General features: G+C 42.1%; 97 protein-coding genes (1 of these 97 running past the window's edge). 59 read left to right on the top strand and 38 right to left on the bottom strand.

Annotated elements, in window-relative coordinates; genetic code table 11:
• Positions 1-1933, bottom strand: the 5' portion of a protein-coding gene (locus ACSSVW_RS05535) for an efflux RND transporter permease subunit (protein ID WP_065978026.1). The gene continues 1166 nt to the left of window position 1, outside the view; 1933 of the gene's 3099 nt are visible here — the first part of the coding sequence; the start codon lies at positions 1931-1933; its stop codon lies beyond the left edge, outside the window.
• A 3-nt stretch (positions 1934-1936) separates the two neighbouring features.
• Positions 1937-2989: an efflux RND transporter periplasmic adaptor subunit gene (locus tag ACSSVW_RS05530; RefSeq protein WP_036971758.1), complete on the bottom strand. Its 1053-nt coding sequence runs from the start codon at positions 2987-2989 to the stop codon at positions 1937-1939.
• Positions 2990-3230: 241 nt separating this feature from the next.
• Between ACSSVW_RS05530 and ACSSVW_RS05525 the strand changes: the two genes are divergently transcribed.
• The 4 genes from ACSSVW_RS05525 (at position 3231) to ACSSVW_RS05510 (ending at position 6592) form a co-directional block, all read left to right on the top strand.
• On the top strand, positions 3231-3947 hold the full coding sequence (locus ACSSVW_RS05525) for a DUF2982 domain-containing protein (protein ID WP_036970855.1): 717 nt from the start codon (positions 3231-3233) through the stop codon (positions 3945-3947).
• A gap of 23 nt (positions 3948-3970) precedes the next feature.
• Positions 3971-4303, top strand: coding sequence for a hypothetical protein (locus tag ACSSVW_RS05520; protein WP_074988863.1), 333 nt, complete (start codon positions 3971-3973; stop codon positions 4301-4303).
• 89 nt (positions 4304-4392) lie between these two features.
• Complete coding sequence (locus tag ACSSVW_RS05515; protein ID WP_074988864.1) at positions 4393-6069, top strand: Lcl C-terminal domain-containing protein; 1677 nt, start codon at positions 4393-4395, stop codon at positions 6067-6069.
• Positions 6070-6130: 61 nt separating this feature from the next.
• Positions 6131-6592, top strand: a complete 462-nt coding sequence (locus ACSSVW_RS05510; protein ID WP_227006851.1) for an Lcl C-terminal domain-containing protein — start codon at positions 6131-6133, stop codon at positions 6590-6592.
• On the opposite strand, the gene ACSSVW_RS05505 is transcribed toward ACSSVW_RS05510, so the two are convergent.
• Entirely contained in the window at positions 6580-7689 is a 1110-nt protein-coding gene (locus ACSSVW_RS05505; RefSeq protein ID WP_065978028.1) for a tRNA nucleotidyltransferase, read from the bottom strand. The two genes, ACSSVW_RS05510 and ACSSVW_RS05505, sit on opposite strands and share 13 nt — an antisense overlap.
• 195 nt (positions 7690-7884) lie before the next feature.
• On the opposite strand from ACSSVW_RS05505, the gene ACSSVW_RS05500 reads away from it, so the two are divergent.
• Entirely contained in the window at positions 7885-8805 is a 921-nt protein-coding gene (locus tag ACSSVW_RS05500; RefSeq protein ID WP_036970843.1) for an ExeA family protein, read from the top strand.
• Between the two features lie 13 nt (positions 8806-8818).
• Positions 8819-9898 (top strand): general secretion pathway protein GspB, encoded by a 1080-nt coding sequence (locus ACSSVW_RS05495; RefSeq protein ID WP_454178992.1) that lies wholly within the window; start codon positions 8819-8821, stop codon positions 9896-9898.
• Positions 9899-9923: 25 nt separating this feature from the next.
• On the opposite strand, the gene ACSSVW_RS05490 is transcribed toward ACSSVW_RS05495, so the two are convergent.
• Complete coding sequence (locus ACSSVW_RS05490; protein ID WP_065978031.1) at positions 9924-11132, bottom strand: HD-GYP domain-containing protein; 1209 nt, start codon at positions 11130-11132, stop codon at positions 9924-9926.
• Positions 11133-11357: 225 nt separating this feature from the next.
• The gene (gene putA, locus ACSSVW_RS05485; protein ID WP_036970837.1) at positions 11358-15161 is read right to left on the bottom strand and encodes a bifunctional proline dehydrogenase/L-glutamate gamma-semialdehyde dehydrogenase PutA; all 3804 of its coding nucleotides are present in this window, start codon (positions 15159-15161) and stop codon (positions 11358-11360) included.
• A gap of 166 nt (positions 15162-15327) precedes the next feature.
• On the opposite strand from putA, the gene ACSSVW_RS05480 reads away from it, so the two are divergent.
• A complete protein-coding gene (locus ACSSVW_RS05480; RefSeq protein ID WP_036970835.1) occupies positions 15328-15810 on the top strand; it encodes a winged helix-turn-helix transcriptional regulator in 483 nt (160 codons plus the stop codon).
• A 109-nt stretch (positions 15811-15919) separates the two neighbouring features.
• Here the strand turns inward: ACSSVW_RS05480 and ACSSVW_RS05475 are convergent, their stop codons facing one another.
• Positions 15920-16519, bottom strand: coding sequence for a TIGR04211 family SH3 domain-containing protein (locus ACSSVW_RS05475; RefSeq protein ID WP_036970833.1), 600 nt, complete (start codon positions 16517-16519; stop codon positions 15920-15922).
• A 213-nt stretch (positions 16520-16732) separates the two neighbouring features.
• Here ACSSVW_RS05475 and ACSSVW_RS05470 point away from each other — a divergent pair, with 213 nt between their 5' ends.
• The 3 genes from ACSSVW_RS05470 to ACSSVW_RS05460 all read left to right on the top strand — a co-directional run bounded on the left by ACSSVW_RS05470 (position 16733) and on the right by ACSSVW_RS05460 (position 19378).
• A complete protein-coding gene (locus ACSSVW_RS05470) occupies positions 16733-18253 on the top strand; it encodes a CYTH and CHAD domain-containing protein (protein ID WP_036970831.1) in 1521 nt (506 codons plus the stop codon).
• Entirely contained in the window at positions 18219-18905 is a 687-nt protein-coding gene (locus ACSSVW_RS05465) for an START domain-containing protein (protein WP_180311367.1), read from the top strand. The genes ACSSVW_RS05470 and ACSSVW_RS05465 overlap by 35 nt, the downstream gene beginning before the upstream one ends.
• 68 nt (positions 18906-18973) lie before the next feature.
• A complete protein-coding gene (locus tag ACSSVW_RS05460) occupies positions 18974-19378 on the top strand; it encodes a diacylglycerol kinase (RefSeq protein WP_036970830.1) in 405 nt (134 codons plus the stop codon).
• A gap of 281 nt (positions 19379-19659) precedes the next feature.
• Here ACSSVW_RS05460 and metK read toward each other — a convergent pair whose 3' ends face one another.
• The gene (gene metK / locus ACSSVW_RS05455) at positions 19660-20811 is read right to left on the bottom strand and encodes a methionine adenosyltransferase (RefSeq protein ID WP_036970829.1); all 1152 of its coding nucleotides are present in this window, start codon (positions 20809-20811) and stop codon (positions 19660-19662) included.
• A 267-nt stretch (positions 20812-21078) separates the two neighbouring features.
• Between metK and tkt the strand changes: the two genes are divergently transcribed.
• The 4 genes from tkt to ACSSVW_RS05435 all read left to right on the top strand — a co-directional run bounded on the left by tkt (position 21079) and on the right by ACSSVW_RS05435 (position 25682).
• Complete coding sequence (gene tkt / locus ACSSVW_RS05450) at positions 21079-23070, top strand: transketolase (RefSeq protein ID WP_036970828.1); 1992 nt, start codon at positions 21079-21081, stop codon at positions 23068-23070.
• Positions 23071-23400: 330 nt separating this feature from the next.
• On the top strand, positions 23401-23712 hold the full coding sequence (gene ppnP, locus ACSSVW_RS05445) for a pyrimidine/purine nucleoside phosphorylase (RefSeq protein ID WP_036970827.1): 312 nt from the start codon (positions 23401-23403) through the stop codon (positions 23710-23712).
• Between the two features lie 182 nt (positions 23713-23894).
• Positions 23895-24251, top strand: a complete 357-nt coding sequence (gene hpf / locus ACSSVW_RS05440; protein WP_036970825.1) for a ribosome hibernation-promoting factor, HPF/YfiA family — start codon at positions 23895-23897, stop codon at positions 24249-24251.
• Between the two features lie 258 nt (positions 24252-24509).
• Positions 24510-25682 (top strand): NRAMP family divalent metal transporter, encoded by a 1173-nt coding sequence (locus ACSSVW_RS05435; protein ID WP_454179042.1) that lies wholly within the window; start codon positions 24510-24512, stop codon positions 25680-25682.
• A gap of 105 nt (positions 25683-25787) precedes the next feature.
• Here the strand turns inward: ACSSVW_RS05435 and ACSSVW_RS05430 are convergent, their stop codons facing one another.
• The 3 genes from ACSSVW_RS05430 to ACSSVW_RS05420 are packed head-to-tail and all read right to left on the bottom strand — an operon-like array spanning position 25788 to position 28117.
• Positions 25788-26975 (bottom strand): vWA domain-containing protein, encoded by a 1188-nt coding sequence (locus tag ACSSVW_RS05430; protein ID WP_036970823.1) that lies wholly within the window; start codon positions 26973-26975, stop codon positions 25788-25790.
• A gap of 1 nt (position 26976) precedes the next feature.
• Positions 26977-27825: an AAA family ATPase gene (locus tag ACSSVW_RS05425; protein WP_036970821.1), complete on the bottom strand. Its 849-nt coding sequence runs from the start codon at positions 27823-27825 to the stop codon at positions 26977-26979.
• 52 nt (positions 27826-27877) lie between these two features.
• The gene (locus tag ACSSVW_RS05420) at positions 27878-28117 is read right to left on the bottom strand and encodes a DUF1653 domain-containing protein (protein WP_182396136.1); all 240 of its coding nucleotides are present in this window, start codon (positions 28115-28117) and stop codon (positions 27878-27880) included.
• A 61-nt stretch (positions 28118-28178) separates the two neighbouring features.
• Here ACSSVW_RS05420 and ACSSVW_RS05415 point away from each other — a divergent pair, with 61 nt between their 5' ends.
• From ACSSVW_RS05415 to rpoS, 11 genes are read left to right on the top strand one after another with little or no spacing between them, the layout of a single operon-like run.
• A complete protein-coding gene (locus ACSSVW_RS05415; RefSeq protein ID WP_036970820.1) occupies positions 28179-28661 on the top strand; it encodes a DUF2947 domain-containing protein in 483 nt (160 codons plus the stop codon).
• 59 nt (positions 28662-28720) lie between these two features.
• Positions 28721-29353 (top strand): hypothetical protein, encoded by a 633-nt coding sequence (locus ACSSVW_RS05410; RefSeq protein ID WP_065978034.1) that lies wholly within the window; start codon positions 28721-28723, stop codon positions 29351-29353.
• 22 nt (positions 29354-29375) lie between these two features.
• Complete coding sequence (gene ftsB / locus ACSSVW_RS05405; RefSeq protein ID WP_036970819.1) at positions 29376-29666, top strand: cell division protein FtsB; 291 nt, start codon at positions 29376-29378, stop codon at positions 29664-29666.
• Entirely contained in the window at positions 29656-30357 is a 702-nt protein-coding gene (gene ispD, locus ACSSVW_RS05400) for a 2-C-methyl-D-erythritol 4-phosphate cytidylyltransferase (RefSeq protein WP_454178991.1), read from the top strand. The genes ftsB and ispD overlap by 11 nt, the downstream gene beginning before the upstream one ends.
• Positions 30354-30836: a 2-C-methyl-D-erythritol 2,4-cyclodiphosphate synthase gene (gene ispF, locus ACSSVW_RS05395; RefSeq protein WP_036970817.1), complete on the top strand. Its 483-nt coding sequence runs from the start codon at positions 30354-30356 to the stop codon at positions 30834-30836. Before ispD ends, ispF begins: the two co-directional genes overlap by 4 nt.
• A complete protein-coding gene (gene truD / locus ACSSVW_RS05390) occupies positions 30833-31861 on the top strand; it encodes a tRNA pseudouridine(13) synthase TruD (protein WP_118844019.1) in 1029 nt (342 codons plus the stop codon). The genes ispF and truD overlap by 4 nt, the downstream gene beginning before the upstream one ends.
• The gene (surE, locus tag ACSSVW_RS05385; RefSeq protein ID WP_036970815.1) at positions 31862-32626 is read left to right on the top strand and encodes a 5'/3'-nucleotidase SurE; all 765 of its coding nucleotides are present in this window, start codon (positions 31862-31864) and stop codon (positions 32624-32626) included. It begins immediately after the preceding gene.
• Positions 32616-33254, top strand: a complete 639-nt coding sequence (locus ACSSVW_RS05380; protein WP_036970812.1) for a protein-L-isoaspartate(D-aspartate) O-methyltransferase — start codon at positions 32616-32618, stop codon at positions 33252-33254. The genes surE and ACSSVW_RS05380 overlap by 11 nt, the downstream gene beginning before the upstream one ends.
• Positions 33255-33265: 11 nt before the next feature.
• A complete protein-coding gene (locus ACSSVW_RS05375; RefSeq protein WP_065978037.1) occupies positions 33266-33844 on the top strand; it encodes a YqaA family protein in 579 nt (192 codons plus the stop codon).
• Positions 33845-33885: 41 nt separating this feature from the next.
• On the top strand, positions 33886-34710 hold the full coding sequence (locus ACSSVW_RS05370) for a peptidoglycan DD-metalloendopeptidase family protein (protein WP_036970808.1): 825 nt from the start codon (positions 33886-33888) through the stop codon (positions 34708-34710).
• Between the two features lie 57 nt (positions 34711-34767).
• Complete coding sequence (gene rpoS, locus ACSSVW_RS05365) at positions 34768-35751, top strand: RNA polymerase sigma factor RpoS (RefSeq protein ID WP_036970803.1); 984 nt, start codon at positions 34768-34770, stop codon at positions 35749-35751.
• A gap of 95 nt (positions 35752-35846) precedes the next feature.
• Here the strand turns inward: rpoS and mutS are convergent, their stop codons facing one another.
• On the bottom strand, positions 35847-38417 hold the full coding sequence (mutS, locus tag ACSSVW_RS05360; protein ID WP_180311368.1) for a DNA mismatch repair protein MutS: 2571 nt from the start codon (positions 38415-38417) through the stop codon (positions 35847-35849).
• Between the two features lie 21 nt (positions 38418-38438).
• Between mutS and ACSSVW_RS05355 the strand changes: the two genes are divergently transcribed.
• Together ACSSVW_RS05355 and recA are read left to right on the top strand one after the other, a co-directional pair.
• Positions 38439-38936: a CinA family protein gene (locus ACSSVW_RS05355; RefSeq protein WP_454178990.1), complete on the top strand. Its 498-nt coding sequence runs from the start codon at positions 38439-38441 to the stop codon at positions 38934-38936.
• A gap of 58 nt (positions 38937-38994) precedes the next feature.
• A complete protein-coding gene (gene recA, locus ACSSVW_RS05350) occupies positions 38995-40041 on the top strand; it encodes a recombinase RecA (RefSeq protein ID WP_036970796.1) in 1047 nt (348 codons plus the stop codon).
• A gap of 527 nt (positions 40042-40568) precedes the next feature.
• Here the strand turns inward: recA and ACSSVW_RS05345 are convergent.
• Complete coding sequence (locus tag ACSSVW_RS05345; RefSeq protein WP_036970794.1) at positions 40569-42692, bottom strand: TonB-dependent siderophore receptor; 2124 nt, start codon at positions 42690-42692, stop codon at positions 40569-40571.
• 138 nt (positions 42693-42830) lie between these two features.
• Positions 42831-44000, bottom strand: a complete 1170-nt coding sequence (locus ACSSVW_RS05340) for a DcaP family trimeric outer membrane transporter (RefSeq protein ID WP_036970793.1) — start codon at positions 43998-44000, stop codon at positions 42831-42833.
• A gap of 271 nt (positions 44001-44271) precedes the next feature.
• Between ACSSVW_RS05340 and acs the strand changes: the two genes are divergently transcribed.
• Both acs and ACSSVW_RS05330 read left to right on the top strand, forming a co-directional pair.
• On the top strand, positions 44272-46212 hold the full coding sequence (acs, locus tag ACSSVW_RS05335) for an acetate--CoA ligase (RefSeq protein WP_454178989.1): 1941 nt from the start codon (positions 44272-44274) through the stop codon (positions 46210-46212).
• A gap of 96 nt (positions 46213-46308) precedes the next feature.
• Positions 46309-46959, top strand: coding sequence for a response regulator transcription factor (locus ACSSVW_RS05330; protein ID WP_036970789.1), 651 nt, complete (start codon positions 46309-46311; stop codon positions 46957-46959).
• Positions 46960-47010: 51 nt separating this feature from the next.
• Here the strand turns inward: ACSSVW_RS05330 and purU are convergent, their stop codons facing one another.
• Positions 47011-47841: a formyltetrahydrofolate deformylase gene (gene purU / locus ACSSVW_RS05325; protein WP_454178988.1), complete on the bottom strand. Its 831-nt coding sequence runs from the start codon at positions 47839-47841 to the stop codon at positions 47011-47013.
• Between the two features lie 459 nt (positions 47842-48300).
• Here purU and ACSSVW_RS05320 point away from each other — a divergent pair, with 459 nt between their 5' ends.
• A complete protein-coding gene (locus tag ACSSVW_RS05320) occupies positions 48301-50943 on the top strand; it encodes a DUF2339 domain-containing protein (protein WP_454178987.1) in 2643 nt (880 codons plus the stop codon).
• Between the two features lie 12 nt (positions 50944-50955).
• On the opposite strand, the gene ACSSVW_RS05315 is transcribed toward ACSSVW_RS05320, so the two are convergent.
• Entirely contained in the window at positions 50956-54396 is a 3441-nt protein-coding gene (locus ACSSVW_RS05315) for a PAS domain-containing hybrid sensor histidine kinase/response regulator (protein ID WP_180311374.1), read from the bottom strand.
• 385 nt (positions 54397-54781) lie between these two features.
• On the opposite strand from ACSSVW_RS05315, the gene ACSSVW_RS05310 reads away from it, so the two are divergent.
• The 12 genes from ACSSVW_RS05310 (at position 54782) to ACSSVW_RS05255 (ending at position 68499) form a co-directional block, all read left to right on the top strand.
• On the top strand, positions 54782-55045 hold the full coding sequence (locus tag ACSSVW_RS05310; protein ID WP_036970763.1) for a DUF4212 domain-containing protein: 264 nt from the start codon (positions 54782-54784) through the stop codon (positions 55043-55045).
• Between the two features lie 10 nt (positions 55046-55055).
• Complete coding sequence (locus tag ACSSVW_RS05305; protein WP_036970761.1) at positions 55056-56780, top strand: sodium:solute symporter family protein; 1725 nt, start codon at positions 55056-55058, stop codon at positions 56778-56780.
• A 120-nt stretch (positions 56781-56900) separates the two neighbouring features.
• Positions 56901-58739, top strand: coding sequence for a DUF294 nucleotidyltransferase-like domain-containing protein (locus tag ACSSVW_RS05300; RefSeq protein ID WP_036970758.1), 1839 nt, complete (start codon positions 56901-56903; stop codon positions 58737-58739).
• Positions 58740-58748: 9 nt separating this feature from the next.
• Entirely contained in the window at positions 58749-59372 is a 624-nt protein-coding gene (locus ACSSVW_RS05295; protein WP_454178986.1) for a 3'-5' exonuclease, read from the top strand.
• Positions 59373-59415: 43 nt separating this feature from the next.
• Positions 59416-59877 carry a methyltransferase family protein gene (locus tag ACSSVW_RS05290; protein WP_421419335.1) on the top strand — a complete coding sequence of 154 codons (462 nt, stop codon included), beginning with the start codon at positions 59416-59418 and terminating at the stop codon, positions 59875-59877.
• A gap of 499 nt (positions 59878-60376) precedes the next feature.
• Complete coding sequence (epd, locus tag ACSSVW_RS05285) at positions 60377-61393, top strand: erythrose-4-phosphate dehydrogenase (protein WP_036970750.1); 1017 nt, start codon at positions 60377-60379, stop codon at positions 61391-61393.
• A 41-nt stretch (positions 61394-61434) separates the two neighbouring features.
• Positions 61435-62610 carry a phosphoglycerate kinase gene (locus ACSSVW_RS05280; RefSeq protein ID WP_036970748.1) on the top strand — a complete coding sequence of 392 codons (1176 nt, stop codon included), beginning with the start codon at positions 61435-61437 and terminating at the stop codon, positions 62608-62610.
• A gap of 193 nt (positions 62611-62803) precedes the next feature.
• Positions 62804-63868, top strand: a complete 1065-nt coding sequence (gene fba, locus ACSSVW_RS05275) for a class II fructose-bisphosphate aldolase (RefSeq protein ID WP_036970746.1) — start codon at positions 62804-62806, stop codon at positions 63866-63868.
• Between the two features lie 397 nt (positions 63869-64265).
• A complete protein-coding gene (locus tag ACSSVW_RS05270; RefSeq protein WP_075593156.1) occupies positions 64266-65216 on the top strand; it encodes a porin in 951 nt (316 codons plus the stop codon).
• 147 nt (positions 65217-65363) lie between these two features.
• Positions 65364-66053: a phosphate regulon transcriptional regulator PhoB gene (gene phoB / locus ACSSVW_RS05265; protein ID WP_036970740.1), complete on the top strand. Its 690-nt coding sequence runs from the start codon at positions 65364-65366 to the stop codon at positions 66051-66053.
• 54 nt (positions 66054-66107) lie between these two features.
• Positions 66108-67439, top strand: coding sequence for a phosphate regulon sensor histidine kinase PhoR (gene phoR, locus ACSSVW_RS05260; RefSeq protein ID WP_182396142.1), 1332 nt, complete (start codon positions 66108-66110; stop codon positions 67437-67439).
• Positions 67440-67530: 91 nt separating this feature from the next.
• A complete protein-coding gene (locus ACSSVW_RS05255) occupies positions 67531-68499 on the top strand; it encodes a PstS family phosphate ABC transporter substrate-binding protein (protein WP_065978046.1) in 969 nt (322 codons plus the stop codon).
• Between the two features lie 53 nt (positions 68500-68552).
• Here the strand turns inward: ACSSVW_RS05255 and mdoH are convergent, their stop codons facing one another.
• The 10 genes from mdoH to ACSSVW_RS05205 all read right to left on the bottom strand — a co-directional run bounded on the left by mdoH (position 68553) and on the right by ACSSVW_RS05205 (position 79221).
• Entirely contained in the window at positions 68553-70535 is a 1983-nt protein-coding gene (gene mdoH / locus ACSSVW_RS05250) for a glucans biosynthesis glucosyltransferase MdoH (RefSeq protein ID WP_036970731.1), read from the bottom strand.
• Entirely contained in the window at positions 70507-72171 is a 1665-nt protein-coding gene (locus ACSSVW_RS05245; RefSeq protein WP_454178985.1) for a glucan biosynthesis protein, read from the bottom strand. Before ACSSVW_RS05245 ends, mdoH begins: the two co-directional genes overlap by 29 nt.
• Positions 72172-72568: 397 nt before the next feature.
• Positions 72569-72808: a hypothetical protein gene (locus ACSSVW_RS05240; RefSeq protein ID WP_065978048.1), complete on the bottom strand. Its 240-nt coding sequence runs from the start codon at positions 72806-72808 to the stop codon at positions 72569-72571.
• 57 nt (positions 72809-72865) lie between these two features.
• On the bottom strand, positions 72866-73717 hold the full coding sequence (panC, locus tag ACSSVW_RS05235; protein ID WP_454178984.1) for a pantoate--beta-alanine ligase: 852 nt from the start codon (positions 73715-73717) through the stop codon (positions 72866-72868).
• Complete coding sequence (panB, locus tag ACSSVW_RS05230; protein WP_036970718.1) at positions 73717-74511, bottom strand: 3-methyl-2-oxobutanoate hydroxymethyltransferase; 795 nt, start codon at positions 74509-74511, stop codon at positions 73717-73719. Before panB ends, panC begins: the two co-directional genes overlap by 1 nt.
• A gap of 29 nt (positions 74512-74540) precedes the next feature.
• Positions 74541-75029, bottom strand: coding sequence for a 2-amino-4-hydroxy-6-hydroxymethyldihydropteridine diphosphokinase (gene folK, locus ACSSVW_RS05225; protein ID WP_118844031.1), 489 nt, complete (start codon positions 75027-75029; stop codon positions 74541-74543).
• A 2-nt stretch (positions 75030-75031) separates the two neighbouring features.
• Complete coding sequence (pcnB, locus tag ACSSVW_RS05220; protein WP_454178983.1) at positions 75032-76318, bottom strand: polynucleotide adenylyltransferase PcnB; 1287 nt, start codon at positions 76316-76318, stop codon at positions 75032-75034.
• Between the two features lie 293 nt (positions 76319-76611).
• Positions 76612-77556: a tRNA glutamyl-Q(34) synthetase GluQRS gene (gluQRS, locus tag ACSSVW_RS05215; RefSeq protein WP_454178982.1), complete on the bottom strand. Its 945-nt coding sequence runs from the start codon at positions 77554-77556 to the stop codon at positions 76612-76614.
• A 20-nt stretch (positions 77557-77576) separates the two neighbouring features.
• Positions 77577-78020 carry an RNA polymerase-binding protein DksA gene (gene dksA, locus ACSSVW_RS05210; RefSeq protein WP_036970706.1) on the bottom strand — a complete coding sequence of 148 codons (444 nt, stop codon included), beginning with the start codon at positions 78018-78020 and terminating at the stop codon, positions 77577-77579.
• Between the two features lie 211 nt (positions 78021-78231).
• Positions 78232-79221 carry an AraC family transcriptional regulator ligand-binding domain-containing protein gene (locus tag ACSSVW_RS05205; protein WP_454178981.1) on the bottom strand — a complete coding sequence of 330 codons (990 nt, stop codon included), beginning with the start codon at positions 79219-79221 and terminating at the stop codon, positions 78232-78234.
• 147 nt (positions 79222-79368) lie between these two features.
• On the opposite strand from ACSSVW_RS05205, the gene ACSSVW_RS05200 reads away from it, so the two are divergent.
• Entirely contained in the window at positions 79369-81918 is a 2550-nt protein-coding gene (locus tag ACSSVW_RS05200; RefSeq protein ID WP_454178980.1) for a penicillin acylase family protein, read from the top strand.
• On the opposite strand, the gene sfsA is transcribed toward ACSSVW_RS05200, so the two are convergent.
• A complete protein-coding gene (gene sfsA / locus ACSSVW_RS05195; RefSeq protein WP_074988886.1) occupies positions 81908-82627 on the bottom strand; it encodes a DNA/RNA nuclease SfsA in 720 nt (239 codons plus the stop codon). The two genes, ACSSVW_RS05200 and sfsA, sit on opposite strands and share 11 nt — an antisense overlap.
• Before the next feature lie 161 nt (positions 82628-82788).
• Here sfsA and pepB point away from each other — a divergent pair, with 161 nt between their 5' ends.
• Together pepB and ACSSVW_RS05185 are read left to right on the top strand one after the other, a co-directional pair.
• Positions 82789-84084 (top strand): aminopeptidase PepB, encoded by a 1296-nt coding sequence (gene pepB / locus ACSSVW_RS05190; RefSeq protein WP_036971743.1) that lies wholly within the window; start codon positions 82789-82791, stop codon positions 84082-84084.
• A 193-nt stretch (positions 84085-84277) separates the two neighbouring features.
• The gene (locus tag ACSSVW_RS05185) at positions 84278-84844 is read left to right on the top strand and encodes a phosphoribosyltransferase (protein WP_036970696.1); all 567 of its coding nucleotides are present in this window, start codon (positions 84278-84280) and stop codon (positions 84842-84844) included.
• Between the two features lie 673 nt (positions 84845-85517).
• On the opposite strand, the gene ACSSVW_RS05180 is transcribed toward ACSSVW_RS05185, so the two are convergent.
• Both ACSSVW_RS05180 and ACSSVW_RS05175 read right to left on the bottom strand, forming a co-directional pair.
• A complete protein-coding gene (locus tag ACSSVW_RS05180) occupies positions 85518-87434 on the bottom strand; it encodes a hypothetical protein (RefSeq protein WP_421419347.1) in 1917 nt (638 codons plus the stop codon).
• Between the two features lie 359 nt (positions 87435-87793).
• Entirely contained in the window at positions 87794-88450 is a 657-nt protein-coding gene (locus tag ACSSVW_RS05175) for a Crp/Fnr family transcriptional regulator (RefSeq protein WP_036970695.1), read from the bottom strand.
• Positions 88451-88717: 267 nt separating this feature from the next.
• On the opposite strand from ACSSVW_RS05175, the gene ACSSVW_RS05170 reads away from it, so the two are divergent.
• Positions 88718-88951: a YgjV family protein gene (locus ACSSVW_RS05170; RefSeq protein WP_036970694.1), complete on the top strand. Its 234-nt coding sequence runs from the start codon at positions 88718-88720 to the stop codon at positions 88949-88951.
• A 1-nt stretch (position 88952) separates the two neighbouring features.
• Here ACSSVW_RS05170 and ACSSVW_RS05165 read toward each other — a convergent pair whose 3' ends face one another.
• The 5 genes from ACSSVW_RS05165 to ACSSVW_RS05145 form a co-directional block, all read right to left on the bottom strand.
• Positions 88953-90599 carry an amidohydrolase gene (locus ACSSVW_RS05165; RefSeq protein WP_036970692.1) on the bottom strand — a complete coding sequence of 549 codons (1647 nt, stop codon included), beginning with the start codon at positions 90597-90599 and terminating at the stop codon, positions 88953-88955.
• Positions 90600-90704: 105 nt separating this feature from the next.
• On the bottom strand, positions 90705-90938 hold the full coding sequence (locus ACSSVW_RS05160; RefSeq protein WP_065978055.1) for an EF-hand domain-containing protein: 234 nt from the start codon (positions 90936-90938) through the stop codon (positions 90705-90707).
• 4 nt (positions 90939-90942) lie between these two features.
• Positions 90943-91176, bottom strand: a complete 234-nt coding sequence (locus tag ACSSVW_RS05155; protein WP_075594530.1) for an EF-hand domain-containing protein — start codon at positions 91174-91176, stop codon at positions 90943-90945.
• Between the two features lie 118 nt (positions 91177-91294).
• Entirely contained in the window at positions 91295-91522 is a 228-nt protein-coding gene (locus ACSSVW_RS05150) for an EF-hand domain-containing protein (RefSeq protein WP_065978056.1), read from the bottom strand.
• Between the two features lie 9 nt (positions 91523-91531).
• Positions 91532-91759 (bottom strand): EF-hand domain-containing protein, encoded by a 228-nt coding sequence (locus tag ACSSVW_RS05145; RefSeq protein WP_036970684.1) that lies wholly within the window; start codon positions 91757-91759, stop codon positions 91532-91534.
• Between the two features lie 312 nt (positions 91760-92071).
• On the opposite strand from ACSSVW_RS05145, the gene ACSSVW_RS05140 reads away from it, so the two are divergent.
• From ACSSVW_RS05140 to ACSSVW_RS05125, 4 genes are read left to right on the top strand one after another with little or no spacing between them, the layout of a single operon-like run.
• Positions 92072-93529, top strand: a complete 1458-nt coding sequence (locus tag ACSSVW_RS05140; RefSeq protein WP_118844039.1) for a HAMP domain-containing sensor histidine kinase — start codon at positions 92072-92074, stop codon at positions 93527-93529.
• 1 nt (position 93530) lies between these two features.
• A complete protein-coding gene (locus ACSSVW_RS05135; RefSeq protein WP_454178979.1) occupies positions 93531-94058 on the top strand; it encodes a hypothetical protein in 528 nt (175 codons plus the stop codon).
• A 2-nt stretch (positions 94059-94060) separates the two neighbouring features.
• The gene (locus ACSSVW_RS05130; RefSeq protein ID WP_065978059.1) at positions 94061-95404 is read left to right on the top strand and encodes a sigma 54-interacting transcriptional regulator; all 1344 of its coding nucleotides are present in this window, start codon (positions 94061-94063) and stop codon (positions 95402-95404) included.
• Between the two features lie 36 nt (positions 95405-95440).
• A complete protein-coding gene (locus tag ACSSVW_RS05125; protein ID WP_074988889.1) occupies positions 95441-95941 on the top strand; it encodes a DUF1543 domain-containing protein in 501 nt (166 codons plus the stop codon).
• 8 nt (positions 95942-95949) lie between these two features.
• On the opposite strand, the gene ACSSVW_RS05120 is transcribed toward ACSSVW_RS05125, so the two are convergent.
• The 4 genes from ACSSVW_RS05120 to pdsR all read right to left on the bottom strand — a co-directional run bounded on the left by ACSSVW_RS05120 (position 95950) and on the right by pdsR (position 99301).
• Entirely contained in the window at positions 95950-96159 is a 210-nt protein-coding gene (locus ACSSVW_RS05120; protein ID WP_036970671.1) for a hypothetical protein, read from the bottom strand.
• A 50-nt stretch (positions 96160-96209) separates the two neighbouring features.
• Positions 96210-96371, bottom strand: coding sequence for a hypothetical protein (locus ACSSVW_RS05115; RefSeq protein WP_454178978.1), 162 nt, complete (start codon positions 96369-96371; stop codon positions 96210-96212).
• Positions 96372-96479: 108 nt separating this feature from the next.
• Positions 96480-98612 (bottom strand): proteobacterial dedicated sortase system histidine kinase, encoded by a 2133-nt coding sequence (gene pdsS, locus ACSSVW_RS05110; RefSeq protein ID WP_454178977.1) that lies wholly within the window; start codon positions 98610-98612, stop codon positions 96480-96482.
• A complete protein-coding gene (gene pdsR, locus ACSSVW_RS05105) occupies positions 98612-99301 on the bottom strand; it encodes a proteobacterial dedicated sortase system response regulator (protein WP_036970667.1) in 690 nt (229 codons plus the stop codon). Before pdsR ends, pdsS begins: the two co-directional genes overlap by 1 nt.
• A 230-nt stretch (positions 99302-99531) precedes the next feature.
• Here pdsR and pdsO point away from each other — a divergent pair, with 230 nt between their 5' ends.
• From pdsO to ACSSVW_RS05090, 3 genes are read left to right on the top strand one after another with little or no spacing between them, the layout of a single operon-like run.
• Positions 99532-100269: a sortase-associated OmpA-like protein PdsO gene (gene pdsO, locus ACSSVW_RS05100; protein ID WP_074988891.1), complete on the top strand. Its 738-nt coding sequence runs from the start codon at positions 99532-99534 to the stop codon at positions 100267-100269.
• 26 nt (positions 100270-100295) lie between these two features.
• The gene (locus ACSSVW_RS05095; RefSeq protein ID WP_454178976.1) at positions 100296-102287 is read left to right on the top strand and encodes a marine proteobacterial sortase target protein; all 1992 of its coding nucleotides are present in this window, start codon (positions 100296-100298) and stop codon (positions 102285-102287) included.
• Positions 102275-102862 (top strand): class GN sortase, encoded by a 588-nt coding sequence (locus ACSSVW_RS05090; RefSeq protein WP_075594533.1) that lies wholly within the window; start codon positions 102275-102277, stop codon positions 102860-102862. The genes ACSSVW_RS05095 and ACSSVW_RS05090 overlap by 13 nt, the downstream gene beginning before the upstream one ends.
• Here the strand turns inward: ACSSVW_RS05090 and ACSSVW_RS05085 are convergent.
• The gene (locus ACSSVW_RS05085; protein ID WP_036970658.1) at positions 102769-103716 is read right to left on the bottom strand and encodes a DMT family transporter; all 948 of its coding nucleotides are present in this window, start codon (positions 103714-103716) and stop codon (positions 102769-102771) included. The two genes, ACSSVW_RS05090 and ACSSVW_RS05085, sit on opposite strands and share 94 nt — an antisense overlap.
• A gap of 122 nt (positions 103717-103838) precedes the next feature.
• Between ACSSVW_RS05085 and proB the strand changes: the two genes are divergently transcribed.
• The 6 genes from proB to ACSSVW_RS05055 all read left to right on the top strand — a co-directional run.
• Positions 103839-104942: a glutamate 5-kinase gene (gene proB / locus ACSSVW_RS05080; protein WP_036970656.1), complete on the top strand. Its 1104-nt coding sequence runs from the start codon at positions 103839-103841 to the stop codon at positions 104940-104942.
• Between the two features lie 63 nt (positions 104943-105005).
• A complete protein-coding gene (locus ACSSVW_RS05075; RefSeq protein WP_454178975.1) occupies positions 105006-105977 on the top strand; it encodes a GGDEF domain-containing protein in 972 nt (323 codons plus the stop codon).
• Between the two features lie 67 nt (positions 105978-106044).
• Positions 106045-106404, top strand: coding sequence for a glutathione S-transferase N-terminal domain-containing protein (locus tag ACSSVW_RS05070; RefSeq protein ID WP_036970649.1), 360 nt, complete (start codon positions 106045-106047; stop codon positions 106402-106404).
• Positions 106405-106484: 80 nt separating this feature from the next.
• Positions 106485-107969 (top strand): glutamate--tRNA ligase, encoded by a 1485-nt coding sequence (gene gltX / locus ACSSVW_RS05065; RefSeq protein WP_180311384.1) that lies wholly within the window; start codon positions 106485-106487, stop codon positions 107967-107969.
• A 257-nt stretch (positions 107970-108226) separates the two neighbouring features.
• The gene (locus tag ACSSVW_RS05060) at positions 108227-109753 is read left to right on the top strand and encodes an arylsulfatase (protein ID WP_421419357.1); all 1527 of its coding nucleotides are present in this window, start codon (positions 108227-108229) and stop codon (positions 109751-109753) included.
• Positions 109754-110562: 809 nt separating this feature from the next.
• On the top strand, positions 110563-115343 hold a 4781-nt coding region (locus tag ACSSVW_RS05055; protein ID WP_454178974.1), incomplete at its 3' end, for a S8 family serine peptidase.

Genomic DNA, 115343 nt, shown 5'->3' with positions numbered 1-115343 from the left:
AGGCTCGAATGTCGGTCACTTCTTGCATTTTTCCACTAATTTCATCGATCACTTCCCATGTTGAGCGTTTTCGTTTATCCCAATCGGCCATACCAACGATTGCAACACCCCCTTGGCCGCCCCAGCCAGGTACACGAATGAGCACACGGCTCAACTCACCAGACTCTGAATATGGCATTAAACGCTCTTCGATTTTAGCCATATTAGCGGCGTTATTTTCGTAACTTGCCCCTTCAGGGCCGCTCATCATGATAAAGAAAGTACCGCGGTCTTCTTTTGGCGTCAGTTCCGAAGGAATTTGCTGAAATAGCATGAAGCTGGCAACGCCTGTCATGATCATGGTGAGCAACAAGCTCCATTTTCGACTCATGTTTGATGCTAGTGAATTACGATACGCCTGTTCAATTTTGGCAAATGTTTTATCCATCCATTGGCTAAATTTACTTTCTTTTTCAGAGGCTTTAAGTACCTTTGAGCACAGCGCTGGTGACAAGGTTAGCGCGGTAATACTTGAGAAAAACACAGCCGCACTCACTGCCATGGCAAATTCTGTGAACAATGCGCCAATACGGCCATCCATAAAGACCAGTGGCACAAACACTGAAATAAGCACCAGCGTGGTGGCAATAATGGCAAAGCCTACTTCACGTGCCCCACGAAAGGCAGCAAGTAAAGGTGGCTCACCAAGCTCTATACGGCGGTGAATGTTTTCAAGCATTACAATGGCATCGTCGACCACTAAACCAATGGCTAACACTAAAGCGAGTAGGGTAAGCAAGTTGATTGAGTATCCCATGGCAAGCAAGAACATAAAGCTACCAACGAGTGCCACAGGAACAGTAACTGCGGGCACTAAAGTCGCACGAATACTCCCCAAGAATAAGTAGATAACTAAGACAACCAAGGCCATTGAAATAGCGAGTGTGCGGTACACTTCGTTAATCGATTCTTTGATGAACACTGACGAGTCGTAGCTGTCTTGAATCGTGGTGCCTTCAGGTAGGTTACGTTTTATTTTCTCAAGTTCGGCGCGGGCATTGTCTACCACCGTAAGGGTGTTCGCTTTTGCTTGTTTTACAATGCCTAAACCAATCATGTTACGGCCATTACCACGGAATAAACTTTCGTCGTCAGCGGCTTCTAAATGCACATCGGCCACTTCACCTAGGCGCACTAAGTAGCCGTCGTCGCCCCGTTTAATAACCAGGTTTCTAAAGTCGCGTTGATCCTTATAGCTGCGTGCTGTACGCACAGTAAAATCACGGTCAATCGATTCAATCTCACCAGCGGGAAGTTCAACGTTTTCTGTGCGTAAGGTATTCTCGATATCGCTGCTGGTAATCCCGCGCGCCGCCATGGCTTTGCGGTTTAGCCAAATTTTCATGGCGTACTTACGCTCACCACCGACACGTACATTCGACACACCATCAACTACGGCTAAACGGTCGACAATAAAACGCTGTGCGTAGTCAGAAAGTTGCAACGAATCCATTGTCGAACTATTCAGGACAAACCAAGCGATTGGACTTTCATCGCTGTTCGATTTTGACACCTCAGGTGGGCGTACTTGTTCTGGTAGGCTATCAAGCGCACGTGCTACACGCTCACGCACATCGTTTGATGCGGCATCGATATCGCGACTGATATTAAACTCAATAGTGATGTTTGAGCGGCCATTACGGCTTGACGAATTAATGCTTTTAATCCCTTCAATACCCGAAATACGATTTTCGAGCACTTGGGTTATTTTGGTTTCAATAATTTCTGCACTGGCCCCAGTATACGATGTGCTTACACTCACAATCGGGGTTTCAATATCAGGGTATTCACGCAGTGGTAGCATCGAAAAAGCGACGAGACCAAAGGTAAGTAACAGTAAGTTTATAACGATCGCAAAGACCGGACGTTTAACGCTAGTATCTGTAATTTTCATGGTTTAGCCCTTGATACTAACTTTGCTGCCAGTGCGAATTTTGATAATGCCTTCAGTTACGACTTGTTGACCATCTGTTAGACCCTTATCGATGGCAACCCACCCGTTATGACGTCCCGCTACATGTACTTCAACTTTATTGGCAACCCCGTCTTCAATTTTGAATACATAGTGTTTATCTTGCTGAGGGATTACCGCTTTTTCAGGCACCATGAGTGCTTGGTTTGAACTCAGTTGTAATGCGGTGTTTAACAGCATACCAGGGCGTAATAAACCGCTTGAATTGGTAAAACTGGCCGTCACTTCAACACTGCGAGTAACCGAGTCAATGCGTGAGCTGATGTGCGTGACTTTGCCGTTAAAGGTTTTTCCTGGGTAAGCATCATTTTGAGTCATGACTTTCATGCCTAGCTGCAGTTGCGCAAGGTATTTTTCAGGAACTTTAAAGTCCACTTTTATAATACTGATATCATCGAGAGTGGTAATATTGGTGGTGCTATTAACATAAGTACCTATCGAGATTTCACGCTTACCTAATAAGCCTGAAAAAGGCGCTTTAATGGTCATTTCTGCCAGTTTAGTTTTGGCGCTTTCAAGCTGAGCTTCGGTGGCATCTACACGAGACAATTGCTCTTCAAGTAACGATTTAGCGGTTGCTTGCGAACGTGATAGTTCGGTTAAGCGGTCTAGTTGGCGTTTTTCTTCACGTAAATTGATACTTAATTCTTTTACTGCTAATTCTTCTTGTTGTGCTTGTAACTGAACTAGTTTTTGACCTTTACTTACTAAATCGCCATCATTGAAAAATATATCAGTCACATAGTCGTTTTGTGCACTGCGAATGAAGATCGCTTGATTCGCGCGCGCGCTGCCTATCGCTTCGATTAAAACGGCATTTTCTTCAGCCGTGACGGTATGTGCGACAACCTGGGTTGAACGGTCTCCAAAGTTGCTTTGCTCGCCTTGGCTTGAAGGTAAATATAAATAAATACATAACCCTAGCAAAAGGGTAATAATAAAAGGAAAAAGCGCTTTACCAGATTGTGTCGAATACATCATCGTGTTACCAGAAAATTAGTTGAGTGTAGTGTACAAAATTAGTACGTGCCCCGTATGTCAGGTATCTCATATATTTGTGCATTTGGCGTAAAAGTTAAAAGTTCAGCGCATTTGTTCCTTAATTGTTATGAGAAGAGAGGTGTAAGTATGAGTAAACAAATCAAGTGTCCGTATTGTTTAACGCTTAGAAAGATTGTTTTGGTCACAATTGTAATGTTTATTTTTTACTTTTCAGTGTATGGATAACAAAAACGCGATTTTAAAGGTACGGGCACAGGCTTCGCGACATGGTATTGAGTTTTTATTGGTCGGAGGCATTGGGCTTGTATTCATTATGCTCTTTAACCTGCTACGTCCCGGTGAGATTAGTATAGTGGAAATTTTTTTAGTCAGTAGCTGCCTTGCTGCTATATTTGTCGGCTTTTTAAAAACACAAGAGCCTTATTATAGCTTTACCTATACTAATCAGTTGCTTATATATCATCATAAAGTTGGGCATTGGCAATTAAAACGAGAAAACTTTCACCACAGTGGTGTCCCAAAAGTGGAACAAGGCTTAGAATACCTTGAGTTAAACGCAGTTGGTATTAAACTCAATAACATAGATGAATTTTTAACTCAGATTCACCCACGAATTGCAGGGCGATTATTAATAGAACAACGTCATATATTTATGCAAGTTGTTCAAAAACATTGCAAAAATGGCAATTGCCCATCAGAATGGTTAGTTGAAGAGACGGACTACACTGCCCCTAGTGGTCAGCTTTACAAAGGATTGATTGCCATGTTTGCTAATCGTACGCAGCATTTGAGGCAATTGACAGGGTACGATTTATTGTTGCCTGCCAATGCACTTGATACTGATATTTGGCAATTCAGTGCAGATTTGAATCGTTGGAAATTAAACCCTAGTGAATTTATCAATACTCGTTTACAGAAAGATGTAAGTAATTAGGTGGCAGTAAGTAGGAAAAGGCTATGAGTCAAGAACGTTCTTTTATTAAAAGTGGTCGAAACACAATTATTCATAAAGATAAAAAACTCGACTTAGTAATTGTGAATGGCGAAAACCACCCACGTATAAAAGTGACACAAAATGGTCTTGAACCGTTTAAAGAAGATCTGCCAAAAAACCGTCGTGAAGCAAAAGAGCGTTACCTCGAAATGGTTTACATCACCAGCCCTGATGTTTTTGCAGAAGAAAAACGTCTATTGTTCATTCAAGCCCTTGATGGCCGAGAATATAAGATAGATTACAGTAAAATTGGCACTAAATTGTTTGTGCGTATTCATCAAGAAAGTTACTTATAATTTAGGGTGTTCTTGGCACTTTACTTGCTAGTTATCTTCTTATTTGGCCGTTGGTTATAAAGCCAACGTTGCATTTTAAGGTGGTAAACATGAGATTAGTGCCTCTTGTAGTTGTTGCATTAACGACACTCACAGCCTGTGGGGGCGGTGGGTCGAGTGACACAACACCAATCGCTGCGACAGTTAATGCTGGAGCTGATCAGCAAATTATTGAAAAAAGCGAGTTTACATTATTGGCTAAGGGCTCGCCTGCTGATGGAACATTTACGTGGCAACGAGTAAGTGGCCCTGTTGTAGAGGGGTTCCCAGCAGAAGGTGCTGAGCAAACTCTCACTGCCCCTGATATTAAGCGAGACTCAGAGCTCGTACTTAAAGTTAATTATCAAACGGGTGATGGTCAGTTAGTCAGTGATGAAGTAAGCATATTCATTACCTCTAATAACCAGCTGCCTGTTGCCGTGATCACGCAAACTGCACCGCAAGAACTGCCCTCAAAATACAATGATACTATTGTGCTCAGTGGTGAAGAGTCTGTCGATATTGATGAAAATGGTTCGATAGACAGTTATTTATGGACTCAGCTTTCGGGCCCAGATTTAACCGTTGATAGCTTTAATAATCAAACGATTAGCTTTACTCACCCGCTGCTAGAATCAAACACGCCAATGACATGGCGACTAACAGTGACCGATGATGAAGGGGGCTCTGCAAGCTCTGAACAGTCATTTACGCTTAATAAAACCCTTGAAGTAATCATTGCTAACGCTGGGGAAGATCAGCAAGTTATAGAGTTTGATACCGTTACGCTTGATGCAAGTAACAGTGAAATTGTGACTGCAACCAAACAGTGCTATTGGGAACAACTAACGGGTGAAATAGTCACCCTTGCAAATCAAAATCAATGTATCACCACATTCATTGCCCCTGATGTTGATACCGACACAGAACTTAGTTTTGAGGTTACCGTCACCGACAGTAAATCGCGCAGTGATACAGATACGGTAGTGATTGGTATCAGCCCTAAACCCCTCGGCCTTATAAATGATACGGGCATGAGCGATTGCTATAACAACACGCAAAAAATTAACTGCAAAAGTGACAACTTCCCAGCTCAAGATGCAGATTTAGGGCGTGACAGTGTTGCTAATCAACTTGATAAAGTAGGCCAAGGTGACTTGGCATTTGATTTTACAAAATTAAATGAATTTGCGGATGAGCTGCCAGACGACGCAGTAAACTTTAGTTGTGTACGCGATAACGTGACAGGCTTAATTTGGGAAGTAAAAGCGGCAAGTGCCACACTGCCACCGGCAACCACTAACCGTGCAGCAACAAATCATTACACGTGGTATTTAAATAGTAACAACGGGGTACAAACGGGCAGTGTTCAAGGTGCAGCAAACTCAACGTGCCCAAGTAACACTGCGTGTGGTTTACAAACGTATGTGAATGAAGTGAATGCGATTGATTTTTGCGGCGGCACTAATTGGCGTGTTCCTACCTATACCGAACTTCTGGGAATACTGGATTACGCTAAACAAGGTGAAGCAAGCTTACTCAACAGTGAGTTTTTTCCAAATCAGCCAAGCAATATTCAGCTAAGCGATGATGGCAACCCGTTTATGCCGTATTGGACATCACAAACCGCTGTGGATGGTACCAGTTTGTCGCAGGCATATATCATTGATATGAGTAGCGCAAACGACTTGGCCTACCCGAAAGGGAAAACCGCCTTTGTCCGCTTAGTAAGAACACCGGGAGAATAATATGCGTAAACTATCTTTCTATGCATCGGTTGCCTTACTGGCAACACAGCCTACATTTGCTATGGCGCAGGTTTGCTACGATGCGGTAACGCAAACGACCCCAGACAGCCGCTTTGTCATTAACGAAAATGGCACGGTAAGTGATGTAGAAACAGGCTTAATGTGGCAACGTTGTAGCTTTGGACAAACTTACAATAGTGCAACGGCAACATGTGAAGGCACCAGCCAGCAGCTAACCTGGGGTGAAGCATTACGCGGTGCAAAGAATACGCGTCTTGCCGGTTTTTCTGATTGGCATGTGCCTAATGTAAAAGAGTTAGCCAGTATTTTAGAGCATCGATGCGTGCAGCCGAGTATTAACGAAAGTGTCTTTCTTGCTACTAAGCTGCAAAATTACTGGAGCAGCACATCAGGAAAAGAGCGAACAGACCTTGCTTGGGTTTATCAGTTTGATAAAGGCATAAACAGTCTTCACGCTAAAGAATCCGATGTATTTCTGCGACTCGTACGTTATGAAAAATAATTTTTAATGATAGATAGCCGCGCGTTTTCAAGCGCGGTTTTTATGTCGGCCCCTTTAATTCCTTGGGCGATAAATTGCTGTGGATCGACAGCGCTTGCCTGTTCAGTCACTTGGTGTAGTTGTGTTATACATGCCACTGGCTTTTGTTCACTTATTTCTAACGCCTTGAGTACGGCGTTTAAACGCTCAGGACGACGCCATAAATCAAGTCGGTTAAAACAGCCTAGCAGTGCGTCACAATCCGGCTGCTTGTCAGTCAATATTGAACGATGAGCAACAGTGTTAAGAGCAACATCACGCACTTCATTTGGTAGACGGATCTGCTGTGCGATTGTGTGAATATCAGATTCTGTCAGCGAGAGTGTCACTTGGCTAAAAAGTAATGCTGTGTCTGTAATAGAGTGCTTGTTGGCATAATCAAAGCGCGCTTGCATCGTTTGATACAATGCATCACTCCACTGTGATTCTAACGTGGGGCTGATCACATGTAAGCCTCCAATTTTAAAGAGAGTATTTAAAAACTCTGCAAATGCGCCATCACTAAGAGATTTTTCGCATTCTAACCAAACTCGTTCCGCTGTGAGTGTTTCAAGCTCGCCTGCTTTTACCATCGCAATAAGCAAACGTTCTGTTTCTGGCGCAATAGAAAAGCCTAAATAATGATAACGAGCAGCAAATCGGGCGACTCGTAAAATACGTAACGGATCTTCAGAAAACGCATCTGAAACATGGCGTAATAAACGGTTCTCGATATCGCTTTGCCCACCAAAAGGGTCAACTAATGTGCCATCTTCGGCTTGCGCTATTGCATTAACAGTTAGGTCTCGGCGGATTAAGTCTTGTTCTAAAGTGACATCGGGCGTGAAATCGCAGATAAATCCCGTATAACCTTGGCCTTGTTTCCGCTCAGTTCGGGCAAGTGCATATTCTTCTTTTGTTTTTGGGTGCAAAAAAACAGGAAAGTCTTTGCCGACTTGTTGGTAGCCTTGTTTAATTAGTTGCTCGGGAGTTGCACCTACGACAACGTAGTCGCGTTCTTTTACTTCACGACCTAACAGTGCGTCTCTTACAGCGCCACCGACCAAATAAACCTGCATAGTACACCTATTATTTTTACCTTTTCGGTATTTTACGTTATTTGCCAGCGATACCCAAACTCCAAAAAATAGGCGCTTTATTCGGGGCCGTGTTTTTTATCTTAAAGTAATTTTAGTATAACGTACGAACAAGGTTTTAAGTCGCGTAGTTTTTTGCCATTATAGGCCGTGATTTTAAACGCAAGGAACATCACGGTGTATTTAAGCTATTTTGGCTTGTCAGAAAAACCTTTTTCGATTGCCCCTAATCCTGAATATTTATTTCTTAGTGAGCGTCATAAAGAGGCCTTAGCGCACCTTACTTATGGACTAGGTGAAGCCGGCGGTTTTGTACTTTTAACCGGCGAAGTGGGAACAGGTAAAACAACATTAACCAGAAGTCTGCAAGAGCAGTTACCTGAAAACACGCAAGTCGCACAAATTCACAACCCGGCATTGTCTCAACTTGAATTGCTAGCCAGTATTTGCGACGAACTTAAGATTGACTATGACAGCGAAAATGCCACATTAAAAACCTTAACAGATGTGATTAAAAAGCATCTTGAGGCGAATAATTTAGCAGGCGGTCATACCATCTTAATTATCGATGAAGCACAGTTGCTGGCTCCCGATGTGCTTGAGCAATTACGCTTATTGACGAATATAGAAACAGATCATAAAAAGTTACTACAAATAGTGTTAGTTGGGCAGCCTGAGCTACAAGAGCTATTAAAACGCACCGAACTTAGACAACTTGCTCAACGTATAACGGCGCGTTACCACTTATTACCGCTTAGCGAAGGCCAAGTGTTTGCTTATGTTAAACACCGTTTACTCAAAGCAGGCACTGAACAAGCGCTCTTTTCTGCTGATGCCTTAAAAGCGATTTACCAAGTAACAGAAGGGGTGCCAAGGCTTATTAATTTATTGTGTGAGCGCTGCTTAGTTGGGGCTTTTTCACAGCAAAAGCTGAGCATTGATAGTGAGCTTGTCATGCGCTCAGCAGTTGAAGCTTTACCGCCAAGCAGTGCGCCTATTTCGTCAACTGCGAACAAAGAGCCAAGTTATGTTTGGCTTTATCCTGTTTCATTTTTAGCCGTATTGGGTATGGGTATTGGTTTATCTTACCTAATATAACGAGTGATCATTTATGTCATTACTTTTAGATGCAATTAAACAATCTGGTCAACACGAGCAAACAGCGATTGATCATGACCACGCTGCTCTGCAGCTTAAACAACAACAAGAATTAACCCGTTATCGCCGTCTTGCCTTTTCGTTTGGGTTATTACTAGCGGTTATTTTAACGCTGATGGCAGGCTTCTCTATTGGTAAATGGCTGCAAAAAAATGAACCTTTTGCGCAAAAGCAAGTTACTAGTAACAGTGCTGAAGAGACACAAAGTTCTTCACAAGCAACAGATACTTTAGCGGCAACAGATACAAATAATGTACCTGTAAAAGAGGAGGCACCCGCAACAGCCGTTCCGCAATCTGCCAATACACAGGCTAATCCACCTGTTAACAATACTGCGAATAATATGGGCCAAGTGCCTGTTACAGTCGCACCTCAGCAGCAAATGATGCAGCAAGTTCCTGTGCAAGGGCAGCAATATCAATGGGTGCAAGTACCCGTTAATACTGTGCCTGTTTATGCTAATCAAGGTTATCAAGGGCAACCTGTTTATCAACAGCCTGTGTATCAAAATCAGCCAATTTATCAGCCTCAGCAACCGCAATTTTCGCAGCCAATGCAAATGCAACAAATGACACCGCAGCAAATGAGCAGTCGAGACATTGACATGAGCAAATACAAGGTGCTGGGTAAGCCGCTAAATGATCAAAGCCCATCGCAAGTCAACCAAACCGTGGTTGATGACGAATTTAACGACGTGCCTAATAACTTAAAAAGTGCCTTCGAGAGAGCAGTGCAAGATGTCGATAATAAGCATGTGGCTGATATAACGCGCAGTACTAAAAACTCATCATACGCAGAGCCTGTCGAACTGCTGCCTGACTCGCTGCAAAGCTTGATCCCAACAATTAAGTATCAGGCGCATATTTATGCCTCTGAAGCCTCTAAACGTTGGATAAAGATAAATGGTCGTGAATTGTATGAAGGCGATAACATTGGCGTACTCAATGTGATAGAAATCACACCTGAGCAAAGTTTATTTAGTTACGACGGTTACGAGTTTACGTTAAAAGCACTGCAAGACTGGCCTGAGTAGCCAGTCTTATATTTAAAAATAGTGGTTATGGCAAAATTGAGTTTTTGAAGAAGCGGATCAGATCGACATTAAAGTCATTGGGTCTGACTGCTGCTTCTAAGCTATCGTGACAACGGTTATTTGCTAAATCAATATCTTGCACTTCGGTATAGTGTGCATGTTTGGCGTTATAAAACACTTTTACCACGGGTTTTAATGGGCTGCTTGGGTTACTTCGTGTAACCACGGCAAGCTTTTGGCTTTCAAGTTTCACCAAGGTGCCGACAGGGTGAATACCGATACATTGAATAAATTTCGTTACAAGGTCGCCATCAAAACTATCTGGGCAGCCATCTTTTAGAATTTTAAATGCTTTAATTGGCTCCATACCGGCTTTATAGACTCGCTCTGCGGTGAGTGCGTCATATACATCAACAATCGACGCCATACGAACGTACAGGCTTAATTCATCACCATGCTTACCGAATGGGTAGCCGCTGCCATCTAATCGCTCATGATGGAAACCCGCAATTTCAACTGCGATGCCACTGAGGCCTGATTGTTCTAATATTTCTTTGCTGAAACGGGCATGGTCTTGAATGATTTGATATTCTTCGTCTGTTAACTTACCTGGCTTATTGAGTATTTCATCAGGTATTTTTATTTTGCCAATATCATGCAGTAGGGCACCTGTCGCTATTTCTTGAATGATGCTTTTATCGATGCCTAAGTGTTTGGCAAAAATGCTAATAAGAATTGAAACGTTAATTGAGTGTTCGAGTAAATAGGCGTCTTTTTCGCGCATTCTGGTAATGCAGGCAAGGGCATCTTGATTACGGAAAACGGAGTCCATAAAGCCACTGGCCAATTCTTGAAATGGCGCAATATCAATTTTATTACCAGTACGAATATCATTAAATGCTTTGCTTTGGAGTGATTTTGCTTCGTTGTATAAACTATTCGCTTTGGCCATTTCTGCAGACACGCTATGCGATGTATGCCAGGGGTTATGGGCGACGGTTTGCGGCTCTGGCGGCGAAGTGTTTTGCTGCTCTTCCACTTTATTGTCACTGCTCATTGTGAGCGTTTTATCGGGGTCGATAACGACTTCTAAGATACCCGCTTTAGCTAGTTTATCGATACCTCCCTGAGTCTTCACCCATCCTTGGTTTTTAATGCGGATTTTGCCTGTCTGCTTTGTAACGCTTTGTACAAACATACCGGGCTTAAGTTGATCAATAGGGAGAGTTTTCAAGGCCTTTACTTCAAGTTAAATACATTACCTTTAACCTAGCAGATATTTTGTCTTCTAGTAAATAATAATAAAGGTGATAATTTTGAAATTGGAGCAGCTTTTCGTCTATAAAGTGGTTGTTTTTCTTAATGTTAGGGTATTTTATCTGGGTATAAAAAAGCCCCTGTTAGGTACAGGGGCTTTTAGATTTTATAACAGCAAAGTTAGTTAACTTTTATGCGCTGTTTACTCATCGTCTTCAACAAGCGTCATCAGTGATGTATTACCCCCTGACGCTGTTGTATCGATACTGATTGTTTTTTCAGTCAGTAAGCGCTTGATTAACGTATCGTAGTACTCAGAGCTAATCACTGGCAGAATCGCCCCTTTACGTTGTGCTAACTGTTGGCTGAAATAGCCTAAACGTGATGAGCGAGCTGCTACAACCGCACCGGCAAGGTGAGGGTGTGCCAAGATAGCTTGTAACTGGTTAGGCTTAGCAACTTGGAATACACCTTCGGCGATACCTGTTGAAATAAACTTGTCTTTGAAAGCAACCGCTTCTTCGTAGAACAGTTCAGATGCAACGGTGATGACTGTATTACCCGCAGCAAGTGCTGTGATAATTGAAATCGCCCAGAAGTTAAATGAAGTACTCTTATCGGCATAACACACAACACAACCACGAGGCTCAAGGTGAAGCGTATTAGATTCACCTGTTGGTCCAGGTAATACAGTGTGTTTACGCATGTGCTTTTCAAGGCGGTTAAGCTGCGCACGTGCATCGGCTAATGTTAATGCTAAGTCATCAGCAAGCTCGTCGATAATTTCGACAGTAGCGACTTTTGCTAACAACTGACGTACCGCAGAAACGCGGTCGTTTAACGGTGTTGCACGCCAGATTTTTTCATCGCGTAATGAGTTTTCCATTAGCTTAGCAACTTGCTCAGCCGCACCTGAATAATGGTGAGTGTCTAGCTCATCAGGTGATAGGTTCGTCATTTGTACGTTATCAGGTGACGCTTTTTCTTTCACAAGACGTTGTAAGTAGTTAGGACCACCTGCTTTAGGGCCAGTACCTGAAAGGCCACGACCACCAAATGGTTGCACACCAACAATTGCACCAATCATGTTACGGTTTACGTACACATTACCTGCACGAGACATTTTTGCTAAGTATTCACAACGCTCTTCAATACGTGAGTGAATACCCATTGTTAGACCGAAGCCTGTGCCATTGATTTGATCAATCACATTATCAAGCTCTGAGCCTTTGAAACGAATAATGTGCACACATGGACCAAATACTTCGCGTTTAAGTACAGAAAGGTCTTTAATTTCATATAAACGCGGTGCGAAGAAATAAGCGCCATTTTCGTTGTTATCAGGAATAGCACACTCGTAATGAAGTGTTGCATTACCTTTTAAGTATTCAACGTGTTCGTTTAAGTTTTTCAGTGCTTTTTCGTCAATTACAGGACCAATGTCAGTCGAAAGTAATGAAGGGTCGCCAACATGAAGCTCTTTTAATGCGCCTTTGATCATCTCAATGATGCCATCAGCAATATCTTCTTGTAAGAATAAAACACGTAATGCAGAACAACGTTGACCCGCACTTTGGAAGCCAGAGCTGATCACATCATCAACAACTTGCTCAGGAAGCGCTGTTGAGTCAACGATCATACAGTTTTGACCACCTGTTTCTGCAATTAACGGCACTTGAATGTCGTTTCGTGCAGCCAGTGTTTGCGAGATGATTGTGCCTGTTTCAGTTGAACCTGTGAACATCACAGCTTGAATACGCTCATCAGGTACAATTGTCTTACCTACTTCGCTACCACGTGCAATAACAGGTTGTACAACATGCTCAGGTAAGCCAACAGATAACATAAGGTCAATTGTACGAAGCGCAATTAAACTTGTTTGCTCAGCTGGTTTTGCAATCACCGTGTTACCCGTTACGATAGCAGCAGCAACTTGGCCTAAGAAAATAGCAAGCGGGAAGTTCCATGGGCTGATACATAAGATCACACCACGCGCTTCAAAACGCTCATCTTCAGATAACTCTTCAGCACGAGCAGCGTAATAACGGCAGAAATCAACGGCTTCACGCACTTCATCAATGCCATCTTGCGCCACTTTACCCGCTTCTTTAATACAAAGAGCGACGAGTTCATCGTGGTGACGCTCTAAAATATCAGCGATGCGGCGAAGTAAGTTAGCGCGTTCTTTAACCGGTGTTTGTGACCATGATTCAAACGCTTTTTCAGCATTTTCAAGAAGCGCAGTCATCTCGTCAGATGATTGTAGTTTCACATGACCAATGATTTCTTTGTGGTTCGCAGGGTTTTTAACTGCAATTGAACCTTCTGGTACATCATTTAACTCAATGCGATTTTCTGCAAACCAGGTGTCTAGGTTTTCTTTAAATGGTGTAATGGCATTGATGTCAGTTAAATCCATGCCTTTTGAGTTCGCTCGCTCGTCACCGTATAAATCGATAGGCATCTTGATTTGCGTGTTGTACTTATTACGCAACCCTTGCAGTGTTTCAACTGGGTCAGGTAACAGTGCTTCAACTGGTTGAGTGGTATCAACAATCGCGTTAACAAACGATGAGTTAGCGCCGTTTTCTAATAAACGACGTACTAAGTATGCAAGTAAGTCTTCATGCTGACCTACGGGTGCGTATACACGACACTGAATTTTTTCTTGTTCAACGATTTGGTCGAACAGTGATTCACCCATACCGTGTAAACGTTGGAATTCGAAGCCTTCGTGATCGCCTTTTGCAACTTCTAAAATCGTCGCTGCTGTATAAGCATTGTGTGTTGCAAATTGCGGATACAGAACATCGCGTGCTTCAAGCAGTTTAATCGCACAGGCTTTGTATGATACGTCGGTAGTCGCTTTACGGGTAAATACAGGGTAGTGATCTAAACCATCTTGTTGTGTGGTTTTGATTTCGGTATCCCAGTATGCGCCTTTTACAAGACGAACCATTAATTTGCGGCCAACACGGCGTGCAAGGTCTGCAACCCACTCAACAACGAAAATAGCGCGTTTTTGGTAGGCTTGAACTGCTAAACCGAAACCTTGCCAGTTACCCAGTTCTTCATCACTGAATACCGCTTCGATAATATCTAAAGAGATATCTAAACGGTCAGCTTCTTCAGCATCAACCGTAAAGCCGATATCGTAGCTTTTAGCTGCAAGTGCAAGTTCTTTTAGTTTTGGTACGATTTCAGCCATAACACGTTCACGATGCGTGAACTCGTAACGTGGATGAATCGCAGAAATTTTCACTGAAATACCCGGGCTCTTTATTGGGCCACGACCATTTGCAGCTTTACCAATTGCATGAATGGCTGTCATGTAGCTTTGGAAATAACGCTCAGCATCTTTCATGGTGCGCGCGCCTTCACCTAGCATATCGTATGAGTATACGTAGCCTTTTTGTTCTTTATCAGCAGCACGTTCAATTGCTTCGTCAATGGTACGACCCATTACGAACTGCTTACCCATGATCTTCATCGCGAAGTTCACAGATTTACGAATAACCGGTTCACCTAAACGACCAATGGTTTTCTTAAGCACACCAAATTGTTGCTCTTTAGATTTGTCGCTGTAGTTAACCATTTTACCCGTTACTAACAGACCCCAAGATGAGGCGTTTACGAATAAAGAGTCACTGCTACCTAAATGCGAACTCCAATCACCCTTGGCAAGCTTGTCACGGATAAGCGAGTCTTGCGTTGCCTTATCTGGAACACGTAGTAATGCTTCTGCTAAACACATTAAAACAACGCCTTCTTCACTCGATAGTGAGAATTCGTTTAACAGTGCATCGACACCGCTTTGACCATCTTGGTCGCGACGGATATTTAAAACCATTTGACGAGCACGTTCCCACGCTCGGCTACGGGCTTTAACGCCTACTTCAGCCAAAGGCAAAATGTGATCGATAACCGCATTTTCATCTATACGGTAAAAGTCGCGGATCTTTTGTCTAATTGGACATTCAGTTGTCAAATCGCCATTAAATAGCATATGTAACCCTCTGGTATGTGGAGTCTAGAAATAAACTAAAAGTATTTCTTACCATTGATATAATCCGTGCATTCTAATTAAAATCCAGCAGAATATGCTGGTTATATTTTTCGATTTACGATAATTTACAGGGCATACCGTTAACTTAGCCGCATAAAATTCTGTTATGACTAACCCGAATAGATTACGCATGTTAGATCGTATCGATTTAGCAATTTTAGACGCTCTGCAAAAAAATGGCAGAATATCGAACGTAAACCTGGCAAAACAGGTGAATTTGAGTCCGAGTCCATGCCTTGACCGTGTTAAGCGCTTAGAGCAAGAGGGCTACATTGAGGGGTATTATGCAAAGTTAAGCGAAGCCAAGCTTAATCAAAGTTTGTTGGCTCATGTGCAAGTGTCGTTAGTGACCTCAAATACCTCAGTGTTTAAAGTGTTCAGAGAATATATTTTAAATATTCCACAAGTGGTCGAGTGCGACATGGTGGCAGGCGGATACGATTACCTATTAAAAGTGCGAGTCTCTGATATGGACGAATATCGCCAAGTTTTGGGTGATTTGGTTGATATTCCCGGTGTTGGTACGCACCACACCTATATGGTGATCGAAAAGATAAAACAAGATAGCGGTTTAAGATTCGATATCTAAACAAAAAAAGCACCAAACGGTGCTTTTTTTATGAAGATTTTTTGCTGGGTTATACCCACCGCTTAATCAATCCCTAAGAATGATTAACTATTATTGCGGGTTGCTATTATTACGCCCAACCATCATAACGTTTACGGCGTGAAAGCATAATCGTTAAAATAATACCAAGTAATAAACCAATAAATGCAATAGCGCCGCCGTAAGTTAATAGTTGGCGTTTTTCTTTGGCACTGGCTAATTGTTTCACGTTGCGCTCAGATTCTATGGTGCTTTTTAGTTTTTCAATTTGTTCGCTTAGCGCTTGGTTTTGCTCAGTGAGGGTTCTGTTTTGTTCTTGTAATTGCGGTAGTTCAATTTCTGCTTGGCGTAATTGCTCTTGCATCAAGGTCATGTCGTTATTCAGAGCTTGAAATTGCTGATGGATACCGGCGTTCTCGCTGATAAACTTCGTTTCTACCCAGCCTTCGCGGTCTTTGTCGTCGCGAATTTTAAAATAACCATTATCTTCTTCTGATAACAAGGTAATTTGAGTACCTGCATCAACTGACCCCAAAATACGGTAGTTTTTACTCGGGCCTGAATGCATAAAGGTATAGAGGTTGTCGACTATGTATGCGGTGTTTCCGTTGTCGCTTGTAGGCGCTTCTTCTGCATAGCTAATGAAAGTGGCGGCTGATAGGAGCAGCCCAAAAATACACTGTTTTAACATCAATCTACCTTGTTAATGTAACCTTGCCCAAAAATGGTCAAATTTTTAAATACGTAATGTATAGAGATAGTAGGGATTTCAACTATTAATAGCAAGGCTGATATTGTAATCCAAGACAGGGTTTGAGGGTAAAAATCAGGAAAAAGTTTGCATTAAGTAGCTGCTTTGTTTATTTTGAGCACTTATTTATTTTAAATGTACTCCGCAAAACGAATGGATACTGAGATAGAACTGAAGTTTTTGGTGTCAGATGCCGTTGTTCCACTGATCCCCGCATTAATTACTCAATTTGCAAAAACCGTTACAAATAAACCGTCACGCAGCTTACAAAATGCTTACTATGACACGCCAAGTCGTGAGTTACGCGCACTGGATATTGGTTTGCGTACCCGCTGCTGTGATAACCAGTGCGAGCAAACGATTAAACTCGCTGGCGAAGTTGTAGGTGGATTACATCAACGTCCAGAATATAACTTACCTTTAGAAGGTGGTCGCCCAGATTTAATGGCTTTTGATGCCACAATTTGGCCGCATGGCATGCAAGTTAATGCGATTGCCGACAACCTGTATCCTATTTTTAGTACTAACTTTATTCGTCGCACGTGGTTAATCGAAACCAACAGTGGAGCTAAAATTGAGGTTGTACTTGATAAAGGTGAAATTGCAGCGTCAGGTAAAGTTGAGCTGATCTCTGAGCTTGAAGTGGAATTAATTGAAGGCAGTCGCCACGAGTTATTTGCCCTTGCAGATAAACTGGTTAGCGAATGTAATGTGCGTCTTGGGCTATATTCGAAAGCTGCACGAGGTTATGGCTTAGCTGATAACACCCCACTAAAAGCAAGTAAATCGATTGGGTTTGTGCCTCTTAAAAAAGAGGCCACACAAGAACAAGCTTTGGTCGCAGGGATAAATTACGCGATTCGCTTTGTACAAAAGCATGAAGCCTGTTACTTCATCAAGCCGAGCTTAAAAACCTTGAAACGAGTCACTGATGGCATTCGATTAATTCGCCACACCTTTTGGCTGTTCGATGATATTGTTAGTAAGGATGATACAGAGTCATTACGTACTGAGTTAAAGTGGTTGCTGAGTGAGTTGGCGTGGGTAGAAAACGCCATTCAGTTAAAAACCTATACCTCAAAACGTCACGCCTATTATAAAAAAATTAATAGCGCACCAGAGCTAACTCAAGTGATTAACGACCTAAAAGAGCTTCAGCCGAGTATTGACGATGTAAAAGCGTTATTTCACAGCACCCGTTACAACCGTTTGCTGTTGCAATTGACCACCTGGTTGATTGAAAAGCAATGGCGTAAGTCGTGGGGGCAGGCAGAGTTCCAAGCTGCTGAAAAACCAGTAGCAGATATAGCCAAGCGCTTATTTGCAAAAGATTGGCACGATATGCATGAGCTTATTCCTGAACAACAAGCACTGAGTGATAAAGACTATTTATCGTTGCGTACTCGTCTAGAAAACTCTCTGTTAAGTGGTAACTGTTTGGGGGCATTATTTAATAAAGACGACAGAAGCGAGTTTCGTATTCCTTGGTTAGATATTTCGCATGGTATTTACGAGCTCAGTACTCTTGAGTATTTAAAGCAGTTGTGTGCAGGACAAGACGATCAGGAATTAGCAAAAATTCAAACGTGGCTCGAGCAAAAGTCAGAATTTTTAGTGAGCGCCATGGAACAAAGTCGTCATGCCTCATTCAATACTGATCCCTACTGGTTATAAATCTGTGAATCGTTGGCTATTCATTGGGTTAGCGTGGTTTAGTTGTTCAACTGTCGCGACCCCAATAGAATGGCATACTTACAAGCAGCAAGAAGGTATAAAGGTCACGTATCAAAAACATGACAGTGGCATTATCGAAATTAATGCATCTGTGGTTGTTGAAGATACCAAGGCAGATGACTTTATGGCCTTACTAAGCGACACCGACAACGCGCCAAATTGGCTCGAAAATGTTCAAAGTGTAACCTTAATAGAGCGGCTTAGCCCCGCAGAGACGCTCGTTTATACGCGCTTTAACTCGCCTTGGCCGGTTTCTGATCGTGATTTAGTGAGTTACTCTTGCTATCACACCTTAAGCGATAATAAAACCGAGCTTAAAATTACCAGCCAGCCCCACGTTAAACCCTTGGTAAAAGGGGTGGTGCGTATTAAAGAGCTCACCGCTTATTGGCGCTTAGAGCAACAGCAAAATAACTTACTGATTACCCACCAAGCGTATGCAGACCCAAGCGGTGCTATTCCGCATTGGTTAAGTAATAAAGTATCTTTAAAAAGTGTGTTTAAGTCATTACAAGCATTGCGTGAACAGCTAAAAAAGAATGCGTTTTCACGGACAAATCCCCCAAGTGTGCCAGGAAAGTGCTTATCTTAGTAAAGCGAAGATGACATTTTAGGTATTTATGAATATTATCTGCGAAGTTTATTCGTACTAGGAACAGCATGAAAGAACCCAAAATCCCCTTGGTCAATAAACCCAACGGCATTGGTATTGGACGTATTTTAAAAGCCACAAGGTGCTCAATTAAAGGTTTTAAGGCCGCATTTAAAGAAGAGTCAGCTTTTCGCTCAGAAATTTATTTAGGGGTGTGTTTATTACCGTTATCGGTTTTTCTGGCGCAGTCACTGACTCATTGGCTCGTGTTGTTTATTCCGTATTTATTACTGTTGATTGTTGAACTACTCAATTCGGCCATCGAAGCGCTGACTGACAGAGTGGGGATTGAATATCATGTACTGTCTGGGCGCGCAAAGGATATGGCCTCGGCAGCGGTGACCTTGTCATTGGTTATTTTAGCACTGGTTTGGCTGGTGGCGATGTATGAAAAGATAATGACGTTACTGTAATTAATACCAATCGCAATAATACTTAATCATTTTGAGCGATTAAACCAGTCGCTATCTGCGTTAAAAATATCTGATTTACGACAGCATGGATGCAGGAGGTAGAGCAATGCAGGAGCAATTGCTGAGAACAACTAAATAACTAAATTTTTGCCTTGTTATCAATGCGGTTTTATTGCCTCAAAATAGACCACTTATTTAAGCGCAATGGTATAAAAATTTAGAGTAAAAAATTAAACACAAAAAAAGCGCCAAAATGGCGCTTTTTCAGTCTGTATACCCTATTACAGGCCAGCAGCTGCGCGAAGTGCGTCTGCTTTGTCTGTACGCTCCCAAGGGAACTCTTCACGACCGAAGTGACCATAAGCGGCAGTCGGTTGATAGATAGGACGCTCAAGATCAAGCATTTGGATTAAGCCGTAAGGACGTAGGTCGAAGTGCTCACGCACTAATTCGATTAGACGTGCTTCTTCTAATTTACCTGTACCAAATGTCTCGATGCTGATAGATGTTGGCTCTGCAACACCGATAGCGTAAGAAACTTGAAGTTCACACTTGTCAGCAAGACCTGCAGCAACCATGTTTTTAGCAACGTAACGTGCCGCGTATGCAGCGCTACGGTCAACTTTAGATGGATCTTTACCAGAGAAAGCACCACCACCGTGACGCGCCATACCACCGTATGTATCAACGATGATTTTACGGCCAGTCAGACCACAGTCACCCATTGGGCCACCGATAACGAAACGGCCAGTTGGGTTGATGAAGAATTTCGTTGCGCTAGAGATAAGCTCTGCTGGAAGAACCGGCTTAATGATGGTTTCCATTACCGCTTCTACTAGGTCGTTTTGTGAGATTGAATCACAGTGTTGCGTTGAAAGAACAACAGCATCAATACCTACCGGCTTACCATTTTCATATGCAAATGTTACTTGTGATTTTGCATCTGGGCGTAACCAGTTAAGCTCACCGCTTTTACGAACTTGTGCTTGACGCTGAACTAAACGGTGTGAATACGTGATTGGTGCAGGCATTAAAACGTCTGTTTCGTTACATGCATAACCAAACATTAAACCTTGGTCACCCGCGCCTTGGTCTTCTGGACGTGCACGGTCAACACCTTGGTTGATGTCTGGAGATTGTTTACCGATAGTGTTTAGGATTGCGCACGAGTCAGCATCAAAACCCATGTCTGAATGCGTGTAACCGATTTCACGTACAGTTTTACGTGTAATTTCTTCGATATCAACCCACGCGCTAGTAGTGATTTCACCACCCACCATAACCATACCAGTTTTAACGTAAGTCTCACATGCAACACGGGCATGAGAATCTTGCTCTAAGATAGCATCTAGAACCGCGTCAGAGATTTGGTCCGCGATTTTATCCGGATGACCTTCAGATACAGATTCAGAAGTAAATAAATGTTTTGCCATTGTATTTCTGCTCACAAATATTGCGCTTCACTAACGTCGGTAATAGCGCTAAAAAATTAAGGGGCGTATTTTATCTAAAACAATTATGTTTGCATAGTTATTTTACGCCTAGACGTCTATTTTAAATTACTAATAACATTTCGTTCTTAATAAACAGTGGTAATAGACCCATTTAATACGGATTTTTAATTGCACTGCACCCATACAATAAGTAAGAATGGGGCTTAACAAACAACCAGCGCAAATACATTAAAGGTAGGAGAATTCATGCCATCTCGCAAAGAACTTGCAAATGCTATTCGCGTCTTATCAATGGACGCAGTACAACAGGCCAACTCTGGCCACCCTGGAGCCCCTATGGGCATGGCAGATATCGCAGAAGTACTATGGCGCGATTATCTAAAGCACAACCCGACGAACCCAGAGTGGGCAGACCGTGATCGCTTTATTCTTTCAAATGGCCACGGTTCGATGCTGATTTATTCTCTACTACATTTAAGTGGTTACGACTTACCACTTGAAGAAATTAAAAACTTCCGTCAAATGCATTCAAAAACACCAGGGCATCCAGAGTATGGCTATGCACCAGGTATTGAGACCACTACGGGCCCATTAGGCCAAGGGATCACAAATGCGGTAGGTATGGCAATTGCTGAAAAAGCGCTTGCTGCTCAGTTTAACCGTGAAGGCCATGACATTGTTGATCACTTTACCTATGCGTTTATGGGTGATGGCTGTTTAATGGAAGGTATCTCTCACGAAGCCTGTTCATTAGCGGGCACATTAGGCCTGGGTAAACTTGTTGCGTTTTGGGATGACAACGGCATCTCTATCGACGGTGAAGTAGAAGGTTGGTTCAGCGACGACACTCCTGCACGTTTTAAAGCATATGGCTGGCACGTAGTGAGTGATGTTGATGGCCATAACCCAGAGGCCATCCGTGCAGCAATCGAAGAAGCACGTAGTATTACCGACAAGCCATCATTAATTTGTTGTAAAACAGTGATTGGTTACGGTTCACCTAATAAGTCGGGTAGTCATGACTGTCATGGTGCTCCACTTGGTCATGATGAGATCAAAGCGGCACGTGAGTTCTTAGGCTGGACAGGCGAAGCATTTGAAATCCCCGCTGATATCTACAGCGAATGGGACGCAAAAGAAAAGGGCCAACAGCTAGAATCAAACTGGGACGAAAAGTTTGCGGCATACGCAAATGCACACCCAGAGCTAGCAGCAGAATTTAAGCGTCGTACAAATGGCGAATTGCCAGCAGATTGGGCTGAAAAGTCACAAGCGTACATCGAAGAGCTGCAAGCAAACCCTGCAAACCCTGCAACACGTAAAGCTTCACAAAATGCACTGAATGCATTTGGTCCATTATTACCAGAGTTTATGGGCGGCTCAGCTGACCTTGCTGGTTCAAATTTAACAATTTGGGATGGTTCAAAAGGCGTAACAGCAGACGACGCAAGCGGTAACTACATCTACTACGGTGTCCGTGAGTTTGGTATGTCGGCAATTATGAATGGTATTGCACTGCACAAAGGCTTTATTCCTTACGGCGCAACATTCTTAATGTTTATGGAATACGCGCGTAATGCGGTACGCATGGCTGCATTAATGAAGCAACCAAGCATTTTTGTATACACGCACGATTCAATTGGTCTGGGTGAAGATGGCCCTACGCACCAACCAGTAGAGCAAATTGCAAGCATGCGTTTAACGCCTAATCTTGTTAACTGGCGTCCGTGTGACCAAGTTGAGTCTGCAATTGCATGGCAACAAGCGATTGAGCGTAAAGATGGCCCAACGTCATTGATCTTCACACGTCAAGGTCTTGAGCAACAAACGCGTACTGCACAACAGTTAAGCGATGTGAAAAAAGGTGGTTACGTACTGAGTTGCGATGGTGAGCCTGAGCTTATCCTTATTGCAACGGGCTCAGAAGTACAGCTTGCACAAGACGCCGCTGCAGAGCTTCGTTCACAAGGCAAAAAAGTACGTGTGGTTTCTATGCCTTCAACTGACTTGTTTGATGAGCAAGACGCAGCCTACAAAGAAAGCGTATTACCAGCAAGCGTAACACGCCGCGTAGCTATCGAAGCGGGCATTGCAGACTACTGGTACAAATACGTAGGCCTAAATGGCGCAGTAGTAGGTATGACGACATTTGGTGAGTCAGCACCTGCTGGTGAGTTATTCAAGCACTTTGGTTTCACGGTTGAAAACATCGTAAACAAAGCAAACGCTTTGTTCTAAGCTTTAGTCGCTAAAATTTAAAAGCCCGCGCGGTCTTAGCACTGCGCGGGCTTTTTGATGGATTTTTGCTGCCAGTCAAAAGATTCGATATTTACCCGACAGATCAGCAATAATTATCACTGCTACTTGGGTACTTTATACCGTAGGGGCGTTTTTAGTGTTTTGGTGAACACATAGGCACTCTCTTTGTTTTTTTAATTGCTCAGTTTATAAAAGATAATAAAAAATCAGCTCACATATAGAGTTTAATTGAATAATCTTCAGTTGCTGCTTACTTAAAATTCGGGCAGGCTGAAATAAAGAAGATTATAAAACATAACAGGAGTGAGTATGACTCAGTTTGACAGTGTAAGTGTTGTAAAAAAAGCGAATGTCTATTTTGATGGTAAAGTTTCGAGCCGTGTTGTACTTTTTGCCGATGGCAGTACTAAAACACTAGGTTTTATGCAACCAGGAGAATTTGAGTTTGGCACAAATCAAAAAGAGCACATGGAGTTACTCGCGGGAGAGTGGCAAGTGTTACTGCCAGGCGAAACTGAGTGGCAAGCCATGAAGGCTGGAGATTCGTTTAATGTAGACGCCAATGTTACCTTTCGCGTAAAGGTAACTGACTTTGCTGATTATTGTTGCTCGTACACTTAATGAGCAGTTGATAACCTTTCTATAAAGCCCGTGTAATACGGGCTTTTGCATATTTTATCCGCAGAGCATGATCTAAATCATGTGTGGTTACAATCAATTACTAATTATCTTTGATTTTCGCTTGTGTTAATTCAAATCGCCCCCAATACTAACTATGAGGTAACAAGAAAAAAGGATACCCTATGAAGATTAATATTTCTGGTCATCATGTTGACGTTACTGAGGCTGTTAGAGCTCATATCAACGAGAAATTCTCAAAAATTGCTAGCCATTTTCCATCGTTAATATCTCTCGATATTATTCTTTCAAAAGAACATCACAAGTATCAAGCTGAGATCAGCACTATTTATGAAGGTGCACGTTTATCAGTTAAAGGAGAAGATGAAGTGATGTACCCAGCACTTGCAAATGCAGCTAAAAAACTCGATGCATCGCTAAAACATCGTAAAGGGCAAATGAAAGCTAAACTACATGAAAAACCGGTGAGCACAACGCCGGAAATCGCCCATGAGATTATTCAAGAAATGAATTTAAGCTAATAAATTAGACGCTAAGTGTTAGCCACAAAAATTTAGCGCAAAACCTCGAACAAGAGAAAGCCAAACATAAATATGTTTGGCTTTTTTGGTTTTATAAACTGACAACTTAACCCTAGAACTCAGAAACAAAGAGTGTCTTCCAATCTCATCTAAAACGCTGTAAGTTGCTTGTAACTAAGAATAAAACACATAAAGCATATGCAATCAGCAGTATCACATTGGCAATCTAAACTTAATGCACTTGGCCCTGGCATATTAATGGCCACAGCGGCGATTGGTGGCTCACATTTGGTGGCGTCGACGCAGGCTGGCTCGTTATTTGGCTGGCAACTATTTTGGCTAATTATTGTTGTGAATGTACTTAAGTACCCATTCTTTCGATTTGGTATGGAATACACCCTTGCAACTAAACAAAGTTTAGTTGAGGGCTACAAGCAAAAAGGGCCGGGTTACTTTTACAGTTTTATTGCGTTAAATATTGTGGCAGCAATAGTGAATACCGCAGGGGTACTACTTTTAACAGCCAGCCTATTACATTACGCACTGCCGGTCACCATTTCGGTGACCTTGTTGTGTTGGATTATTTTGGCTGTTTGTTTACTTATTTTGTTGTTGGGGCATTTTAAGGCGCTCGATAACGTGTCTAAAATCATTATGGTGCTGCTTACTGTTACAACTGTGGCTGCTTTGGTGGTGGCAATTAATAATGGTCTTATGGCTCCTGCTGACTACGTGGGCCCGTCGCCGTATGAGCTTGCAATGCTAGGGTTTATGGTGGCGCTAATGGGCTGGATGCCAGCTCCTATTGAAATCTCAGCGATTAGTTCACTTTGGCTTAAAGAAAAGCAGCAGCAACAAGTTATTACTAAGCAGCAAGGTTTATTTGATTTTAATTTAGGCTACTGGCTTACCGCAGCCCTAGCTTTGGTGTTTTTCTCGCTTGGTGTATTAGTGCAATACGGACATGTACAAGCCGTGCAATTAGGCGGGGTGGCGTTTGCTAAACAGCTTATTGATATGTACGCCCTTACAATGGGGGAGTGGGCAAGGCCATTGGTGTCGGGTATCGCTTTTTTATGTATGTTTGGTACCACGCTTACCGTGGTTGACGGCTACGCCAGAACCTTAAATGAATCGCACAAATTATTGCCTGTAAAACAGTCCAAACACAGTTTAAATATGTGGCTTTTACTGCAAGCATTTTCTGGCATGGCAATCATTTTATTCTTTAAATCGGCACTTGGCCCAATGCTTACGTTTGCCATGACTCTCGCCTTTGTTACCACCCCAGTATTTGCATGGCTTAACTTTAGTTTAGTGCGCTCAGAGCCAAGTATTGTGCATTCCCCCTTAATTCGCACTCTAAGCTGGCTGGGTTTGGTTTATTTAGTGGGCTTTGCGTTGGTGTTTTTGGTTTGGAAGTTTACCTAATTTGCCTGAGCGAAGTGAAATCCAGCATCATTGTGTGTCAGCAGTGGGTTGATCCCAAGTCAATTTTTAGTATTGCGCGATATAAAATCGCGCCTACAATCTAGGCTAACTCAATTCCCTAATCGCATTACTTATGCCATCTAAGGTGAGTGGATACATGCGGTTGTTCATTAACTGTTTTATAAAATCAATCGATTGATAGTAACGCCAGTGCTCAACGGGTTGTGGGTTGAGCCAAGCGACTTTATCAAAGTGATTTGTTATGCGGTTTAGCCAGGCGCTGCCGGGTTCCTCATTCCAATGTTCTACACTGCCACCAGGGTAGGCTATTTCGTAAGGACCCATGGTGGCATCGCCAACAAAAATGACTTTGTAGTCACTGGTGAACTTGTTAATCAAGGTCATGGTATCAATCACATTTGAGTGGCGGCGCTCGTTGTCTTGCCAAACATGCTCATACAAACAATTATGAAAATAGTAAAACTCGAGATGCTTAAACTCGCTGTGTGCAGCACTAAATAATTCTTCACAGGTATGAATGTAATCATCCATTGAGCCGCCAATATCAAACAGCATCAGCACTTTTACGGCATTGTGGCGCTCGGGTGCCATTTTAACATCGAGCATGCCACCTTGTTTTGCAGTAGCACGAATGGTTTCGGTTAAATCGAGAGTGTCGCTAGCCCCGGTGCGGGCAAATTTACGCAGTTTTTTAAGCGCGAGCTTAATGGTGCGAGAGCCAATTTCGCGGTCACTGTCGAGGTTGCGGTATGTCCGTTTATCCCATACTTTTACAGCACGGCGGTTACGATTACCGTCTTGACCAATACGCACGCCTTCTGGGTTAAAGCCATACGCGCCAAACGGCGAGGTGCCGCCAGTGCCAACCCATTTGTTGCCGCCAGCATGGCGTTTTTGCTGTTCTTCAAGGCGCTGTTTCAGGGCTTCCATAAGTTTATCGAGGCCACCCATCGCTTTTAACTGTGCTTTTTCTTCGTCTGTTAAGTGTTTTTCAAACTCTTTGCGCAACCAGTCGTTAGGCAGGTTATGCTGTTGTTTTAAGCTTTCGAGTAAATCAAGGTCAGCAACCCCGCTAAAGTAATCGGCAAAGGCTTTATCAAACCGGTCAAAGTGAGTTTCGTCTTTGACCATGATGGTACGCGCTAAGTAATAAAACGCGTCTACGTCGGCAAAAATGACCCCTTGCTTGAGCGCGTTGATCAAATCAAGTAACTCACGCAGACTCACGGGTAAGCGGTATTCACGTAACTTAAAGAAAAACGCAATTAACATCTTAACGACGACTCATAAAAGCAAGTTTTTCGATGAGGCTAATGTCTTGCTCGTTCTTTAATAGCGCACCAAACATTGGCATTAGGCCGCCTTTTTGGCTTTTATCATGCAGTGTTTTGGCATCGATATCTTCAGCCATCAATAATTTTAACCAATCGAGTAACTCGCTGGTTGAGGGCTTTTTCTTTATGCCATTTACATCGCGCAGGTTAAAGAATACTTCAAGTGCTTCGCGTACCAAGTCTTGCTTAACATGCGGGTGATGTACATCGATAATTTGTGCCATTTCGTCGCTCGATGGAAAGTCGATGTAGTGGAAAAAACAACGACGTAAAAAGGCATCAGGCAGCTCTTTTTCGTTGTTTGAGGTAATAATAACAATAGGGCGGTGCTTGGCAATAACGCGCTCACCGGTTTCATAAACATGAAACTCCATTTTATCGAGTTCTAACAATAAGTCGTTTGGAAACTCGATATCGGCTTTGTCGATTTCGTCAATCAGCAATACGGGGCGTTTATTATGTTGCTCTCCATAGGTGAAGGCTTGCCATAATTTACCTTTTACAATGTAGTTACTAATGTCGTGAACGCGCTCATCACCTAACTGGCTGTCGCGCAACCGTGACACTGCATCATATTCGTATAGGCCTTGCTGTGCTTTGGTGGTCGATTTGATATGCCATTGAATAAGCGTGGTGTCTAAGCTTTTTGCAAGCTCCTCGGCTAACATGGTTTTACCTGTGCCGGGCTCACCTTTTATAAGCAGAGGTTTTTCGAGCAAGATGGCTGCGTTAACCGCTTGTTTTAATGAGTTACTGGCAATGTAGTTGTCGGTTGAATTAAAAAGCACGATGTCACCTTATCTGGTCTGAGCAGTGATTAATAATGCTATCATGCCATAGTTATTCTGCGTCTGAAAGGTATGCAAAGCGTGGGACTGTTTTGCCGTTTACCTCAACGGTTTCTAAAAACATGCTGAGTGGGCGTGCCCACATACCAAACTCACCATACAGTGCTTGGTAAATAACGAGTGGCTCTTCGGTTTCACTGTGAGTGGCGACATACTCTACTTTGTATTTTGGGCCTTTGTAATGCTGGTATATGCCTGATTTGAGAGGATGAGTTTTTATTGCTGTAGTCATGTTTTGATCTCTTGTATAATTACGTTTTGCACTTTTTAATGCTAAATAAACTGTCAACACTATGAATTATATTTCGTTAGATGAATACAAAAAAGCATGGGTTTTTCGCCATAAAGACATGCCAATTAACGCAGCAGATGCGCAGCAAATCAAACCAATGACCAGCGAACGTGCCGCTGTACTTTGGTCTACCATGGTGAGCCGCGAGCATGATCACCCAGATTTTTTCGATAAAACAGATTGGTGTGGCAAAGAAGACAGCTTTACCGAAACCATTAATTGGGAAAATGCGTGGGAAGCTGGCGAAGAACAACTCCCCGAGGCAATCTTGGCGCACCTTGATTGGGAAGCCAACACCACCGTGTATTTTTGTATGGCGCGCGACAATATTATTGAAACTAGCTTTGCAGTGTTTAAACGTTGCTGGCAAAACTTTATGTTTTTAGCCGATGGCAGTTTGTTAATGGGCAAAAAACGCGATGCAGTCGTGCAATTTTTAGAAACGGGCAATGCTAAGCTGGGTAAAAAAGGCGCAGTAAAGTAGCGCTCAATTAACGCTCTATGCTATAAAACAGTCAAGCAATTGTTTTATAAGAGCGGGCATTGTCTATTTCTAATCCACAGAGCGAACCGTCGCCACAAGCCGAAATTTGGCAAACTGATGCCGAACGGGCTTTGTATGCACAGTTATGTAATGCGTTTTATGCTCGAGAAATCCCGCGTTTGGTCGATGAACCTGATGCGGCAAGGCTTAGACGCTTATTGGCAAGTTTGCCTTATTACATAGAGCGACTAGCAATACGGATAGTCAGTGGTGATGCGCCTTTACAGCTTGATTCACAAAATGGCAGCTGGCTCGAAAAACAAAAAACTACGCCGCCTGTATATAGCAAAAGTGCATCAGAAGACTTTTATAGTCAATATGCTAAGCGTGGGTTAATTGTCCCCGTGCTAATTAATGACGGGCAATGTACCACCGTGCGCATAGACAGCTTAGATCAAGTAAGCGACAATAAGGTACATTGTAATGAGCTTGGTTGGTTTACGTTATCCGGTGAGTCATTAGAACACGCGCCAGCGCAGTTATTAAAACCGTCAAAAGCAGTGATGGCAGCAGCCTGTTGTGGCCATCAATGGCAACTTAATAAACGGATTACACCTAAGCGTTTGTCATTAAGAGAAATGCTACTAGCAAGCAATATAAATTGGCGTAATTTAAAACGCCCTTTGACTTAATTTAACCGCGAAGGAGTGTTCAATGCGGGTGTTTCAATTCGCCTTGTTATGTTTGGCTTTATTTATCCAGTATCGTTTATGGTTTGGCCATAATGGTGTGCAGGATTACACTCGTCTAAAACAAGCGGTCGCCTCTCATCAAGATACAAATGCTAAATTATTAAAACGTAACAAAGTGCTGAAAGCCGATATTAAAGATTTAAAACTCGGCCAAGAAGGCATAGAAGAACGTGCGCGTAATGAATTAGGAATGATTAAACCTGGTGAAACGTTTATTCGTGTATTGCCAGGCCAACAACAAAATGAAAACTAAACAGAAAATCACTGCAATAGTTCCCGCAGCCGGTGTTGGCAGCCGAATGCAACATTCTGCGCCAAAACAGTACATCGAACTGGCGGGTAAAACCATTTTAGAGCATACCCTTAGCAAGCTTGCTGAATTAGATTTTATTCACACGATAAAAGTAGCAATAAGTGACGACGATGGTTACTTTGACGTGATACCTCAAATCGATAGCCGCATAGAACGAGTGTCGGGCGGCAAAGAGCGTGCCGACTCAGTCCTTAATGCTTTGCTGTCACTTGCTGATAACCCGCCAAACTGGGTACTGGTGCATGATGCAGCAAGACCGTTAGTGTGTTTAAGCGATATAACTCGTTTGGTCGATGAGTGCCTAGCAGCTAACGAGGGCGGTATTTTAGCCTCTAAAGTCAAAGATACTATTAAACGCGGCCGTACTCATAGTGAGCAAACTGTGCCACGTGATGATTTATGGCAAGCGCTTACCCCTCAATTTTTCCCTTATCAGGCGCTTGTAGATGCACTTTCAAATGCCCTAGAGAACGGCGTGACTATCACCGATGAAGCTTCGGCGATTGAGTGGGCAAAGCAGCCAGTAAAATTAGTCGCTGGGCGCAGTGACAACATTAAAATAACCACCCCAGAAGATTTAGATTTAGCAGCGTTTCTACTGCAAAAACAACAAAACGAGAGAACCCCATGATTCGAATTGGCCATGGCTTTGATGTTCACAAATTTGGCGGCGAAGGCCCGTTGGTTATTTGTGGTGAAAAAATTGATTATCCACAAGGTTTTTTAGCGCATTCAGATGGCGATGTGGCTATTCATGCATTATGTGATGCTATATTAGGATCACTGGCAATGGGCGACATTGGTAAGCACTTCCCAGATACTGCGAGTGAATACGAAAACATCGACAGCCGTATATTATTGCGTCATGTGGTTAAGCTTGCAAAAGAGCAAGGCTATGAACTTGGCAATGCAGATGTAACCATTGTAGCTCAAGCACCAAAAATGCTGCCTCATATTCAAGCCATGCGTAAAAATTTAGCTGCTGATTTAGAAGCCGATATTTCGCAAGTGAATGTGAAAGCCACTACCACCGAAAAGCTGGGCTTTGAAGGTCGTAAAGAGGGCATTTCAAGCCACGCAGTGGTTATTATGAGTAAACAAAATTCATGAGTGAATTGAATTATTTATACGGAAAACCACTATCAAAAGCCGACTTTAAAACGTTTGCTGAAGACTTTATGGTTGACGAAGACCTCGGTATTGAATTCACTGGCAGCGGCGAGCATGTGTGCTTGCAGGTCGTCAAAAAAGGTGAAAACACCCAGTTTATAGCCAAGCGAATTGCCGAAAAAGCGGGCGTATCACCGCGTGATGTAAGCTATGCGGGTTTAAAAGATCGCCACGGTGTCTGTACACAGTGGTTTAGTGTGCCTGTGCCGATTAAAAAGCACATTGAATTTAGTGAACTGAATAACGAGCAATTCTTTATTATCGCGCAGCAGCGCCACAACCGTAAATTAAGAACAGGCTGCCACAAGGGCAATCGATTTACGATTACCCTGCGTAATGTGACTGAGCCTTTAGATATTTTGTGTCGTATTAATGCAGTGCGTGCTGGGGTGCCAAATTACTTTGGTGAACAGCGATTTGGTCATGGAGGGCATAACCTTGAAATGGCTAAACGGATGTTTGCAGGAGAGCGTATTCGCGATAAAAAGCTGCGTGGTTTAGTGATTTCAGCGGCCCGTTCTTATGTGTTCAACGAAATAGTAAGTATGCGTGTAGCTGAGCATGGTCTTGCGAAAACCATGCACCGCGAAGTGTTTATGCTTAGCGGCAGTAATGCCTTTTTTGAAGACAATATAAGCGATGACAATATTGCACGTTTAGCCTCTGGCGATATTGTTATGTCGGCACCAATGGTGGGCAAAGGCGAAAAAGGCTTAACCGAAACCGAAAAGCAATGGTTGCTCCCTTACCAGTCTTGGATAGAGGGATTAGCTGAGCTTGGACTTAAGAATGAGCGCAGAATGCTGCGCTTAATTCCCGAGTCTTTAACTGTTGAAACACTTGATGAGACAACGGTAAAACTGAGTTTTGGTTTACCAAAAGGCTGCTTTGCAACCGCGCTTTTGCGAGAGCTGGTGGACTATAAAGACGCCAGCCCAAGAGAACAAAAACAAAAGGATGCGTAAATGAAAATCTTATTAAGCAATGATGATGGAGTGCATGCAAAAGGGATTGCCGTTTTATATCATGCGTTAACGCAAATTGCCGATGTGACGTTGGTTGCTCCTGACCGTAACTGCAGTGGCGCCAGTAATTCATTAACCTTAATGAACCCGTTACGTGCGACCACGTTAGATAATGGCTTTATTTCTATTAATGGCACCCCCACGGATTGTGTTCACCTTGGCGTGAATGAGCTAACCGATGAGCAGCCTGACTTAGTTGTGGCTGGTATTAATCATGGGGCTAACTTAGGTGATGACACGCTCTATTCTGGTACGGTTGCAGCCGCAACCGAAGGCCGCCACTTAGGGCTGCCAGCGATCGCTGTCTCACTCTGTTCTAAAGAAGGGAATCATTTTGAAACGGCAGCAGCAGTGGCTGTCGGTATCATTAAAGAGCTTGCATCACACCCTCTACCGAAAGATCAGATCATTAACTTAAATGTGCCAGATATTCCTCTTTCAGAGCTCAAAGGAGTAAAAGTAACACGCCTTGGCGCACGTCATAAAGCTGAAACCATGACCAAGCAACAAGACCCGTGGGGGCGTGATATTTTTTGGTATGGCACGCTCGGCGCTGAAAGTGACGCAGGAGAAGGGACTGACTTTTACGCCATTAATAATGGGTATGCCTCAGTAACACCGTTAAGTGTTGATATGACAGCGAAGGAGAGTCTTCAAGCCGTCGATAGCTGGTTAGCGAAGATGGAGATTAATAGTGCTGACTAATTATAATCGCAGTGCGTTGGCATTGGCTGAATTATTAAAACGGGATGGCGTAGAAGATGCCGCTGTACTTGAGGCGATTGCGACGACCCCGCGGCATGTGTTTGTTGATGATGTTTTACAGCATAAAGCGTATCAGAATACCGCTTTACCTATTGGTCAAGGGCAAACAATTTCGCAGCCTTATATCGTTGCGCGAATGACAGAGTTACTGCGACTTGCAGGAGTACGCGATAAGGTACTTGAAATTGGCACGGGATCAGGGTATCAAACCGCGATTCTTGCAAAAACGTTCACTAAAGTGTGTTCTGTTGAACGCATTAAAGCGTTGCAGTGGCAAGCAAAGCGCCGTTTACATAAGCTTGATTTATACAATGTAACGATGAAACATGGTGATGGATGGCAAGGGTGGCAATCGCAAGCACCATTTGAAGGGATTATCGTGACTGCCGCGGCAGCAACGATGCCGCAAGGGTTACTAGCACAACTTGCTGATGGCGGTGTGATGATAGCCCCCGTGGGCGAGCAAGATCAGCAATTAATGATGGTTGTCAGAAATGGCGACACATTCACAGAACATAAAGTTGCACCAGTACGATTTGTACCTTTAGTACCTGGTGATATTGAATAGGACGTTACACTTTGAAGTTGTTTACTAAGTTATATGATATGGCGCTTGTGTGGGCTAAGCATCGTCACGCAGAGCGTTATTTAGCAGGGATGAGCTTTGCTGAATCTGTTTTTTTCCCTGTTCCGCCAGATGTGATGTTAGCTCCTATGTCACTCGCTCAGCCAGATAAAGCATGGCGATTTGCCAGCTTTACTACTATTGCGTCTGTTATTGGTGGTATTTTAGGTTACTTGCTTGGCTTTTGGCTATTTGAGCCCGTCGTTGAGCCGCTAATTGCTCAAATGGGCTGGCAAGCAAAGTTTGATACTGCGCTAGGCTGGTTTGAAACATACGGCGTGTGGGTTGTATTTCTTGCTGGGTTTTCGCCTATCCCTTATAAAGTTTTTACTATTGGGGCAGGCTTAATGCAGATGGCATTTTTACCTTTCTTAATTGCGTCTGCCATTGGACGTGGGGCTCGGTTCTTTTTAGTGTCGGCTTTAATGAAGTGGGGGGGCGTGAAAATGGAGCAAAAATTACGTCAATATGTTGAAGCGCTTGGCTGGGGATTAGTTATTTTAGTTGTTGTTGCGTACTTTTTACTACGATAACCCCTAAAACTCACAGTTAGTATTATAAGGAGCATTTTACGATGAACAGACAGTTAGCAGTGTATGTTACTTTGTTTATTAGTATTTTGCTCTTTGGTTGCTCCTCCCGTAATGCTCCCGCTCCTGTTAGTAGTTTAGATAATCATACAAAACAAATTACCCGCAAAGTTAATATTTCTGGCTCAAGTTACAAGGTTAACAAAGGCGATACTTTATACTCAATCGCGTTTAGTGCTCAAAAAGACTTTCGTACTTTAGCAAAATTAAACGATATTCCAGCACCTTATACGATTTATCCTGGGCAACGCATTTTGCTCACAAAATCGGCACAAAAACAAAAAAAGACGAAAAAATATACGAATTCGAGTAAAAAGTCTACCGTTTTGATACAAAAAAATAACAAAAAATTAAAAAAAGAGCTTGATCAGCCAAAACAACGAGAGTATGTTCAAAAACAAGCCAACAAGAAAGTTAGTGCAAAAAATAGTAATCCTAATACAAAAGTCATATGGAGCTGGCCCGCTAAGGGTAAGGTCACGCGCCGTTTCTCTACAAAAGAAAATGGCTATAAAGGGTTACAAATCGCTAATAAACAGGGGGCATCTGTTTTAGCTGCTGCACAAGGAACTGTGGTATACGCGGGTAACGCATTGAGGGGCTACGGTAATTTAATCATACTGAAACATAATGATGATTACCTAAGTGCTTATGCACACAACTCAAAGTTGCTTGTAAAGGAAAAACAGGAAGTAAAGGCGGGGCAGAAAATAGCAGAAATTGGCAGTTCAGATTCGTCGGTTACGGCTTTAAGATTTGAAATTCGTTACCGAGGTCAAGCAGTCAATCCTGCTAAGTATCTACCTTAGCCAAAGGTATTGATAAAGTGATTTAGCTCAATCACATATTTGCTCGGGAGGACGCTTATGGGTCACACAGCAAAACTTGAGAAAACAACTGAAACAGTTGATGATAAATTTGATGACACGATGGTTGAAGATGATTCATCTGAGTTACTCGAAGAAGTCGACAACGATGATGAAATTTTTACAAAAGACGAAGTCGTCAAAAACCTAGACGCGACACAGTTATACCTGGGTGAAATTGGTTTTTCTCCTCTTTTAAGTGCAGAAGAAGAAGTATTTTTTGCGCGTAAAGCATTGAAAGGCTGTGAAGCCTCTCGCAAACGAATGATAGAAAGTAATTTACGTTTAGTGGTGAAAATTGCTCGCCGCTATAACAACCGAGGTCTTGCGCTGCTAGATCTTATCGAAGAAGGTAACCTTGGCCTGATTCGCGCTGTTGAAAAATTTGACCCAGAACGTGGTTTTCGTTTTTCAACTTATGCAACCTGGTGGATCCGTCAAACGATTGAACGTGCCATAATGAACCAAACACGAACAATTCGTTTACCTATTCATGTTGTAAAAGAACTGAACGTTTATCTAAGAACGGCTCGCGAACTAACACAAAAACTTGACCACGAACCAACCGCAGAAGAAATTGCAGAGTGTCTGGATAAACCCGTTGAAGACGTGACTAAAATGCTACGTTTAAACGAAAAAATCACGTCGGTTGATACGCCAATTGGAGGCGAAAACGACAAAGCCTTACTCGATATCATTGCTGACGAAAAAGGCTCTGGTCCTGAGGGCGAAGTACAAAATAATGACATCAACAAACACATTGTTGATTGGCTTGGTGAATTAAACCCAAAACAACGCGAAGTACTTGCACGTCGTTTCGGTTTACTTGGCTACGAGCCTTCAACGCTTGAAGATGTCGGTCGTGAAATTGGCTTAACGCGTGAACGTGTAAGACAAATTCAAGTGGAAGCATTACGTCGTTTAAAAGATATTTTGCAACACGAAGGCTTAAGTACAGATAGCCTGTTTGACCAATTTACTTGAGTTGACAACAATATACCTGACTCAGGTATGAGGCCTTTGGGCCTCTAGAACACACAAAAAAGCTGACATACTGTCAGCTTTTTTTATGCACGCAATTAAAGTAAATCTTTTAATTGGTATAACAGCTGGTGTGCTTGTCTTGGTGTTAAACTGTCTGGGTCGAGCTGCTGTAAAGTTAGCTCAAGTTCAGAGGGTTCATTGTCAAACGCCAGTGCTTGCTGTTGTTGCACAGGGGCTGTTACAGGCTGATGATTTTCGAGCATTTTTAGTTTTTGCTTTGCTTGCTGAATAACGGCTTTTGGTACACCGGCAAGTGCGGCAACTTGTAAACCAAAGCTTTTACTTGCTGCACCTTCAAGCACGGTATGCATAAAGGCAATAGTGTCGTTATGCTCAATCGCATCTAGGTGAACATTAACTAATCCTTGCTGCTGCTCGGCCAGTTCAGTTAGCTCAAAATAATGGGTGGCGAATAAGGTTTTTGCAGCAATTTTTGAGGCTAAATAATCGGCCGTAGCATAGGCGAGAGACAGGCCATCATAGGTTGAAGTACCGCGTCCTATTTCATCCATCAAGACCAAAGATTGCGCCGTGGCATTGTTTAAAATGGTCGCTGTTTCTGTCATTTCAACCATAAAGGTTGAGCGCCCTGATGCTAAATCATCACTTGCGCCTATACGCGTAAAAATGCGGTCAATATTGCCAATTTCTGCGCTGTCAGCAGGGACATAAGACCCAATATGTGCCATGAGTACAATTAACGCAGTTTGACGCATATAGGTTGATTTACCCCCCATGTTTGGCCCCGTGATGATCAACATCTTACGGTCGTTGCTTAACTCGACAGGGTTGGCAATAAAGGGGTCTTTCATTACTTGCTCAACAACGGGATGACGCCCTTGCTTTATGCTTATATTGTCGTTATCACACAGTGTTGGTTTGGCGTAGTTGAGTGCTTGTGCACGTTCAGCTAAATTATTAAGAACGTCTAAATCAGCCAGTACCGCAGCCATCGTTTGTAGCTGCTCAATATGCGGTGCTATAAATTCAAATAGTTGTTCATAAAGTTGTTTTTCGAGAGCCAACGCTTTTGATTGGCTACCGAGTACTTTGTCTTCATGCTCTTTTAGCTCAGGAATGATATAGCGTTCGTTATTTTTTAATGTTTGACGACGAATATAATCAGCAGGGACTAAGTGTGAATTAGCACGGCTAACTTCAATGAAGAAGCCATGCACCTTGTTGTAGCCAATTTTTAAGGTGCTGATGCCTGTGCGTTCACGCTCGCGCTCTTCCAGTTTTTCAAGGATATCGGTTGCGCCTTGGCTAAGCGCACGCCATTCATCTAACTCACTATTATAGCCTGGGGCAATAACTCCCCCATCACGAATAAGTACCGGTGGTGTTTCAATGACTGCGCGTTCTAGGAGATCTTGCAGCGCTGGTAATTCTTGTGACTGTGCGATGATCTGGTTAATGCGTGGATCGCTGGCATCATTAAGTAGCTCATGCAGTGGTGCCAGCGCTTGTAATGCACTACGTAAACGCGTTAAGTCACGAGGTCTGGCTGTGCACAATGCAAGGCGCGCGATAACTCGCTCAATATCACCAATTTGTTTTAATGATTCGTGCAGTTCGCCACACAGTTGAGCATCGATGATCGCACTAATCGCATTTAGGCGTGAGTTAAGCTCATCTTTACTGCGCACAGGGGTATGAATTCGGCGTTTTAATAAACGAGACCCCATTGCTGTAGCTGTTTTATCAAGCACCTGTGCCAAGGTGTTTTCATAGCCTCCAGAGAGGTTAACCGTGAGTTCTAAGTTTTTACGGGTTGCAGCATCTAAGATCACTGCGTGTTCGTTTTGCTCAAGGGTAATGGCGCGAATATGTGGCAGAGCAATGCGTTGAGTGTCCTTTACATATTGCATTAAACAGCCCGCGGCAATCAGAGCGCAATGGGCTTTATCAACTCCAAAGCCAACTAGATCTTTGGTGCCAAATTGATCGCATAAGAGGTGTTGTGCGGTGTCTAAATCGAACTCCCATTCTGGGCGACGGCGAGCCCCTTTAATATGTTCGATTAAGTGAATATTGGCAAACGTTTCACTGTAAAGCAGTTCTGCTGGCGCGAGGCGTTGCAGTGTTGAGCTAAATGCTTCGTCAGTATTCACTTCAAGTACATTAAAACGGCCTGAGTTAATATCGAGGTAGGCAATGCCGTAAACACCGTGTTTATTTTGCCACACACTTGTGAGTAAGTTATCTTGGCGCTCTTGCAGTAAGGCTTCATCGGAAATAGTACCGGGTGTTACAATGCGCACGACTTTACGCTCTACCGGACCTTTGCTGGTTGCTGGGTCGCCTATTTGTTCGCAAATAGCAACCGATTCACCCATTTGTACAAGGCGTGCTAGGTAATTTTCTACTGCGTGATAAGGTACGCCGGCCATAGGAATAGGATCGCCACCGGCTTTACCGCGATGAGTTTGAGAAATATCAAGAAGTTGAGCTGCACGTTTAGCATCATCAAAAAAGAGTTCGTAAAAATCACCCATACGATAAAACAATAAAATATCGCGATGCTCGGCTTTTATTTTTAGATACTGCTGCATCATCGGTGTTTGTTGTTTTATAGTGTGTGGAGCATAAAGATCAAACGACATGTATTTACCCAAAGGCTGAATATGGAATTACATCAAGAGATTAAAACACTTGCTGCGAAATTAGGAGCTATTTTAACGGATAAACGCTTATGGATCACTACCGCTGAATCGTGCACGGGTGGGGGCGTGAGTTATGCGCTAACAGATACACCAGGAAGTTCTCATTATATTGACCGTGCTTTTGTTACATACAGCAACCAAGCAAAGCATGAATTAATTGGTGTGAGTAACGAGACCTTACAGAACTTTGGCGCTGTCAGTGAGCAAACTGTTTTAGAAATGGCGTCAGGTGCTGCGAAGGCTGCAAAGGCAGATATTGCGATTGCTATTTCGGGTATTGCGGGCCCCGGTGGGGCAACCCGGGATAAACCGGTTGGTTTGGTGTGGTTTTGCGTGCATTTTGCAGGAAAAAATTACTCAAGCAAACATGTTTTTACCGGTGATAGAGCCAGCGTTAGAGCTCAAGCTATTGTTTATTCAATAGAAAAAGTTATCGAGATAATAAAATCAGAAAATTAGCTTGATACTGTAATTTCATACAGTATACTGTCTGCATTAGCCGGATTTGGAGAACAGAATGAACGATAACAAACAAAAAGCGTTGGACGCTGCTTTATCACAAATTGAACGTCAATTTGGTAAAGGTTCAATTATGAAATTGGGCGACAACAAAGCCCTTGATATTGAAGCTATCTCAACAGGTTCACTGGGGATTGATATCGCATTAGGTATAGGTGGTTTACCAGCAGGACGTATCGTTGAAGTATACGGCCCTGAATCATCAGGTAAAACAACGCTAACGCTACAAGTTATCGCTGAAGCTCAGAAGCAAGGCAAAACGTGTGCATTCGTTGATGCTGAGCATGCTCTCGATCCTGTATACGCACAAAAGCTAGGTGTAAACATTGATGAGTTACTTGTTTCTCAGCCTGATACTGGTGAGCAAGCATTAGAAATCTGTGACATGCTTGTTCGTTCAAGTGCGGTTGACGTGGTTATTGTTGACTCGGTTGCTGCATTAACACCAAAGGCTGAAATTGAAGGCGACATGGGTGACTCACACATGGGTCTTCAAGCTCGTTTAATGTCGCAAGCCCTTCGTAAATTAACGGGTAATATTAAGCGCTCGAACACCTTGTGTATTTTCATCAACCAAATCCGTATGAAAATAGGTGTCATGTTTGGTAACCCAGAAACAACAACGGGTGGTAACGCACTTAAATTCTACGCATCGGTACGTATTGATATTCGTCGTATTGGTTCGGTGAAAGAGGGTGATGAAGTTGTGGGTAACGAAACCCGCGTTAAAATTGTTAAAAACAAAGTTGCACCGCCGTTTAAACAAGCTGAGTTCATCATTATGTATGGTGAAGGTATCTCTAAACACGGTGAATTAATTGACTTAGGTGTTAAACATAAGATTGTTGAAAAGTCAGGTGCTTGGTATAGCTACAACGGTAATAAAGTAGGCCAAGGTAAAGCAAATTCAATTAAGTTCTTAAAAGACAACCCAGAGATCGCAGATGAGATTGAAGGTAAGTTACGTGAAATGCTATTACTTCAAGCAACTATTAAGCCTGAAGACGGTGTAGATGTTGGCTTGATAGCTGAAGACGAGCTATAAAACACCTTTACAGTGTATCGTTAAGCGTGATTTGACCCGCCCTTAACACAAAAAGACCGCTACTTAGTTAGCGGTTTTTTTATGGGTGAATAATAGTCGCACTGAGCCGTTTTTATAGATGAAAAGTTGCGCTGGGTGTAGCGGCGATTTACAGGGGCGGGCCTATACCAGTTCACTTAATTAATACCATTTTGCAAAAATACTTAATCATTTTGAGTGATTAAACCAGTCGCTATCTACGTTAAAAATTTCTGATTTAGAATCACTAAATCACTAAATAACTAAATAACTAAATAACTAAATTTTTGCCTTGTTATCAACGCGGTTTTACTGCCTCAAAATAGACCACTTAATTAAGCGGAATGCTATAAGTGAACAATTTAAGGGATTAAGGTCAGGGGATATAAGGGATTCAATCTGTCAACGCGGGATAAACCAGCTGCAACGAGTCGATACATAAAAGCCGCACAGTGTGCGGCTTTTAAATTCTTAAAGTTTAGAGCTTATCGTTTCAAACTTGGCACTCATTAAAGCTGCCAGTTGAATGAAACAGCATAGCTACGTGGCGCACCATAGTAACCTTGTGCCCAGAATAGGCTATGAAGGTACTTTTCGTTGGTGACGTTATTAATATTTAAGTTAACACTAACATTGTCGTTAATATCGTAAGTGGCCATTAAGCTTAATAAACCATAGGCATCTTGCTGAGTGGTTATTTGCGGTGCATTAGTATCAGCATCGCGAACCTGTACGCGCTGCGTATCGTCTTGCCATTGATAATTTAGGCCAAAGGTTAAGCCATCAACTTCAGGCACTTTGTGAGTTAGCGCAAGTTTAAATTGATTCTCTGGCGTGTAGTCTTTTACCAGCTCATCACCATCGATGTTTAAGTTGCTATAGCTAAAGCTTGCACTCAATGTTTCATTGATTTGACCGCTAAGTTCTAGTTCAAAACCATCGCTATTAATGCCGTCTGCGCCATAGTAGCGTGTATCATCCGGTAAGGATCCTGGTACTGCTACAGCAAGACCCACTTGCTCTGCATCAAAGTAGGCAACAGTGACAAACAGGTTGTCATCAAGTAATTGTGCTTTTAAACCCACTTCACTACTTTTACCAGTAATAGGGTTGAGATAGTCACCATTTATGTCACGCTCAGTTTGCGGCACAAATGTTTCTGTGTAGCTTGCATAAGTTGAAAAGCGCTCGTTGATATCATAAACAACACCGTAGTAGGGCACGGTTTGATCGCTGTCTTTATCTTTCGCTTTCCCGTATGACTCACCTTCAGTTTCCCAATTTACTTGGCTGACACCTGCTAAGAAGCTAAGTGAATCGGTGGCTCTAATGCGTGTTGAAATATAAGCTGAACGTTGACGGCTAGTCAGATCTGCTCCTGTTAAACCATCAGTGAGTGTTGGAATTGGCGCAACTCCGTCCCAACCACCCAGTTCAGGCATTTTAGGGAAACCATTGCCTGTGGTGCGGTCATAAAGAGATTTATCATTATAATCCATGTCTGCTTGGTTAACACCAAACGATAGGTCATGCTCCATACCAAATAAATTAAATTTACCCGTTGCATAGATATCTAAAATGTCGTGCTTATCTTTATGATCGTATTCACTTGCGTAACCTGTTAAGCCTAAACCTGTTTCTCTATCAGGCGTGCCATAAACATAGAAAAGCTCAGAGTCTTGCTCATTTTCTAAGTGTGCATAGCTGGCTTTTAAAAACCAAGTATTAGTGATTGCTTGCTCAATGGATAAAAATAACTGCTCGGTGGTGTTGTTCCAGTATGACCAATCGGATGCAGTGCTAGTTGATACATCGAAGTTAGTCGCAGTACCATCGCTATAATAAAGTGGTAACGCACCCCAAAGAGGGCTGTCTGCGTCTTTATTTTGTTTAACATAGTTAGCTGTTACGACTGTGCTGTTAGTCAGTTGGCCTTCATATGCTAAGTAATAAATTGTTTTATCTTGCTCGTAGCGATCAAGATAAGAGTCTGTTTTATGCTTTGTAAATACGGCACGCACAGCGTGGTTATCGTTGATCGCCGTTGATGCGTCAAGTTCAAGACGTTTATTATCCCATGAGCCATATGACACTGATGCATTGACCTGTGTTTGATATGTTGGGCGTTTTAATACCATGTTGACCGTTGCCGATGGATTACCAGCACCAGTCATTAAGCCATTAGCACCACGAACAATTTCGACACTATCGTATATAGAGGTATCAAGTGTGCCTTGAATAGAGCCATTATCTTGGGGTAAACCCATGCCATTAACTTGAAAGTTGGTAATTTCAAAGCCGCGAGCTTTAAAGTAGGTGCGATCGGTTTCAATTTGCTCAACAGTCACACCCGGAGTGCTTTCAAGTACTGAGTTTAAATCATCAAGTGAAAAGTCATCCATCAACGCACGAGAAACAACAGAGATAGACTGAGGTGTTTCTTTTATGGTTAAGCCCAATTTGGTCGCTGATTGAGCTTGTTCGGTAATATAGTTTTTGTGATGTTGACCGTAGACAGCAATTTTTTCGATCGCAGGTTCTTCTTTTGGTTGTTCTGCTAAAGCGTAGCCACTAAGAAGAGCTGAAGTCACTATGCTTAATTGTGACAAGCGCAAAAATTTAGTTGATGACATGCAAATTTCCAAATAGTTCAATGATGATTCAAATTAATGCGTAATTTAATCTAAATGAAAATGATTTGCAATTTGCTTTTGGGGGCTTTAATAAAAAAAGCGGCCGGAGCCGCTCAGGAAGTAAAACTATTTTTATACTTAAAAAACGTATTTTGCAGAAAATTGAAGGCGGTCCATATCACCATCAGCGCCACTTTCTAATTCTCGTTCAGCGTGTTTCAGTTCAACACCAAATGTGAGTTTCTTTACTGGCGAGTATAAAATATTCGCGCTGTAGCTTTGACTTGTTTTAGTCGGATCACCCGAAATAGCTAACAGATCTGTGTTGTTATCTGCTGAGAAAAATGAATAAAGGAAAGTTGAACGCCACTGACTATTCCAGTGTTGTTGATAACCAATGAAGCCTGAAGTTGAGTCGATGGCATCTAGTTCATCACCATTAAGTACTGCACCATGTGCTACGTTTAAACCAACATATCGACCTAAGCCTGAACCTTGTGTCAGCATGAATTTGAGGTTGTTTTGACCAAAATTAACTTTACCCGATGCACTAATACCAAAGGATGTTTCGTCTGCATCGACGCCATTCTTTTTATAGGTTAGTTGACGCGCTAAACCTGTAAAGACTAATTCACCCCAGTCTGCTTTATGAGCATAACGCGCGGTAAAATCAGGTAAAGATGCATCATCCGTTGCAACGCGTGCGCCACCTTGGGTCGTAATTGTACTTTCTGGGTTTTCAACAGAGAACGACCAGTTGCCCGTTGAGTAACGAATTTGTGATTGGCGGGCAAAAACGGTCCCTTCTGCAGGGCCTACGAAGTCTAGCGTTTCTGGCAGTGCGCCTACGTTTTGAAAGTTTGACCACGCTTGACCAAATAACCAGCCATCATACGTGATAAAAGCTTGGCGAATACGCGGAGCATAGGAGTTGGTAACACGTTCATTACCACCCGGTGCGGAGGCTAAAAAGTCAATTTCGATTTTAGTGTTAACAGTTTTACCATTGTCTAACTTTGTTGCAGTGCCAAAATTAAAACGCGATTGGCGGGCATGCATATCAAAGACTGCATCGCTGTCAACGTCAGGTCCCACGGGAGTTGTACTCGGTACATAAAAATCACGACCAATGCTGGTACCATCTGGAACACCTGATGAATAGTCACTCCACATCGCATCTAGCTTTACATAACCGCCATAAGTGATATCGGTATTACCTAAAGTGGCAGCACTTGCAGTGCCTGTTAGTGCGCATAACACGGCCGATGCCGTGAGGGTCTTTAAAGCGGTTATTTTTGTTGTTGTCATAATGTCTATTCCTGTTGAAGCTATTTGTGTGTTGTTGTATCACTGTTGTTTAAGAAATGACTTCTCTCAATTATCTATTGGTCTATTAGACTAAGGTGTTACATAGCGATAAATCGCTTACATCAACATATTGGAGTAGATTATAGGTGGCTATTACGAAGTTTTTAGCTATTTGGCGAGATATACAACTAAGGTCTAATACTTTAAGGGGCGTTGCTGAGTGATCCTTGAAGCAGGCCGAAGGCAAGTAATTAAAATGGAGACGACAACAATGTCACAAAGTATCTATCCAGTTCCCGCGCATATCAAGAATGCCGCATTAGTTGATAACGATAAATATAATACACTGTACAAGCAATCTATCGATGACCCTGAAGGATTTTGGCGAGAGCATGGTAAGCGTCTTGATTGGTCAACTCCTTATACTAAAGTTAAAAACACATCATTTGACAAAGGCCATATCAATATTCGTTGGTTTGAAGATGGCCAACTTAATGCCTCATATAACTGTATCGACCGTCATCTCGCTGCTAATGCAAACAAAACAGCCCTTATCTGGGAAGGAGACAACCCAGAGCAAAGCGAAAATATTACCTACCAACAATTGCACGATGAAGTTGCAAAATTAGCAAATGGTCTTAAAAAGCTGGGTGTTGCAAAAGGTGACCGCGTAGCGATTTATATGCCAATGACTCCGCAGGCTGTTTATGCCATGCAAGCGTGTGCTCGTATTGGCGCGATTCACTCTGTTGTGTTTGGTGGTTTTTCTCCATCAGCAATCGCTGACCGTATTAATGACTCAGGTGCAAAAGTCGTGATCACATCTGATGAAGGTCGTCGCGCTGGTAACTGCGTGCCATTAAAAGCAAATGTTGATGAAGCGGTATCACAAGATTCAGTAACCACAGTTGAGCATGTGATTGTTCACCAGTTAACTGGCGGTGAAGTAGAGTGGAACAGCCACGACGTATGGTGGCATGATTTAGTGGCAGATTTACCGGCAGAATGTGAACCAGAGCCAATGAATGCTGAAGATCCACTTTTCATTCTTTATACATCGGGCTCTACTGGTCAGCCTAAGGGGGTTGTTCACACCACGGGTGGCTACCTTGTTTACGCATCAATGACCCATGAATATGTATTTGATTTAAAAGAAGACGATATTTTCTGGTGTAGTGCAGATGTTGGTTGGATCACGGGTCACAGTTATATTGCGTATGGCCCATTAGTTAACGGCTGTACACAAGTGGTATTTGAAGGTGTACCCACTTACCCAACTGCAGGTCGTATGGGTGAAGTAATCGACAAACACAATGTCACTATTCTTTACACTGCACCAACCGCTATTCGCGCGTTGATGGCAAAAGGTGATGAGCCAACAGCGACATCAAAACGCACAAGTCTGCGTATTATGGGCTCTGTGGGTGAACCTATTAACCCAGAAGCATGGGCATGGTACTACGAGCATATCGGTAATGAGAATTGCCCAATTGTTGATACTTGGTGGCAAACAGAAACGGGTGGCATCATGATCACACCATTGCCGGGTGCAACAGACATGAAGCCTGGTTCTGCAACTCGTCCATTCTTTGGTATTGCACCTGCGCTTTATGATGCAGAAGGCAATACACTTGAAGGTGCGGTTGACGGTAACTTGGTTATTTTAGATAGCTGGCCTTCACAAGCACGTACCGTGTATGGTGACCATGAGCGTTTTGAACAAACTTACTTCTCTGCTTACCCTGGTGTTTATTTCACGGGGGATGGTTGTCGCCGTGATGAAGATGGTTATTACTGGATCACTGGGCGTGTTGATGACGTACTGAATGTATCGGGCCATCGCTTAGGTACGGCTGAAATTGAAAGTGCCTTAGTTGCTCATGAAGCCGTTGCTGAGGCTGCCGTGGTGGGTTACCCGCACGACATCAAAGGCCAAGGTATTTACGTGTATATCACGCCAAATGAAGGCGTCACAGTGAGCGATGAATTAACCGCAGAAGTGCGTAACTGGGTTCGTAAAGAGCTAAGTCCTATTGCATCACCAGATATGATTCAATGGTCGCCAGGTTTACCAAAAACACGTTCAGGTAAGATTATGCGTCGAATTTTACGTAAAATTGCCGCTAATGAGCACCAACAGTTAGGTGATACTTCAACACTGGCCGATCCGAGTGTGGTTGATGAGCTAATCGAGAATAGATTAAATCGTTAAAAACGCGTTAAAAACTTGATTAGAAGTTGATTCTAAACGTAGTATATCGGCTGTCACTTAGAAATAGGTGTCAGCCGAATTTATTAGGAGTGAACCATGAGTCAGTTTTTAATAGCGGATGATCATCCGTTATTTCGTGAAGCGCTGAAAGGGGCATTGAGTACTAAGTTTACGGATTTGGAAGTATTTGAATCGGAAAACTTCGATACCACATTGCAAGTGCTAAGCGAACAAGAAGATCTTGATATCTTACTACTAGACCTTCACATGCCAGGAAATGGCGATTTATACGGCCTTATTCGTATTCGCGAAGATTACCCAAGCTTACCGATTGCAGTTGTGTCGGGGAGTGAAGACATAAATATTGTGTCGAAAGTAATGGGATACGGTGCGATGGGATTTATTCCTAAATCATCATCATCGGATGATATCGCAATGGCGATTAATCATATTCTAGAAGGCGATGTGTGGTTACCAGCAGAGCTTAAAGATAAAGTAGCAGCCGTTGATGGCGAAGACAAAGAAATTGCAGCTCAGGTGGCATCACTAACCCCACAACAATACAAAGTGCTGCAGTACCTGCATGAAGGTTTGTTAAATAAGCAAATCGCTTATGAGTTACATATCTCTGAAGCGACAGTAAAAGCACATATTACGGCCATTTTCAGAAAACTTGGCGTATACAACCGTACTCAAGCCGTGCTTATTGCCTCAAAACTTCAACTTGATCCTATTGAATCGAACTAGTCATTAGATAATAAAAATAATAAAGAGGCGAGCAGCCTCTTCATTCATTACTTAAGCAAACACCACGGTTCGATTACCGTTTATAAACAGTTTATGTTCAGAGGCCAACTGTAAGGCTTTGCAAAATACTGTTTTTTCAACATCTTTACCCATTTTTGCCATCATCTCTGCGGTATCCGCATGGCTAACATGCGTCACATCTTGCAAAATAATTGGCCCTTCATCGAGTTCGTTATTAACAAAATGAGCGGTTGCACCAATGATTTTTACCCCACGTTCAAAGGCTTGGTGGTAGGGTTTTGCACCAATAAAGGCAGGTAAAAATGAATGGTGAATATTAATAATTTTACCTTCAAAGCGCGCCACAAACTCAGGGCTTAAAATACGCATGTATTTGGCAAGGCCGATAATATCAGGCTGGTAGCTGGCAATTAAATCACCCACTTTTTGGTCATGCTCAGCACGGCTTAAGCCTTCGTGTGAAACAACATGAAACGGCACGCCAAAACCTGCTGCCAATGGCGCTAAATCTGCATAGTTGGCAATCACGGCCAGTACTTCGATGTTTAAGGCTTTTTCGAATTGCTTAAGTAATACACCACCTAAACAATGTGCTTCTTTTGTGGCTAATAAGACGACTTTGGTTTTTTCGCTGCTGTGTAAGGCAAGCTCTGCGCCATCAGGAAGTAGCTTAGCAAGACTTGGTAAAAAGTCATCTGAAATAACCCCGCTTAATTCGGTGCGCATGAAAAAGCGTTGGGCATCTTTGTCTACAAATTCGTTATTACGGGTAATATTCAAATTATGTTGATGACAAAGACCGGTGATCTTGGCAATTAGACCCACATCATCATCGCATTGTGTTGTTAAAATCGTGTTCATAGTCCTCATTCTAATCCCATTTGTGTGAACGTTATTATTTGCTAATTTTTTAGCGCTGCATAGCGCAATTTCGACTATCTAATAATTAATTTTAAACAGACTGGTCTGGCTTTATAACAGTCCAAGCGCTGAAACTGTTGATATTACATGTAATGGTGTTGAGGTTTAACCCGATGAGCCAACAACACCTTGTTGTGAATGAAGTGCACGCATCTTATGTGATACGTGAACACACCCGACAGAGCGTCGTTTTTAAGCAACGTAACTCGGTGAGGGTGAAAATAGCGAGGATAGAGCATGATGCTATAACTTAAACTATAAAATGATGTTTGAGCGAATGGGAGCTGACCCTCGCCAATAGAAAAATACGCGAAACGACCATCGCTTTACTCTTACTAAGTGTTTATTGTATAAACAATGAACGCTTTTATGTTGTTAAAGCAGAGACAAGGATTGGGTATGGATGAAGGTATTGCGTTATTAATATTGCTTGTTTTAGTGGTATTCGGCGGTTCTGTTGCAGGAATAATTGCTTCATTTCAGCTGTCTGTTTTAAAAAAAGAAGTCGCGTTATTAAGAGAGAAGCTTGCTGATCCAAGGCCCGATAAGCCGCAAACGGATACTGAATTTCAACAGCATGTACCAAAAACCTCATCACAATCAACAAACACAGCTTCGCATTCAACAATAACAGCAACGATTGATTCGTTGCACGTTGAGCCAATGCTCTCTGCAGCACGGCAGCCTCAGGGGGCGTCTCATGAGCCAATACTTACCCAAGAGAAAGCCGCTCCGTTTGAGTTTATCACTTCCCTTATTACAGTGTTTAAAACTAATTGGCTGACGTGGGTTGGGGCTATTGCTCTTGCTTTTGGCGGAATCTTTTTAGCCCGTTACTCGCTAGAAGCAGGGCTCTTGTCAGAAACGATGCGATTAACCTTGGGCGCTGTTTTTGGGGTAAGTTTAATTGTGGCAGCAGAGTACTTGCATCGTAAAGGAGTAGTGTTTGAAGGCTTTAATAACTATATACCGGCAGCGCTTGCCAGTGGCGGCTTTATCAGTTGTTTTGCTTTAACATTACTTGCTTATACCCACTATGCATTATTAGCGCCTTTGCCTGCCTTCACTATTTTGACATTGGTGTCGTTGGTTGCAAGTTGGATGGCATTGCGCTTTGGTCCTCTGCTTGCGGCTATTGGTATTATTGGTGCTTACAGTGTGCCGGTCTGGGTGAATACAGGGAGTAACGACTTTGTTGGTTTGTTGACCTATGTTGGCTTTGTGAGTGTTTCGGCCTCTTTGGTGGCTCATTATGTGAAACGTCAGTGGCTTTGGTATTTGCTCTGGACTGGACACCTTGGTTGGTATTGGTTAGTGGCAGTAAGCGCTTCACATAATATTCTGTGGTTTATTAACGTATACGCTGTGTTCAGTATCTTGCTACTGATTGCGATTGTGCGTTTGGGTCTCAAGTTTAGTCAAATAGAACACCGTCCTCAGCGTTTCATAAAGCAGCTTAAGCAACTACCCGATAATCCATTGCTTATAGCGATTTTAGTGCCGCTTGTTTTTTTGATGTTTAGCAATAATGCGTTACTCACTTGGCAACTTAGTAGTCTGTTAATGGTCAGTGTGCTGTTGTTTTTAGTGCTTAAAAACAGCGCGTGGGATAGTTGGTTAGCGATTGCAGTCGGCTGTGTTGTGCTGTTATTAATTAGCCAGCGTAATAGCGTTGATTTTACCGAGCAGCTTTTTGTGTTTAGGCAAAACTACGGAGTCGGGCTGTTTTTTATCGCGCTGTTTATTAGTTATGGTTTGCTGTTCGCACGCAAATATCCACAGCGGTTAGGATTCTCGCTGATAGCTTCGCTGTCGAGCTTTGTGATTATTGGTTGCTTGTATGTTATTACGCCTAATAATGCGCTTACAGATGCTTATCCGCTCTGGTGTACGGTGTTATTGGGGGTCAGTGCACTGTTATTTAAATTAGCGGTGCGTAACAAGCAGCCCTTACAGGTTTTTTGTTTTTGGTTAGGTGGCAATGGCAACATCAGCTTAGCGCTCACAATGTTGCTTGAAGGAAGTAGTTTGACGCTTGCATTAGCTATGCAGGTTGTATTAATTAGCTTTTATATTAATAAGCATGCACTGCGTTTACCAATGTGGCCATTAAAAGCGTTAATAGCGTGTTTGTTGGTACGCTTAAGCTTAGCACCTTGGACACCAAGTTACAGTGATGCAGTATTGCTTGGCGTTCATTGGAGTATTGTTGTCTATCCTTTGTGTGCTGGGTTATTTTATTGGGCTGCAAGGTTTTGGCAACAGCAGCCATTGAGGGTTTGGTTAGAAGGCGCAGGCTTACACTGTATTGCTTTATTTGTTACCACAGAGACCAGTTATCAATTGGTTGGGCATTATCCTGACTTTTATAACCTGTCAGTGTACGAGCACATCTTGCTTTCGTGTAATTGGGGGGTATTAGGGTGTGTATATTTACTGCGTGCTCGGTATACGCAGCAAATGGTAAAACTTTACCAACTAGCGGGGTTAGGATTACTGGCACTTGCAGGGTTACTCGCTGCTACTTTATTCATGGAGTTAAATCCTTTCTTTGCACAGATACGCATTGGTCAAATGCCTGTTTTTAACTGGTTACTGCTTGTGTGGTTAGTGCCGGCATTAATATGTGTATGGGCAGGTCAATTAACTAGGTCTATTAATTCCCGTTTACTGAAGCCATTTTATATTTTAGCGGGTGCTTTCACCGCACTGTATATTAATGCAGAAATACGCCATAACTGGCAAGGTGAGTTTATTAACTTAGCGCAGCCTACCTCAGATGCTGAGCTTTATAGCTATTCATTAGTGTGGTTGATCATAGGTGCTTTAGTGGTAGTGATGGGTCATTTAAAGTCATTGGCTACGGTGCAAAAGCTAGGGCTTGGTTTATTAGCGCTGGTGGTATTAAAGGTATTTTTGATTGATATGGCAAATTTAACAGGGTTGTTAAGAGCCGTCTCGTTTATAGGACTGGGATTATCTTTGGTGGCACTGAGCTGGTTATTTCAAAAGTTTAAGGCAAAGCCCGTTGCTTTGCCTTAATAATGGGGGTATTTAAGTGCTGTGATTAAGCAGCGCTTTTAATTTTGCCGGTTTCACTGGTTTGCTCAAGTAGTGAATATTATCGGCTTTGGTTTGCTGTTTTAGGGCTTCGTCACGCACTGCGGTAATTAAAATGGCAGGAACAGGACTTTGCCAAATCTCTCGAAGTGTTTTTATTAAGGTAATGCCGTCGCAATCATGGCCAAGCTGATAATCCATTAGAATCACGTCGGGTGCGCGATGTTCTTTGGCATACGCAAGTACGGTGTCGACATTTTCAAATAGCTTATAATTTGCTTGCCATTTTTGTAATAAACTTGCCATTGCATGCAGGTTTTCGGGGTCATCATCAACAGCCACAATATTCATGGCTGTACGATTCTCAACGCCTTTTTTCGGTGTCTCTTTTTGTTGTATAAATTGACTGTCTCCGTAGGGCACTTCAATACTAAAGCGACTTCCTTTGCCGGGTGTTGAGCTTACATCGAGACGCAAAGACAAAAGGTCGACCATTCTTTTTACAACCCCAAGACCTAGGCCAACACCTTTATTATCGCCCGCTTCAATGCGGTAAAAGTCATTAAAGATTTTCGCTTGTTCTAGCTCTGAAATGCCAGGGCCGGTATCCCATACCTCGATTCTTAAATGATGTTTTCGTTTGCGACACGCAATCAAAACTTGGCCGCTATTAGTGTATTTAACAGCATTTGAAACAAGATTTTGAACAATACGACGTAAGTAAGTGATATCGCTATGTACAATAACACCGGTTGATCGCACTTTAAGTTTAAGGCCTTTTTCGCTCGACATGATGGCGTATTCATTTTTCAACGGGGCTAAAATGTCATCAATGCTAAAGTGGCGAGGTGTTGGGGTCATTGCGCCTTGTTCTAACTTGGCTATTTCAAGCAGTGCCGACATTAAGTGGACAGTTGAATCGAGGCTTGCCCCCAGTTTTTCAAAGTTATTTAAATTGTTACTTGAAAGCGTCTTATCATCAATTGCCGCCAAGTACAGGCGGGCAGCATTTAGCGGTTGAAGTATGTCGTGACTTGCGAGTGCTAAAAATCGGGTTTTACTGTCGTTAGCTTGCTCGGCCTCTTTTTTAGCTAAAGTAAGTGCTTGCTCAGTTTGTACTCGGCTGTCTATTTGTGCTTGTAGATCTCTATTGATTGTTCGGATTTCTTGCGTGCGTGCTTCAATCCGATTTTCAAGATCCATATTCACTTCTTCAAGGGCATTTTGTGTTTCGATATGCGCTGTAATATCAGAGAAGCTGGTCACAAAGCCGCCATCAGGTAATGGGTTACCTATCATTTCAAATACTTGGCCATTTCGGCGATGACGAATAAAGTGATGTGGACTGCCATTTTTAAGGTGTTGTACACGTTTTTCTACGTGTCGTTCTATTTCACCGGGGCCGCATTCACCGCGTTCGGCGTTGTAGCGAATCACTTCTTCAATGGCTTGACCCACTTCTAAGAACCCTTCGGGGTAGTTAAACATTTCGGCATAACGCTTGTTCCACGCCACTAAATTGAGTTCTTTGTCGACAACCGAAATACCATGGCTGAGGTTTTCAAGTGATGTGAATAATAAGTTTTGATTAAATTGCAGAGCTTGTGTTGTTTCGTCAAAGAAGTTTACCACTTCTTCAAAGGCCATTCGTTTACCAGAAGCGACAGTATGAATAAGCGCTTGCGCCGATGACGCGCCCAATACACCCGTTAAAGCGCGTTCGCAATAGGCGATAAATTCAGGGGCAGGGTGGGCATTATTATCATCTAGCTTGTGCGTTAAAGCGAAATGCGCCAGTACTTGCTGACTGCGTTGAATACCTAAAAAGGTCTGTAGCAGTACTTTAAAGTCGTACACAGTGGCCTTTACATTTTTATTTAAACGCCGTGCAAACACCGCTTGTTCTTTGGGGTTAACAAATGCAGCCGCTTGAATTTTATCAATTAAACGCTCATCAGCCCCTAACGAGAAACTTATATAGCAACCAATATTGGCAAACAACGCAATGAGTGTTCCGCGCGTAATAAGGGTTTGTTGTAGTTCTGCATTTAGGCTATTACCGGCATCTAAAATCGGTAACATGAGGAATAACACCCAACATATAAAGCCTGCAAGTAACCCTGCATATACCCCGTAAGCATGACCTTTACGCCAATATAAGCCACCGACAATGGCAGGGAGTAGTTGAGATACAAGCGAAAATGCAACTAAGCCCATACTGGCGAGGGCTTTGCCATGGCCAAACCATTGTTGATAAAAATAAGACAGGATCAGAATACCGGCAATAGTAAAACGTCTCACCAGTAATATTTGTGATTTGTAGCTACTGGTGATGAGGTTACGTTTAAATTTGCGACGCAACATTAATGGCAACACCACATCATTTGAGATCATAGTACTGAGTGTGAGCGTCGCGACGACAATCATCGCGGTGGCTGCCGATAATCCACCGATAAATACAAAGGTGGTTAAAAACGCATTTTCGTGCATTAAAGGCAGGGCTAACACAAAGCTGTCGGGTGAAAAACCACTGCCGATACCAGGGTGGATTGCTGCTGTGGCAATAGGGAAAATCATTGCAGCGGTAAGCAATAAATAAAGCGGAAAAGCCCAGCGGGCGGTATAAAGATGGCGTTTATCTTGGTTATCAACAACGGTTACATGGAATTGTCTTGGTAAACAGATTATTGCCGCCGCGGCCATTAACGATTGACCGATAAAATTAAAGCTAAAAAAGTCAAAATTATGCCAGTGCTGCCACAGTGACCCAGTTAACTGCTCGCTTTGTACGCTGTTTAAGTTAAATAACGTGTATAAGGCAAGCCCAGCCACTGCAGCTAAAGCTAATAGTTTCACCATCGATTCGAACGCAACAGCCAGCATTAACCCAGAGCGATATTCAGTAACATCGACCTTACGGGTCCCAAAAAATATTGCAAACATGGCCATAATTAGCGTCGCTGACAACGCTAACATTGACCCTGAGATACGGTTGTCGTTTTGTAATAATAAAAAGCTACTACTAAGGGCTTTTAATTGCAGCGCGATATAAGGAATGGTCGCCAACAGTGCAATAACTGTGACCATGATTGCTGTTGTTTGTCTTTTTCCATACCGAGCAGAAATAAAATCGGCAATGGTCGTAATATTTTGTTTTTTACTAACAAGTACCAGTTTTCGTAAAAAGCCTTGGCCAAAGAAAAATAACAGCGCAGGACCAATTAAAATAGGAAGGTAATTCCAACTGCTGGTGGCGGCAGTACCGACTGAGCCATAGTAAGTCCACGATGTACAGTAAATCCCTAATGAAAACGAATAAACAAAAGGGTGATGGCTAATGCGTTTAGCCAGAGGCGTGGTTTTATCTCCCCAGTTTGCTAACCAAAACAATACACCAATGTAGGCAAGAGCAACAAAAATAAGCGCAGCAGTCATGTTCAAATTCAGTCATTATTGTAATACCACTACCTTACCAGAATTAAAGCTGATTTCGATGTGTTGATTTTGATTTGTTAAAAATCAATTTTTACAAGTTTATGATATTTAATGCTTAATTTTATTTTGGCCTTTTTATTAGACTAATGTCGCAGATCATTCGTTTTTACTATTTTGGTTATTTCTCTCATTTATATTTGTAGGTTAACTTATTGTTAAGTATGGTTTTTTACTATTGATTAACAAAAGGCGCTTTACAGTTTACGTAAACGTAAACTGACTGTTACGACTATGGTCTCAATTCCATAATGCCGAACCGTTGCTAACTTAGTTAATGACAACTAATACCACTCATTACTTTTAAGTGATGCATAAGGGGATAAAAATGGCTTTTAAAGATGAAGAACAAGCAAAAGCTTACTGGGCGGAAAACATTTCGCTGCTATTTAAACTGTTAGCAGTGTGGTTTATCGTTTCATTTGGTTTTGGCATTTTATTGGTAGATGTACTGAATGAAGTACGTTTTTTTGGGTTTAAACTCGGCTTCTGGTTCTCCCAGCAAGGCGCAATTTACACCTTTGTAGCTTTGATTTTTGTGTACGTTTTCAAAATGAATACGTTAGATAAAAAATATGGCGTAGACGAATAGGAGCTAAGCAATGGATGTTCAAACACTCACGTTTATTATCGTCGGTTTAAGCTTCGCGCTTTATATCGGCATCGCAATTTGGGCTCGTGCAGGGTCTACTAATGAATTCTATGTTGCAGGTGGTGGCGTTCCTCCTCTTGCAAATGGTATGGCAACAGCAGCTGACTGGATGAGTGCAGCATCGTTTATCTCAATGGCGGGTATTATCTCGTTTGCGGGTTACGATGGGGGTGTTTACCTCATGGGCTGGACGGGTGGTTACGTATTACTGGCGCTGTGTTTAGCACCTTACTTACGTAAGTTTGGTAAGTTCACTGTCCCTGATTTCATTGGTGACCGTTATTACTCACAAACAGCACGTGTGGTTGCAATTTTATGTGCAATCTTTATCTGTTTCACGTACATCGCGGGTCAAATGCGGGGTGTTGGTGTTGTATTCTCTCGCTTCTTAGAAGTGGATATTGAGACCGGTGTTTACATTGGTATGGTGATTGTATTCTTCTATGCTGTTCTTGGCGGCATGAAGGGCATTACTTACACGCAAGTTGCGCAATACTGCGTACTGGTATTTGCTTACCTTGTTCCAGCAATCTTCATTTCAATGATGATGACAGGTCACTTTTTCCCACAAACTGGTTTTGGTGCCACGCTTGCAGATGGTTCTGGTCAATACGTGCTTGATAAATTAGATGGACTGAGTACCGAACTCGGTTTTGCGCAGTACACCGAAGGCTCTAAGAGTATGATCGATGTATTCGCAATCACGGGTGCGCTTATGGTGGGTACTGCGGGTCTACCTCATGTTATCGTACGTTTCTTCACGGTTCCACGTGTTAAAGACACGCGTATCTCTGCGGCATGGACATTAGTATTTATTGCTATCGTTTATACAACTGCACCTGCTGTTGCGTCGTTTGCACGTGTAAACATGATTGATACTATTAACGGTAAAGATGGTAACGGTACAGAGTATGCTGAAGCACCTGCATGGGTTAAAAATTGGGAAAGAACAGGCCTAATCACCTTTAACGATAAAAATGGTGATGGCAAAATGTTCTACTCAGCTGGCAAGATTGATGATCCAAATAGCGCCAACGAAGTGAATGTTGACCGCGACATCATGGTACTTGCTAACCCAGAGATTGCCGACTTACCAGCATGGGTAGTAGCCCTTGTTGCAGCAGGTGGTATTGCGGCAGCACTGTCAACCACTGCGGGTTTGTTATTGGTTATTTCGACCTCGGTATCGCATGACTTGTTAAAACGTACCTTGAAACCAGATATTAGTGATAAGCAAGAACTACTTGCAGCGCGACTTGCTGCGATGGTCGCCATTGTTATCTCAGCGTACTTTGGTATTAACCCGCCTGGATTCGTGGCGTCGGTGGTGGCATTTGCATTCGGTTTAGCGGCTGCAAGTTTCTTCCCGGCGATTATCATGGGTATCTTCTCTAAGAAGATGAACAAAGAAGGTGCGATCGCAGGTATGGTTACAGGTATTACATTCACCGCGGCGTACATTATTTACTTCAAGTTTGTTAGCCCTGAATTAAATGGCCCAGCTAACTGGTTATTTGGTATTTCACCTGAGGGGATTGGTTTAGTGGGTATGATTATTAACTTTGCAGTAGCAGGTATCGTACTTAAACTAACAGCTGAAACACCTGTTGAAATTCAAGAAATGGTGGAAGGCATTCGTAACCCTAAAGGGTCAAGTGCAGCGCACGCGCACTAACAAACCGGTATTAAAAGAACACACTTTTGATAAACCCAAAGCCCGACTTAAGTCGGGCTTTTTATTTTTTTAAAACAGGGGTAGTGTAGTTATTAGCCTCACTTAATTTCGAGAATAGCTATGAATGCAGAGCAACAGGAAGTCGCCCAATTTGTAATTAATCAAACCCCGTTTAATCAGCTCGATTCGGCGGCAAGCGAGTATTTTGTTAATCACCTCGATATTATTTACCTCACACGAGAAAACCAAAATAAATGGTTATGCTCTGACAATCCGAGATTATTTCTAATTCGCTCAGGAGATTATGACTTAGTCGATGCAAAAGGGGATGTGATCACGAAGCTCTCTGCAGGGGATTATTTTGGCTTTCCCTCTTTGCTAACGGGGGAGGCTATTCAAAATAGTCTCTCGGTGCAAAAAGAAGGCATTGTTTATATGCTGGACCAAGCGTCTTTTGATTATTTACGCCGCGAGTACAAAGTGTTTGAGCAATACTTTGTCCGTGCTCATAAGAATCGTTTGTTGTCATCGCATTATAAGAGTCAAAACGACAGTTGGTCTGAGAAGAAAATAGCAGAGTTAATGAACCGCAAAGCGGTAACTCTTTCGCCTGATGCGAGTATTCGCCAAACAGCCAAAAAAATGAAGCAGCAGGGTGTTTCATCAATAATGTTGACTGAGAACGAGCGCTTAGTAGGGGTGGTAACAGACCGAGATCTTCGTAATCGCGTGCTTGCTGATGAGGTTGACCCACACGAGTCTGTAAGCACGATTATGACTTGTAAGCCAAAGTTTATTTTTGAGAATAATCGGGTGTTCTCAGCGTTGCACTTAATGCTCAAACACAATATTCATCATTTACCTGTGCTCGATGAATATCATAAGCCCTTAGGTATGTTGACCAGTACTGATTTACTGCGTCAGCAAAAAAGCGACCCAGTGCAATTAATTGGGCGCATATATAAAGCCCACTCTGTGGTTGATTTAAAGCGCTATTCGCAAGAGATCCCCAGCTTATTAAAAGGCTTTTCGAATAATATTGATGATATATCGCTTATCGGTAAATTATTAAGTGGTTTAACCGATGCGTTAACTTCGCGTTTAATTCATTTATTTCAAGAAGAAAACGGCGCTGCCCCCAGTCACTTTAGTTTTATTTGTTTTGGCTCACAAGCCCGTGAAGAGCAAACCCTGCATTCTGACCAAGATAATGGTTTACTTTTACCTGATGATTTAACAACAGAGCAGCAAGACTACTTTAAACGTATGGGGGAGTTTGTGTGTGAGCAGTTGGTTGAATGCGGTATTAAACGTTGTCCAGGTAACATTATGGCCAGTAATGCACAGTGTCGAATGGGCATCAGTGAGTGGTGTGAACGCTTTTATAAATGGATCACATCGCCGACTCCAGAAGCTATGTTAAATTGTAAAATCTACTTTGATTTACGCTTTATTGAGGGCTCAATGTCGCTGTACACGCGTTTTTATGAGCAATTAAAACGTATCTCTAAAAATGATTTATTTTATGCTGCTATGGCGAGCGATATTAAAAATACTCATGTGCCCATTGGGTTATTTAACCAATTTAAATTAGAAAAAGATGCGAAACAGCACAAGTACCTTGATTTAAAAAAACGCGGCGTGGTGATTATTAACGATATAGTGCGTTTGTATTCACTCAAAGCGGGTATTCAGCGGGCGAATACCCAAGAGCGTTTGGATGCACTGCTGAAGTATTCTTTACTTAATAAAGACGATGTTTATAACTTAAAAGATTGTTGGCGTTTCTTAACGCAACTGCGCTTACGCACACAAATAAATGAAGAAGGCTTACCGAGCAATTGTATTAACCCCAATACCTTAAATTCTTTAGAACGCCATCAATTAAAAGAAGCCTTTTATTTAGTTAAACAAGCTCAGCAAGCCGCCGCTTTTAAGTTTGCGCGTGGCAGCTTATGAGGATAACTGATGGTTAAACGTTGGCTCAGTCGTTATGTGGCTCGCAAACAATTATTGGCAGCTGATGCCTATAAAGAACGTTACGTTGTGATAGATATGGAACTAACGGGGCTTGATCCCCGCCAACATGAAATTGTCTCGGTGGCATGGGTGATGATAGAAGACCAGTGCATTAAAATGAGTGGGGCACAGCACATAATTAATAAAGACGTACAGAGCCTAGAGCAAAGCCCTATTTATCACGGCATCGCCAAGCAAGATATCGATAGCGGTGAAAGCCTTGAAGCAATTCTTGCTAAGCTTCACCAACACGTTGATGACTGTATTTTAGTTTTTCATAACGCGACGCTAGATTGGGGATTTTTAAAACAAGCGTGCCGTAAACTAGGCTTAGAAGCTAAAGCGCGGTTAATTCTTGATACGTTCGTTATTGAAAAAAAGCGTCTCCATCAGCAAGGCCATGAAATAGGCCACGATGACCTAACATTAAGCGAGTGCCGTAAACGCTATGGCTTACCTCATTACAGTTCTCACCATGCTTTAACCGATGCCATAGCCACCGCCGAGCTTTTTTTAGCGCAGTGTCATCAAATCAGTCGGGGTAAAGCCTTAAAAGTGGGGGAGTTACTGTAATGTGTTATGCTCATCGCAAAGTTAGACAACAAACGGAATTGATATGAATAAATTAGAGTTAACAGTGCCGCCAATTATTCAAGTCGTGATATTCGCTGCCATAATGTGGGTGTTAGCTGACGTGTTGGCACCTTTTAGTATGACGCTTGCCGTTTTGTTACCTGTGGCAGTGATCACCGCATTAATAGGGGTCGCTTTCTCTTTATTGGGTGTTTATGAGTTTCGCTCTGCTGGCACGACGGTCGATCCGAGATTGCCTGAGGAGTCGGCAAGCCTTGTTACTCATGGAGTCTATAAAGTTAGTCGAAACCCAATGTATGTCGGTTTTTTACTTATATTAATCGGGTGGGGTATTTATTTGGGGAATATCGTAAATATTATGCTGCCTGTGGTGTTTGTCCTTTACATGAATCGATTTCAAATAGTGCCTGAAGAGAGGTACATGCAGCAAAAGTTTGGGCATGAATATAGTGAATATAAAAAAGCAGTTCGTCGATGGATATAACAATCAAAGCTGAATAAGACTAGGGACTGCTGAAGACTGTATTTTTCAATTATCGCCACCACGACTTTACACCACTTTATTTAAGCGCACCCTCTTATAAAAAAGTGTAAGGTCGATTACCAAAACCAGGGTCATCTAAAACATCTAAAACCACTTTATTTTATCTTGCCCTTTTATAAAAAAGTGTAAGGTCGATTACCAAAACCAGCGTCATCTAAAACACCTAAAACCACTTTATTTAAGCGCACCCTCTTATAAAAAAGTGTAAGGTCGATTACCAAAACCAGGGTCATCTAAAACACCTAAAACCACTTTATTTAAGCGCACCCTCTTATAAAAAAGTGTAAGGTCGATTACCAAAACTAGGGTCATCTAAAACATCTAAAACCACTTTATTTTAGCTTGCCCTCTTATAAAAAAGTGTAAGGTCGATTACAATACCGTCATCTAAAAGGCAGCTGTCTTTATCTGCAAGCAAATAGAGTGGATTTTCTTCTTCATGGCAATCAAACTTGCAATCAATGGTTTTGGTCGTATTGGGCGTAATATTGTCCGAGCCCTTTATGAATCAGGGCTTGAAGATCAAATCAAAATTGTCGCTATTAACGAATTAGCTGACCCTAAGGGCATTGCCCATCTCCTTAAGTACGATACATCCCACGGTCGTTTTTCGTTTCCTGTTAATTTAGGTGAAGATACGCTAACAGTCGCAGGTGACTCTATTGCGCTATTTGCTGAAGAGAATCCGGCAGAATTGCCCTGGCAAACCCTTGATGTCGATGTTGTACTTGAATGCACGGGTGTTTATCACTCGCGTGAACATGCTAAGTTACATTTAAATGCAGGGGCTAAAAAAGTACTTTTTTCGCAACCTGCAGATGCCGACGTTGATGCAACCATTGTGTATGGTATCAACGACGATGAATTAAAAGCAGCGCATACAATTGTTTCTAATGGCTCATGTACAACTAACTGTATTGTGCCTGTGATTAAAGTATTAGATGATGCATTTTCTATTGAATCTGGGGCAATCACGACAATTCATGCCTCGATGCATGATCAACAAGTGATCGACGCTTATCATCATGATTTACGTCGTACCCGTGCGGCAAGCCAGTCTATTATTCCTGTGGATACAAAACTTGCCCGTGGTATCGAACGTATTTTACCTAAGTTTCATGGCCGCTTTGAAGCCATTGCCGTGCGTGTACCGACAATTAACGTCACCGCGATGGACTTAAGCGTCACGGTAAACACTGATGTTGATTTAGCCGACGTTAATCAAGCACTTAAGTTAGCAGCAAAAGATCGCCTTGAAGGGATTTTAAGTTACACTGAAGAGCCGCTGGTGTCGGTAGATTTTAATCATGACTCACATTCTTGTATCATAGATGGCACTCAGACACGTGTTAGTCATAAACGACTGATAAAGTTGTTAGTGTGGTGCGATAATGAGTGGGGATTTGCGAATCGTATGCTCGATACAGCGCGTGCGATGATGGCTGTAAGCCAATAACTTATAACTATAATTTAGTATCGTTAACAAAGGAGAAGTCCATGTCGGTCATTAAAATGGCAGATTTAGATTTAAACGGCAAACGCGTGTTAATTCGTGAAGATTTAAATGTGCCTGTAAAAGAAGGTAAAGTGACCTCTGATGCACGTATTCGTGCAGCATTACCTACTATTAAATTAGCGTTAGAAAAAGGCGCAAAAGTAATGGTGATGTCACACCTTGGCCGCCCTACGGAAGGGGAATATGATGAAGCGTTTTCACTCGCCCCTGTCGTTAATTATTTAAATGATGCGCTGGAGCAAACGGTTCGTCTTGAGAAAGATTACCTTGATGGCGTTGACGTGGCAGATAATGAAGTGGTTGTTTTTGAAAACGTACGTTTTAACGTAGGTGAAAAGAAAAATGATGAAGCATTATCTAAAAAGCTAGCTGCATTATGTGATGTTTACGTGATGGATGCATTTGGTACGGCTCACCGTGCACAAGCATCAACGCACGGTGTTGGTTTATTTGCCGATGTAGCGTGTGCAGGCCCACTTTTAGCCGCAGAGCTAGACGCTTTGGGTAAAGCGCTTGATAACCCTGCGCGTCCTTTAGTGGCTATCGTTGGTGGCTCTAAAGTGTCGACTAAGTTAACCGTACTTGATTCACTATCAACAGTGGTTGATCAACTTGTTACGGGTGGAGGTATTGCAAATACTTTCATCGCAGCAGCTGGTCACCCTGTAGGCAAGTCTTTATTTGAAGCTGACTTAATTGACGAAGCAAATAAATTAAGTGCCGCTGCAAAAGCAAATAATGGTGAAATTCCAGTGCCAACTGATGTTGTTGTTGGTAATGAGTTCTCAGAATCGGCTGTTGCGACATTGAAAGATGTGAATGAAGTAACCGATGAAGATATGATTTTCGATATTGGTCCAGATACAGCGAAACAGCTTGCAGATATTATTGCAAAAGCAGGCACGGTTGTGTGGAATGGTCCAGTTGGCGTATTTGAATTTGACCAATTTGGTAATGGCACGCGTGCGATTGCTGAAGCTATCGCAAATTCAAGCGCATTCTCAATTGCGGGCGGCGGTGATACGCTTGCTGCGATTGATAAATACGGCATTGCCGATAAAGTGTCTTACATTTCAACAGGTGGTGGTGCTTTCCTTGAATTTTTAGAAGGGAAAAAATTACCAGCAGTTGCTATGCTAGAAGAGCGTGCTAAGTAATTAGTACGAACACCAGCGTGGTTATTTAATTACGCTGGTTTGGCTGTTTATAAAATACCTCTCACCCTTATTTTATAGACAGTTTTTGCGGTAAGCGATGGCTTCTCGTGATGCAGTGATGCATCAAAAAATAATTTATCCGTTCAAACTAGATGGTAGGAAACTACTGTCGATACAATTTGGAGAATACCAAATGGCTTTAATCAGTATGCGACAACTTCTTGATCATGCAGCTGAACATGGTTATGGCGTACCAGCGTTTAACGTTAATAACCAAGAGCAAATGCGTGCAATTATGGAAGCAGCTGACAAAACTAACAGCCCAGTGATCGTACAAGGCTCAGCTGGCGCACGTGCATATGCTGGTGCCCCTTTTATTCGTCATATGATTTTAGCAGCTGTTGAAGAATGGCCACATATCCCTGTCGTTATGCACCAAGACCACGGTACGTCACCTGGTGTGTGTCAACGTTCTATTCAATTAGGCTTTTCATCAGTCATGATGGATGGTTCATTGATGTCTGATGGTAAAACACCTTCAAGCTATGAGTACAACGTAGAAGTTACTCGTCAAACAGTTGAAATGGCGCACGCGTGTGGCGTATCAGTTGAAGGCGAGCTAGGTGTACTCGGTTCTCTTGAAACTGGTGAAGCGGGTGAAGAAGATGGCGTAGGCGCAGAAGGCAAGCTTACAACAGATCAAATGCTAACAGATCCTGAAGAAGCGGCTGACTTCGTTCGTAAAACTCACGTTGATGCACTGGCAATTGCGTGTGGTACATCACATGGTGCATACAAGTTCACACGTCCACCAACAGACGATATTTTAGCGATTGATCGCATCAAAGAAATTCACGCGCGTATTCCTAACACGCACTTAGTTATGCATGGTTCGTCTTCAGTGCCGCAAGAATGGTTAGAAGTAATTAACCAATACGGTGGTGAGATCCCTGAAACTTATGGTGTGCCAGTTGAGCAGATCATCGAAGGTATCAAGTATGGCGTGCGTAAAGTGAATATCGATACCGATTTACGTTTAGCATCAACAGGTGCCATTCGTCGTCATCTTGCACTAAACCCTGCGAATTTCGATCCGCGTAAATATTTAGCTGAAGCAACGAAAGCGATGACAGAAATTTGTGTTGCTCGCTATGAAGCATTTGGCACAGCAGGTCAAGCAGGTAAGATCAAACCTATCTCATTAGATGATATGCACCTGAAATACTTATCAGGTGAACTTGATCCTAAAATCAAGTAATTGATACTAATATAAAAAACCGGCTTTATTGCCGGTTTTTTATTGCCTCGATCTTAACGGATCAGTGTTTTACTTACTGTTTATTTTAAGATCATTGTTTTACTAACCATAAATAGCACGGATCATTATTTTACTAGTTTTAGGATGATCATTGCCTATTTTTGTTTAACTTTTAAACAAGCGGGTAACGTGTTGAGCATTAAATCAAAGAGTTAGTAGACTAACTTAGTAAGATCATGATCCGAAATAGATCGGCTTGGTAAAAATCTGATCCTGACTCGCCGAAGTTAGTAGATCAGTGATCTGAAATGTTTATCTTAAATATACTGTTTAGAACTTGACCAATATGGCTTTATGTTCGATTTTTAAGTTATTGCTTACATTAAGGATCGCTACCATGAAAAAAACCGCCATTATGTTTTCGAGCTTTGCAATGTGCCTACTTTCTTTTAATAGTGTTGCTGAAGCCGTTGATATATATGGTCGGGCGCATTTAGGGGTTGCCAATAGTGACACCAATGAAGGAAGTAAAACATCAGTTGAAAGCTACAGCTCGCGGATTGGAATTAAAGGCAGCGGTGAAATAAATGAGGGTCTGAAAGCGGTTTATAAGTTTGAGTTTGCTGTAAATGCAGCAGATCAAGATAGCGATGGTAAAACCGAAGAAAATATCTCTGCGCGTAATCAGTATGTCGGTTTACAAGGCAGTTATGGTCAAATTGTTTTAGGCCGTCATGATACTGCCCTTAAAATATCACAAGGCAAGATTGACCAAATGAATGACTTTAATGGGGACGTTAAAGCGTTGTTTAATGGTGAAAATCGTTTAGGTGATGTCGTACATTACAGCTCACCAATTGTCGGAAACTTACAATTTGTTGTGACGTATATTGCTGAAGACAATTCAAAGCAAGATGATGAAACAGGCATCTCTGCTGCCTTTATATACGGTGATAGCAAACTTAAAAACACGCCTTATTTTGTAAGTGTTGCACATGACAGTCAGGTTGCGGGTTACGACATCACGCGGTTTACTGCACAAAGCAAAATAGGTGATCTTGTGATTGGGGGCATGTATCAACAAAGTGAAAAAGTATCAGGCTCAGATACTGAAGATGGTTTTTTGCTTAGTGCCTCTTATAAAATTGATAAGTATAAGCTACTTGCTCAATATCAAGACTCAGAAGGAGACTTTGGTAAATTAAAAGACTCTGGCACCGGAACATCGGTCGGCGTTGAGAGAAGCCTTTCGAAACAAGCACGTATGTATATGTGGTATACGCAGTTTTCTCTCGATAATAAAGCTGATGAAGATCACCTTGCTGTAACATTAAGGTATGACTTTTAAGGTGTAAAAAAGCATATTTAAGCGGAAAACCATTCATTTTTACTGAGTTTTTTTGGTGCTTTTTGAATTACTCGTTAGACTTTCATAAAAATGTCATACTTAGTCATAATAATGAAACCAGTTCGCTAACGAAAGAGATAAATTGGAATGTCACGTAAAGTACTAGTCGTCGATGACGAAGCGCCTATCAGAGAGATGCTGGTTTTTGTTTTAGAGCAAAATGGTTTTCAAGCAATTGAAGCCGAAGATTATGATTCTGCAATTGAGGCAATGGTTGAGCCATACCCGGATATGGTTTTATTAGACTGGATGCTACCCGGTGGAAGCGGAATTCAGATTGCGAAGAAATTTAAGCAAAGCGAATATACACGTCAAATCCCTATTATTATGCTAACAGCCCGCGGTGAAGAAGAAGATAAAGTACGCGGTCTTGAAGTGGGTGCTGATGATTATGTTACTAAACCATTTTCGCCAAAAGAATTAATGGCCCGTATTAAAGCGGTTATCCGCCGTGTATCGCCGACTTCACTCGAAGAGGCTATTGAAGTACATGGTTTGCGCCTTGACCCTATTTCACATCGTGTCACCTCTGAGGGAAGCGAATTAGATATGGGACCTACTGAATTTAGACTACTGCATTTTTTCATGACTCACCCTGAACGTGTTTACAGCCGTGAACAATTACTTGATCATGTATGGGGAACAAACGTTTACGTTGAAGACCGTACTGTTGATGTACATATTCGTCGTTTACGTAAAGCGATAGCACCCCTTGGACATGACAGGCTCGTACAAACTGTGCGTGGTGCAGGTTATCGTTTTTCAAGTAAATTATAAGTGCGTTGGCTGACTATATTCAGCTAATTTACATTCTTAAGGTAAAGTGAGTGTATGTATCGAGTAGTCAATAAACAGGCGTTAGCAAAACGCCTGTTTATGTATTTCTTACCTTTGTTATTAGTTGGCGTGCTTGTAGGTGCGCCATTTTTGCTTTTATTTTTAGGCTCCTTTGCACTACTGATTTGGCATTATCATCAACTCTATCGCCTTAGTGATTGGCTCCTTAATCAGCGTAGCTTCAACCCACCTGAAGGTGAGGGAGCTTGGGAGCAAGTTTTTGAAGGGATCTACCATTTACAGCATCGTAATCGTAAAAAGCGTAATGAACTGGCTGATTTAATTCGCCGTTTTCGTGATGGTGCAGAGGCGGTACCTGATGCGGTTGTGGTGTTGCAAAAAGATCTGAGTATTATTTGGTGTAATCAACTCGCGCTTAAAGTATTGGGCTTACAATGGCCAACGGATCATGGACAGCGACTCGATAACCTTATTCGTGATCCTAAATTTGCTAAGTATATGCACCAAGCCAGTTTTGATGAGCCACTGGAGCTTGATGGTGGTCACAGTTATGAACAAATACTCGAGTTTAGGGTCATGCCCTATGCAAGCTCGCAGTTAATGATGGTTGTTCGTGATGTCACGCGACTAAAGCAATTAGAGCAAATGCGTAAAGACTTTGTGGCCAATGTATCACACGAATTGAGAACACCACTTACGGTCGTGACTGGTTATTTAGAAATGCTTGATGGCGATAACATGCCACCGCCAAGTATGTGGAATAAAGCGCAAACAACGATGCTCGAACAATGCAAACGCATGGACAGTCTAGTAAACCAACTCTTGTCATTGTCTCGCATTGAAGGCGCTCGCCGTCAAGACAACGACAAGCCTGTGAATGTGCCAAAGTTACTCACCTATATTCACACAGAAGCACAATCGCTGAATCAAGATAAAGGCCATGAGCTTATTTTTAATGTCGATAGCCATTTAGATATTAAAGGTGCTGAGGATGAGTTACGCAGTGCATTTTCTAATTTGGTATTTAACGCCATTCATTACACTAAGCCTGGCGGTAAAATTGTGGTCGATTGGCAGCTTAAAAATAATCAGGCTGCGTTTAGTGTCACTGATAACGGTGATGGTATTGCCAGCGAACATATTAATCGCCTAACAGAGCGTTTTTATCGAGTAGATAAAGCACGTAGTCGCACAACGGGTGGCTCTGGCTTAGGTTTAGCGATAACAAAACATGTACTTACACGTCACGATAGTCATTTGAATATTAAGAGTAAAGTTGGAGAAGGATCGACATTTTCGTTTGCCTTTGGCAGCGATAAAGTCGTTCGCTTACCAGACTCTTTAGAAATTAATGCAAAGTCATAAAACTGTCATTTTAGGGTAATCTAACTGTCATCTAGTGTCTTTAGAGTAGACTGCAGTTAGGAAATGGGACGAACAAATCGGAGTAACCCCTATGAAATTTAAAAATCTCGTTGCCGCAATGGGTGTGGCTGTAACAACATTTGTATCAGCTCAAGCAGCTGCAGTTGATAAAGATATGCCTGAGTACCAAAAAACAAGTGGTATTTCTGGTAACTTTTCATCTGTGGGCTCTGACACACTTGCCAATATGATGACCTTTTGGGCGGAAGAATATAAACGCTTTTACCCAAATGTAAACATCCAAATCCAAGCAGCGGGTTCTTCAACTGCGCCTCCAGCACTGACAGAGGGGACTGCAAACTTCGGCCCTATGAGCCGACGTATGAAGTCTAAAGAAATTGAAGCTTTCGAGAAACGTTATGGTTACAAGCCTACAGAAGTTCGCGTTGCAATTGATGCGCTAGCGGTTTTTGTACATAAAGATAATCCAATCGAAGGTTTACGTATTGACCAAGTGGATGCTATTTTCTCTTCAACTCGCAAGTGTGGTGCTGATGCTCAAGTAAATCGTTGGAGTGATGTAGGCTTAACGGGTGATTGGGCTGCAAAAGATATCCAACTTTATGGTCGTAACTCAGTATCAGGCACCTACGGTTACTTCAAGAAAAAAGCATTGTGTAAAGGTGACTTCCGTAACAATGTAAATGAGCAACCAGGTTCTGCATCGGTTGTTCAGTCAATCTCTTCGTCAGTGAATGCGATTGGTTACTCAGGTATCGGTTATAAGACATCGGGTGTACGTACTGTGCCACTTGCTAAGAAAGGTGATAACTTTGTTGATGCGACATTAGAAAACGTTGCAACGGGCAAATACCCACTTTCTCGTTTCTTATACGTATACGTTAACAAACACCCTAATAAGCCACTTGCACCTATTGATGCAGAGTTCTTAAAAATGGTGTTATCAGTAGATGGTCAAAAAATTGTTGAGAAAGATGGTTATGTGCCACTTTCAGGCAAGATGGCAATGGCTGAACTTAAAAAGCTAGATCTTCTGTAACAATCAATACAGACAGTCATAAAAGAACCGCTCAATGAGCGGTTCTTTTCGTTTTAGCTTTTAGCAAAGAGTTTTGCTTTTATGCGTTGCTGAGCAAGGCGAACTTGTTTGCGCTTTTTGCCAGGCTTAGCTTTAAAGCTTTGGATTGGCATCACCGTTGGGGTCTCGGTTGGTAATGCGGGAATGTTAAAATTAGCGTGCTCGTCTTTAGGAAGACCAATCTCTTGCTGATGCACACGAAGTGCTGCCAGAGTGTCATCGTTTTGCACTTCGCTTGGGCATAAGAATAAGCCCAATTTACGCATTTTTATGCCTAATCCTATACTACTTGAGTAACGTACAATCGGGGCTGCTAAAATCAGTCCAACTAAAATAGGTGATAACCACCAAAAGAAAGTCGGGGTATAGTAATAAGCTACACCACCCCAAATAATAGCGGTGATGGTTGAAAATAGAGTATACCCAATCGCTTCTTGCCACGGCACCATGCGTCCTTCACGAGGCTGCGCATCCCAGCTAACTTTCTTACCAAGAAATACACACACTACAAAGTAGCTATGAAACACCATCATGAGTGGCGCGATTACAATAGCAAATACGCTCTCAATGAGTGAGCCTGCGATCAATTTTACACTGCCACCAAAGGCTTTATTGCGATGCACTAAAGTCACTATCAATCCCATAAGTTTTGGTAAAAGTAGTAATACCGCAGTGATAAATAGCAGTGAATCAATTAAATCAGTTTTAGCAATTTGCCAAGTAGGAAATAGCTGGTACGCATGGTTAAAATATACATCACTATTCAGTGCACGCGTAACTGCATCCAAGGTACTTAATGCCAGCATAGATAACCAAATAAGTGATGAGATATACGCTGTGGCACCAAATAAAAAGTGCATTTTACTCATCAGTTTCAAACCTGATTTTGGCAATAAACCGAGATGCTGAATATTACCTTGCACCCATCGTCTGTCGCGAATTGCGTAGTCTAGAATGTTGCTCGGTACTTCTTCATAGCTGCCTTCAATATCGCTGAGTAATAATACATCCCAACCAGAACGGTGTAGCAGTGATGCTTCAACAAAATCGTGACTTAAAATCTCTCCACCAAAAGGGGCATTGCCTTTTAATACAGGAAGACCGCAACATTGCGTGAAGGCTTCAACACGAATAATTGCGTTGTGTCCCCAGTAATTTGCTTGATTGGTTTGCCAAAATGCAGAACCTGTCGCCAGCATAGGGCTGTATAAGATTGAGGCGAATTGTAAAAATCGACCAAAAAAAGTATCTTGGCGAACCGGAATCGGAATCGTTTGAATAAGGCCTGATTTTGGATTACTGATCATGCTTGTGGTTAGCTCAAGCATACATTTTCCTGTCATGATGCTGTCAGCATCAAGTACAATCATGTGCTCGTATTGACTTCCCCAGCGTTCACAAAAATCAGTGAGGTTACCCACTTTACGGTGTTTATTATCTTCACGACGACGATAAAAAGTATGCTGAGCTAAGTCACCTAAACGTGCCGTTAATGCATTCCATGCTTTTAGTTCATTGCGCGCAATCTCTGGATCTTGTGTATCACTAAGTAAATAGAAATCGAAGTTCGGCATTTGGCCCGTTTTAGCGAGCGATCGAAGACTCACTTCAAAACCAGCGATCACACGCTCGGTATCTTCGTTATAAATTGGCATCACGACAGCTGTTTTAGTCTGGCTTAGTGCATGTTCGTTAATTTCAATGGGCTTTTGACGTTTAAGCGTCAGTGGGTCAATACGCAGCAGTTGTAAAATAAAGCCCATACAGCCACTACAAAAGGCTGTTACGATCCACGCGAAGGTCACTGAAAATAAAAACAGCAATGCGTACTCAAGCGGTGTCATGCCGTTAGAATTTAAAATATCGAACATGATCCACACACCATATGCAGTAATCGCTAGCGCAAGGCATGAAAATAGCCAAACGCGAGTTTTCTTAAATGGCATTGCGGTTGGTGTTAATGTTTTGCTATTGGACGTCATTTGGATACCAGACATAGCTCCATACCTCGCTGATTTCTTTGTTACGTAGTTTTAACGATAAGCGCATATCGACAGGCTTATCTCCCTCTGGCGCCACTTTAAACGCGACGCGCCATCCTTGATTATTCGGTAACTGCTGAACTGTTTTATCGCTAATCTCACCTGATGACAGTGTTAAATCGGCCTTCATAGCAAAATTTGCAGACAGTTGATTGATGTTTTCACCACTGAAGTCAACAGTAAATTGACGGTGACTTTTTGGTGGTGGATTCTTTTCGCCAGGCAGGGCTGCACTGCCTATGCGTGTTCTTAAAACACTCGCTTTATCTTGAGATGCAAGGGTTGCATTAAAAGTTGATAGCTTATAGCTGAAACTTAAGCTATCGCCTGCTTTCATCGCTTGCTCAGGCACCCAGTAGCTAACAATGTTGTCGTTAGTTTCTGTGTCTGTGGGAATCTCTACCAGCTCAACGCGGCCTTTCCCCCACGAACCCATTGGCTCAATCCACATGCTCGGGCGGTTATGGTAATGTGCCTCTGTGTCTAAGTAATTGTTAAAATCACGGTCACGTTGTGCGAGGCCAAATCCCTTCGGATTATCATAACTAAATGATGTAACACTTAATTTTTTAGGGTTGTTAAGTGCTCGCCATACCCATTGACCCTCTGCTGATTGCATTAATAGGCCGTCTGAGTCATGTACTTCTGGACGGTAGTCATCAAAAAACTTGGTGCTGTTTTCACCGTGATAAAACATACTTGTTAGTGGTGCTATACCCAGTTTGTTAATATCTTTGCGGGCAAAAATTTGCATCTGAGTTTTTACTTCAGTGTTTGTCGAAGGTGTTAACTCAAAACGATATGCTCCAGCAACAGATGGGCTATCAAGCAGTGCATAAAGCACGATAGTGGTGTCTTCAGGCGCTGGTTTTACTAACCAAAATTCTTTAAACACGGGAAATTCTTCGCCCGAGCTAAGAGCAGTATCAACCGCAAGTCCGCGGGCTGAAAGGCCATAGACTTGGTGTGGGCCCACTAAACGAAAATAAGAGGCACCTTGGAATACCGCAACTTCATCTTTGTATTCGCTATTATTGAGCGGAAAATGCAGGCGAAAACCAGCATGACCCAACTGAGTATTCTTAATTGCAGTGCTTATTTCTGCTTCCAACGGAGCCGCGGTTGCATCGTAACGATAATAATCAGTTTTAAAAGGCAAGCTTTTAACTTCGGCATTTTGCTCTAGGGTATTAATTGCCACCGGTGATTTATATAAAAAGCCGGGATGAAATAACTGCACTTCATATAAGCTTTGATCTTTCCAGATTGCTTGATCTGGGCGAAAGCGAATAGCACGGTAATCTTGATAACCAATGCTGGTTAATGCTTCAAGTTCTAAATCTTTTGGTGCGACATAAGGCTCAGAGGCTAACTTTTTAGCGCGAGCAGTGATTACATCAAATAGTTTCTCTTGTGGAATTGTGATCATCGCAGGCTTTTGCTCAACAACGGTGTGCTGTGTTTCAGTTTCTTGTGGCTGAGTTTGGTTTTCAGTTGCGTAAGTATGGCCTGCACTCATGGCTAATAATACGCCCAAGAAGGTCTTCTTTTTAACAGCGCTGAAGAGCTTAGTTCGGGTTTCTGGTTTCATTAATTTTTCCTTTAGCCGTAAATCACGTTTATTCATTCATACCTCTCAGCAAAAAGTGAACCTAAAAAAACACTAATAATCTCAATGACGTTGAGTTGGTACAGCTAAATGCGAAGAGTAAATTTTGAAATTAGTGAGAAACAATTACACGGTAGCAGTTGTTAATTCGTCACCAATATGGAGAAGTTTAATGAACGAAAGCTTGCCCTAATATGAATAGTTTAAAGGATGAACAAAAATATGAACAAAATTAGCAGAGGCTTAATTGAAAAAGTGAAATTGTAATCGAGAAGGAAGGTGCAGGCACTGAACTGACACATACCAATTCGCAATAACACTCAAAATAGAATGTTTAATTAAGTAAATTGATATAATTCAGTGCCTCAGAAAGGCAAATTTATTTAACTTCGCCTAACTTTTCTGCATTCGCTTTACATTGATTGTAAGCTTCGATGCACTTGTTACTACAGACTTTATGAACTAAGCCATCTGCGGTGCTTTGCTGTTCGCAGCTGGCTTCGCATTGATAGTTTTGTTGGGCACATTGTTGCATTTCTGGGTTATCAATCTTGCTTGAGCAAGCTGCTAACAAGGTGAATGCAAACAATGATGCTGCAAGAGCTGGTAATTTTTTCATGCTTATCCCTAGTATATGGCTATTCTTTTAAATCCATCTTACCCAGATTGTTGAAACTTAATCCAGCGTAACTTGCAAATTATCAATTAAACGAACCGATCCTAAGAAGGCTGCGGCTAAAATAACCAGTTGTTTATCCGCTGCTGATGCAGCTTTTAGCGTTGATCGCTCGGCAATCGAGTAATAATCAGGTTTTAGGCCTGCGGCTTCAAGCGTTGTTTTGGCTTTAGCTTCTAATTCAGCGAAATCCGTTTGGCCTTGTTCTAGCTGCTCAGCCGTCTCGTTAAGGGTTGCAAATAATACTTTTGCGGTGTCTTTTTGCTCATCAGACAAATAGCCATTACGTGAGCTCATAGCAAGGCCTGATATTTCACGGCACGTAGGTACACCGACAATCTCGACAGGGATAGAGAGATCGCGTGTCATGGTTTTAATCACTTGCAGTTGCTGAAAATCTTTTTCACCAAAACAGGCAAAGTCAGGTTGCACAAGATTGAATAACTTAGTCACAACGGTGGCGACACCTTTAAAATGGCCGGGACGTGAACCACCGCAATAACCCATCGACACGCCAGGTACATCAACAAAGCTTTGTTCACCAAGGCCATTTGGATAGATGGTTTCAACTGACGGCGTAAACACGATGTCAGTTTCAAGTTCTGCTAGGCCTTGTTTATCTTCGTTGAGCGTGCGCGGGTAGTTGTCGAGATCCTCATTGGCGCCAAATTGCATAGGATTAACAAAAATACTGACGACGACTTTATCGGCTAACGTTTTTGCTTTTTCAACTAATGAAAAATGCCCTTGGTGCAAGTTGCCCATGGTTGGGACGAGTGCAATGCTAAGTCCAGCTTGACGCCAAGCTTTGATTTGACTACGTAACGATTTTATTTCAGTGATTGATTGCATTATTTAAACTCATGTTCGGTACTTGGGAAAGCACCACTTTTTACATCTTCACAATACTTTTGCACGGCTGCTGGCATATTCCCTGTTTCAAGTAAAAAGTTTTTTGAAAACTTAGGGATATAACCAGCTGAAATGCCGACGAGGTCGTGCATAACTAAAATTTGTCCGTCGGTTTGATTGCCAGCACCAATTCCGATTGTCGGGATAGTTAATTCATCGGTAATACGCTTAGCCAATTCACTAGGAATACACTCTAATACCAATAATTGTGCACCTGCAGCTTCAAGCGCTTTAGCATCGCTAAGCATTTTATCAGCTTGTGATTGTTCGCGGCCTTGAATTTTAAAGCCGCCAAATACGTGCACAGACTGAGGTGTTAAACCTAAATGACCACACACAGGTATACCTTGTTGCGTCATTGCGCGGATGCTGTCGTGTAACCACTCGCCACCTTCAAGTTTGATCATGTTGGCGCCAGCACGCATTAACTCGGCTGCATTTTTACACGCATCGGCAGGGTTTGAGTAGGTCATAAAAGGTAAGTCAGCGATGATGAATAGCTCGCGGCTACCGGCGCGGACACACCGTGTATGGTAAGCAATCTCGCTGTTCGTTACTGCTAATGTGTCATCACCACCTTGTAAAACCATGCCCAGTGAGTCACCGACTAAAATCACTTCGACGCCATTATCATGAAACAATTTTGCAAAGCTGGCATCGTAAGCTGTAAGCGCGGTAATTTTTTGTTTTTCGTGTTTCATTTTATTAAGAGTTGAAACGGTGATTTTAGACATAATTTCCTCTAAGGCTTCGCCTAGGTTGATTACTGCTGAGGGAGTTTTTGTAAATCGTTTAAAGGCAACGTTTTTGTTATATCAGCAAGTGATTGGTTATTCGGTAAAACAAGAGAAGGGGCTATCTCTAATAAAGGATAAACAACAAACTCTCTCTCAACGAGGCCATAATGAGGCACGGTGAGGCGAGGCGTGTCGATCACTTGGTCACCAAATAATAGAATATCAATATCAAGGGTGCGAGGTCCCCAACGTTCTTCTTTACGTACACGGCCATGATCACGTTCTACTGCTTGGGTTAAATCGAGTAGTTGCTCTGGTTGCAGAGCCGTTTTAATACACGCAACCGCATTGACATAGTCGGGTTGATCTTGTGGCCCCATTGGCTTACTTGCGTAATCATGCGATACGCAAACCAGCTCAATTTCTGGTAGCCCTTGTAATGCTGTAATAGCATTACGAATTTGTGTACGTGGCGCATTTAAATTTGCGCCTAACCCTAAATACACTATGTTCATGTTTATTCTGCTTTTTTCTTACGAGGTCGACGGCGGCGTTTAGGGCCACCTTGATGGCCAAGTGCCTTAACCATCTCTTTTTGGCCATTTATATCTTGGCTTAAATACGCCGTCCACCACGTAGCAAGTTCCTGATGTTGCTGCTCACCAGCTTGAACACGTAATAGTAAAAAGTCGTAAGCAGCTTTAAAACGAGGCTGTTGCGTTAACCGGTATGCGCGTTGGCCACCGCGTTTATCAAGGCGTTGTTGAATATGCCAGATATCTCTAGCGCCTAAAGTGAACCGTTTAGGTACGGCAACATGTTGTGCGCTTTCACTGAGTACTTTATTCATCGCTTGTGCAAATGCATCAAACTCAGAAAGTTGGTCACGTTGCTGTAATTTTTTAGCGATGTCTAATAACGGGAACCACAATAGTGCAGCGAATATAAACGCAGGGGTTACTTTTTTCTCTGCATTGATACGTTTATCTGTGTTTTTAAACATTTGCAGAATAAATGCGTGCTCGAGTCTATCTGGGTTAGCATTCAAAATTTTATCAAGGGCAGGGAATAGGGCTTTGAAAAGGCCATACTGACGCAACATGATATAGTTTTCTTCTGCTTTACCATTTAAAAACAGCTTGAGTGACTCTTCAAATAGACGTGCAGGAGGAATGTGGTCTAATAAGCTTGCAAGCTCTTTCATTGGCTTTTCTGTCGAAGGCGCAATGGTCATGCCTAACTTTGTTGCAAAACGGACTGCACGCAGCATACGTACAGGGTCTTCACGGTAGCGGGTTTCTGGATCGCCAATTAATTCAACCTGTTTGGCTTTTATTGCACTAATACCGTTGGCGTAGTCATAGATGCAAAAATCATTAATTGAATAATACAGCGCATTAATTGAGAAATCCCGACGCTCGGCGTCTTCTTCAATACTACCGTACACATTATCACGCAGCAGTTGCCCATGTTCGCTTGATTGGCTAACGTGGTTTTTTTCTTCGTCGGCTTCATGATGGCCGCGCATCGTAGCAACTTCAATTATTTCACGGCCAAACACAATGTGCGCTAAACGAAAGCGACGACCAATTAGGCGACAGTTACGAAATAGTTTTTTGATTTGTTCTGGCGTCGCATTTGTAACTACGTCAAAGTCTTTAGGTTGTTGGCCTAACAATATATCTCGAATACAACCACCGACTAAGTAAGCATCGTAGCCACCTTCTTTGAGGCGGTATAATACTTTGATTGCATTTGGGCTAAATTGTTTGCGTGAAATACCATGTTCACTGCGCTCGATCACCAAAGGTAACTCGCTCGTTTGTGCGGCATTTGTTGAAGTCGAGGCATTTGGGCCGATAATTTGCCGACAAAATTGAAAAAGCTTGGAAATAATAATCTGTCTCCTACGACGCGGACTTTGCGACTCATCAAGTATAGCGTGTGTTTTTTCACTTCGTCGATATGAGATTGAGTCAGTAAATGTGTGTTTTATATGACGCTACAGTATGGTGTTAATGATTCGCACACTTTGGGTCGCTATCATATACCAGCGTGGCTCAAAAATTAAGTTACTCTGCCTTTAAAATTGGCAATTTATTTTGTAATGACTTGAAAATCACAAAAAGTGGCGTGTGGATTCTCACTAACTTGTATTTCGAGTGCTGTTGGGATGTTTTCAATACGGTAGGCTGAGATTGCCCAATAAAGCATTTCTTCGACTGTTGAAGACAATAGAGCAGGCTCTGGGTTTAAACCTAAAAAACGAAACGCATCAAATAATGCTGGTTTTGGCGCTCGTTTTGATATGGCCGGTGCGTAGTTTTGTTTTGATAATTTAAAACCGGGCTTTGCAACAGCCAATGGTAGATGCGCGTAGTTAGGTGCTGGTTGCCCTAGTTGCTTAAATAAGCTGAGTTGTCTTGCTGTTGGCTCGAGTAAATCGGCTCCACGCACCACGTGGCTTATTCCTTGTGCAATATCATCGACGACGACAACCAGCTGATAAGCAAATAAGCCATCACTTCGTTTTATAAGGTAGTCTTCTTTAGCAAGTCGGCTGTCAATATTAACCTGACCTTGAATAAGGTCGTGATATTCACTCGTCGCAAATTGCTGAGTTAAGCGCAGTGCAGAATCGTTTAATGGGTGATGTTTTGATTTGCAATACCCTTGGTATATTCCGCCCATTGCTTTGATTTCTTTACGGGTGCAATGACAGGCGTAGACAAGGTTCTTTGCAATGAGTGCGTCAACAACGGCTTGGTATTCAGTATGGCGTTTAGTTTGGTAGATAACGCCTTCGTCCCAGTGCAGACCATACGCTTCTAGAGTGCGTAATATGTCATCGCTTGCGCCGGGTACAACACGGGTTGTGTCAATGTCTTCTATTCGGACTAGCCACTTACCTTGATTTGATTTTGCATCAAGGAAGCTGCCCACAGCCGCTATTAATGAGCCAAAGTGCAATGGCCCAGAAGGTGATGGCGCAAAACGGCCCCTGTATGTGCGCATAGGCGCATTAACGGCTGTGGTAGACATAGGTTAATTAATGTATGTAATTAACCGCGTCCTGATTGTTTTTCTTTAATTTCCGCAAGCGTTTTACAGTCAACACATAAATCAGCTGTTGGACGCGCTTCTAAGCGGCGGATACCAATTTCGATACCACATGATTCACAATAACCAAAGTCATCATCTTTGATTAATTGAATTGTTTTTTCAATTTTCTTGATCAGTTTACGTTCGCGGTCACGAGTGCGAAGCTCTAAAGAGAACTCTTCTTCTTGTGCTGCACGGTCTACTGGATCTGGAAAGTTAGCTGCTTCATCTTGCATGTGCGATTTAGTACGGTCTACTTCGTTACGTAAATCGTTACGCCAAGCTTCTAAAATTGTTTTAAAATGAGCACGTTGTGCATCATTCATATACTCTTCACCCGGCTGTTCCTGATACGGCTCTAACCCGGCCTGAGCCAATAACCCTAGTCTTTTCTGGTCTGGCATAACTTTCTCCTAAATCCTTAATATTTTGCCCAGCATTAGCCGGCGGCTATAAATAGCAGAATCTTCTGTTTGAGGCAAATTTATTTTTTAATTAATCCTGTATGCCCCAACTTATCGACTTTAAAAATAAGAATGGGCGGTTTTATTCGTTTACACGGCCCGTGCAATTTTTAATTTGCTAAGTTATATGGGCAAAAAATCATATTACAACTTAAAACATGTGTTCATTGAGAAACTTTTTGGGGGTTGTGTCGTACCAGCGTTTAAATGCGCGTTGTAAAGCACTCTGCTCTGAAAATCCCAGTTTATTGCTGATCTCAAGCACTGAATAGCCTTGCAGTAACATGCGTTTTGCGTGTTGTTTTTTTTGCTGATCAATTAACTTTGTGAAGCTTAGTTGCTGCCCAGTGAGGTAGCGCTGCAAGCTGCGTTTCTTTAAGCCTAATTGTAATGCGGCTTGCTCAACACTTGGAATAACAGGGAATTGGCAGGCAATAAAGGCATTTAATTCATTAATATGATCTGCATACGGCGTTAAATCTCCCGCTTGCGATAACAAGAGTTGTTCAAGCTCTGGGTTTGGCGAGTGTAAACGGCTATTAAGTAGTTTTTCATTAAAAATAAGGCTGTTGGATTTGGCACCAAATTCGATAGGGCAGTTAAAAGTATGCTGATAAATGTGCACACTCGCAGTGCTCGGAATGGGTCTGGTAAGGGTTACTTTTTCAAGCGCAAGTTCAGCGTTCTGCTGGCAGCAGTGGTTTGCAAACGATAACCAACTACTAAACAGTTCATCGACCATGTAATGTCGTATTGGGCTTCGTGCATGCCAGCTCAGTTGGCATTGCTGCTGCACTTTTCTCAGCTCTATTCGACCAATGTTTCTTACCAGTGAATTTAATCTTTGCGCATGCTGCAGCGCTTTCTCAAGATTTTGACTCACCAAGGCGACATGCCCCAATAGCCCCCAGCTTTGTGCTTTGAGTGATTGACCAAACAAAAGGCCTATATGCTCTTGCTTAAGCTGGGTATCAGCATAATGCATTAACGATTCGTAATCTGATACAGGAAATCGGTAGCTAGTTTCATTGAGATAACAGCGGCGCTCAGCAAGTAATGCATGCAGCTGTTCTTTTTCAAGCCCTTGTTTTTGTAAGAAATAGACCAAGGAGCGAATGATTTGGCTATTGACATAAAACATAGTCGTTCATTTTTTATTATTATTAGCAACAGTTAAGCTGCATGACTAGGCGCGCAAAGTCAATATTTTGCGTGGAGGGTCAAGATTTAGTCTTTTAATTAAGGCAAGCTGGTTGATGGATATAATACTCATAATAAAGGAAGCACAATGAAACTTCATCCAATAATGTTCAGCATTGCAGCCGCATTTCTTGCTGTAGGTTGTAACTCAGATAACGATAATAAAACCGTTGAGCCCCCCGTTACGACAACACCCGAACCTGAAGATGTTGTAAAGGTCGCAATACCTACTTTTGCAGATAACAAGACGCTTGATGCCAATATTCGTTGGACAAGTTATGGCGTCCCACATATTACAGCATCAAACCTTGAAAGCTTGGCATTTGGCAGTGGCTATGCTTATGCAAAAGATCATGCGTGTTTATTAATGGATCAAATAATTAAAACCCGCGGCGAGCGTGCTAAATACTATGGCCCTGATCAAGTTGCGGGGAGTGGTGATTCAAAACACTTAATCTCTGATTTTGGTTATAAAGCACTAGGTGTAAATGAGTATGCGGCGGAACATTATGCTGAATTAGATGAAACAAGTCGTGCTCATTTTGAAGGGTTTGTGCAGGGCTTCAATAAATATGTGACTGATACGGGGGCTGAAAATTTAGCGCCTGAATGTGCATCTCAGCCTTGGGTTATTAGCTTAACGGCTCAAGATATGCTGGCTTATTCAATGGCGACAGTGCAACTTGCAAGCTCAGCTAACTTTTTAGAATTAGCATTTTTTGCAAACCCAGGTGATGGTGATGAGTATTTGCCTGTGCCAAGTGGTAGTGAACCGAGTGCCGTTTCGAGCCTTGTTAAAAATATAAATCAGCAAGCAAAGCAATTTAAGTTAGAGAAGAAATTTGAGCACTTGGGCTCAAATGGCTGGGGGCTGGGTAAAGAGATGATGGCCAACGGTCAGGGCGGATTATTAGCAAATCCACATTTTCCTCATGAAGGAAATTTGCGTTTTTGGCAGTCACACTTAACAGTCCCTGGTGCCATGAATGTGATGGGTGGGAGCCTGCAAGGCATGCCTGGCGTTATTAATATAGGTTTTAATGAACATGTGGCCTGGACGCACACCTTCTCGACGGCACGTCACTTTTTAATTTATCAGCTCGCATTAAATGAAAATGATCGCATGAGTTATGGTGTTGAGGGTGAGCAACACACTATTACCAGTAAAATGGTAACGGTGGAGGTTGCTGTGGGGCCAAACACAACGATTGAGCTTACAAAACCATTTTATTACAGCCACCATGGTTTGATGCTAGAAACGCCTGCTGAAAGAGGGTTAGGCTGGAATGACACTCAAGCATTTACCATAAAAGATGCCAATGAATTTAATATGGATGTTGTAGCGCAGTGGTCAGCACTCAACCAAGCCGTGAGTCTTGATGATATGAAAGCGTCATTCGCTCAGTTTGATGGGGTGTCGTTCAACAATACGATGGCAACAGATAAAACGGGCACTGTTTTTTACGTTGATGACAGCACAGTGCTTAAATTAGATGACACTGCTAACCTAGCAATTCGTTTGCAGCCTGAGCTCGTTGCTTTGAGGGAATCAACGGGCTTTGATTTGGTGCCTGGCAACATGAAGCTTTTTGAAAGCCAAGGTAAAGTGCCTTTTTCTGAAGCACCCCAGCTTACGCGGACAGACTATGTACAAAACTCGAATGATAGTTATTGGGTGACAAACTTAAAACAGCCTTTACTTGGTTTTGCTGCTCAGTATGGTGATGTACATAAGCCTTTATCACTAAGAACAAGAATGGGTCTGAAGTTATTGCAAGAAGGCGGGGGAGAAGACGGTAAATTTACACTTGATGAATTAGAACAGGCATTAATTGGCAATCGCATCTACTTAGGTGAACTGGTGTTTACCGATTTAGCCTCACAATGTATTGCCCAAGGAAATACACCGGTGCAAGTTTCAGCGGGTATTGACGTGGATATTAGTCCTGCCTGCGATATCGTTGCTAACTGGAATGGTGCTATGAACTTAGATACAGAAGGTGCTGCATTGATCCGTGAGTTTGCGCATCTATTTAATCCTTCAGCACACTTATATAACAACTTTGATGTTACAGACCCGGCTAATACGCCTCATACTCTACGCCAAGATAAAGTTGCATTAAAAGCGCTGGCGCACGCTATGTTAAATGTGCAGGCGAATGGGGTGCCATTAACAAGTACTTTAGCTGAGCTTCAGTTCGTAGAAAAATCACTGGCCGGAGGGCATGCTTCAGGTGAGCAGCTTTCATGGGCTGGGCCGATGCATGTTGAGGGAGGCTTTAATGTTTTCAGATACGATAGAAGTAATTTAACACGCTCTACTCTGATACCTTATGCTGATTATCAAACATTACCGGATGCAGTTACAGGCCAACCTTTAGCGTCAAATTTATCAGCGCAAGGCTACCCTGTGAACTATGGCTCAAGCTGGATGTTTGTGATGAATTTTACTGAGGATGGACCGGTTGCTAAAGGATTATTAACCATGTCACAGAGCTCTGATTCACGTTCAGAGCACTTTGATGATCAAAGCCGTTATTATTCTCAAACAGCAAAACTCAGACCGTTATACTACAAAGAAGCAGATATAGAACAAAATCTGATCGATGAAATTGATATCTCAATGACTAAGCAATAAACGGCACTTCTTCAGCCAGTACAATGTGACTGGCTGAAATCTCTGCTTTATAAGCATATACTTCTACACCACAGTCAACGGCGTGTACTAATAGTTCGCTGTATTTAGCATCTATATGTGATGCGCCACTGACTGTATTAATTCCTTGATGTAATACAGCAAAAAGCAAAACAGCTCGGTGCCCCTGTTGCACCATTTCTATTAACTCGCGCAGGTGCTTTTGTCCTCGCACTGTTTTAGCATCAGGAAAGTAACCTTGACCAGTTTCTGGCTTTTCTTCTGATAGCAAGGTCACTGACTTAACCTCAACATAGCAATGAGCGGCGTTTTCAGCCGTTAATAAAAAATCGATGCGGCTATTCTCTTGACCGTATTTCACTTCAGCTTGCAGTGTATCGTAGCCATCAAGCTGCTTGATAAGATGATTTTCGAGAGCTTCTTGAACGACTTGATTAGCAACTGCAGTATTAACACAAATTAAATGCCCATGCTGATTTTGGGTGAGTTGTAACGATTGCGGGTATTTACGTTTTGGGTTATCACTGGTTGAGTAAAACGCGTTAAAACCTGGCTCGGCACAGCCTGTCATTTTGCCTGTATTGGCGCAGTGTGCTGTAAATTGTTGATTATCTTGCGTGACTAAATCAGCTAAAAATCGCTTATAGCGCTTTAATAAAGTGGCTGATTGTAATGGAGGATTAAATTTCATTATTTTGTTTTTATTTGAGCTTTTCTATATTGTAAGTGAATAACCAAGCAGAGTGCACCTTCGTTGTCATTTAAGGCGTTATTTATCGCAAGCGGTTGGGAACTGACGTAGCCTGTAGTAAACTCAGTGAACAATTTTTAGCGCAAAAAGAGTATTCTAACATGTCGGAAAAATTTTTAGTTCAACTAAGCGAGCAGGCTGCTGCCGCACATTGGGGTGATAAAGCCTCTCTTTCTTTTACTGAACAAGGCGCAACTATTCATTTAACTGAACAAGATACACTTAAAAACGTTCAGAAAGCAGCGCGTACGTTAGCGAATCAAGGTTTAAAAAATATTGCGCTAACGGGTGATGTTTGGTGCACAGAAACACAGTGGGCTTTTTACCAAGGCTTTGTTTCACCAAAGAATTTAGACGCAGTTGAATTTGCCGAGAATGCAAAAACAGACAGCAAAGAGCTGGCTTCTTTAACGCAAGCAGCGACTTGGGCTCGTCAAATGATCAATGGGACCGCTGATGATATTTTCCCTGAAAGCCTTGCTGGTAAAGCGGCTGAGTTTATTCAGTCATTAGCACCTGAGCATGTTAGCTATCAAATCATTAAAGGGGATGCATTACTTGAGCAGCAATGGATTGGTATTCATGCGGTTGGTCGTGGTAGTGAGCGCCCACCTGTACTACTTGAGCTAGACTACAACCCTACGGGTGACGAAACGGCGCCAGTGGCTGCTGCGCTTGTTGGTAAAGGTATTACATTTGACTCTGGCGGTTACTCTATTAAGCCAAGTGAAGGCATGCTAGGCATGAAGTGTGACATGGGCGGTGCAGCAACCGTAACGGCTGGTTTAGCACTTGCGATTAACCGTGGCGTTAATAAGCGCATTAAATTATTCCTATGTTGTGCTGAAAACTTAATTTCAGGCCATGCATATAAACTAGGTGATATTCTTACCTATAAAAATGGCACCACAGTTGAAATTGTTAATACCGATGCAGAAGGCCGTCTAGTGCTTGCTGATGGCCTAATGGCTGCGGGTGAAACCGGTGCGCCATTAATTATTGATGCAGCAACGCTAACCGGTGCTGCACTGGTGGCTGTTGGTCAAGAGTACAACGCACTATTTGGCCTTGATAAAGAGTTTGTCCGTGAAGTGCAAGACTTTGCAGAGCAAGAAATGGAAGGCGCTTGGCCATTACCGCTTGAGAAGTGGCATCAACAAAATTGCCCTTCACCATATGCTGATACTGCAAACAGTCGCCCACAAAAAGGCGGTGGTTATGGTGGTGCATCGAATGCGGCTGGTTTCTTATCTCGCTTTGTGCCAAATGATGGCAAGGGATGGGTTCATATTGACCTTGCAGCAGCATTTAATATGGGTAGCACAAGCGAGTGGGCTGCAGGTGCAACAACTCAAGGGATGCGCACAGTAGCAAGAACGTTATTAGAGAAAGCGTAGTAACCAGTTTGCTAACTAAATAAGTAAAAACGCCCGATTATGGGCGTTTTTTGTTTTTGGTAATTTTACAAACGGATACAAGATTTTTCGCACAATATAGTATAAAATCTCGCCCCACATTTTCTCATCAAGTGGTTAGTTTATATTTCATTAACTACACTTGGATGATCAATTCACACTGGGGTTTCTATTTATGTCAGATAAGTGCTATATCACTGCGCAGCAGCTTCTCGAAGATTCATTTCGTGTTGCGGCACAAGTTTATGACGATGGTTTTCGTCCTGATTTCATCATTGGTATTTGGCGTGGTGGCGCTCCAATTGGTATTGCAGTACAAGAATACTACGATTACAAAGGCATAGAGACAGACCACATTGCTGTTCGTACATCATCGTATTACGGTATCAATCAGCAATCGAAAGAAATTAAAGTACACGGCCTGCATTATATTATTGAAAATGCAAATGCGGGTGACTCATTGCTTATTGTGGATGATGTTTTTGATTCTGGCCGCAGTATTTTTGCATTAAAAGAAAAGTTATCTGAATTAATGCGCTTAAACTTACCACGCGATATTCGCGTTGCTTGCCCCTACTACAAGCCTAAAAACTCAAAGGTAGACATGGTGCCAGATTATTATATTCATGAGTCTGACGAGTGGCTGGTGTTCCCTCACGAGCTTTCAGGCTTAACACCGGATGAAATTATTGAAGGTAAATCGGATTTAGCCAATATCCACGATTTACTGCTCAAAAAGTAAGTTTTTAAAAAATGCATGAAAAGGCCCTGTTTAGGGTCTTTTTTGTATTCAGTTCTCACACCAATTCGCAATAATACTTAATCATTTTAGAGATTAAATTGGTCACTACTAGGCTAAAAATTTCTGATTTACGACTGTATGGATGCAGGAGGTAGAGCAATGTAGGAGCAATCGCCGAGAACAACAAAATACCGAAATTTTGCTTTATTATCAACGAAGTTTTATCGCCTCAAAATTTCTTACTTAATTAAGCGAATTGGTATCATTTGATAGTGCTTGTTGAAGATCGCTTTTTGTTATTTAGCCTTGTTTGCTACTAGTCCCAGTTGCTATTCGTTGTTGTTGATGAGAAAAAAAAGTTAGTGCTTCGGGAGTGTATTTAATTTATCTCTTGTCTTTTTAGGGTGTATACAGCACCGCTCTGAAACCTCAATTTTACCGAATTATTTTAGGGAACTATTAGAATGTTAAAGATCAGCAAGCACATTTAGCATGCTCACATGTTCAAGAGAATAAAACTCATGGTACTGTTGTTCAACATGATAATTTTTATGGGGTTTTATAAAGTAGAGCCTTAGTGTCAAAAGCTTCTTTTCGGCAGGTGATATTGATGTAATAAAAAACCGCGCACAATGCGCGGTTTTATTTAGTCTAATTGGATTAAACTCGTGGATTAGTTACCGCCTGAACCACCTGAACCACCTGAACCACCAGTAATTGGTTGTTCTACAACTTCACATACTGTTGGGATATTAAGCGCAACAGCGGTAGTGTTAACTGCAAGAGCTTGAGATAGCCACGCATTGTTAACATAGTCATAGTAACGAATAGTGTAGCTAGCACCTTCTTCAAGTGAAACGTTGAAGGTTGCACCCTCTCCGTAGTATGCATTTACAACTCTATTACCAGAATACAACAATGATGTTGTTGGTGTAGGCACTGGAGCGGTGTTTACATCAAAGTCTTCTGTGTTGCTACATACTAGTTGTGTAGTGACAGATTTAGAAACTTTATTAGGTGATGTAGATGTAAGCTTTAATGTTTCGCCGTTCAAGTCACATAAATTATTTACACTTAATTTAGAGGCTGTGCCATCTGAATTACTGGCTAAACCATCTAACACGTTTTTGCCATTCTGACGGATCTTGATATTCACAGGGAACGCAGGAGGATTAGCGATATTAGCTTGTGAATAATCACCTGTATTGGCTTTTAATTGGCCTATATTGCGTCGATAACCGTTTGTCTCAAGAAGAAGAGTGTAACGGCCTGCATTAGGCTGGTCATTACTATCAACAATGTCAAACTGAAGGCTAGAACATAGATTGTTGTTGAAGTAGTCTAAGTTCCAGTAAGATAAGTGGTTAACATCAACAGTTACGTCAAATGTGTCTGCGCTTCCATTATCTTTAACTTCACCGTAGCTTTCAAATGACCATTTACCTGCATCTTCGTCATAGCTCCACACTGGGAAGATATCACCAACAGCTAATTTTCTAGCGGTAGGGGCAGTTAAAGTACAAGTGCCTTTACTGTAACCATTTGCTTCAGCGAAAGTTGCAACATCAGTTGTGCCTGCAGGTAAAGAGACTGGACATGGATTAGAAGTATTTTTATCAACTTGCATTGCTACAGTGATAGAATTTCCAGGACCAAAAGTACTAACTTTATTGCCTTCGTCATCGACTAACTCGATTGCAACAAAGCCACCTGAGGTAAATGAACCATCCACAGTTGAATCAGTGCCATCAGGATTTGCAACTGAAAGAGCTAAACCACCAGGGAAAGCGTCAAGCGAAGAGTTTTCTGTAGCGTCAGCTTCAGTTTCAGTGTCATTTCGAGTTGCTTCATTCGCGAAATAAGCTACGGTCATTTGTGGAGCTGATGTTAGAGCTGTACCGTCTTTAGTTAAGAATTGAGTGCCATTCTTAATTTTTACTGTTGTACCACCAACAGCAACACCAGCTTTATTGATTGACTGCGGTAGTTCAATTTCAGTTTTATCACCCGAAATGCTTAGACCAGTAGTTGGATCGTAAGAAACAGTTGTGTTTTCACCTGCAGGCACAAGTGATTCAAGAGTCTTTGTTTCAGCAACAATTGCAATATCAGAGTTAGCAAGAGTTCGTGGAGTTAAACGAATTTCTTCTGCCGATACATTTTCTGCCGTTGTAACAGTTAAAGAACCTGAGTTGTTTAAGTAACCATCTGCAGAAACAACATAGTCATACGTAATACCATTTGCAGGAATAGAACCAACGGTGAAAGAGAATGTTCCTGCTGTTGTTGATTTATCTGCATCTGCAAGCGCTTCACCAGCTACATTTAAAAGTCCATCTTCAGGTGATGTAAAAGTTATAGTAGCTGTAACAGTGTCTGCTAAAGGTTGACCTGTCGCATCCAGTAAGCTAACTGAGATAGCACCAGCTTGCGTCTCAACTGCAGTCGGTGGAACAGCTACATCTTGCGTTGGTACTGGAGGCTTTGGTACAGTTGTGTTGTCGTCGTTATCACTAAAACAACCGCTTAAGCTTAGAGTGACACCTAACGCTAGCGCTAGCTTTGTTAGTTTAAATTCATTGTTTCCCATAATCGTTACCTTTCTTTCCTTTATCGTAAAGTAATCAGACTTTTATTAGAGCAAATAGTACCGGTTTGTGCACCGAAATACGCCACACATGGTTATCTGTTATTGAAGGATAAGCGTACATTATATATACGTCAAGTGAACATTATATATACTTTCATTAATAGAATAAGAAAGTTTTGTCTCGTCCTTCAAACACTGTGGGCGGCACATTTCGCTTTGCCGAATTATAATACAGAGCACAGCTATTAAAAAGCTCAACTCTATGAATATTTATAGTTTATGCAACTGAACTCATGCTGACTATTAATTTCAGTTTGCCTGCGTAATTGTAAAGCATAATAACAGATTATGTAACAAGTTTATAACTGCGAAAAACTGTCTACGTAATCACTCAGTTTGTCTATGTCGACCACTTGTAAACCTTGATTGCTGCGTTTTACTAAGCCCTTTTCTACAAGCTCAGTCACAACACGTCGATAGGCACGTTCGGTGGTGGCAAAACGTTCAGCTTCAGCATTCACTGTTGGGTAGGCTCTAAGCAGTGTTGGGTTATTATTTTCAGCTCTTAATAAACAATCTTTAGCAATATTATAGCTTAAGGGTAATAGCAATTTGTCTAGGTTGATTTTTTGGTTCTCTTGAAACTTAGCGGCTATTGTTTGTGCTGTGTATAAACTCAGTTCTGGTTTTTCTAAAAGTAGTGCGCGCCAATGTTTAAGCTCAATGAGATTGTAACTAACATCACTGAAACACGTTACTGTGTAGATACAAGGGAGGTTGTTAAGAGCTTCAATCTCACCAATTAATGTATTATTACAGTCAAGTTGACCGAGCAAAAGGCGGCGACCATTACCGACATCGTAACTAAACGAAACGGTACCACTTCTCACTAATACGAGTTTGGAAAGTGGTTGATCTTGATGGATCAGCACTTCTTTTTTGGCTTGTTGAAAACGACTCCCTGCAAAAGTGAGTAATTGATCAACAAGGTAGCTTGAAAAATGATATTGAAACATTAACGCCGCTCTTCGGACAATTGTCCTATTTATTACATCTTAATGACGCTAGCATTAAGATTCTAAGAATTTATGCTAACTTACTAGTAAGGTGTTCACGTTACTCATACCTTCATTTCCCGTGTAATGATTTTAAAGTCGGGTTAATTCTCAGGCTTTACAAGGTTTTTAGTAAGTTAGCTTTTTTATTTTCATTGTCAAAGTGAGCAATGAGTGAGTCTAAAAATGACAAACTCTAATGCTAACCTAAAGCCTAGGAGAGAACAATTGAGTTGGGAATATTTAGGCTATTTAGCATCTGCATTATTGGTCGCTTCTTTAACAATGAGCGATGTTATGAAGCTTCGTTGGTTTAACTTAGCAGGCTGTATCGCATTTACTCTTTATGGTGTAGCAATTGATGCCGTACCTGTGGCATTTACCAATGGCTTGCTTACCTTCGTAAATATCTACCATATTATAAAATTAAAGCGTCAACCGACAGTTGACGCTAAAAAGTAATTTAATTTTCGTCTTCAAGTGTATATTTAAGCTCACCAGCCAGCCAGGTTTGCTGTACTTTTATAGCGTGAACGTCAGCGAGCGGCACCGTGTAATAATCTTTATTGATTAAAATAAAGTCAGCCCATTTTCCTTGTTCTAAACTTCCTACTTTAAATTCTTGATGGGCAGCGTAAGCGCCTCCCAATGTAAACGCTCTTAGTGCTTCATCACGTGACAGTAACTCTTCAGGACGCCAACCTCCTTCAGGAAGTTGGTTATGGTCCATGCGTGTAATTGCTGAGTATAAGCCATCGAATGGGTCAGCAAGTTCAACGGGGAAATCAGAGCCTGCCGCAATAATGGAGCCTTGTGATAAAAATGTTTTCCACGCATAGGCACCCGTCAACTGTGTTTCGTTCAGACGCTGCTCAGCCATGTGCATATCAGAAGTCGCATGAACAGGCTGCATGGAAGGAATAATTTTTAACGCTTTAAAGCGAGGAATATCGTTTGGCGACACAATTTGCGCGTGTTCAATGCGGTTCCGTAATAAAATGCCTCCCGACTTCTTGAAGACATTTTCATAAGCATCTAAAACGGTTTTATTTGCTTGGTCGCCAATCGCATGGGTATTCGCGCTAAAGCCGTGTGAAAAACTTAAGGTAAAAAGTTGTTCAAGTTTTTCTTGCGTTTCGAGCATTAAGCCATGATGGTTTTTGCGATCAGCGTACTCATTAATTAATGCAGCGCCTCGACTGCCTAATGCACCATCTGCATAGACTTTTACACTGCCAATGGAGAGCATGTCGTTCATATCTTTATAGCGACCAGCTTTAAGCATGGTTTCGAGCTTTGGATCGCCAGCACTGAGCATAGCAACAATTCTAACAGGCAGATTATTGTGTTCTGCACGCTGTTTATACACTTGCCACGTATCGTAGTCTATACCTGCATCGTGTGCTGATGTAATGCCTAAACTGAGTAGGTGATTACCGGCGTTATCAAGTGCGCGATTGATACTCGCGTGATCTGTCTTGGGGATGTGTTGCGTTACTAATGTTTCTGCTTTATCAATAAACACCCCTGATGGCTGACCCGAAGGAAGTTTAATTATTTCGCCTCCAGAGGGCGTATCTGTTTGCGCCGTTATGCCAGCCAACGCCATTGCTTTTGAATTGACCCACACGGCATGACCATCAACGCGAGACAGCACAACAGGCTTGTCTTTTACGTATTTGTCTAAATCTGCTGCCGTAGGAAATTGACCGCCAGGCCAATGTTCTTGGTTCCAGCCTCGGCCAATTATCCAACCTTGTTTATCTTTAGCGAATTCGGCCAACATTTTACCGACCATATCGACAGATTGGGTATTTCTAACATCCAGTTGTGACAAGTTATTGCCAAGCCCAATTATATGACCATGTGCATCAATAAGCCCGGGCAGCAGTGTTGCCTTTTTACCATCGATCGTTGTCGCATCAGGAAAACTAGCCTTAAGGGAATCATCGCCTGTTTTGACAACTTTTCCATCTTTAAAGACTAAGGTTGAAAATTGCTGTGTCTGACCTTGATAGGTTGGTGTGTAACCATTTACGTTATAAATAACGGTAGTGTTAGCGAAGCAAGATATCGATGCAGTTGCGAGTAAGCTGATAATGAGTTTCATACTATTCTTATTTTTATTGATTTATAAAAACAGTATCAGAGTTGCTGTAAACTGCAAATAATTAGGTAATTAAAACGTGCAAAAGGGTGACTCGCACCCTCAGCATTATTTGCTAGCATATTCATTAAATTCAGCGAACGATAACTTATTGTCTTTATCGCTGTCGTAACTTTTAAAACGAGACCACAGAGCGGGGTCTCGTGCAGATTCAGAACGGCTTAAGAAGCCATCTTCATTACGATCGAGTTGTTTAAATTTTTCTCCAATACTTTCTGTTGCAAAAACCATACTGCTATATAAACCACAGATTATAAGACTGGCGAAAGTGTATTTTGACATTGCTTTAACTCTTGTTTGTTAAGTAGTGCTTAAATTCAAGGAGTGATATTTGCTGATCGTTGTCTGTATCCCATTTAGCCATGTGCTTTTGCAAGTGTGGCTGAGATGCAAGCTCTTCAACACTTAAATAACCATTTTTATCTTTGTCTAAATGATCAAATCGCTGCTTAACATCTAATGCTAAGGTATTGAAGCTTATAGTAATTAAAGTGCATGAAGCAAGTGTCGCAATTTTCATAATAAAACTCCTCAGAAAGTAAAATCCTTTTTGGGAAAAGTGCTTGCCATAATTTAAATCCCAAAATTTAAATCCGTTTACACGCTCCCTCTGGGATTATGGCAAGCACTTTAAGAGGTTAAGGTTTGAATTTTTCAAACTCTTGTTCAGATAATCGCTGATCATTATTTGTATCAAGATCAGTAAATTGCTTAATTAGCTCAGGGTGTTCATTGGCTTCAGAAAGTGAAATTGCATTGTCTGCATTGCTATCAAACTTAGTAAAACGAACATCCATTTGAGATGCCAAAACGGTCGCACTGATAGCCAAAAATATCAGCGAAAAGGCAGCGATAAGTTGTTTCATAACAATCTCCTATTGAATAAACGACTGAAACTCTGGAAATGAAATTTGGCCATCCTCATTACTATCAATTTGAGAAAAATTGCCATGTAACAGTGCGTCCTCAGATGCTTCAGACTCACTTAGCGCGCCATTACTGTCTTTATCAAGTTCATTAAACGTCTCGTTGAGATCAAGCGCGTATGAGCTTATTGATACTAAGCTGGCAAGCATGATTGAAATACAGGCCATCGTTTTCATTTTGTTTCCTAAAATCTATAACTTATTACGGTATAAACAAAAACAATGCCAATTTTAAAATTCATTTAATATCAATGGTTTATATATTCCCCGAGTGATTTGCTCAGCAATACTTACAAAGAGTTGTGTCTTTTTTGCAACGTTTTTTGGGTTCTAAAGGATTATTCATTTTAAAACAGAGAGTTATATTGTTGCTGATTAGCAACAAAAAAGCATTTATTGGTTAAAAAGTGCTGTTATATAGGCTGGATTCAGCGAGTGTCTAAGTTATTTATCTAATAATCATCTTCTGTCACGTTGAAAAGGATCAGTATGCAAGGTCTCGTTGCGAATAAATTTAAACATGCGCTCGATTGGCGGCCCAGTTTAATTGGCCAGTTTGTTTTTAGCACTTTGTTGTCTTTGCTGCCTTTATCGTTGGTTGTGATCGTGTTTCTAAACGCACTGAATAAACAATTGGCTGTGACACAAAAAATTGTCAGCGATAATTATTTAGTTACAAAGGCGTTTAATAGTTTAAAACAAGATTTAAATAGCCTAGAAAGAGCAACAAGACAAAACTGGGTTTTAAAAAGTGAATCACTCGATACCTTAATTGAAAATAAGTGGCAGTCATCGCTGCAAAGTATTGATGAGCTTATTTTTCTTAGTCCATCGACAGAGTATGTGGCGCAGTGGCAGCAATTGGCAGAAGTACTCAACTTTGCCCAGCAACACTTAGTTGCAGAGCAAAAACAAGATGGTGAATTATTTGCCCCAGCAAGCAAACTTATTGCAGAGCAAACGGTGTGGCTACGTGATCAAAATGAATTACGGATCACCAAGAATCAACAGCAATTAAAGGCGCTTCAAGCGTCGTTTATAAACTGGTTGATTGCATTAATTCCACTCACATTATTAGTAAGTGGTGGGTTTTTATGGCGGATCAGTGGCCGTTTAGGTGAACTAACAAGTGTAATAGATAAACTAGGTCAAGGTCATTGGCAGCAGAAAATTTCTGTACGAGGCTCATCGGAGCTAGTTGAGTTAGGTAATAAATTAGAGTGGGTGCAAGCGCAGCTGCATATGCTAGAGCAACAAAAAGACACCTTTTTACGTCATGTTACTCACGAATTAAAAACACCGCTTGCCTCCATGGTTGAAGGCACTGATTTACTCGCTGATGAAATTGTTGGCCCAATTAATAGCGAGCAGCAAGCTGTCCTTGAGCTAATTACACAGAGTATGGCGCGTTTACGAGTGATGATTGAAAGCTTATTAAATTATAACGCGATTCGTACCAGTAAAGAGAGTGTCACAGAGCTTAACTTCAATAGTATGAAATCGAATATTGAGCGTCACTTTGAACATCGTTTAATTGCGCGAAATCAGTCGTTAATATGGGTAAATGAACTTCCCTCAAAAGCGATGTATATTTCTTCCGAGTTGTTAGAAATGATGCTTGTGCAACTCATTTCCAATGCCTTGAAATTTTCACCTGAACAAGGCGTTGTCACGGTCGAAGCTCGTTATAAACACACTCAGCTTCAAGTGACGGTCAGTGATGTCGGTAAAGGCATTGCTGATTCTGAAAAGACCGCTGTTTTTGGTGCCTTTTATCAGGGGAAAAATGCCAAAGAGCAAACTGAAATGGGCAGTGGTCTTGGCCTCACAATAGTGAAAGAAACGGTTGAGCAACTGAGAGGCACACTTAATATTGCTGATAATGAACCGCAAGGCTGTCGATTTACAGTGACATTACCAATTCAAGTAACCCAAGGAGTTAACTGATATGGGCTTCGTAAATAAAGCCAGTTTTATACCCGCTGTACTCGTTGTATTTTTGACCGGGTGTGCGTTAACACAGCCAACATCATCGACAGCACAAAAAGAGCATAAAACACAGCTAACACCAAAGGAGCAACCTAATCCTAAACCAAGGCCTAAAAGCGAGCCTGTGTATCCGCCTGCACGTTTGGTTATTGCATGGCATGCAGAGCAATGCGGTGGCTTTAAAAGTACGCCGCAGAAGCAGACGTATGTAGGGCAAAAAGAGTTGATCAGTTTATTTAAATATTTATGTATACACAGTGCCTCAGAACCTAAACAAGCATTAGCATTACTGGAAAGCAGTGATCAAGCTTATTATTGGCCTGATGATATAAAACAGTATTTATGGCTACAAAAACAAAGTGTTCAACATAGTCTAAAGGCCAAGCAAGCCAAGCAGGCCTTAACAGAAAAAATGGAAAAAACGTTGTCGTCACTGGCGACAATTGAACAACAATTGCTGTTACGCGAAGAAACTAAGGAGCAGTAACCATGGCTGAGATAACAAAACCACGCATATTGTTGGTTGATGACGATGCAAGTTTACTGAAATTACTTGCAATTAGAATCGAATCAAAAGGGTATCAAGTTAGCACGGTTGAGAGTGGTCTGGCTGCGCTGCAGCAATTAAAAATGCAAACCTTTGATGCTGTGATTACCGACTTACGTATGGATGAAATGGACGGTATGGCGCTGCACCGCCAGTTGCAAAGTCGCTATCCGTCTATGCCAGTCATTATGATGACAGCGCATGGCTCTATCCCCGATGCAGTTGAAGCAACTAAGCAGGGGATCTTTGCGTTTATTACCAAGCCAGTTGATAAAGATGAGTTATTTGATAGCCTCGCCAAAGCAATCGAGATCCATGGTGTGCATGGTGATGAAACTCCAACGCAAACAAACATAGTTACGCGCAGCGGTGCCATGTTACACCTCCTTGAGCAAGTAAAGTTACTTGGGCCAACGCATGTTAATGTATTAATTTCAGGGGCGAGTGGCACAGGTAAGGAGTTATTAGCACAGGCGATTCATCAGCATAGTCACGTTAGTGATGGGCCTTTTGTTGCAATTAACTGTGGGGCTGTACCAGGTGAGTTGTTAGAATCAGAATTATTTGGTCATAAAAAAGGTGCGTTTACTGGGGCGGTAAAAGATCACCAGGGTTTGTTTCAACAGGCTCAAGGTGGTACCCTTTTTCTTGACGAAATAGGTGATATGCCTCTGAATTTACAAGTAAAGCTATTACGTGTATTGCAAGAAAAAACAATTCGTCCCGTGGGATTTCAAGAAGAAATTCCTATTGATGTACGGATAGTATCGGCAACGCATAAAAACTTACCTGAAGCGATTAATAACCAATTGTTTCGTGAAGATTTGTATTACCGACTCAATGTGGTGAACTTAAAGCTTCCTCCTTTGTGTGAAAGACGGGAAGACATAAGCTTGCTGGCACAGCACTTTGCAAGCGTAATAGCAAAACGTATGAATCAAGATGAAAAGCGTTTTGCTAATGACGCAATGCATGCATTGGTGCGTTATGACTGGCCTGGTAATATTCGTCAGTTACAAAACGTGATTGAACAAGTTGTCGCGCTGACCCCAGGTAATGTAATTGCGGTACAGCTAGTTGAAAGCGCGCTCAATAGTAATGTAAGTAATGCAGAGCCATTATCATTAAACGATGCTAAAAAAGAGTTTGAGCGTGACTATTTAATAAATACGCTAAAAATGGCAGCCGGCAATGTCGCAGAGGCTGCAAAGCTTGCAAAACGAAATCGCTCAGATTTTTATAAACTAATTAAAAAACACAACATTAATGTAGAAAATTTAATCTAGATACAACAAAACCTAGATGCAAAAAAAGGAAAGCGCATGGGGCTTTATTTAGTTTACCTTGGTGGTCGTATACAAGGCTGTCATATCGAAATGCACGATGTTCGATTTGTTGTTGGTGATAAAATTGAAGACACCTACTCAAAGCTAAAAGCGCAGTGGGTGGGTGACAAAGGCAGTGTGCACATGGATAGCTTCATGCATATTCAGCACATTGATGGTTACAAAGTAGAGGTGATAGAAGGGGCTCACGAGCAACCTGAAAAGCTTTATTTTGTTAATTTAGGCGCGTATCGAGCAGACAGTCTTGCCGAACAACATGATTTTGCATTGTATGTTGCGCGCAGCAGTGAGGAAGCAAAGCAACGTGCTAAAGACTCTTTGCTTGCAGGGCTGACACATTTGCACAAAGATGATTTACATGACGTAGATGATTGTTTTGCTATCGATTTACTCGATAGCAACTTGACCCTTAAGCTAACACCAAGTGGGCACTCTCAAGCGATGAAACCCGATTGGTTTGGCTATCACGTTTTATAGTGAATTAATTAGTCATCATTCTCGCTTTTACTGGCAACCTTAAAAGCAATGATGACTAAAGCAAACAGTGCAAAAGGGAGTGCAGCAAGTAAATATTCTACAGTATGGCTATCTTGGTAGTTAGGCTGAAGTAAAAAGTGCCCAGCAACACATAACAAGATTGCCACAAACAAAACAGGCAATAAGATTAACTCTTTTTTTGGCGAGTGATTTTTCATTACATAAGGTCAAATTTCAATGGTGGGGCATTGTAATGAGCTAAGTTAAGCTAGGTCAAATAACTTGGTGACTTATATTGCGCTGTATCAACTTTTTTAGTCGGTATTTTCTTTGGTTGCTTTTTAGGCTCTGCGGGTTTATCTGTTACATCATTACAATTATAAAGTGCCATTATGAATTCGATTTCTTCACGTTGTAACCTTGATTGCATGATGCCCCCTCGAGTCAAATTTGCCTTTTATAGTACAATATACTAAGCCCGCTAATCTGAATTATTGGTGAATAACTAAGCATTAAATTGTTATCAAGTGTAACGCTGTCATCGTTGTTTTATAGGCAAACTTACAGTGAACACCACGCCGCTATCATCTGCGAGATTTTCAGCCTTGACCTGTCCCTCATGGTAATCACAAATTAAACGAACAATATACAAGCCTAATCCTAAATGGGGTTGTTGCTGATGCTCTTGAGTTCTCACTGATACCATCGAATCAAATATATGATCTACTAAGCCCTCTGGTAACAAAGGGCCTTGGTTCACAATTTTTAGAATAGCGTGCTGTTCGTATTTAGCTAAACTCACCGTTATTTGGCTGTCAGGAGATTTAAACTCGAGCGCATTATTAATCAGTTTATCAAGAAGTTGGGCAATAAACTCCGGGGCCCCTCGCAGGGGCAGTGGTGATTCATAAAGTGATAAATTAAATAATTTCTCGCCATAAGTAATTTGGTAACCTTGCATGCAGCCAGTGATCACTTGAGTGAGATCAAACGTCTCAGCTTCCACATTTTGAATGCTTTGTTCTAGGCGTGTTGCTTCACTCATTGTGGTTATTATTTTACCTAGTCGCTCAACGCCTTCGCTGGCGCGCGCGAGGTATTTTTGACTAAACTCAGATTGCGGCTGCATTTGTAAGTTTTCAAGCGATGAGCGCACCACCGCAACAGGGGTACGTAATTCATGAGAAAGGCGTGATGACATATTCTCAAGGTAATCGGTATAACCACTTAAGCGGCTGACAATATTGGCAAAACTACGTGAGAGATCACCAATTTCATCATTTGAATCGGTATACGTTATTTTGCCTGTAATTCGGCCTTGTGCATCAATAGCTTGCTCAGCGTTATCACGTAAACGACGAATACGGCTTGAGATCCGTGATGCAAAAAAGAATAAGGTGACAGTACCGACTAGCATGACAGCTAAAATAACGTTAAATAGTTTCTCGAGCGATTTATTACGAAGAGTACGCACACCATTGGTGGTTTCTTCTGCGATAACAGCACCAATGACCTTATCTTGAATCCAAATCGGGTAGGCTGCTGATAAGATCACCGCCTTGCTATCGGGAGTTAAGCGCCACGATGAAGCAGGTTTCCCGTTTAATGCACTGGCGATATGCGTGCCTTGCATAGCGGCCACATCATGCAAAGTATCAATAAACTCATTTTCAGGGCGAGTTAGTATTTGGTAATAAAGCGGATGCAAGTAATCACGCTCAAATTGTTGCCACCATGTTGTTGCCGGTTTATCTGTGAGTCCATCTGCCCAGACACCATCAGCGTGATGTATAGACCCCGCTTGTGCGAGTACGCGATGGTGGCTATCGACTACCCAAATTCGACTGCCGCTATGGCCCATCCCTTTTAAAATACGGTTTATCTCTGGTGAAGGCACAAGCACCGAGCCAATGTCGTTGGGGTTGAGTAGGTTAGACGTTGACATAAGTTGAGGCTCAACTTTGTCATCATCCCAATCTTCAATTGCAAATCCCAGCTTGTTGCCAAGCATGCTTAATGGAAAGCGCAGTTCAATGTTATAGCCTGTTTCTGTACTTTGAAAATAGCCTTGAATCTTTGTAACAGGCTCGCGGCTGATAGCGTCAAAGGCATTAACCCAGCCATCTTGGCGAGCAGCAATCACGTAATGCTTAAATTCACCTTCGGGGGTCTTTAACATGATTTGTAAGTGATCATTGCGCGTAATACTGAGCGTATTTTTAGCGCGATACACCAACGAGCTATCACGCACCTCAAAGACTGCATACAAATAGTTTTCGTACTTACCAACCATATGATTAAATGCTAAATCAGCGTCTTCGTGCGCGGGGTTTACACGTTGTAAGTAGCGTTTATCGTAATGCCAAAAAAGTGCCCTATAGGGTTGCCAATCAGCAAGTTTGCCATCAAGTTGAATCGGGTTGCTGAGGTTATAGGCATATAAATCACGGCCTTTAACGACCTGATCTAAAAAATTGGTTTGCGAGTCGAATAAGGCTGGCCGTTCATGTAACGCTGTTGCCAGGGCTCGTGTGGTGCCTACGAGTGTTTTTTCTTGGCCCTGCCTTAAAAACTTTTCCATTTCCCAAACATATTCATAGCCAAGCCAAGGTAGTAAAAACAAAAAGCAAGACAGTAAAATAAACTTACTGCGCAAACCAAATCTGAGCATCAAGCTTGCTCCCAGCGATAACCCATACCGTACACTGTGTCGATACAATCGAAGCTATTATCTAAGGCAATAAACTTTTTTCGGATACGCTTAACGTGGGAAGTAATCGTACTGTCATCGACATAAATTTTTGCATCGCTCATTAATTCATTGCGACTTTTTACATGCCCTGGACGCTGCGCAAGTGAATGCACCATCCAAAACTCAGTCACCGTCAAGTCAACAAGCTGATCGTGCCAAAACACTTGCATACGCTGGCTATCTAATTTTAATAGACCACGATGCAGTAGCGCATCTTGATTAGCCGGTTGTTCAAGTGCATCTAAGCGTCTGAATAAAGCCCCAATTCGTGCGGCAAGGTGCGCCATACTGATATCTTTTGTTAAGTAGTCATCAGCGCCCATGCGCAGGCCACAGACCGTATCAATTTCACTATCACGCGCGGTTAAAAAGATAATAGGCAAGGTTTTCGAGAGCGACCGTAATGTTTGACATAATAAAAACCCTCCATCAATTTCATGCGCTAAGCCAATGTCCACGATGGCCAAATCTGGCAATGACTGGCTAAACGACAGCTCTGCGCTTGCTCGGTCAGCAAACCCAATGACTTGATAGCCTTGTGCGCTCAACATTTCAGTGTAGTTTTCGCGGATGGCTGTTTCATCTTCGACAATGGCTATTTTCTTCATTCTTCCTACTTATTTAGCTTCATAGTCAGCACTATGAATACACTATACCGAAAATTTTACTGTGCGTACTGGCAAAAATGCGATTGCCATTTTTCTGCCACAATTGCTCAGCAGTTTGCCTTTTTTGATCCCCTTTATTGCCATTTCGGCTTGTTTTAATAGCGCTATACCACGTTTGCAACGCCAACCAATAGTTGCCAAACAATTAATGTAAAAGAAAGGATTAAATTATGAAAAAGATCATCATTGCTGCACTTATAACGTCGGCCCTATCAACAAGCCAATTTGTTGAGGCTGCGCCCCAAGCAAAACAAGAAACACCAAAAGAAACAGCCATTGGCCTTAGTGCAGGCGCTGTAGTTGGCGGTTTGATTGGGGGCCCTGTGGGTGCATTTGTTGGCGCATTTGCCGGAGGATTAATCGGTGAAAAAGAAGCCGGTGAGCGTGTTATCGAAGCGCAAAACCAGGCACTTGTTGTTATGCAGCAGCACACCGCAGATTATCAGCAGGTTATTGCTAATAATGCGGTTTTGACTGAGCAACTTGAGAGCTTGAATGATGAGAAAGAGCAATTGCTTCAAGCCCAACTAAATACTTTGCTGGCCATGACCGTTCAATTTAAAACAGGGTCAAGTGAGATAGCCCCGCATTTTGCCAGTCAGCTCGATAAAGTCGCACGGTTACTGATTGAACAACCGCACTTGGCTATCGACTTAAACGGCTTTGCCGACCAACGGGGTGATGAACTCGCTAATTTAATGCTATCTAAGAAACGTGTGAATGCCGTGCAAAGTTATTTAATTAAACAAGGTGTGCCGCACACGCGACTGTCTGCTACAGCATTTGGCGAGAAACAAAGTGTTGCAAGTTCAAATGATTATGAAGATAACGTGTTTGATCGCAGAGTCACACTAACCACACGACCTGTTCAAAACACGCAATTACAGACTGCAAAAAGCAATCGCTAATTCATCTGTCGATGGAGTGACATGTTATGTTGAGTAACCGAACCAAAAGGCTCTTGTCCGTGAGCCTTTTTATCCTACTTTTAGGATATGCTATAAATCCTGCATTAGCCGCTAATGTCAGTGCACAATTACGGTTTTATGATAACTTGCACAGCGAAGTGTCATCAGGCGTTTTAGTCAAAAACGATGTGACGATGACGCTCACAGGTTTAATCAATCATGTGGTTGTTAAGCAGCGTTATCAAAACCCACACCCGTTTGCAGTTAATGCGCGTTATGTATTTCCTTTGCCCGATGAAAGCGCAGTACATGCATTACAAATGCAAATTGGTGAGCGTGTGATTACGGGCAATATTGCACTCAAACAGCAAGCTGAGCTGCAGTTTAAAGAGGCGCAGCAGCAAGGCAAGCGAGCAGCCCTAGTACGTCAGCAACGGGCGAATATTTTCGCAACCGATGTTGCAAATATCGGGGCGGGCGATGAAATTGAAATCACCTTACAGTATCAAGAGATAATTGGTTTTCGTGATGGGGTATTTTCACTGCGTTTCCCAACCACGATTACACCCCGCTATGAACCAAAAACAGCTCAGCTTAAGCCTCATACAAGCGAAAATCCAGAACCTAATTCATCGTCAATGTTGAATCAGAGCGCTCTGGCTTCTGCGTGGTTAAAACCGGTGTACCAAAGCACAAATAGTCAGCAGGTTGATGCACATTTAAACTTGGCTATTAACATGGATATTGGTTTAGAGCTTAGTGATATAAATGCAAACCTGAGCGGTATGCAAATTGATAACCCACATTTTGGGCGCTATATACTTGCACTTAATCGCGATGTACCGATGACACGTGATTTTGAGCTGACATTTAAGCCGCTCGACAAAGAAAGTTCACAGGCTGCGTTTTTTAAAGAAGTCGTCAATGGCGAAGAATATGGACTATTGATGCTCGTGCCGCCAGCGGATCATTTTACCGCACAGGCACGCCTCCCGCGTGAAATGGTCTTTGTAGTCGACACGTCGGGTTCTATGCATGGTCAGTCCATGGAGCAGGCAAAGCACGCTTTGTTTTATGCTTTATCGTTACTCGATGAAAACGATAGCTTTAATATTATTGGTTTTGATAATGACGTTACGGCTCTTAGTGAGGCTGCAATGATTGCCAATGACTTTAATATTCGCCGTGCAGAGCGTTTTATATATGGCTTGCAAGCCGATGGTGGCACAGAGATAAGTAATGCACTATCGCGGGTGTTAGATGGCAAACAGCATGATGGTTTTGTGCGTCAAATTGTATTTTTAACCGATGGCAGTGTAGGCAATGAAACACAGTTGTTTTCGCAAATTCAAGCTGACTTAGGTGATAGCCGCTTATTTACCGTTGGTATTGGCAGTGCACCAAATAGTTTCTTTATGACACGCGCTGCTGATATTGGTCGTGGTACGTTTACCTTTATTAGTAGCGCCAGCCAAGTACAGCCTAAAATGCAGCTATTATTCGATAAACTCGCTCACCCAGTTGTAACCGAGCTTGTCTTACATGCAGATAACCAAGAGCTTGAGTACTGGCCATCGCCTTTACCCGATCTTTATTTTTCTGAGCCCGTGTTAGTTGCGGTGAAGTTAGCTGGAAATCAACATGTAACCCTGACCGGGCAGACCCAATCAGGACCCCTTAATATTAACTTATCAGCGAATCACGCGGCGCAAGGTGAGGGCATAGCAAGACTATGGGCAAGGCAGAAAATTAAGTCACTCCTGCTTTATAATGATAAAGACAGCGTAAAGTCAGAAGTCGAAACATTGGCACTTCAGCATCATTTACTCAGTCCATTTACTGCTTTTATTGCTGTTGATAACGTCGCTGGGAACGAAATTGCTGAGCGCTCAGTGCAACTAAGAAATAGGCTGCCGAGTGGAATGACATTGCCACAAACAGATGGGCAAAGTCGTGTATTTATAGTGTTTGGCTTGTTATTGGTATCGTTAGCATGGTTATGGCAATGGCGACGTTAAAAAAGGCCTTACCACTGTGTGTGGGGTTGCTTGGCATTTCACTGCTACTCAATGGCAGTTATATGCAAGCCAAGGCGTGGCTTGCCCAGCATCTGATTGAGTCAGCTTGGCAACATGCTTTGCTGACGCCAAATGAAAAAGTCAGGCCGTGGTTTTATGCTGACGGTTATGTCACAGCACAACTAAATTGGCCTACTCAGCAGCAACGTTTAACTATTTTAGCGGGGGCGTCGGGGCGTAACTTAGCCTTTGCTCCCGGGCATTTCTTACCCAGTGGTGAACTTTCGAGTGACAATGGGGTGTTAATTGCAGGCCACAACGATACCCACTTTGCATTTTTAAAAAATGTGAAAGTGGGCGAGTCGTTTTCTATGCAGTTACAAAACGGCCAAGTCGTGCACTACCAAGTACGCAGTGTTCGTGTCATTCATCAACACGAGCAGGCCTTTTTAATGCAACCCGGTTTGTATTTATTAACCTGTTACCCTTTTGATTCTTTGGCATCGGGTACCGAGTTGAGGTTATTAGTGTCGGCAGACAAGCTCTCATCATCTACGTCAATTTTAAGTTCTTGATGGCGTTGACTGACAATCACGCCCGCAAATACCACACCGATACTTAACCACTGCCAAGTTGTTAGCACTTCCCCCAGTAAGATAGCGGATAAAATTAACGCAAAAATAGGAATCAAATTAGAGTAAGCCGCGGCAGTTAGAACCGATACTTTACTGATGGCATAGTTATACATACCATAGCCGCCTAAGGTCACGCACGAGCCTAAATATAAAATACTCAATAGGGCACTCAAATCATGTTGATTCTCGCTCGGCAGTTCAATAAAGAATAAAAAGGGTGCAAAGAATAGGCTGCCACTAAAGCCTTGTATGGCTATTAGTGTAAGCGGGGAGTAACGTGTTACTAAGTGTTTAACACTGACAGTATAAAAGGCCGCGCAGACCATGGCCATGAGCTCTAAAAAGTTACCCAGTAAAGGGTTTGGCGCTTGCTCGCTACTTGGCGAAAGCAAGGTTAACAAAATACTGCCACCAATACAGAGGGTAAAGCCAACCACAATGGCTTTACTGATGTACTCTTTTAACATTAAGAAAGCTAAAATAGCGACAATAATCGGTAAGCAAGACACAATAACACCCGCTTGCGATGCTGATGTGTATTCAAGCGCATGACCTTCAAATAAGTAATATAAGCAAGGCTCTGCCAGCGACATGCCTATCAAGTATTTCCAGTCGCCTTTTTTAAATTCAAAGCGGATCACAAATCGCCACAAGCATAAACAAATTAAAAGGGTGGTTAACATCCTTAAAAAAATTACCAATACGGGGTCATAAATTGTGATTGCATGCTTTAACGCAATATAGGAACTTCCCCATAAAAAAGTGGCAATTATTAAGCATAAACTGGCAGGCATAGGTGTCGCTTCGTGTGTTAAAAATGAAAAAACGATCCTAGCATGAATTTTTTTAACTTGTTCAAAAACTGTTTGCTGGTATATATAAATTCTCTATTTTATTTACAGAATTAATAACGCAGATGCAAAGGCCACACGTCGTTGTTGTAAAGCTAGGCACAAGTGTGCTGACAGGCGGTACAGACAAATTAGATAAAGCACATATGGTGGAGCTTGTTCGCCAGTGTTGTGAGTTAAAAAAACAAGGTTATCAGGTTGTTTTAGTATCCAGTGGCGCAGTCGCTGCGGGTCGTGAGCAATTAATAACCCCCTGTGGCCGTTCTTTGATCGAAAAACAAATGCTGGCAGCAATTGGCCAAGGTCATCTTATTCATACTTGGCAGAGTTTATTTGCACTCTATGGTATTAATGTTGGGCAGATGCTGCTTACCCGGGCAGATGTTGAAGACCGCGAACGTTATTTAAATGCCCGCGACACACTCAATGCATTGCTTGCGCATAATGTGGTTCCAATCATTAACGAAAATGATGCCGTAGCCACGACTGAAATAAAAGTCGGCGATAATGATAACTTGTCTGCGTTGGTGGCTATTTTAGCAAATGCAGAAAAACTTTTGTTGCTTACCGACCAAGAGGGGTTGTTTACTGGTGACCCGCGCTCTGATGTTAATGCAACTCTCATAAACGAAGTATCACACATTAACGATGAGCTCAGAGAGCTTGCTGGTGGAAGTGGTACAAGTTTAGGAACTGGCGGAATGGCAACTAAACTTCAAGCTGCTGATATTGCTCGTCGTGCAGGCGTTGAAGTGATTATTGCCAAAGGTGCGGGCAAAAATGTGATTTTAAATTGCATGGCTGACAAACTGCCAGGTACTCGGTTTTTAAAATTAACCGCCCCCAAAGATGGTCGAAAAAAATGGCTATTAGCGGGCCCTAAAAGTTCTGGGCAACTGGTGATCGATGATGGTGCCAGTTTGGCACTTCAAGAGCGCGGAGCCAGTCTTTTAGCAAAAGGGGTCAGAGCTGTTAGAGGCCAATTTGAACGAGGTGATGTAATTGAAGTGATATCGAGTGAAGGTCAATGTATTGCAAAGGGGCTCGTTAACTTTAACCATCAAGAAATCGATACAATAAAAGGCTGCCACTCATCACAAATTGCGCAGTTACTTGTGTTTGCACCAAGCAGTGAAGTAATACACAGAGATGATATGATTTTATTATAGTTTTTTAGTAATTTTTATAAATTTAACTACACTAAAGTTACTTATAGTTCTGGGGACTTTTCAATGCAGGCAAACCCTTGCGGACATGAATGGGTTGTGACGATAACACAGCAAGAAGAAGAGCCAGAGCTTGATCAGGCCCTTATCGATGCGGTGGCAGGGTTAGGTGAGTTTTCGCGGTTTGCTATTTACGTCAATAAATTTTTTAAACCTGGGCTACCTGCACAATTAATTAATAAAGACACCGTGATAGAGAAGCTCTCTGAACACGAGGTCAATGAATTAATAGAAAAAGTCAGTCGCAATAAAATCCGCATTAGCCTTAATTATGGCTGCATTTATACCTATGTGCCTGTTTATCATACGGGAAATGTAGTAGGGGTTTTAGTGATTGAGTCGAATCAAGAGCTCACCGAACGCTGTAGTATGTTAGCAATTTACATGCTAAATATTTACGCTAACCAACTTTCATTGTTGCATAAGTCCCGCCTTGACCCATTGACAGAATTACTTAATCGTCAAACGTTTGATAAAAAAGTGATTGATATTGCGGCGCAAGCCGCGTATGGAGTTACTCACTCAGATGTAAATCACCGCCACTGGTATTTGGCAATGATCGACATTGATCACTTTAAACGTGTGAATGATAACTACGGCCATGTTATTGGTGATGAAGTCATTTTGCTGGTCGCACAATTACTCAAAAATAACTTCCGATTCGAAGATTATGTATTTCGTTATGGGGGAGAAGAGTTTGCCATTTTATTTCAAGCAACCGACGAATGTGATGCGCGCAACGTGTTAAATCGATTTCGTGCGTGTGTCGCTGAGTATCCATTTCCGCAAGTAGGTAGCCTCACTGTAAGTTGTGGTTTTTTGCCTATTTGTGAGTTTGAAATGGTTGCAAGCTTAGTTCAAAAAGCAGATAACGCCTTGTATCATTCAAAGAACATGGGGCGTAATCGCATAACGGCGTATTGCGAATTGGATATTCAAGATAATAAACACAATGATGACTCGATAGAGTTATTTTGAGCCTGTTGCAGCGTGTAGTGCTGTGTTAAAATTGCCCACCTTATTTTATTCAGTATGAGAATGTGAGATGAAGTTTGTCCGCTGGTTGTTAGGCCGCCTTATTTTACTTTTTGATTTTATTTTTACGCCGCGCAGTAAAAAACGTCCTGCTGCAGAGCAAGCACAGCTTGATTTAGTAACATCACAATTTAAGCTATATCAATTCAAAGCGTGCCCATTTTGCGTAAAAGTACGCCGTGCGATTAAACGCCAGGGCTTATCTGTGGAAACTCGAGACGCCAAAGGTAATGAACTCTTTCGCCAAGAGCTATTAGAGCAGGGCGGAAAAATTAAAGTACCGTGTTTACGTATTGAAGAAAACGGCCAAGTAACGTGGTTGTATGAATCAAACGATATCATTGCTTATTTAGATAAAGTCGCTGCATAAAGCGGCTTTTCACTTCGATAATAGCTCATGCTGTGCTAGCATTTGGGCAAATTTTTAATTGTCTTTTGAGAGATATAACCATGACAATTCGCACCCGTGTTGCTCCTTCACCAACAGGTGATCCGCATCTAGGTACTGCTTACATCGCTTTATTTAACTACTGCTTTGCAAAACAGCAAGGTGGGGAGTTTGTTTTACGTATAGAAGACACTGACCAAGTGCGCAGTACAGCTGAATCAGAGCAAGCTATCATGGATAGCTTACGTTGGTTAGGCTTAAACTGGGATCATGGTCCTGATGTGGGCGGTGAGTTTGGTCCATACCGTCAATCTGAGCGAAGTGATTTATACAAAAAGTTTGCGCATCAGTTAGTTGAGCAAGGCAAAGCATTTTATTGTTTTGCAACTAGCGAAGAGCTAGATCAAATGCGTGAAGAACAAATGGCTGAGGGTTTGCGTCCTAAATATGATGGTCGTGGTTTAAATCTATCAGACGATGAAATCAAAGCGAATCTTGACGCGGGTAAGCCGTACGTTATTCGTATGAAGATCCCAAGCGAAGGCACGTTTAAGTTTAACGACTATCTTCGTGGCGAAATTGAGATCCCGTGGGAAAACGTAGACATGCAAGTGTTGTTGAAAGCCGATGGCTTCCCAACGTATTTCCTTGCTAACGTTGTTGATGATCACCACATGCAAATTAGCCATATTTTCCGTGGTGAAGAGTGGATCAACTCAGCGCCTAAGCTATTAAAATTATACGAAGACTTCGGTTGGGAAGCGCCTGTACTTGGTCACTTGCCGTTACTTCGTAACCCAGATAAATCAAAGTTATCAAAGCGTAAAAATCCAACTTCAATCAATTACTACAAAGAAATGGGTTACCTGCCAGAGGCACTATTGAACTATTTAGGCCGCATGGGTTGGTCAATGCCTGATGAACGTGAAAAGTTCACGCTAGATGAGATGATTGAACACTTTGATATGAAACGTGTTTCTCTGGGTGGGCCTATTTTCGACGTGGATAAGCTTAGCTGGTTAAACGGTATGTGGATCCGTGAAAACTTGTCAGATGCTGAGTTAATGCAACGTTTTGTTGATTGGAAATTTAATACTGAGTTATTCGCTAAAGTATTACCAGAAGCAAAAACACGTATTAATACGTTATCAGACATGGTTGATCTTGCCGGTCATTTCGTGGGCGGTATTCCAAGCTATGATCCTGCGTTGTTAACGGCTGGTAAAGCGGGTGAAGATGCAACACGTCAAGCACTGCAATTCTTCATCTGGCAATTAGAAGGCTTACGTACATGGGAAAAATCAGCGATTTTTGCCATTGCGAAAGAAGTTGCAACGTTCCATGAGCTGAAGATTAAAGATTTTCTTGAGCCGATTTTTGTCGCTATTACGGGCAAAACATCATCAACATCGGTACTTGATGCAATGGAAATATTAGGCTCAGACCTGTCGCGTGCGCGATTACGTGTTGCACTTTCGCACATTGGCGTGTCAAAAAAGCAAGCGAAAAATATTGAGCGCGCTTACCGCGATTACCCGCAAGCTTAAAAATTATTACGCTTTAAAAACCGAGCTATATGTGAAGTGACCCCCAATAGTTGGACATTCCAATTACTGGGGGTTTTTTTATATTTAAATCAAAGTTAACGCAGATTTAACTTGTAAATAGGTACTACTCTAATAGTATTAAACATGTACAACTTATCACTTGTAGGAATATCTTAATTAAGCAGTATAAGGTAGCTGCAAGCGAGGGATTTTTTAAGCTGAAGTGAATGCTTCGGTTAATTTTCAAGGAGAAAGTGATGTTCAAATACTTATTGGTCTGTTTGACCGTTTTTGGCATTAGTATGTCGAGTTTCGCTGCTGATAAACCCAATGTGCTTATTATTTGGGGTGATGATGTTGGTATGTGGAATATTAGCGCTTACCATCGTGGCATGATGGGAGGTAGCACACCTAACATAGATAGCATTGCCAATGATGGCATGATATTTATGGATCATTACGCACAGGCCTCGTGTACGGCTGGTCGTGCTGCATTTATTACTGGTCAGTACCCAATGCGTACCGGCCTTAGTACGGTAGGTCTACCTGGAGCACCACAAGGTTTGCAAAAGAAAGATCCAACGTTAGCAACGATGCTTAAATCTAAGGGGTATGTAACAGGGCAGTTTGGTAAAAACCATTTAGGTGACCTTGATGAACACTTACCAACAAATCATGGTTTTGATGAATTTTTTGGTATTTTGTACCACCTCAACGCGGGTGAATACCCAGAACAGCAAGATTATCCACAAGACGCCAAAACACAAGAAAAGTTTGGTCTAAAAATGCGTGGAGTCATTCATTCAAAAGCGCTTGCTAATGGTAAACAAGAGGTTAAAGATCTTGGCCCATTTGGTAAAGAACGTCAGCGTAATTTAGACCAAGAAGTGCTTGTTGAATCAAAACGTTTTATTCGTGATGCTGTAAAACAAAATAAGCCTTTCTTCGTTTGGCATAACACCACACGCATGCATTACCAAACTAACCTTAACAAAGCGTATGACGGTAAAACAGGGTTTGGTTTATATGCTGATGGTATGGCTGAACTGGATGATGATGTAGGAGAGCTGCTTAACTTACTTGATGAGCTTAAAGTATCTGATAATACAATAGTGATGTTTTCTACCGACAATGGTGCTGCATCAAACTCATGGCCTGATGGTGGTAACCAGCCGTTTCATGGTGAAAAAGGTGTTGGTGGCTGGGAAGGTGGTTTCAGAGTTCCTATGCTTGTTAAATGGCCAGGCCATATTCCAAGTGGTGTAAGCACGGGTGAGTTTATGACCATGGAAGATTGGATACCAACGATAATGTCATGGCTCGGTGATAAAGACCTAAAAGCTAATTTGCTTAAAGGTACAAAAATTAATGGCCAAAAGTATAAAGTTCATTTAGATGGCTTCGATCAAAGTGATATCTTGTTGAATAATGGTAAAACAAACCGTAAAGAGTTTTATTATTTTACCGAAACGACTTTCCACGGTATGCGTTACGGTGATTGGAAGTTAATTTTCACAGAGCAAGAGCATTGGTTCAGATCTTCGCAACAAGCCCTTACTACACCTTACATCATTAACCTAAAAATGGACCCATTTGAGCGCTTCATTGATGCAAGGGGTTACGATGAGTGGGCTGAAAACCGTAGCTGGATTTTAGGCCCTGCAGGTAATCAAATTTCAGAGTTTGTAAAAACCTTTAAGGCTTTCCCGCCTAGCCAAGAGAGCATGTCAGTACAAGTGGATAGTGTCGCTGAAATGATTTCAAAGCAAGCGCTAAACCGCTAACAATATAGGCTTTACCAGGGCACGACGTTGCGACATCGCAGTTTTGTTCGTCACTGGTAAAGCCTTTACAACTTTCAACCTTGTAGCCATTGCCGCCTCTATTTACCCCCTCACGTTTTAACTGCTCAATAGCAATACTCTATTTATCGCTGTTGGAGTGTAACCGCTAGATTGCACTGAACGTTGCCCCAGGCAGTTAAGTTCTTCAACATCGCCAAAATAATATGCATCACTTTGAATAGCTTGTTCTTCACTTATAAATGCCTATATTCACTACTTTTCGAATTCATAAGTAAATAAATTAGGGGACTGTTAGTCTTAAACCTATGTTGCCGCAGGCAGATAAAGTTGAAAAAGTGGTGAGTAAAACGAGCAGTCGAGTGATGTTTTTTCACTTTAACTAAGCTCTATTGTTCTATCGCTAAAAGCATGACTTTGTTGTTAAAAATTGAGGCTAATATTGAATAAATACATCTATTTATGCACTTTGGTTAGTCTTAAATGGGGTTGAAAATGTAACTAAGCTTGAATCTTTGTTAACAGTGTCGATTTTTTGCGTCTTAAATAAAAGTAGAAATTTTCACATTTAGAGAGTGTCCATCAAATTTCGATTAGCGTTATGGCTTGTTTTATAAGCTTAAATTTGATTTTGTCGTTATTTTGGTAATTTATTTGTTAAGGTTAAGTACAAAACGCTACAACTAAGTTGATTAATTTGTTTCATGGGTGTGATTGAATAACGGTTAAGTTTTGAAATGGATATTCATAAAACTTAAATAATTATTCAAATAACTATCCAGGAATTACTTATGCAAGTAAAAACACTCTCAATTGCTGTCGCTGCGGCTCTTTACAGTGCCAGCGCAGCCTATGCGACTGGTATTGAAGCTAATAACAACGCAAATAAATTACAAGCACCTAATATTACATTCGATGAAGTCAAAGCACTTTCAAATAAAGTTCATGACGCTAGTTCAGAAACAATGTTGCAAAACAATGGCTTGAACGTAAAAATAAATGCACAAACAAGAAAGTTCGTTGAAGAAGGCATCACAGGCGAAAGTATTTATATTGTAAAACTTCGTGACAATGCCGTTGCATTAGAAGCAAGAGATATTCAGTCTCCACTTGCTCGTAGCTTGCAACAACAAGGTGTAAGCAAGATTTTTGAACACGGTAAGCCGTCTTCTCCTGCTGTAATCGACTATCAAAATAAGTTATTAACTAAGCAGCAATCGGTAATGCAGAGCGTGGCTTCAGTAACAGGCCGTACAGAAATGCGCCGCCAGTTTACTAAAGCAATCAATGGTTTCTCAGTAAAAATGACAGAAGCCGAAGCGCGCAGAGTGTCAGAGCTTGGCTCTGTTTCATCTGTTATGCGTTCAAAGAATTATGACCTTTTATCTGATGAAGGCCCTCGTCATATTGGTGCAGACCAAGTGTGGAATGGTACGAGCGTACCAAGCGGTATCAAAGGCAAAGGTGAAGGGCAAATCGTTGGTATTATCGATACCGGTATTAATTCAGATCACCCGTCTTTTGCAGAAGTTGGCGGCGACGGTTATGTTCACACTAACCCGCTCGGCGATGGTAACTTTTTAGGTGACTGTGTTGACGATGCAGAGTTCATCCAATGTAATAATAAATTAATCGGTGTACGTTCTTATGACATGATCACCGATGTGTTCTCTGAAATTATCCCAGGCTGGCCTGCAATTGGTGAAGATTACCAAGGGCATGGCTCGCACGTTGCGTCAACAGCAGCGGGTAACGTAGTTAAAAACGTACCATTAGTCACTGTTGGTGCTGGTGACCAATCAGATGGCATGGTGATTAAAGAAGATCTATTCCCAGAAATTTCGGGTGTGGCACCGCATGCAAATATTATTTCTTACCAAGTGTGTTACCCATCAAATGATATCGGTGCGAATGGCTGTCCGGGCGAAATATTACTAGCAGGTATCGAAGATGCGATTTCTGATGGTGTTGATGTTATTAACTTCTCAATTGGTGGTTCAGATTCAAACAGCTGGACAGACCCAGTACAACTTGCGTTTTTAGCAGCACGTGAAGCGGGTATTAACGTTGCGGCTGCGGCTGGTAACAGCGGCCAAGGGTGTGGTAGCGCAGAGTGTTTCGGCTATTTGGATAACTCATCACCTTGGCTTGCGCAAGTTGCAGCAACGACGCATGGTCGAAGTGTTGTGATTGAAACGCCGGTTGAATATGCAGGCTTTGCTGACGCATCAATGGGCTCTGAAGTGCCAAGCTGGTCAGAAATGGGTCTAACAGGTGGCTCACTTAACCAAACAGACATCACGGGTGTCGTTGTGTGGGCTAAAGACTATGCTGATGTGAATGGTGTTAAAGATGCGAATGGGTATTGTACTGCTGACTACCCAGCTGGCACGTTTGACTTTTACAAAGATGGCTCGCCAATTGTGGGTGCTGCAGAGGGTGAAACTAACGTAATCGTTATTTGTCAACGCCATGACCCTCAAGACCCTAATGCTAATGCACGTGGTGCAAAGTCTGATCACATCAAAGCAGGCGGAGCAGATGGTTTCATTATGTTTAACCGTAATAGAGACCAAGGGACAGTTGCTGAAGGCTACTCACTTCCAAGTGTTCACTTTACTTATGATCAGTGGAATGGTGTATACCCAAATGATGGTTTAGAGGATTGGGTTGATAGCTTCTCTGAAAAAGGCCACATGATCACCATTAAAGCAACCAATGTTGAGCGTATAGTTAATGCTGAAGATGCTGATTGGTTAGCGCCATTCTCTTCTCGTGGTCCGTCGTATCCAAACCGTGAAGTATTGGCTCCAGCCCTTGCAGCACCAGGTGTTGACATTTATGCGGCTTACGCTGATGAACATCCATTTGTTGCCACACCATACGGCACTGATTACTCAAGTTCTAGTGGTACATCAATGGCATCACCGCACGTTGCAGGTGCAATGACATTGCTACGCCAGGTACACCCAGATTGGTCAGCAACTGAAATTCAATCAGCATTATCAATGACTGCTGATAACGTGGTTAAATATCATCGTTTGAACAATGAAAAAGATACCATCGGTGAAGCGTCAGTTTACCGTGCTGGTGCAGGTCGTATTAATGTTGCTAATGCAGCTAAAGCCGGTTTTGTCATGGATGAGTCTGCGGAAAACTTTATTGCAGCAAACCCTGACAGTGGCGGTACACCACATAAGTTGAACATGCCAAATCTTGTTAATTTCTCATGTAAGCCAGAGTGTCAGTGGGTGCGTACCATTACAGCCACCGAAGATGGTACATGGACAGTAAGCAACGAAGAAGTTGTGAACTGGAATTTCGACATGAATAAGCAAATTCCACAAAATGGTATCAACTTTGAAATTACCCCTAATAAGTTCTCTCTAAAAGCGGGTGAAACACAAACCATTATTGTTAAAGCATCAATCATGGAAACACAAGATTGGTCAAGTAACTCAGAAGTAGAGCTGCACAGCAACCTACTGTTTAAAGCAGAAGAAGAGAACATTCCTGATGCGCGTTGGCCTGTTGTATTCAAATATGATCGTGGCGATTTACCAGCGAACCTAACAACCGTTGCACACTCTGATAAAGGCAGCTACGTTGTACAAGGCGTTGAGTTACCAGTTGTTTCATCACCTGTTGCACAAGCATATATGCCAGTTGAAGCAACTATAGATACGTTTGAATTACCAAAAGATAAAGACAATTTCTTCCCGTGGGCTTCTAATCGTACGGTTGAAGTAGACCCCGCTGATATACTTGATGAGGCTACCTATTCTAAGTTCATCACTGTGCCAGCTGATTCTAAACGCTTAGTCGTTGAAGTTGTGGGCGTAGAGTCTGAACTTGAAGGAAACTCTGACCGTGCTAACCCGCTTGTCTACATTGGTAAAGACTACAATGGTGATGGCGAAATTCAGATTGAAGATGAAATCTTGTGTGTCTCTGGTCACGTTGTATATAACAACTTCTGTAATATTAATAACCCAGAAGAAGGTGAATATTGGGCCGTTATTTATAACCCAGCGAAACAACGTAACCCTGACTTTATCGAAAAAATTCAAATTGCAACAGCCGTTGTTAGTAATGATGTAGCGGATACGCTTGACGTTACACTTCCTGCAAGTGATGGCGTAAACCCAGTTGATATGACAATCAATTGGGATATGAACATGAATGCAGGCGGTATTTACTACAGTGCAATCGACGCTGGTACATCAACCGTAAACCCAGATAACCTCGGGACTATTCCACTTCGCATTGAACGTGGTGTTGATGTTGTTGACGTAGCCGTAGGCACTGAAGCAGCTAAAGTCGGTGACTTAATTCCTGTTAGCTTTAATGTACTTGCGAATAACTCGGGTGCCGACCGTGAGTTCTCATTTGATATTGATGCGCCTGCAGGATTAAATTTCCACTCTGATCGCATTGAAATCTCAAGCACGTCAGATGTGGATGCTGAAGTTGTTGACGGTAAACTTGTTATCTCGGGTGTACAACCAGATACACGAGATGTTCAACCTGATTACCTTGTTACTAACAATGTAACCGATGAAATGTGTCGCCTTCCAAGTTTTGGTAATTCAAACCCAGGTGGTTATGTTAACTTATCTGATTTTGGTATTTTCCCAATGTTGTCGGGTTTCCAAGAAAATGGTCAAGCTAACTATGGCCGTGGTTGGATAATTCCAGTTAACACTTTATTCAATGGTGCATACGATAAAGTAAGCCTGTTTAATAATGGTGATGAAGTAAATATGTGGAATAACTTCATCCAAGTTAAAGGGATTGGTACGGTTGATACGCTAGGTGCGCGTTACCTTGTTCCAGCACATTTACGCTTCCCATATGAAAATGTTCCATACGAAAATATGGCACCACTTTGGCGTGGTTGGTCTATCACTGAATCATCTATCACCAAAGATGTTCTCTCTGTAGGTCTATCTGCATCTGAAGGTATCTCACTGGCTTCAACGGCAAATGGTTGGGCTATTATTGAGTGGGATAATGCATCTGACTACGGTAACGAGTTTGGCTTTAGAGGTCAGTACTCTTATGACCGTCGTGATAACTCATTCGATTTCCAATTAATTTTCAATGCTGAAACACGTTTTGGTAAGAATGAGCATGAAATCTACTATGCGTACGATAACATCGACTTTGGCAGTACAGGTACTCACGGTAGTATCGGTGTGCAAGGCTTTAAAGGCCAAGTATCAACATTTGGTCCATTAGGTGATTATTTAGGGGTTGATATTGCGTACGATAACATCGACGAAGTAGTAAAAGATGACTACATCGTGTGTATGGATTACGTTGGCCCTGAAATGTCTCAGTTCGAAGTAACGGCATGGGCTGAAGTACTCCCTTCTGCTGCAGGTCAAACATTGGCACTGAACACCATTGCAAATGTTGATGGCATCGAAGCAATCACTAAGCTTAATGAAATTACAGTACCAAGCAACATCACGGTTGTAGCGCTTGACGATATGGTAACCACAGAAGAAACAGCAATTAGCTTTGATGTTCACTATATTGATGAAACAAACTCGAAAAATGAAATTTC

This window comes from Pseudoalteromonas sp. MBR-15 (assembly GCF_053628915.1).
Note: the sequence above shows the minus strand (reverse complement) of the source record. Positions and strands in the feature narration are given on the sequence as shown.

Coding starts and splice junctions, on each gene's coding strand:
- phoB (WP_036970740.1), top strand. CDS start 65,364: ATGTCACGTAAAGTACTAGTCGTCGATGACGAAGCGCCTATCAGAGAG.
- ppnP (WP_036970827.1), top strand. CDS start 23,401: ATGACTCAGTTTGACAGTGTAAGTGTTGTAAAAAAAGCGAATGTCTAT.
- gltX (WP_180311384.1), top strand. CDS start 106,485: ATGACAATTCGCACCCGTGTTGCTCCTTCACCAACAGGTGATCCGCAT.
- ACSSVW_RS05180 (WP_421419347.1), bottom strand. CDS start 87,434: ATGGGAAACAATGAATTTAAACTAACAAAGCTAGCGCTAGCGTTAGGT.
- phoR (WP_182396142.1), top strand. CDS start 66,108: ATGTATCGAGTAGTCAATAAACAGGCGTTAGCAAAACGCCTGTTTATG.
- ACSSVW_RS05185 (WP_036970696.1), top strand. CDS start 84,278: ATGTCAGATAAGTGCTATATCACTGCGCAGCAGCTTCTCGAAGATTCA.
- fba (WP_036970746.1), top strand. CDS start 62,804: ATGGCTTTAATCAGTATGCGACAACTTCTTGATCATGCAGCTGAACAT.
- ACSSVW_RS05435 (WP_454179042.1), top strand. CDS start 24,510: ATGGCCACAGCGGCGATTGGTGGCTCACATTTGGTGGCGTCGACGCAG.
- ACSSVW_RS05460 (WP_036970830.1), top strand. CDS start 18,974: ATGAAAGAACCCAAAATCCCCTTGGTCAATAAACCCAACGGCATTGGT.
- ACSSVW_RS05465 (WP_180311367.1), top strand. CDS start 18,219: ATGCCTCATTCAATACTGATCCCTACTGGTTATAAATCTGTGAATCGT.
- ACSSVW_RS05160 (WP_065978055.1), bottom strand. CDS start 90,938: ATGTCAAAATACACTTTCGCCAGTCTTATAATCTGTGGTTTATATAGC.
- ACSSVW_RS05305 (WP_036970761.1), top strand. CDS start 55,056: ATGGATGTTCAAACACTCACGTTTATTATCGTCGGTTTAAGCTTCGCG.
- pdsO (WP_074988891.1), top strand. CDS start 99,532: ATGAAAAAGATCATCATTGCTGCACTTATAACGTCGGCCCTATCAACA.
- ACSSVW_RS05470 (WP_036970831.1), top strand. CDS start 16,733: ATGGATACTGAGATAGAACTGAAGTTTTTGGTGTCAGATGCCGTTGTT.
- rpoS (WP_036970803.1), top strand. CDS start 34,768: ATGGGTCACACAGCAAAACTTGAGAAAACAACTGAAACAGTTGATGAT.
- ACSSVW_RS05155 (WP_075594530.1), bottom strand. CDS start 91,176: ATGAAAATTGCGACACTTGCTTCATGCACTTTAATTACTATAAGCTTC.
- ACSSVW_RS05315 (WP_180311374.1), bottom strand. CDS start 54,396: ATGACTGCTGCGCTTATTTTTGTTGCTCTTGCCTACATTGGTGTATTG.
- ACSSVW_RS05370 (WP_036970808.1), top strand. CDS start 33,886: ATGAACAGACAGTTAGCAGTGTATGTTACTTTGTTTATTAGTATTTTG.
- dksA (WP_036970706.1), bottom strand. CDS start 78,020: ATGCCAGACCAGAAAAGACTAGGGTTATTGGCTCAGGCCGGGTTAGAG.
- ispF (WP_036970817.1), top strand. CDS start 30,354: ATGATTCGAATTGGCCATGGCTTTGATGTTCACAAATTTGGCGGCGAA.
- ACSSVW_RS05090 (WP_075594533.1), top strand. CDS start 102,275: ATGGCGACGTTAAAAAAGGCCTTACCACTGTGTGTGGGGTTGCTTGGC.
- purU (WP_454178988.1), bottom strand. CDS start 47,841: ATGAACACGATTTTAACAACACAATGCGATGATGATGTGGGTCTAATT.
- ACSSVW_RS05530 (WP_036971758.1), bottom strand. CDS start 2,989: ATGTATTCGACACAATCTGGTAAAGCGCTTTTTCCTTTTATTATTACC.
- truD (WP_118844019.1), top strand. CDS start 30,833: ATGAGTGAATTGAATTATTTATACGGAAAACCACTATCAAAAGCCGAC.
- ACSSVW_RS05520 (WP_074988863.1), top strand. CDS start 3,971: ATGAGTCAAGAACGTTCTTTTATTAAAAGTGGTCGAAACACAATTATT.
- ftsB (WP_036970819.1), top strand. CDS start 29,376: ATGCGGGTGTTTCAATTCGCCTTGTTATGTTTGGCTTTATTTATCCAG.
- ACSSVW_RS05085 (WP_036970658.1), bottom strand. CDS start 103,716: ATGCCTGCCAGTTTATGCTTAATAATTGCCACTTTTTTATGGGGAAGT.
- epd (WP_036970750.1), top strand. CDS start 60,377: ATGGCAATCAAACTTGCAATCAATGGTTTTGGTCGTATTGGGCGTAAT.
- ACSSVW_RS05330 (WP_036970789.1), top strand. CDS start 46,309: ATGAGTCAGTTTTTAATAGCGGATGATCATCCGTTATTTCGTGAAGCG.
- ACSSVW_RS05070 (WP_036970649.1), top strand. CDS start 106,045: ATGAAGTTTGTCCGCTGGTTGTTAGGCCGCCTTATTTTACTTTTTGAT.
- surE (WP_036970815.1), top strand. CDS start 31,862: ATGAAAATCTTATTAAGCAATGATGATGGAGTGCATGCAAAAGGGATT.
- ACSSVW_RS05290 (WP_421419335.1), top strand. CDS start 59,416: ATGAATAAATTAGAGTTAACAGTGCCGCCAATTATTCAAGTCGTGATA.
- mdoH (WP_036970731.1), bottom strand. CDS start 70,535: ATGTCTGGTATCCAAATGACGTCCAATAGCAAAACATTAACACCAACC.
- ACSSVW_RS05430 (WP_036970823.1), bottom strand. CDS start 26,975: ATGTTAATTGCGTTTTTCTTTAAGTTACGTGAATACCGCTTACCCGTG.
- ACSSVW_RS05135 (WP_454178979.1), top strand. CDS start 93,531: ATGGGCTTCGTAAATAAAGCCAGTTTTATACCCGCTGTACTCGTTGTA.
- ACSSVW_RS05525 (WP_036970855.1), top strand. CDS start 3,231: ATGGATAACAAAAACGCGATTTTAAAGGTACGGGCACAGGCTTCGCGA.
- pdsR (WP_036970667.1), bottom strand. CDS start 99,301: ATGAAGAAAATAGCCATTGTCGAAGATGAAACAGCCATCCGCGAAAAC.
- ACSSVW_RS05505 (WP_065978028.1), bottom strand. CDS start 7,689: ATGCAGGTTTATTTGGTCGGTGGCGCTGTAAGAGACGCACTGTTAGGT.
- ACSSVW_RS05145 (WP_036970684.1), bottom strand. CDS start 91,759: ATGAAAACGATGGCCTGTATTTCAATCATGCTTGCCAGCTTAGTATCA.
- ACSSVW_RS05310 (WP_036970763.1), top strand. CDS start 54,782: ATGGCTTTTAAAGATGAAGAACAAGCAAAAGCTTACTGGGCGGAAAAC.
- mutS (WP_180311368.1), bottom strand. CDS start 38,417: ATGTCGTTTGATCTTTATGCTCCACACACTATAAAACAACAAACACCG.
- acs (WP_454178989.1), top strand. CDS start 44,272: ATGTCACAAAGTATCTATCCAGTTCCCGCGCATATCAAGAATGCCGCA.
- sfsA (WP_074988886.1), bottom strand. CDS start 82,627: ATGAAATTTAATCCTCCATTACAATCAGCCACTTTATTAAAGCGCTAT.
- ACSSVW_RS05340 (WP_036970793.1), bottom strand. CDS start 44,000: ATGACAACAACAAAAATAACCGCTTTAAAGACCCTCACGGCATCGGCC.
- hpf (WP_036970825.1), top strand. CDS start 23,895: ATGAAGATTAATATTTCTGGTCATCATGTTGACGTTACTGAGGCTGTT.
- ACSSVW_RS05480 (WP_036970835.1), top strand. CDS start 15,328: ATGACTAACCCGAATAGATTACGCATGTTAGATCGTATCGATTTAGCA.
- ACSSVW_RS05060 (WP_421419357.1), top strand. CDS start 108,227: ATGTTCAAATACTTATTGGTCTGTTTGACCGTTTTTGGCATTAGTATG.
- ACSSVW_RS05300 (WP_036970758.1), top strand. CDS start 56,901: ATGAATGCAGAGCAACAGGAAGTCGCCCAATTTGTAATTAATCAAACC.
- ACSSVW_RS05475 (WP_036970833.1), bottom strand. CDS start 16,519: ATGTTAAAACAGTGTATTTTTGGGCTGCTCCTATCAGCCGCCACTTTC.
- ACSSVW_RS05245 (WP_454178985.1), bottom strand. CDS start 72,171: ATGAAACCAGAAACCCGAACTAAGCTCTTCAGCGCTGTTAAAAAGAAG.
- ACSSVW_RS05125 (WP_074988889.1), top strand. CDS start 95,441: ATGGGGCTTTATTTAGTTTACCTTGGTGGTCGTATACAAGGCTGTCAT.
- ACSSVW_RS05200 (WP_454178980.1), top strand. CDS start 79,369: ATGAAACTTCATCCAATAATGTTCAGCATTGCAGCCGCATTTCTTGCT.
- ACSSVW_RS05320 (WP_454178987.1), top strand. CDS start 48,301: ATGGATGAAGGTATTGCGTTATTAATATTGCTTGTTTTAGTGGTATTC.
- ACSSVW_RS05280 (WP_036970748.1), top strand. CDS start 61,435: ATGTCGGTCATTAAAATGGCAGATTTAGATTTAAACGGCAAACGCGTG.
- putA (WP_036970837.1), bottom strand. CDS start 15,161: ATGCTATTTAATGGCGATTTGACAACTGAATGTCCAATTAGACAAAAG.
- ACSSVW_RS05165 (WP_036970692.1), bottom strand. CDS start 90,599: ATGAAACTCATTATCAGCTTACTCGCAACTGCATCGATATCTTGCTTC.
- ACSSVW_RS05345 (WP_036970794.1), bottom strand. CDS start 42,692: ATGTCATCAACTAAATTTTTGCGCTTGTCACAATTAAGCATAGTGACT.
- ACSSVW_RS05255 (WP_065978046.1), top strand. CDS start 67,531: ATGAAATTTAAAAATCTCGTTGCCGCAATGGGTGTGGCTGTAACAACA.
- ACSSVW_RS05415 (WP_036970820.1), top strand. CDS start 28,179: ATGAATTATATTTCGTTAGATGAATACAAAAAAGCATGGGTTTTTCGC.
- proB (WP_036970656.1), top strand. CDS start 103,839: ATGCAAAGGCCACACGTCGTTGTTGTAAAGCTAGGCACAAGTGTGCTG.
- ACSSVW_RS05115 (WP_454178978.1), bottom strand. CDS start 96,371: ATGCAATCAAGGTTACAACGTGAAGAAATCGAATTCATAATGGCACTT.
- ACSSVW_RS05095 (WP_454178976.1), top strand. CDS start 100,296: ATGTTGAGTAACCGAACCAAAAGGCTCTTGTCCGTGAGCCTTTTTATC.
- ACSSVW_RS05140 (WP_118844039.1), top strand. CDS start 92,072: ATGCAAGGTCTCGTTGCGAATAAATTTAAACATGCGCTCGATTGGCGG.
- tkt (WP_036970828.1), top strand. CDS start 21,079: ATGCCATCTCGCAAAGAACTTGCAAATGCTATTCGCGTCTTATCAATG.
- ACSSVW_RS05270 (WP_075593156.1), top strand. CDS start 64,266: ATGAAAAAAACCGCCATTATGTTTTCGAGCTTTGCAATGTGCCTACTT.
- pdsS (WP_454178977.1), bottom strand. CDS start 98,612: ATGCTCAGATTTGGTTTGCGCAGTAAGTTTATTTTACTGTCTTGCTTT.
- ACSSVW_RS05420 (WP_182396136.1), bottom strand. CDS start 28,117: ATGACTACAGCAATAAAAACTCATCCTCTCAAATCAGGCATATACCAG.
- ACSSVW_RS05495 (WP_454178992.1), top strand. CDS start 8,819: ATGTCATTACTTTTAGATGCAATTAAACAATCTGGTCAACACGAGCAA.
- ACSSVW_RS05130 (WP_065978059.1), top strand. CDS start 94,061: ATGGCTGAGATAACAAAACCACGCATATTGTTGGTTGATGACGATGCA.
- ACSSVW_RS05120 (WP_036970671.1), bottom strand. CDS start 96,159: ATGAAAAATCACTCGCCAAAAAAAGAGTTAATCTTATTGCCTGTTTTG.
- ACSSVW_RS05510 (WP_227006851.1), top strand. CDS start 6,131: ATGGCGCAGGTTTGCTACGATGCGGTAACGCAAACGACCCCAGACAGC.
- pepB (WP_036971743.1), top strand. CDS start 82,789: ATGTCGGAAAAATTTTTAGTTCAACTAAGCGAGCAGGCTGCTGCCGCA.
- ACSSVW_RS05075 (WP_454178975.1), top strand. CDS start 105,006: ATGCAGGCAAACCCTTGCGGACATGAATGGGTTGTGACGATAACACAG.
- ACSSVW_RS05205 (WP_454178981.1), bottom strand. CDS start 79,221: ATGTTTTATGTCAATAGCCAAATCATTCGCTCCTTGGTCTATTTCTTA.
- ACSSVW_RS05515 (WP_074988864.1), top strand. CDS start 4,393: ATGAGATTAGTGCCTCTTGTAGTTGTTGCATTAACGACACTCACAGCC.
- ACSSVW_RS05295 (WP_454178986.1), top strand. CDS start 58,749: ATGGTTAAACGTTGGCTCAGTCGTTATGTGGCTCGCAAACAATTATTG.
- gluQRS (WP_454178982.1), bottom strand. CDS start 77,556: ATGTCTACCACAGCCGTTAATGCGCCTATGCGCACATACAGGGGCCGT.
- metK (WP_036970829.1), bottom strand. CDS start 20,811: ATGGCAAAACATTTATTTACTTCTGAATCTGTATCTGAAGGTCATCCG.
- recA (WP_036970796.1), top strand. CDS start 38,995: ATGAACGATAACAAACAAAAAGCGTTGGACGCTGCTTTATCACAAATT.
- folK (WP_118844031.1), bottom strand. CDS start 75,029: ATGAACATAGTGTATTTAGGGTTAGGCGCAAATTTAAATGCGCCACGT.
- panC (WP_454178984.1), bottom strand. CDS start 73,717: ATGCAATCAATCACTGAAATAAAATCGTTACGTAGTCAAATCAAAGCT.
- ACSSVW_RS05150 (WP_065978056.1), bottom strand. CDS start 91,522: ATGAAACAACTTATCGCTGCCTTTTCGCTGATATTTTTGGCTATCAGT.
- panB (WP_036970718.1), bottom strand. CDS start 74,511: ATGTCTAAAATCACCGTTTCAACTCTTAATAAAATGAAACACGAAAAA.
- ACSSVW_RS05355 (WP_454178990.1), top strand. CDS start 38,439: ATGGAATTACATCAAGAGATTAAAACACTTGCTGCGAAATTAGGAGCT.
- ispD (WP_454178991.1), top strand. CDS start 29,656: ATGAAAACTAAACAGAAAATCACTGCAATAGTTCCCGCAGCCGGTGTT.
- ACSSVW_RS05240 (WP_065978048.1), bottom strand. CDS start 72,808: ATGAAAAAATTACCAGCTCTTGCAGCATCATTGTTTGCATTCACCTTG.
- ACSSVW_RS05175 (WP_036970695.1), bottom strand. CDS start 88,450: ATGTTTCAATATCATTTTTCAAGCTACCTTGTTGATCAATTACTCACT.